The 111,905-nt window shown below is 61.4% G+C and carries 109 protein-coding genes and 1 pseudogene (2 of these 110 cut by a window edge); 60 read left to right on the plus strand and 50 right to left on the minus strand.

Translation table 11 applies throughout. The features are described 5' to 3' along the window. The 3 genes from BLT89_RS16665 to BLT89_RS16675 all read left to right on the plus strand — a co-directional run. On the plus strand, window positions 1-283 hold the final stretch of the coding sequence (locus tag BLT89_RS16665; RefSeq protein WP_090198053.1) for a LysR family transcriptional regulator. The gene continues 602 nt to the left of window position 1, outside the view; 283 of the gene's 885 nt are visible here — the last part of the coding sequence; the start codon falls outside the window, past its left edge; it ends in the stop codon at window positions 281-283. Window positions 284-439: 156 nt separating this feature from the next. Then, a complete protein-coding gene (locus BLT89_RS16670) occupies window positions 440-1,717 on the plus strand; it encodes an OmpP1/FadL family transporter (protein ID WP_090198056.1) in 1,278 nt (425 codons plus the stop codon). Window positions 1,718-1,924: 207 nt separating this feature from the next. Continuing rightward, complete coding sequence (locus BLT89_RS16675; protein ID WP_090198059.1) at window positions 1,925-3,253, plus strand: OmpP1/FadL family transporter; 1,329 nt, start codon at window positions 1,925-1,927, stop codon at window positions 3,251-3,253. Between the two features lie 65 nt (window positions 3,254-3,318). Here the strand turns inward: BLT89_RS16675 and BLT89_RS16680 are convergent, their stop codons facing one another. Continuing rightward, the gene (locus tag BLT89_RS16680; protein ID WP_090198062.1) at window positions 3,319-5,658 is read right to left on the minus strand and encodes a PqiB family protein; all 2,340 of its coding nucleotides are present in this window, start codon (window positions 5,656-5,658) and stop codon (window positions 3,319-3,321) included. 178 nt (window positions 5,659-5,836) lie between these two features. Here BLT89_RS16680 and BLT89_RS16685 point away from each other — a divergent pair, with 178 nt between their 5' ends. Both BLT89_RS16685 and BLT89_RS16690 read left to right on the plus strand, forming a co-directional pair. Further along, window positions 5,837-6,052 carry a dodecin gene (locus BLT89_RS16685; RefSeq protein WP_090198065.1) on the plus strand — a complete coding sequence of 72 codons (216 nt, stop codon included), beginning with the start codon at window positions 5,837-5,839 and terminating at the stop codon, window positions 6,050-6,052. Window positions 6,053-6,137: 85 nt separating this feature from the next. Then, window positions 6,138-6,533, plus strand: coding sequence for a PA0061/PA0062 family lipoprotein (locus tag BLT89_RS16690; RefSeq protein ID WP_090198067.1), 396 nt, complete (start codon window positions 6,138-6,140; stop codon window positions 6,531-6,533). A 25-nt stretch (window positions 6,534-6,558) separates the two neighbouring features. Here BLT89_RS16690 and BLT89_RS16695 read toward each other — a convergent pair whose 3' ends face one another. Further along, window positions 6,559-6,987 (minus strand): PA0061/PA0062 family lipoprotein, encoded by a 429-nt coding sequence (locus BLT89_RS16695; protein ID WP_090198071.1) that lies wholly within the window; start codon window positions 6,985-6,987, stop codon window positions 6,559-6,561. Between the two features lie 30 nt (window positions 6,988-7,017). Here BLT89_RS16695 and BLT89_RS16700 point away from each other — a divergent pair, with 30 nt between their 5' ends. Beyond that, entirely contained in the window at window positions 7,018-8,145 is a 1,128-nt protein-coding gene (locus tag BLT89_RS16700) for an aminopeptidase (protein WP_090198074.1), read from the plus strand. 33 nt (window positions 8,146-8,178) lie between these two features. Then, window positions 8,179-8,412 carry a DUF1161 domain-containing protein gene (locus tag BLT89_RS16705; protein ID WP_090198077.1) on the plus strand — a complete coding sequence of 78 codons (234 nt, stop codon included), beginning with the start codon at window positions 8,179-8,181 and terminating at the stop codon, window positions 8,410-8,412. Here the strand turns inward: BLT89_RS16705 and BLT89_RS16710 are convergent. Continuing rightward, entirely contained in the window at window positions 8,409-8,951 is a 543-nt protein-coding gene (locus BLT89_RS16710) for a gamma carbonic anhydrase family protein (RefSeq protein ID WP_090199175.1), read from the minus strand. The two genes, BLT89_RS16705 and BLT89_RS16710, sit on opposite strands and share 4 nt — an antisense overlap. Before the next feature lie 99 nt (window positions 8,952-9,050). Here BLT89_RS16710 and prlC point away from each other — a divergent pair, with 99 nt between their 5' ends. The 3 genes from prlC to BLT89_RS16725 are packed head-to-tail and all read left to right on the plus strand — an operon-like array spanning window position 9,051 to window position 12,342. Next, window positions 9,051-11,099, plus strand: coding sequence for an oligopeptidase A (gene prlC / locus BLT89_RS16715; RefSeq protein ID WP_090198080.1), 2,049 nt, complete (start codon window positions 9,051-9,053; stop codon window positions 11,097-11,099). After that, on the plus strand, window positions 11,096-11,362 hold the full coding sequence (locus BLT89_RS16720) for a YheV family putative zinc ribbon protein (RefSeq protein WP_090198083.1): 267 nt from the start codon (window positions 11,096-11,098) through the stop codon (window positions 11,360-11,362). The genes prlC and BLT89_RS16720 overlap by 4 nt, the downstream gene beginning before the upstream one ends. Next, complete coding sequence (locus BLT89_RS16725; protein WP_090198087.1) at window positions 11,359-12,342, plus strand: prenyltransferase; 984 nt, start codon at window positions 11,359-11,361, stop codon at window positions 12,340-12,342. Before BLT89_RS16720 ends, BLT89_RS16725 begins: the two co-directional genes overlap by 4 nt. Window positions 12,343-12,368: 26 nt before the next feature. Here the strand turns inward: BLT89_RS16725 and BLT89_RS16730 are convergent, their stop codons facing one another. After that, window positions 12,369-13,034 (minus strand): hypothetical protein, encoded by a 666-nt coding sequence (locus BLT89_RS16730; RefSeq protein WP_090198090.1) that lies wholly within the window; start codon window positions 13,032-13,034, stop codon window positions 12,369-12,371. A gap of 312 nt (window positions 13,035-13,346) precedes the next feature. Between BLT89_RS16730 and coxB the strand changes: the two genes are divergently transcribed. The 4 genes from coxB to BLT89_RS16750 are packed head-to-tail and all read left to right on the plus strand — an operon-like array spanning window position 13,347 to window position 17,531. Further along, complete coding sequence (coxB, locus tag BLT89_RS16735) at window positions 13,347-14,471, plus strand: cytochrome c oxidase subunit II (RefSeq protein WP_172829145.1); 1,125 nt, start codon at window positions 13,347-13,349, stop codon at window positions 14,469-14,471. A gap of 4 nt (window positions 14,472-14,475) precedes the next feature. After that, entirely contained in the window at window positions 14,476-16,068 is a 1,593-nt protein-coding gene (gene ctaD, locus BLT89_RS16740) for a cytochrome c oxidase subunit I (protein WP_090198096.1), read from the plus strand. Between the two features lie 12 nt (window positions 16,069-16,080). Then, entirely contained in the window at window positions 16,081-16,629 is a 549-nt protein-coding gene (locus BLT89_RS16745) for a cytochrome c oxidase assembly protein (RefSeq protein ID WP_090198099.1), read from the plus strand. Between the two features lie 14 nt (window positions 16,630-16,643). Continuing rightward, on the plus strand, window positions 16,644-17,531 hold the full coding sequence (locus tag BLT89_RS16750; RefSeq protein WP_090198102.1) for a cytochrome c oxidase subunit 3: 888 nt from the start codon (window positions 16,644-16,646) through the stop codon (window positions 17,529-17,531). Window positions 17,532-17,563: 32 nt separating this feature from the next. On the opposite strand, the gene BLT89_RS16755 is transcribed toward BLT89_RS16750, so the two are convergent. Then, window positions 17,564-17,767 (minus strand): twin transmembrane helix small protein, encoded by a 204-nt coding sequence (locus BLT89_RS16755; protein ID WP_090198106.1) that lies wholly within the window; start codon window positions 17,765-17,767, stop codon window positions 17,564-17,566. 67 nt (window positions 17,768-17,834) lie between these two features. On the opposite strand from BLT89_RS16755, the gene BLT89_RS16760 reads away from it, so the two are divergent. The 5 genes and pseudogenes from BLT89_RS16760 (at window position 17,835) to BLT89_RS16780 (ending at window position 21,854) form a co-directional block, all read left to right on the plus strand. Beyond that, window positions 17,835-18,563: an SURF1 family protein gene (locus BLT89_RS16760; protein WP_090198109.1), complete on the plus strand. Its 729-nt coding sequence runs from the start codon at window positions 17,835-17,837 to the stop codon at window positions 18,561-18,563. After that, a complete protein-coding gene (locus tag BLT89_RS16765; protein WP_408003079.1) occupies window positions 18,532-19,119 on the plus strand; it encodes a hypothetical protein in 588 nt (195 codons plus the stop codon). The genes BLT89_RS16760 and BLT89_RS16765 overlap by 32 nt, the downstream gene beginning before the upstream one ends. Before the next feature lie 81 nt (window positions 19,120-19,200). Further along, window positions 19,201-20,157 (plus strand): annotated as a pseudogene (locus BLT89_RS16770) (COX15/CtaA family protein); the annotation flags it as partial. A 96-nt stretch (window positions 20,158-20,253) separates the two neighbouring features. Further along, window positions 20,254-21,153 (plus strand): heme o synthase, encoded by a 900-nt coding sequence (gene cyoE / locus BLT89_RS16775; RefSeq protein ID WP_090198118.1) that lies wholly within the window; start codon window positions 20,254-20,256, stop codon window positions 21,151-21,153. A gap of 65 nt (window positions 21,154-21,218) precedes the next feature. Continuing rightward, window positions 21,219-21,854 (plus strand): SCO family protein, encoded by a 636-nt coding sequence (locus BLT89_RS16780; protein WP_090198121.1) that lies wholly within the window; start codon window positions 21,219-21,221, stop codon window positions 21,852-21,854. A gap of 54 nt (window positions 21,855-21,908) precedes the next feature. Here BLT89_RS16780 and BLT89_RS16785 read toward each other — a convergent pair whose 3' ends face one another. The 4 genes from BLT89_RS16785 to BLT89_RS16800 form a co-directional block, all read right to left on the minus strand. Continuing rightward, window positions 21,909-22,733: a hypothetical protein gene (locus BLT89_RS16785; protein ID WP_090198124.1), complete on the minus strand. Its 825-nt coding sequence runs from the start codon at window positions 22,731-22,733 to the stop codon at window positions 21,909-21,911. Between the two features lie 98 nt (window positions 22,734-22,831). After that, the gene (gene znuB, locus BLT89_RS16790) at window positions 22,832-23,620 is read right to left on the minus strand and encodes a zinc ABC transporter permease subunit ZnuB (protein ID WP_090198127.1); all 789 of its coding nucleotides are present in this window, start codon (window positions 23,618-23,620) and stop codon (window positions 22,832-22,834) included. Next, window positions 23,613-24,380, minus strand: a complete 768-nt coding sequence (gene znuC, locus BLT89_RS16795) for a zinc ABC transporter ATP-binding protein ZnuC (protein WP_090198131.1) — start codon at window positions 24,378-24,380, stop codon at window positions 23,613-23,615. The genes znuB and znuC overlap by 8 nt, the downstream gene beginning before the upstream one ends. Further along, window positions 24,377-24,877, minus strand: coding sequence for a Fur family transcriptional regulator (locus BLT89_RS16800; RefSeq protein ID WP_090198134.1), 501 nt, complete (start codon window positions 24,875-24,877; stop codon window positions 24,377-24,379). The genes znuC and BLT89_RS16800 overlap by 4 nt, the downstream gene beginning before the upstream one ends. Before the next feature lie 90 nt (window positions 24,878-24,967). On the opposite strand from BLT89_RS16800, the gene znuA reads away from it, so the two are divergent. Next, window positions 24,968-25,885, plus strand: coding sequence for a zinc ABC transporter substrate-binding protein ZnuA (znuA, locus tag BLT89_RS16805; protein ID WP_231975043.1), 918 nt, complete (start codon window positions 24,968-24,970; stop codon window positions 25,883-25,885). A gap of 6 nt (window positions 25,886-25,891) precedes the next feature. Here the strand turns inward: znuA and BLT89_RS16810 are convergent, their stop codons facing one another. Then, window positions 25,892-26,842 (minus strand): homoserine kinase, encoded by a 951-nt coding sequence (locus BLT89_RS16810; protein ID WP_090198140.1) that lies wholly within the window; start codon window positions 26,840-26,842, stop codon window positions 25,892-25,894. A gap of 13 nt (window positions 26,843-26,855) precedes the next feature. Next, window positions 26,856-27,131 (minus strand): DUF2782 domain-containing protein, encoded by a 276-nt coding sequence (locus tag BLT89_RS16815; RefSeq protein ID WP_090198144.1) that lies wholly within the window; start codon window positions 27,129-27,131, stop codon window positions 26,856-26,858. A 92-nt stretch (window positions 27,132-27,223) separates the two neighbouring features. Between BLT89_RS16815 and polA the strand changes: the two genes are divergently transcribed. Continuing rightward, window positions 27,224-30,079 (plus strand): DNA polymerase I, encoded by a 2,856-nt coding sequence (gene polA, locus BLT89_RS16820; protein WP_090198147.1) that lies wholly within the window; start codon window positions 27,224-27,226, stop codon window positions 30,077-30,079. A gap of 226 nt (window positions 30,080-30,305) precedes the next feature. Here polA and yihA read toward each other — a convergent pair whose 3' ends face one another. After that, the gene (gene yihA / locus BLT89_RS16825; protein ID WP_090198149.1) at window positions 30,306-30,941 is read right to left on the minus strand and encodes a ribosome biogenesis GTP-binding protein YihA/YsxC; all 636 of its coding nucleotides are present in this window, start codon (window positions 30,939-30,941) and stop codon (window positions 30,306-30,308) included. Between the two features lie 187 nt (window positions 30,942-31,128). Here yihA and BLT89_RS16830 point away from each other — a divergent pair, with 187 nt between their 5' ends. The 6 genes from BLT89_RS16830 (at window position 31,129) to BLT89_RS16855 (ending at window position 35,927) form a co-directional block, all read left to right on the plus strand. Continuing rightward, window positions 31,129-31,419: a c-type cytochrome gene (locus tag BLT89_RS16830; RefSeq protein ID WP_090198150.1), complete on the plus strand. Its 291-nt coding sequence runs from the start codon at window positions 31,129-31,131 to the stop codon at window positions 31,417-31,419. A gap of 49 nt (window positions 31,420-31,468) precedes the next feature. Further along, on the plus strand, window positions 31,469-32,074 hold the full coding sequence (locus BLT89_RS16835) for a c-type cytochrome (protein ID WP_090198153.1): 606 nt from the start codon (window positions 31,469-31,471) through the stop codon (window positions 32,072-32,074). A gap of 182 nt (window positions 32,075-32,256) precedes the next feature. After that, window positions 32,257-32,886, plus strand: a complete 630-nt coding sequence (locus tag BLT89_RS16840) for a thiol:disulfide interchange protein DsbA/DsbL (protein WP_090198156.1) — start codon at window positions 32,257-32,259, stop codon at window positions 32,884-32,886. Window positions 32,887-32,898: 12 nt separating this feature from the next. Further along, window positions 32,899-33,762 (plus strand): endonuclease/exonuclease/phosphatase family protein, encoded by an 864-nt coding sequence (locus BLT89_RS16845; protein WP_090198161.1) that lies wholly within the window; start codon window positions 32,899-32,901, stop codon window positions 33,760-33,762. 92 nt (window positions 33,763-33,854) lie between these two features. Then, entirely contained in the window at window positions 33,855-34,685 is an 831-nt protein-coding gene (locus BLT89_RS16850; RefSeq protein ID WP_090198164.1) for a peptidoglycan recognition protein family protein, read from the plus strand. 15 nt (window positions 34,686-34,700) lie between these two features. After that, window positions 34,701-35,927: a nucleoside recognition domain-containing protein gene (locus tag BLT89_RS16855; protein ID WP_090198167.1), complete on the plus strand. Its 1,227-nt coding sequence runs from the start codon at window positions 34,701-34,703 to the stop codon at window positions 35,925-35,927. A 104-nt stretch (window positions 35,928-36,031) separates the two neighbouring features. Here the strand turns inward: BLT89_RS16855 and BLT89_RS16860 are convergent, their stop codons facing one another. The 7 genes from BLT89_RS16860 to BLT89_RS16890 all read right to left on the minus strand — a co-directional run bounded on the left by BLT89_RS16860 (window position 36,032) and on the right by BLT89_RS16890 (window position 43,476). Beyond that, entirely contained in the window at window positions 36,032-36,655 is a 624-nt protein-coding gene (locus BLT89_RS16860) for an ABC-type transport auxiliary lipoprotein family protein (protein ID WP_090198169.1), read from the minus strand. Then, a complete protein-coding gene (locus BLT89_RS16865; RefSeq protein WP_090198172.1) occupies window positions 36,652-37,590 on the minus strand; it encodes an MlaD family protein in 939 nt (312 codons plus the stop codon). Before BLT89_RS16865 ends, BLT89_RS16860 begins: the two co-directional genes overlap by 4 nt. Before the next feature lies 1 nt (window position 37,591). After that, window positions 37,592-38,368 carry an ABC transporter ATP-binding protein gene (locus BLT89_RS16870; protein WP_172829175.1) on the minus strand — a complete coding sequence of 259 codons (777 nt, stop codon included), beginning with the start codon at window positions 38,366-38,368 and terminating at the stop codon, window positions 37,592-37,594. Between the two features lie 20 nt (window positions 38,369-38,388). Then, window positions 38,389-39,519 carry an ABC transporter permease gene (locus BLT89_RS16875; RefSeq protein WP_090198179.1) on the minus strand — a complete coding sequence of 377 codons (1,131 nt, stop codon included), beginning with the start codon at window positions 39,517-39,519 and terminating at the stop codon, window positions 38,389-38,391. A gap of 94 nt (window positions 39,520-39,613) precedes the next feature. Next, window positions 39,614-41,878 (minus strand): TonB-dependent receptor, encoded by a 2,265-nt coding sequence (locus BLT89_RS16880; protein ID WP_090198182.1) that lies wholly within the window; start codon window positions 41,876-41,878, stop codon window positions 39,614-39,616. A gap of 117 nt (window positions 41,879-41,995) precedes the next feature. Further along, entirely contained in the window at window positions 41,996-42,364 is a 369-nt protein-coding gene (locus BLT89_RS16885; protein ID WP_090198184.1) for a DUF2946 family protein, read from the minus strand. A 56-nt stretch (window positions 42,365-42,420) separates the two neighbouring features. Beyond that, window positions 42,421-43,476 carry a DUF5924 family protein gene (locus BLT89_RS16890; RefSeq protein WP_090198188.1) on the minus strand — a complete coding sequence of 352 codons (1,056 nt, stop codon included), beginning with the start codon at window positions 43,474-43,476 and terminating at the stop codon, window positions 42,421-42,423. A gap of 194 nt (window positions 43,477-43,670) precedes the next feature. Here BLT89_RS16890 and BLT89_RS16895 point away from each other — a divergent pair, with 194 nt between their 5' ends. The 4 genes from BLT89_RS16895 to BLT89_RS16910 all read left to right on the plus strand — a co-directional run bounded on the left by BLT89_RS16895 (window position 43,671) and on the right by BLT89_RS16910 (window position 48,783). Further along, a complete protein-coding gene (locus BLT89_RS16895) occupies window positions 43,671-44,579 on the plus strand; it encodes a bile acid:sodium symporter family protein (protein WP_090198189.1) in 909 nt (302 codons plus the stop codon). Beyond that, window positions 44,576-45,535, plus strand: a complete 960-nt coding sequence (locus BLT89_RS16900) for an SDR family oxidoreductase (RefSeq protein ID WP_090198192.1) — start codon at window positions 44,576-44,578, stop codon at window positions 45,533-45,535. Before BLT89_RS16895 ends, BLT89_RS16900 begins: the two co-directional genes overlap by 4 nt. Then, complete coding sequence (locus BLT89_RS16905; protein WP_090198195.1) at window positions 45,528-47,306, plus strand: virginiamycin B lyase family protein; 1,779 nt, start codon at window positions 45,528-45,530, stop codon at window positions 47,304-47,306. Before BLT89_RS16900 ends, BLT89_RS16905 begins: the two co-directional genes overlap by 8 nt. Window positions 47,307-47,592: 286 nt before the next feature. Beyond that, entirely contained in the window at window positions 47,593-48,783 is a 1,191-nt protein-coding gene (locus BLT89_RS16910; protein WP_090198197.1) for an MFS transporter, read from the plus strand. Here BLT89_RS16910 and BLT89_RS16915 read toward each other — a convergent pair. The 3 genes from BLT89_RS16915 to BLT89_RS16925 form a co-directional block, all read right to left on the minus strand. Beyond that, a complete protein-coding gene (locus tag BLT89_RS16915) occupies window positions 48,774-49,979 on the minus strand; it encodes an osmoprotectant NAGGN system M42 family peptidase (protein WP_090198200.1) in 1,206 nt (401 codons plus the stop codon). The genes BLT89_RS16910 and BLT89_RS16915 overlap by 10 nt on opposite strands. A gap of 121 nt (window positions 49,980-50,100) precedes the next feature. Next, a complete protein-coding gene (ngg, locus tag BLT89_RS16920; protein WP_090198203.1) occupies window positions 50,101-51,840 on the minus strand; it encodes an N-acetylglutaminylglutamine synthetase in 1,740 nt (579 codons plus the stop codon). Between the two features lie 31 nt (window positions 51,841-51,871). Continuing rightward, the gene (locus tag BLT89_RS16925) at window positions 51,872-53,641 is read right to left on the minus strand and encodes an N-acetylglutaminylglutamine amidotransferase (RefSeq protein WP_090198205.1); all 1,770 of its coding nucleotides are present in this window, start codon (window positions 53,639-53,641) and stop codon (window positions 51,872-51,874) included. A 143-nt stretch (window positions 53,642-53,784) separates the two neighbouring features. Here BLT89_RS16925 and BLT89_RS16930 point away from each other — a divergent pair, with 143 nt between their 5' ends. Next, window positions 53,785-54,234 (plus strand): MarR family winged helix-turn-helix transcriptional regulator, encoded by a 450-nt coding sequence (locus BLT89_RS16930; RefSeq protein WP_231975044.1) that lies wholly within the window; start codon window positions 53,785-53,787, stop codon window positions 54,232-54,234. Window positions 54,235-54,246: 12 nt separating this feature from the next. Here the strand turns inward: BLT89_RS16930 and BLT89_RS16935 are convergent, their stop codons facing one another. Next, the gene (locus tag BLT89_RS16935; protein WP_090198211.1) at window positions 54,247-55,269 is read right to left on the minus strand and encodes an AraC family transcriptional regulator; all 1,023 of its coding nucleotides are present in this window, start codon (window positions 55,267-55,269) and stop codon (window positions 54,247-54,249) included. A 14-nt stretch (window positions 55,270-55,283) separates the two neighbouring features. Continuing rightward, window positions 55,284-55,685, minus strand: coding sequence for an acyl-CoA thioesterase (locus tag BLT89_RS16940; RefSeq protein ID WP_090198215.1), 402 nt, complete (start codon window positions 55,683-55,685; stop codon window positions 55,284-55,286). Window positions 55,686-55,832: 147 nt separating this feature from the next. Between BLT89_RS16940 and BLT89_RS16945 the strand changes: the two genes are divergently transcribed. Both BLT89_RS16945 and BLT89_RS16950 read left to right on the plus strand, forming a co-directional pair. Further along, a complete protein-coding gene (locus tag BLT89_RS16945; protein ID WP_090198218.1) occupies window positions 55,833-57,122 on the plus strand; it encodes an MFS transporter in 1,290 nt (429 codons plus the stop codon). Window positions 57,123-57,293: 171 nt separating this feature from the next. After that, window positions 57,294-57,833, plus strand: coding sequence for an REP-associated tyrosine transposase (locus BLT89_RS16950; protein ID WP_090198221.1), 540 nt, complete (start codon window positions 57,294-57,296; stop codon window positions 57,831-57,833). Between the two features lie 39 nt (window positions 57,834-57,872). On the opposite strand, the gene BLT89_RS16955 is transcribed toward BLT89_RS16950, so the two are convergent. After that, entirely contained in the window at window positions 57,873-59,174 is a 1,302-nt protein-coding gene (locus BLT89_RS16955) for a PQQ-dependent sugar dehydrogenase (RefSeq protein ID WP_090198224.1), read from the minus strand. Window positions 59,175-59,304: 130 nt separating this feature from the next. On the opposite strand from BLT89_RS16955, the gene BLT89_RS16960 reads away from it, so the two are divergent. The 5 genes from BLT89_RS16960 to phoU all read left to right on the plus strand — a co-directional run bounded on the left by BLT89_RS16960 (window position 59,305) and on the right by phoU (window position 66,326). Continuing rightward, entirely contained in the window at window positions 59,305-60,288 is a 984-nt protein-coding gene (locus BLT89_RS16960; RefSeq protein ID WP_090198228.1) for a phosphate ABC transporter substrate-binding protein PstS family protein, read from the plus strand. 170 nt (window positions 60,289-60,458) lie between these two features. Next, a complete protein-coding gene (locus BLT89_RS16965) occupies window positions 60,459-62,738 on the plus strand; it encodes an ABC transporter permease subunit (RefSeq protein ID WP_090198230.1) in 2,280 nt (759 codons plus the stop codon). A gap of 156 nt (window positions 62,739-62,894) precedes the next feature. Beyond that, entirely contained in the window at window positions 62,895-64,565 is a 1,671-nt protein-coding gene (gene pstA, locus BLT89_RS16970) for a phosphate ABC transporter permease PstA (RefSeq protein ID WP_090198232.1), read from the plus strand. A 61-nt stretch (window positions 64,566-64,626) separates the two neighbouring features. Next, window positions 64,627-65,460 carry a phosphate ABC transporter ATP-binding protein PstB gene (gene pstB, locus BLT89_RS16975; RefSeq protein WP_090199177.1) on the plus strand — a complete coding sequence of 278 codons (834 nt, stop codon included), beginning with the start codon at window positions 64,627-64,629 and terminating at the stop codon, window positions 65,458-65,460. Between the two features lie 143 nt (window positions 65,461-65,603). Beyond that, window positions 65,604-66,326 (plus strand): phosphate signaling complex protein PhoU, encoded by a 723-nt coding sequence (gene phoU / locus BLT89_RS16980; RefSeq protein ID WP_090198234.1) that lies wholly within the window; start codon window positions 65,604-65,606, stop codon window positions 66,324-66,326. A 104-nt stretch (window positions 66,327-66,430) separates the two neighbouring features. Here the strand turns inward: phoU and BLT89_RS16985 are convergent, their stop codons facing one another. Continuing rightward, on the minus strand, window positions 66,431-66,748 hold the full coding sequence (locus tag BLT89_RS16985) for a hypothetical protein (RefSeq protein ID WP_090198236.1): 318 nt from the start codon (window positions 66,746-66,748) through the stop codon (window positions 66,431-66,433). 434 nt (window positions 66,749-67,182) lie between these two features. Between BLT89_RS16985 and BLT89_RS16990 the strand changes: the two genes are divergently transcribed. Together BLT89_RS16990 and BLT89_RS16995 are read left to right on the plus strand one after the other, a co-directional pair. Continuing rightward, on the plus strand, window positions 67,183-68,052 hold the full coding sequence (locus BLT89_RS16990) for a peptidoglycan DD-metalloendopeptidase family protein (RefSeq protein WP_090199179.1): 870 nt from the start codon (window positions 67,183-67,185) through the stop codon (window positions 68,050-68,052). A 223-nt stretch (window positions 68,053-68,275) separates the two neighbouring features. After that, window positions 68,276-69,382 carry a glutathione S-transferase family protein gene (locus tag BLT89_RS16995; RefSeq protein WP_090198238.1) on the plus strand — a complete coding sequence of 369 codons (1,107 nt, stop codon included), beginning with the start codon at window positions 68,276-68,278 and terminating at the stop codon, window positions 69,380-69,382. 57 nt (window positions 69,383-69,439) lie between these two features. Here BLT89_RS16995 and BLT89_RS17000 read toward each other — a convergent pair whose 3' ends face one another. The 5 genes from BLT89_RS17000 to BLT89_RS17020 form a co-directional block, all read right to left on the minus strand. Continuing rightward, entirely contained in the window at window positions 69,440-70,780 is a 1,341-nt protein-coding gene (locus BLT89_RS17000; protein ID WP_090198241.1) for a hemolysin family protein, read from the minus strand. Window positions 70,781-70,863: 83 nt separating this feature from the next. Then, the gene (phoR, locus tag BLT89_RS17005) at window positions 70,864-72,174 is read right to left on the minus strand and encodes a phosphate regulon sensor histidine kinase PhoR (RefSeq protein WP_090198245.1); all 1,311 of its coding nucleotides are present in this window, start codon (window positions 72,172-72,174) and stop codon (window positions 70,864-70,866) included. A gap of 17 nt (window positions 72,175-72,191) precedes the next feature. Next, complete coding sequence (gene phoB / locus BLT89_RS17010; protein ID WP_090198247.1) at window positions 72,192-72,881, minus strand: phosphate regulon transcriptional regulator PhoB; 690 nt, start codon at window positions 72,879-72,881, stop codon at window positions 72,192-72,194. Between the two features lie 85 nt (window positions 72,882-72,966). Next, window positions 72,967-73,860, minus strand: coding sequence for a 4-hydroxybenzoate octaprenyltransferase (gene ubiA / locus BLT89_RS17015; RefSeq protein WP_090198250.1), 894 nt, complete (start codon window positions 73,858-73,860; stop codon window positions 72,967-72,969). A 111-nt stretch (window positions 73,861-73,971) separates the two neighbouring features. Beyond that, entirely contained in the window at window positions 73,972-74,520 is a 549-nt protein-coding gene (locus tag BLT89_RS17020) for a chorismate--pyruvate lyase family protein (protein ID WP_090199180.1), read from the minus strand. Between the two features lie 160 nt (window positions 74,521-74,680). Here BLT89_RS17020 and BLT89_RS17025 point away from each other — a divergent pair, with 160 nt between their 5' ends. The 3 genes from BLT89_RS17025 to BLT89_RS17035 all read left to right on the plus strand — a co-directional run bounded on the left by BLT89_RS17025 (window position 74,681) and on the right by BLT89_RS17035 (window position 76,483). After that, a complete protein-coding gene (locus BLT89_RS17025) occupies window positions 74,681-74,848 on the plus strand; it encodes a rubredoxin (RefSeq protein ID WP_090198253.1) in 168 nt (55 codons plus the stop codon). Between the two features lie 31 nt (window positions 74,849-74,879). After that, window positions 74,880-76,028 (plus strand): NAD(P)/FAD-dependent oxidoreductase, encoded by a 1,149-nt coding sequence (locus BLT89_RS17030; RefSeq protein ID WP_090198255.1) that lies wholly within the window; start codon window positions 74,880-74,882, stop codon window positions 76,026-76,028. Window positions 76,029-76,210: 182 nt separating this feature from the next. Further along, window positions 76,211-76,483: an HU family DNA-binding protein gene (locus BLT89_RS17035; RefSeq protein ID WP_090198258.1), complete on the plus strand. Its 273-nt coding sequence runs from the start codon at window positions 76,211-76,213 to the stop codon at window positions 76,481-76,483. Between the two features lie 73 nt (window positions 76,484-76,556). Here the strand turns inward: BLT89_RS17035 and BLT89_RS17040 are convergent, their stop codons facing one another. From BLT89_RS17040 to BLT89_RS17050, 3 genes are all read right to left on the minus strand, one after another. Then, window positions 76,557-77,936: an aminoacyl-tRNA deacylase and HDOD domain-containing protein gene (locus BLT89_RS17040; RefSeq protein WP_090198260.1), complete on the minus strand. Its 1,380-nt coding sequence runs from the start codon at window positions 77,934-77,936 to the stop codon at window positions 76,557-76,559. Window positions 77,937-78,025: 89 nt separating this feature from the next. Continuing rightward, a complete protein-coding gene (gene recG, locus BLT89_RS17045) occupies window positions 78,026-80,101 on the minus strand; it encodes an ATP-dependent DNA helicase RecG (RefSeq protein WP_172829106.1) in 2,076 nt (691 codons plus the stop codon). Between the two features lie 4 nt (window positions 80,102-80,105). Continuing rightward, window positions 80,106-81,029: a hydrogen peroxide-inducible genes activator gene (locus BLT89_RS17050; RefSeq protein ID WP_090198266.1), complete on the minus strand. Its 924-nt coding sequence runs from the start codon at window positions 81,027-81,029 to the stop codon at window positions 80,106-80,108. Between the two features lie 176 nt (window positions 81,030-81,205). On the opposite strand from BLT89_RS17050, the gene BLT89_RS17055 reads away from it, so the two are divergent. After that, window positions 81,206-82,063, plus strand: coding sequence for an SDR family oxidoreductase (locus BLT89_RS17055; protein ID WP_090198268.1), 858 nt, complete (start codon window positions 81,206-81,208; stop codon window positions 82,061-82,063). A 64-nt stretch (window positions 82,064-82,127) separates the two neighbouring features. Here BLT89_RS17055 and BLT89_RS17060 read toward each other — a convergent pair whose 3' ends face one another. The 5 genes from BLT89_RS17060 to BLT89_RS17080 all read right to left on the minus strand — a co-directional run bounded on the left by BLT89_RS17060 (window position 82,128) and on the right by BLT89_RS17080 (window position 86,639). Further along, a complete protein-coding gene (locus BLT89_RS17060) occupies window positions 82,128-82,508 on the minus strand; it encodes a RidA family protein (protein ID WP_090198271.1) in 381 nt (126 codons plus the stop codon). A gap of 73 nt (window positions 82,509-82,581) precedes the next feature. Continuing rightward, a complete protein-coding gene (gene spoT / locus BLT89_RS17065; RefSeq protein ID WP_090198273.1) occupies window positions 82,582-84,696 on the minus strand; it encodes a bifunctional GTP diphosphokinase/guanosine-3',5'-bis pyrophosphate 3'-pyrophosphohydrolase in 2,115 nt (704 codons plus the stop codon). Between the two features lie 57 nt (window positions 84,697-84,753). Continuing rightward, entirely contained in the window at window positions 84,754-85,017 is a 264-nt protein-coding gene (rpoZ, locus tag BLT89_RS17070; protein WP_090198277.1) for a DNA-directed RNA polymerase subunit omega, read from the minus strand. 127 nt (window positions 85,018-85,144) lie between these two features. Further along, window positions 85,145-85,762 (minus strand): guanylate kinase, encoded by a 618-nt coding sequence (gene gmk, locus BLT89_RS17075; protein ID WP_090198280.1) that lies wholly within the window; start codon window positions 85,760-85,762, stop codon window positions 85,145-85,147. 13 nt (window positions 85,763-85,775) lie between these two features. Continuing rightward, window positions 85,776-86,639, minus strand: coding sequence for a YicC/YloC family endoribonuclease (locus tag BLT89_RS17080; RefSeq protein WP_090198282.1), 864 nt, complete (start codon window positions 86,637-86,639; stop codon window positions 85,776-85,778). A gap of 144 nt (window positions 86,640-86,783) precedes the next feature. On the opposite strand from BLT89_RS17080, the gene rph reads away from it, so the two are divergent. Both rph and BLT89_RS17090 read left to right on the plus strand, forming a co-directional pair. Beyond that, a complete protein-coding gene (gene rph / locus BLT89_RS17085) occupies window positions 86,784-87,509 on the plus strand; it encodes a ribonuclease PH (RefSeq protein ID WP_090198285.1) in 726 nt (241 codons plus the stop codon). 43 nt (window positions 87,510-87,552) lie between these two features. Next, the gene (locus tag BLT89_RS17090; protein ID WP_090199183.1) at window positions 87,553-87,918 is read left to right on the plus strand and encodes a DUF4870 domain-containing protein; all 366 of its coding nucleotides are present in this window, start codon (window positions 87,553-87,555) and stop codon (window positions 87,916-87,918) included. Between the two features lie 3 nt (window positions 87,919-87,921). Here BLT89_RS17090 and BLT89_RS17095 read toward each other — a convergent pair whose 3' ends face one another. Further along, window positions 87,922-88,977 carry a potassium channel family protein gene (locus tag BLT89_RS17095; RefSeq protein WP_090198288.1) on the minus strand — a complete coding sequence of 352 codons (1,056 nt, stop codon included), beginning with the start codon at window positions 88,975-88,977 and terminating at the stop codon, window positions 87,922-87,924. Window positions 88,978-88,984: 7 nt separating this feature from the next. Beyond that, entirely contained in the window at window positions 88,985-89,764 is a 780-nt protein-coding gene (locus BLT89_RS17100; protein ID WP_090198291.1) for an exodeoxyribonuclease III, read from the minus strand. Between the two features lie 92 nt (window positions 89,765-89,856). Between BLT89_RS17100 and pyrE the strand changes: the two genes are divergently transcribed. Both pyrE and BLT89_RS17110 read left to right on the plus strand, forming a co-directional pair. After that, window positions 89,857-90,498, plus strand: coding sequence for an orotate phosphoribosyltransferase (gene pyrE / locus BLT89_RS17105; RefSeq protein WP_090198294.1), 642 nt, complete (start codon window positions 89,857-89,859; stop codon window positions 90,496-90,498). Window positions 90,499-90,519: 21 nt separating this feature from the next. Continuing rightward, the gene (locus BLT89_RS17110) at window positions 90,520-91,110 is read left to right on the plus strand and encodes a DUF4124 domain-containing protein (protein ID WP_090198296.1); all 591 of its coding nucleotides are present in this window, start codon (window positions 90,520-90,522) and stop codon (window positions 91,108-91,110) included. 4 nt (window positions 91,111-91,114) lie between these two features. Here the strand turns inward: BLT89_RS17110 and BLT89_RS17115 are convergent, their stop codons facing one another. From BLT89_RS17115 to coaBC, 5 genes are all read right to left on the minus strand, one after another. After that, entirely contained in the window at window positions 91,115-91,561 is a 447-nt protein-coding gene (locus BLT89_RS17115; RefSeq protein WP_090198299.1) for an acyl-CoA thioesterase, read from the minus strand. Next, a complete protein-coding gene (gene argB, locus BLT89_RS17120) occupies window positions 91,558-92,460 on the minus strand; it encodes an acetylglutamate kinase (RefSeq protein WP_090198301.1) in 903 nt (300 codons plus the stop codon). The genes BLT89_RS17115 and argB overlap by 4 nt, the downstream gene beginning before the upstream one ends. 22 nt (window positions 92,461-92,482) lie before the next feature. After that, window positions 92,483-93,886, minus strand: a complete 1,404-nt coding sequence (locus BLT89_RS17865; protein ID WP_408003080.1) for a phosphomannomutase/phosphoglucomutase — start codon at window positions 93,884-93,886, stop codon at window positions 92,483-92,485. A gap of 1,202 nt (window positions 93,887-95,088) precedes the next feature. Further along, on the minus strand, window positions 95,089-95,544 hold the full coding sequence (gene dut, locus BLT89_RS17130; RefSeq protein ID WP_090198306.1) for a dUTP diphosphatase: 456 nt from the start codon (window positions 95,542-95,544) through the stop codon (window positions 95,089-95,091). 2 nt (window positions 95,545-95,546) lie between these two features. After that, complete coding sequence (gene coaBC / locus BLT89_RS17135) at window positions 95,547-96,755, minus strand: bifunctional phosphopantothenoylcysteine decarboxylase/phosphopantothenate--cysteine ligase CoaBC (protein WP_090198310.1); 1,209 nt, start codon at window positions 96,753-96,755, stop codon at window positions 95,547-95,549. Window positions 96,756-96,881: 126 nt separating this feature from the next. Between coaBC and radC the strand changes: the two genes are divergently transcribed. The 3 genes from radC (at window position 96,882) to rpmG (ending at window position 98,176) form a co-directional block, all read left to right on the plus strand. Then, the gene (gene radC, locus BLT89_RS17140) at window positions 96,882-97,556 is read left to right on the plus strand and encodes a RadC family protein (protein WP_090198313.1); all 675 of its coding nucleotides are present in this window, start codon (window positions 96,882-96,884) and stop codon (window positions 97,554-97,556) included. A 217-nt stretch (window positions 97,557-97,773) separates the two neighbouring features. Beyond that, window positions 97,774-98,010, plus strand: coding sequence for a 50S ribosomal protein L28 (gene rpmB / locus BLT89_RS17145; protein ID WP_090198316.1), 237 nt, complete (start codon window positions 97,774-97,776; stop codon window positions 98,008-98,010). 10 nt (window positions 98,011-98,020) lie between these two features. Continuing rightward, window positions 98,021-98,176, plus strand: a complete 156-nt coding sequence (rpmG, locus tag BLT89_RS17150) for a 50S ribosomal protein L33 (protein WP_090198319.1) — start codon at window positions 98,021-98,023, stop codon at window positions 98,174-98,176. A gap of 100 nt (window positions 98,177-98,276) precedes the next feature. Here the strand turns inward: rpmG and BLT89_RS17155 are convergent, their stop codons facing one another. Further along, window positions 98,277-98,636, minus strand: coding sequence for a cupin domain-containing protein (locus BLT89_RS17155; RefSeq protein WP_090198322.1), 360 nt, complete (start codon window positions 98,634-98,636; stop codon window positions 98,277-98,279). A gap of 321 nt (window positions 98,637-98,957) precedes the next feature. On the opposite strand from BLT89_RS17155, the gene BLT89_RS17160 reads away from it, so the two are divergent. Then, window positions 98,958-100,451 (plus strand): aldehyde dehydrogenase, encoded by a 1,494-nt coding sequence (locus BLT89_RS17160; protein ID WP_090198325.1) that lies wholly within the window; start codon window positions 98,958-98,960, stop codon window positions 100,449-100,451. Window positions 100,452-100,553: 102 nt separating this feature from the next. Then, the gene (locus tag BLT89_RS17165) at window positions 100,554-101,696 is read left to right on the plus strand and encodes an MFS transporter (RefSeq protein WP_090198327.1); all 1,143 of its coding nucleotides are present in this window, start codon (window positions 100,554-100,556) and stop codon (window positions 101,694-101,696) included. 39 nt (window positions 101,697-101,735) lie between these two features. Here the strand turns inward: BLT89_RS17165 and BLT89_RS17170 are convergent, their stop codons facing one another. After that, window positions 101,736-103,046, minus strand: a complete 1,311-nt coding sequence (locus BLT89_RS17170) for an NAD(P)/FAD-dependent oxidoreductase (protein WP_090198330.1) — start codon at window positions 103,044-103,046, stop codon at window positions 101,736-101,738. Window positions 103,047-103,195: 149 nt separating this feature from the next. After that, window positions 103,196-103,684, minus strand: a complete 489-nt coding sequence (locus tag BLT89_RS17175; protein ID WP_090198333.1) for an Lrp/AsnC ligand binding domain-containing protein — start codon at window positions 103,682-103,684, stop codon at window positions 103,196-103,198. A 158-nt stretch (window positions 103,685-103,842) separates the two neighbouring features. Between BLT89_RS17175 and dadA the strand changes: the two genes are divergently transcribed. From dadA to BLT89_RS17200, 5 genes are all read left to right on the plus strand, one after another. Further along, window positions 103,843-105,141, plus strand: a complete 1,299-nt coding sequence (gene dadA / locus BLT89_RS17180) for a D-amino acid dehydrogenase (RefSeq protein ID WP_090198335.1) — start codon at window positions 103,843-103,845, stop codon at window positions 105,139-105,141. Next, the gene (locus BLT89_RS17185; RefSeq protein WP_090198338.1) at window positions 105,116-105,469 is read left to right on the plus strand and encodes a RidA family protein; all 354 of its coding nucleotides are present in this window, start codon (window positions 105,116-105,118) and stop codon (window positions 105,467-105,469) included. Before dadA ends, BLT89_RS17185 begins: the two co-directional genes overlap by 26 nt. Before the next feature lie 63 nt (window positions 105,470-105,532). Next, on the plus strand, window positions 105,533-106,606 hold the full coding sequence (gene alr, locus BLT89_RS17190; protein ID WP_090198341.1) for an alanine racemase: 1,074 nt from the start codon (window positions 105,533-105,535) through the stop codon (window positions 106,604-106,606). 99 nt (window positions 106,607-106,705) lie between these two features. Continuing rightward, entirely contained in the window at window positions 106,706-107,254 is a 549-nt protein-coding gene (locus BLT89_RS17195) for a cupin domain-containing protein (RefSeq protein WP_090198344.1), read from the plus strand. Window positions 107,255-107,399: 145 nt separating this feature from the next. After that, window positions 107,400-107,810, plus strand: a complete 411-nt coding sequence (locus tag BLT89_RS17200) for a c-type cytochrome (RefSeq protein WP_090199185.1) — start codon at window positions 107,400-107,402, stop codon at window positions 107,808-107,810. Between the two features lie 729 nt (window positions 107,811-108,539). Here BLT89_RS17200 and rep read toward each other — a convergent pair. Next, window positions 108,540-110,549, minus strand: coding sequence for a DNA helicase Rep (gene rep, locus BLT89_RS17205; RefSeq protein ID WP_090198347.1), 2,010 nt, complete (start codon window positions 110,547-110,549; stop codon window positions 108,540-108,542). A gap of 309 nt (window positions 110,550-110,858) precedes the next feature. On the opposite strand from rep, the gene BLT89_RS17210 reads away from it, so the two are divergent. Then, on the plus strand, window positions 110,859-111,905 hold the 5' portion of the coding sequence (locus BLT89_RS17210; protein WP_231975045.1) for a putative bifunctional diguanylate cyclase/phosphodiesterase. Its footprint extends 618 nt past the window's final position; only the first 1,047 of its 1,665 coding nucleotides appear in the window; it begins with the start codon at window positions 110,859-110,861; its stop codon lies beyond the right edge, outside the window.

Here is a 111,905-nt window from a genome sequence, read left to right on the forward strand (position 1 = left end):
CTGGCCGCAATGGGTGCAGCTCAACGGCCTGGACAGCGCGGACTTGCATCCGGGCCAGGGTTTCGAACATCTGTACTACCTGCTGGAGGCGGCGGTGGCCGGCCTTGGCATCGCCATTGCGCCCGAGCAGCTGGTAGCGGACGATCTGGCGGCAGGACGCTTGCAGGCCCCCTGGGGTTTTGTCGAGACGCCGGCGCGGCTGTGCTTCAGCAGTCGGGCGCGAAATCCGGACCCGCGTTGCGCGCGTTTGCTGGACTGGCTTGCCGCGGAGCTGCAACGATGAGCCTGCAGTTCTGTCAGGGATGGCAAAATTGCTGTCATGCGCCCCGGCACGCTTGAGCGCAGCGAGCAATTGCGTCAATCTCAACGATATTTTATTGATAATGTTTCGGAGTGCCCTGCCGAAGCCATTTGACTCAGGTTAATCGCGAGGTAATTCATGGCCATTCACTTCCCCAAACAGCGTCTTTGCATCGGTGTGTTGCTGGGTCTTGGTGCGGCATCCGTGCAAGCCGGCGGGCTGATGCTGTATGAAACCGGCACGGACAACACCGGTCTGGCCAATGCCGGTGCCGCTGCCCGCGCCCAGGGGCCGGGCACCATTGCCAGCAACATTGCCGGTATGAGTTATCTTGAGGGCACCCAGGTCACGGGTGGCCTACAGGCTATGTTCGGTAATTTTGAAGTTGACTACGATGCAGGCACCAATGTGCCGGGTAGCAATAGTGGCAACTCGGTGGAATTTATTCCGGGCGCCAGTTTCTTCATCAGCCAGCAAATGGACGAGCGCTGGACTCTTGGCTTTGGCACCTACAGTAACTTCGGTCTGAGCGAGAACTATAACAACGACTGGTCCGGTCGCTATTACGTGCAGAATGCCACCATTGGCGGTTTGTCCCTGGTTCCCGCTGCGGCCTTCAAGATTGATGACCAGTGGTCGGTCGGCATTGGCCTGCAGGCCATGTACGGCATACTCAATGCCGAGCTGGCGATCGACAATCACCCGGAAGATCTTCGTAACAAGCAGGACGGTCAGCTCAAATACCGCGATGAAGACTGGGGTTTTGGCGGCAATGCCGGGGTGATCTACGCACCGCGCGAAGGAACCCGCATCGGTCTCAGTTACACCAGCGAGATCGACCTGAACTTTGAAGACGGGCTGGACTTGCGAGGGGCCGATCAGGTCTATCAACCACTCAATGGCGTGAAAACCAAGATTGATGCAACGGTACCGCAGACGGTCACACTCAGCCTGTACCAGCAGATCAACCCGCGCTGGGCCATGCTGGCCAGTACCAACTGGCAGCAGTGGTCGCAGTTTGGTGAGATCTACGTGCAGCTGGATACCGAAAATAAACGCACGACCACCCTCGATGAAGGTTACGACGACACCTGGCATCTGTCGGTGGGCAGCCAGTATCAGGCAACCGACAAGCTGTTGTGGAATATGGGTGTGGCCTATGACAGTTCGGCAGTCTCCGACAGCAAGCGAGGCTGGGTTGTGCCGATGCAGGATGCCTGGCGGCTGGGTACCGGCCTGACCTATGCGCTGGATGCGCAAACCGACCTGAACTTCAGCTATTCCCTGGTGTGGATGGGCGACATGCCGGTTTCCCAGAGCAAGTCGCAGCCTGCCAGTGACCCGGCGCAGGTTTCCGGCAGCTTCGATAACGCCTGGCTTCAGGCCGTTAGCAGCAGCATGACCTGGCGCTTCTAGACACACGATTTCATAACCTGATCGTGGGTAATCAGGCCCGGCAGAGTTAACCACTTTGCCGGGTTTTTTGCTTTTCTGGCTTTAAGTCGCGGGTTAAGTAATGAGGCTGGTGCGCGTCTTGCAAAAGTCAGGATATGCACAACACTCCAAGTGAATTGTTCCGGCCCTGATTGCAGGCGCTGATAGAAAAACAACAAGGAGACGGCCATGCACAAGCAACCCAGATTTGCCCTCAGTTTGCTGGCACTCATCTGCAGTGCGCAGGTGCAGGCCGGCGGCCTGCTGCTTTACGGTCCTTCGCTGGATAACGCGGCGCTATCCAATGCCGGCGTGGCGGCCCGGGCACAGGGTCCGGACACCATTTCCGGCAATATTGCCGGGCTTACCTACGTCAAGGGTACCCAGGTCAATGCGGGTGCTGCCGTACTCTTCGGCGAGATCAAGCCTGATCTGGATCAAACCAACCAGACGGGAGGTAACGGCGACAATGCACTGCATCCAATCGCCGGCCCCATGGCTTATATCAGTCACCAGCTCGACGAACAGTGGACCGTCGGCTTTGGCTCTTATGGCGATTTCGGCGATGCGATCAATTATGACAACGACTGGGCCGGACGCTACATGATCCAGAATGCCAAGCTGCTTGGTGCATCGCTGGTGCCCAGCGTGGCGTACAAGCTGAATGATGAATGGTCGTTCGGGCTGGGCTTGCGGGCGATGTACGGCATGGTGCAATTGCAGTTGGGAGTGGCCAATGACCGACCTGGATTCACTTGCATGGCCTCGTCACCCTTTCCCATCATCGGAGGTGGCACTCCTGGAAATTGTCCGGGGCCAGACGGCCAGGCGAAATATCAGGATGAGACCTGGGGCTATGGCGGCAATGCCGGGGTGATCTATTCGCCGCAGGAAGGCACGCGTATCGGTCTGGCCTACACCAGCCAGGTGGATCTGGACTTCGATGACAACATCAAGCTCAAGGGCGTAGGAGGTGGGCAGCTTATTGATGTGGGCGATCGCGAAACTAAACTCAAGGCAACCGTCAAGGTGCCGCAAACCGCAACCCTGAGCCTGTTCCAGCAGCTGGATGAGCAGTGGGCCTTTCTCGCTAGTGCCAACTGGCAGGACTGGTCGGAGTTCAGCACCATTGACCTGAAGGTCGACCAGTTCGGTGTGGATACCAACGCCGACCTGCACTGGGACGATACCTACCATGGTTCGGTCGGCCTGCAATATCAGGCCACGGCGGACTGGCTATGGAATGTCGGGGTTGGCTATGACACCTCGGCGGTGGATGACAACGATCGTATCTGGGGGCTGCCGGTCACCGACACCACGCGCTTGGGCATCGGTACGGTGGTGGCGCTGGATGAAGCAACCAGCCTCCATGTGAGTTACATGTTTACCTGGCTGGGTGATGTGGATGTCAGCGAACATCGCCACGAGCCGGGTGATGTCAACTACAAGGTCGCTAGCGGCAAGCTGAATAATGCCTATGTGCAGTATCTGGGTGCCGGCGCGACGATGAAGTTCTGAGCGGCCGGACCAGATAGGAATCCAAGCCGCCCCGTGCTCTGCGCAGGGCGGCATTTTTATTGGTGCTATTTGCCGATGGCGATGCGTGGCCGCCAATGCAGCCATTCGTCCTGCACTTCCGGCTGCAGATCGAATATCTGTCCGGCATGTGCCGGCGAGCCTTTGCTGGCATCGGCCGGAGTGGCGAAGGAGATGCTGCCTTCCAGCAGTGACTCCACCGAATCGGTACGCACCTTGGCGCCGTCGAACAGCGAGAAGTCCACATTCACTCCGCTGTCGTTCCAGAACTTGCTGCCGCTGTAGACCAGCCGGGCATAGCGCGGCTCGATCAGGATATGTACCAGGACGCTGGCGGCATCCGGGCTGAGTTCCAGAGCGGTTACCTGGCCGACGGCTATACCGCGGTAGGCAATCGGCAGGCCGGCTTTCAGTGACTTGCGTTGCGGGGTGGTCAGGGTCAGGTGCAAGCCGGATTTCTGTTCGCTATCCAGCTTGGTCAGTCCCAGGCTCTTGAACCGCGTTTGTTTGGCGGCGAGTGGATTACTGCTCGGTTGAACCTCTATGTAGGGCCCGGTGATCAGGGTATCCAGATTGGCGGCTTTGGTCAGGGTGACCTGCGGTCGTATGACGGAAAAAGTGGTGCCGGCGCGGGCAATGCGTTCGGCGCCTTCGCTGATCAGTATCTGCAAATTGAGTGATTTCAGGTCCTGACCCAGCTCAACGCCACTGACTTCGCCGACCTGGAAACCCTTGTAGCGAATTTCCGTGCCGGCATGCAGCCCATCAGCCTGCTCGACTTCAAGACTGAGTTGCTCGGCAACACGAACTGCACTGGTCTGATCGGCATGCAGGATGAACTTGCTGCCGTTGTGCACCGCAGCTGCTTTGGCCTGGGGCGTTTCGAAGGCGATGCCGCCGTTGATCAGGCTGGACAACGACTCGCTGCGTACCTGAAAGCCCGACAGGCCACCGCTGAGCGTTACTCCGCTGGCATTCCAGAAGCGTGAAGAGCTATTCACCAGACTCGTGTATTTGGGATTGATCAGCACGCTGACGCGAACTTCCTGATTATTGGCGGTCAACGCCACGTTGGTCACCGAGCCAACTTCCAGCTGGCGAAACAGTACCGGACTCCCGGTCTTGAGGGACGCGGCTTGTTGGGTCGACAGCTCCAGATGCAGGCCGGGGGTGTCGTAGTTGACTTCCGGGGGGCTCTCCAGCGCGGTGAATTTCCGGCGCTGCGGCTTGTCCCGCGGGCCTGGTTTGAACTCGATGTAATTGCCGCGCACCAGTGCATCCAGTCCGCTGATCCCGCTCAGCGAAATTTCCGGTTCGACCATCCAGAACTCGGCACCCTCGGTCAGCCAGGGTTTGGCCCGCGGGTCGATGTCGAGCTCTACCATCATCTGCTTGAGGTCTTCGCTGACCCTGCCACCTTTGGCCACCCCTACCGGGTAACCATTCCAGCGCACCTGGGTTTTGCCCGGGTCCATGCCGGAGAAGTTGGGCATGACGACCTCTATCAGGACGCCGACCTGAGCGGCCTTGAAATCATCGTAGAGGGTGAAGACCTGGCTCGCGTAGTCCAACGGCATTGCACTGGGGGCGTCTTTCGACTCGCCAAAGCCGGCAATGTTGGATGGGTTGGTATCGAAGGCAATGCCACCGATGGCCACGCTGAGCAGGGACTCGACGTCCACCTGGACGCCGGATAAGCCTGCCGAAACGCTGAAACCGCTGGCATTCCAGAAGCGGGTTTCGCTGTTCACCAGCTGGGAGAACTCCGGCTTGATGTGCACCTTGATCATTACTGACTGGTCCTCGTGGTTCAGCGCATAGCCGGTCACGGCACCCACCTGGATCTGCCGGAAATAGACCGGGCTGCCTTCGGAAATCGAGCCGAGATTCTTCGCCCGCAACTTCAGGTGCAGGCCGGGTAGTGCATCCGCTAGCGGTGGTGCATCTTCAAGGGCATTAAAAACGAAGCTTGGTTTGCCGTCGCCCGGACTCATGGCGATGTAGTTACCGGAGACCAGGGTTTCCAGACCGGTCACCCCGGCCAGCGAAATATCCGGCTTGACCAGCCAGAAAAGTGTTTTCTCGCGCAGAAAGTCTTCGGCATGCCGGTCAACCTCAATGGCGACATGCACCTTCTGGGTTTTCTGATCGAGGGTAACAGTCTGCACCTTGCCCAGCTGTATGCCTTTGTAGAGCAGTTCGGTTTTACCCGCTTGCAAGCCATCGCCGTTGGGGAAGACGATTTCAATCATCACTCCGGCTTCGGAATAGGCCTTCCAGCCCAGCCAGCCACCGATCAGCAAGGCGATGATCGGCAAAATCCAGATGGCGGACCAGTTACTGGCCGGTTTGACACGTGGTTTGCTGAGAGTGCTGTTGTCAGTCATGTGCAGGGTTCCGAAGGTCGGTAACCACGCAGTTTTACTGCGTGGCCTGGATGTGCGTTCGTACAGGGAGTATTACAGGATCGTCGTGAAAAATCTGCGGTCAGGGTCATTGCGCGTTGCCGGAACCTGCCTGATTGACTAGCGTTCAGGTATCACCCATGCAACAGGAGTAATTAGCATGTCCAATCATCACACTTATAAAATGATCGAACTGGTTGGTTCGTCGCCAGTCAGTATTGAAGAGGCCATCAACAATGCGCTGGCAGAAGCAGCTAAAAGTGTACGGATGATGGAGTGGTTCGAGGTACTGGAAACCCGCGGACACATAGTGAATGAGCGTGTCGGGCATTTCCAGGTGACGATCAAGGTAGGTTTCCGTATCGCCAACAGCTAGTCGGCGGGTCTGGTGTGTCGTAACAAGGGCCATGCGTGCCTGTAATCCGGCAGTCAGGCGAGTATTTGCTTCGAGGAGGTAATCCATGTCGCGCGTAATTGCTGCAGCCCTGTTTTTATTGATGAGTGGTTGCGTCAGCTTGCCACCACATAATCCCGCCGAGGCCTGGATAGAGGTCTATTCGGCCAGCTATGACAGCCTGATGGCCGAAACACTCGACGGCAAGACCTGGGGCCCGGGCTCCTACTATCAGGTGACGCCGGGTGCACATACGCTGGGTTTGAGTTTTCAATATCCCGCAGGGCCGCGGGATGCCTACCCGGACAGTTGTTCTTTCAGTCTGGCCTATGACGATTTCCAGGCCGGCAAGGATTACCACTTGCTGGCGGGCTGGAATTTCAACGGGGCCTGGGTGCACTTGCTGGATGAGCAGGGCGAGAAACTGGCCAGCCAGACCTGTAATTCACCCTACGGCAACTGATCGCCAGACCAGCTGCGGGGCGCCGTTAAAAAGCCCCGCAGCGCAACTGCTTGCCACGGCTGAGAACACCGCCCTGCTCGTCGTAGAGGCGCAGCCAGCCGCGGCGGCCCATGGTGCCCGCCTTTAGCTGGTACTTTTTACCAGCCTCGAAATGGTCATAGTCCAGGGCCAGTATGCAGGTGCGGGTGCCGCCGCCCCCGCCGTCATGTTCACGGCTGCCACCCCCACCACCGCTGGTCTCGAATTGCAGGCGTACCTGCAGATGGTGCGCACCCGGCGACACCTCGAAGTAGCGCCCTTGCGCCCAGTCGCGGCCATCCAGCGCGTTGGCGCTGAGCTGGTTGCGGGCAATGGTATACAGATCGATCCAGGCTTTGTCCGGATCTGCTGCAGGCAGTGTTTTGGCGCAGCCACCCAGCAGGAGCAGCAGGCTGCAGGCGAGAATTCGTGGCATGCTCGGTATTCCGCTTCAACAGGTGTCTTGATGAGCAAGCAGTATCGCGCGCAACCGGCAGGGGGTCTAGATCGATGGCTGCCGCGCCTTGGATTGACTGCCTGTCTGCTGCTGGGCGGCTGCTCGACGCTGGATTACTACAGCCAGGCCAGTCGCGGGCATCTGCAGTTGATGCAGCAGCGTGAACCGATCGAACAGTTGCTGGCTGACCCGTCACAAGATGCCCTGTTGCGCCAGCGGCTGGGGTTGGCGCTGCAGGCGCGGAACTTCGCCAGTAACCAGCTGGAGCTGCCGGACAACCAGAGCTATCGGTTGTATGCCGATATCCAGCGCCCGGTGCTGTTGTGGAATGTGTTCGTCACCCCGGAATTTTCCCTGGAAGCCGAACTCCAGTGTTTCCCGGTTGCCGGCTGCGTGGCGTATCGCGGCTATTTTGATCTGAACGATGCACGCGGTGCCGCAGCGCTGGCGCAGCAGGCAGGCATGGACAGCTGGGTTGGCGCGGTCGAGGCCTATTCCACGCTGGGCTGGTTCGATGACCCGCTACTGAGCAGCATGCTGCAGCGCGATGATCAGCAGCTGGCAGCAGTGATCTTTCATGAGCTGGCCCATCAACAGCTGTATCTCGCCGATGACACGACCTTCAACGAGTCGTTTGCCAGCTTTGTTGAGCAGCAGGGCTTGCAGCAGTGGCTGGCCAGCCGTGACGAGGCAGCGCTGGCGCCGCAGCAGGCCTGTCGCCGGCAGCAGTTCACGGCGCTGGTGCTGGATAGCCGTGCCCGGCTGCAGGCGTTGTACGCCAGTCAGCTACCGACAGCGCAAATGCGCCAGGCCAAGCAGGCGGAATTTATCCGGATGCGCAATGAGTACCGGCAGTTGCGCGATCATCACTGGGGTGGTGATTCGCGCTATGACCAGTGGATGGAAGGCCCGCTGAACAATGCCAAACTGCTGCCCTTTGGCCTGTATGAGCAGTGGTTGCCGGCTTTTGCCCGGCTGTACGAGCAGTCCGGGAAAAACTGGACAGCTTTTTATCTGCAGGCGAAACAGCTGGCCAGTCTGGCGCCTGCCGAGCGCCAGCAGCACTTGCAGAAACTGGCTGAAGAAGCCGGCGCGGGCAGCTTGGCTGAACTAGTCTGTGACACAGGGCGTGGCTAGGTGTCAGGTCCATTGAGCCGGGTGGTGATTGTCATGAAAAAACGCTTGTTCGGGTTATTGCTGATGCCCATGGCCAGCTTCGCGCTGGCGGCCCCGAAGCCCTGTGAAGAGCTCAAGGCCGAGATCGAGGCCAAGATCCAGGCCGCCGGGGTGCCCTCCTACACGCTCGAAATTGTGCCGAACGCCGAAGTCAAGGATCAGAGTCAGGTGGTCGGCAGCTGCGACGGTGGCACGCAAAAGATCATCTACCAGCGGCATTCCAGCTAGCGATCAAAGCCTTCACTCAGGTGCAGCGCCGCCAGCTTCACATAGTTCGCGGCGCTGTAAGCGAAGTAGGCCCGCTCCTTGTCGGTTAGCGGGCGGGCCTGCCTGGCCGGGCTGCCGACATACAGATGGCCGCTGGTCAGGCGTTTGCCGGGCGGCACCAGACTGCCGGCGCCAATCACCACCTCGTCCTCGACCACTGCGCCATCCATGACGATGCTTCCCATGCCGACCAGAATGCGGTTGCCTAAAGTGCAACCGTGCAGCGTCACCTTGTGGCCGATGGTCACCTCGTCGCCGATCAGCAGTGGATAGCCGTCCGGGTTGAACGGGCCGGCGTGGGTGATGTGCAGTACGCTGCCGTCCTGCACGCTGCTGCGCGCGCCGATGCGGATGTGGTGCATATCGCCGCGTATTACCGCGAGCGGCCATACCGAGCAATCATCACCCAGTTGCACATCTCCGAGCACCACAGCGCTGCTGTCGACAAACACGCCTGCGCCGAGCTGCGGTGTCATGCCCTGATACGTTCTGATCGCCACGTTGGTGTCCTTCTGGCTGCGGGAAAGGTTGATTGTAATTAAGATAGCGGCCATGCAGGTGCGTGTTTGCGCCGCGTCCATCGAACCAAGGATACTCCCGTGACCCCGAATAACCCGCTTTTGCAGGATTTTGACCTGCCACCCTACTCCGCCATTCGCCCCGAGCATGTCGAGCCGGCGATCGATCAGATTCTGGCGCAAAACCGCCAGGCCATTGCGCAGCTGCTGGAAGACCAGCATGCCGCGCCGAGCTGGGCGGGCCTGATTCTGGCGCTGGACGAACTGAACGCAAGGCTGGGGCGGGCCTGGGGACCGGTCAGTCATCTGAATGCAGTGTGCAACAGCACTGACATGCGCACGGCCTATGAGGCCTGCCTGCCCAGGCTGTCCGAATACTGGACCGAAATGGGGCAGAACAGGGCGCTGTTCGAGGCTTACAGCGCCCTGGCGAGCAGCCCCGAGGCGGCGGGCTTCGATGTGGCGCAGAAAACCATCCTCGAACATGCCCTGCGGGATTTCCGGTTGTCCGGTATTGATCTGCCGGCGGCCGAACAGCAGCGTTATGGCGCGATCCAGATGAAGCTGTCCGAATTGACCAGCCAGTTTTCCAACCAGTTGCTGGACGCTACCCAGGCCTGGACCCGGCACGTTACCGATGAGGCGCTGCTGGCCGGCCTGCCGGACTCGGCAAAGGCGCAGATGGCGCAGGCGGCGGCTGCCAGGCAGCTGCAGGGCTGGCTGATCACGCTGGAATTTCCCAGCTATTACGCCGTGATGACGTACGCGGATGATCGTGCCCTGCGTGAGCAACTGTACGCCGCCTACTGCACCCGCGCTTCCGGGCAGGGGCCGAATGCCGGTCAGTTCGACAACACCCCGCTGATGGAACATATCCTCGATCTGCGTCAGGAGCTGGCACATCTGCTGGGTTTCGCCCATTACGGCGAGTTGTCGCTGGAAGGCAAGATGGCCGAGTCGACCGACCAGGTGCTGCACTTTCTGCGCGATCTGGCACAACGCAGCAAACCCTTTGCCCAGCGAGACCTGCAGCAGTTACAGGCCTTTGCCAGCGAGCAGGGCTGTGCCGACTTGCAGAGCTGGGATGTCGGCTACTACAGTGAAAAGCTGCGCCAACAGCGTTACAGCCTTTCCCAGGAAGAGGTGCGTGCCTGGTTCCCGATCGACCAGGTGCTGTCCGGCCTGTTCGCCATAGTCCAGCGCCTCTACGGTATCGAAATCCGCGAACTGCAGGGCTTCGATAGCTGGCACCCGGATGTGCGCCTGTTTGAAATCAATGAGCAGGGCCGGCATGTCGGGCGCTTCTTCTTTGACCTCTATGCCCGCGCCAACAAGCGTGGCGGTGCCTGGATGGATGGCGCCCGCGACCAGCGGCGCAATGCCAGTGGTGAACTGATCAGCCCGGTGGCCAATCTGGTGTGCAACTTCACCCCGGCGGTGAATGGTCAACCGGCGCTGCTGACCCACGATGAAGTGACCACCCTGTTCCATGAGTTCGGCCACGGTCTGCATCATTTGCTGACCCGTGTCGAACATGTCGGGGTGTCGGGCATCAATGGCGTGGCCTGGGATGCCGTGGAGTTGCCCAGCCAGTTTATGGAGAACTGGTGCTGGGAGCCTGAAGGGCTGGCGCTGATTTCCGCACATTACGCAACCGGCGAGCCATTGCCGCAGGAGCTGCTGGGGAAAATGCTCGCAGCGAGGAACTTCCAGTCCGGACTGATGATGATGCGCCAGCTGGAGTTCAGCCTGTTCGATTTCGAGCTGCATGCCACCCATGGCGACGGGCGCACAGTGCTGCAGGTTGTCGAGAGTATTCGTGACGAGGTCGCGGTGCTGCGTCCGCCGGCATACAACCGCTTTGCCAACGGCTTCGCGCATATTTTCGCCGGCGGCTATGCGGCGGGCTATTACAGCTACAAGTGGGCCGAGGTGCTGTCTGCCGATGCCTTCTCGCGGTTCGAGGAGGAAGGCGTGCTGAATGCCGAAACCGGGCGGGCGTTTCGCGAGGCGATTCTGGCACGCGGCGGGTCGCAGGAGCCGATGCTGCTGTTTGTCGATTTTCGCGGCCGCGAACCGTCGATCGACGCCCTGTTGCGGCATTCCGGCCTGACCGGAGACGCGGCATGAGCGAGCCGACCAAAAGGTTCATTGCCGGTGCCGTGTGCCCGGCATGTGGCGAGATGGACCGTATTCTGATGTGGAATGTCGATGACGTGCCGCACCGCGAATGCGTGGCCTGTGGCTATGCCGATACCCTCAATGCGCAAGGGCAGTCAGTGCCCAGCGAGCCTGGCTCGCGGGTCAACCGGAAGCAGGCCAGGGTGGCGGATCCGAAGGTGCAGACCGTGCAGTTCTTTCCCAATCCGAAACTGAAAAAGCCGGCGCCATGATTCCAACCTGGGGCGAGATACTGACGCGGATTCCACGGCTTGAGCTGCAGGACTGGCAGGCCATGGGGCTGCTCAAAAGGTGGTTTGTCGCGACGCGCTCGGCAGTCTTCATCATGACGCTGATTTCTGCCGGCCTGGGCATTGCCTTCGCTGCTGAAATCGGCCCGTTGAACGGGTTGAATGCCCTGTTGGCCCTGCTCGGCCTGACACTGGCGCATGCCACCAACAATCTGCTGAATGACTGGGTGGATTTTCGCAAGGGCGTCGACCGGGACAATTACTTCCGCACCCAGTACGGGCCGCAGCCACTGGAAAGCGGCCTGCTCAGCGAATCAGCTCTGCTCGGCTACATCCTGCTGAGCGGAATGGCGGCATTCGGTTGCGGTGTGTGGCTGGTGCTGCGCACCGACATGCTGACGCTCTACCTGATGCTGGCAGGCGCTTTCTTCGTGCTCTTCTACACTTGGCCGCTGAAGTATATCGGCCTCGGCGAACCCTCGGTCTGGCTGGTCTGGGGACCGCTGATGGTGCTCGGCAGCTGTTATGTAGCCAGTGGTGCGGTGAGCGAGGCAGCGTTGTGGTTCTCGATCCTTTACGGTCTGGGGCCGACCACCGTGCTGCTCGGCAAGCATACCGACAAGCTGGAAGAAGATCGCTCCAGGGGTATTCATACCCTGCCGGTATTGCTCGGTGAACGTGGCAGCCGCTGGCTGACCATAGCCTGCTGGCTGCTGCAATACGCGGGGATTACCCTGGCCGTGCTGCTGGGTGTGCTGGGCTGGTCGTTTCTGCTGGTCTGGCTGGCGCTGCCGAAACTGATTACTGCATACAAGGTGTTTCGTCTGCCACGCCCGGCCGTCGCGCCGCAGCACTTGCCGGCTGGTGTCTGGCCGTTGTATCTGGTGGCTTTCGCCTTCGAGCACAATCGTGCGTTCAGTCTGGCCCTGCTGGCGGCCGTCATTCTGCAACTGGTTTTCTAAGGCACACTCAAGGCGCTGGGGAGTCCCTAGACGGTCAGGCTGCTCCTGCGGGCTTGTCCCAGTTCGAGCTCGACGCCAAGTTGCTGCGACAAACAGGGCCAGCGTTGCCAGGCAGCCGTGGTTTGCTCGCTGCACAGCTTGGCGCGATAGGCCTGTACGGCCTGGCTGCGGAATACCGGCTGATGAATCAGATCCTGCAGCGCCTCGTGCACCGCTTCATCCAGCTGGTTGGCGAATGGCTCGCCGATCAAGCGGTGGGCTATCAGGTTGGCAACGGTGGTATCCAGCGGGATAAGGGCCTGACCCAGATGGGTGATGTACAGGTCATTGACCTCCTCGACCAGCCGGTGTGCCAGATAGGCTTCATCCAGCAGGCTTTCAAGGCCATGGTGACCGTCCATCACGGCCGGCGGATGGAAGAAAAATTCTGCGGCCATTTTCATCACCGGCATTATCGGAGCTTCGAGCCCCGACTCCCTGGCGACGCTGGCCGCTGCATCCAGCAAATCCGGTACCTGTTTGATATAGGCGCCGACAAAGGCGGCGAGCACACCCGGCGCATCACTGGCCGGTAGCCGGATGGCCGGGTGCAGCGAGTCCAGAAGGCTGCCGAGCAAGCTGCGGAGCTGGCCGCTGCGAGCTTCCATCTGGTGAGCGCTGTCGATCAGCTGGCGCAGTTTTGCCGTGTCCATTGCTTGCCCGTGTTGCTCTGTGGTGTCTAGAGTGAAGCTTAGCCGGGGTTATGCGCAGCTCTAGACATTATCGATATAACCGGACTCGTTGCAGGTTGCAGATGCGTTGATGGGCGCGAGTCAGCGGGCTGCAGGCAAAGCCGGATAACACAATATTTGTGTGCAAGAATTGATTATTCGCAAGAAACCGAGTTGTAGACACGGTCTTGCTGTATATACTCGGTTGCGAAGTGTGTTACCTGATGTATCCGTGCGGTCGACTTGATAAGGACCGCAGCCGGTGAATAACAAGAACGATAAGGGGAACCCGCAATGAAGCGACATCCATGGGCTTGGATGGGCCTGCTGCTATGGGCTGTATTCGGTCAGGCACATGCGGCCTGGACGGTGAATATGGCGCCAGGTGCAACCGAGGTCAGCCGTTCAGTCTTTGATCTGCACATGACCATTTTCTGGATCTGCGTCGTCATCGGTGTGGTGGTGTTTGGCGCGATGTTCTGGTCGATGCTCGTACACCGTCGCTCGACCGGACAGAAAGCCGCGCATTTTCATGAGAGCACCACGGTCGAGATTCTCTGGACCGTGGTGCCGTTGCTGATACTGGTGGTGATGGCTTTCCCGGCCACCAAGACGCTGATTGATATCTACGATACAGCTGAATCCGAACTGGATATCCAGATCACCGGCTACCAGTGGAAATGGCATTACAAGTATCTGGGTCAGGATGTCGAGTTCTTCAGCAATCTGGCGACCCCGCAGAGCCAGATTCATAACCAGGCACCCAAGGACGAGCACTACCTGCTGGAGGTTGATAATCCTCTGGTGGTCCCCGTCGGCACCAAGGTGCGCTTCTTGATCACCGGTGCCGACGTCATCCACTCCTGGTGGGTACCGGCATTGGCGGTGAAAAAAGATGCCATCCCCGGCTTCGTCAATGAATCCTGGACACGTATCGACCAGCCGGGCATTTACCGTGGCCAGTGCACTGAGCTTTGCGGCAAGGACCATGGATTCATGCCGATCGTGGTAGACGCCAGATCCAAGGAAGATTTCGCCAAGTGGCTGGCAGAGCGCAAAGAAGATGCCCTCAAGCAGAAGGAGCTGACCAGCAAGCAGTGGACCAGTGATGAGCTGTATGCCCGCGGTGAAAAGGCCTATCAGACCACTTGTGCTGCTTGCCACCAGGCTAACGGCGAAGGGCTGCCGCCAATGTTCCCGGCCCTGAAAGGCTCGAAAATTGCCACAGGTCCGATCGCGGATCATTTGTCTATCGTCTTGCATGGCAAGCCGGGTACCGCCATGGCCGCCTTCGGCAAACAGCTTTCTCCTGTCGATATCGCCGCCATCATCACCTATGAGCGCAACGCCTGGGGCAACGCCGTTGGTGACATGCTGACCCCGCAAGAAGTGCTGGCCGCCGAACAGGTTAAGGAGTAAGGACATGAGTGCAGTGATTGATTCACATGGCCATGCCGGCCATGACCACCACCATGGCCCCGCCAAGGGGCTTATGCGCTGGGTGTTGACCACCAACCACAAGGACATCGGCACGATGTACCTGTGGTTCAGTTTCGCCATGTTCCTGCTCGGTGGCAGTTTTGCCATGGTGATCCGCGCCGAGCTGTTCCAGCCGGGCCTGCAGATCGTGCAGCCGGAGTTCTTCAACCAGATGACCACCATGCACGGCCTGATCATGGTGTTTGGCGCGGTGATGCCGGCCTTCGTCGGGCTGGCCAACTGGATGGTGCCGCTGATGGTCGGTGCGCCGGACATGGCGCTGCCGCGGATGAACAACTTCAGCTTCTGGCTGCTGCCGGCGGCCTTCGCCATCATGGTCAGCACGCTGTTCAGTGAAGGTGGCGGTCCCAACTTTGGCTGGACCTTCTACGCGCCCTTGTCGACCACCTATGCGCCGGAAAGTGTCACCTACTTCATCTTTGCCGTGCACCTGATGGGTATCAGTTCGATCATGGGCGCGATCAACATCGTGGCAACCATCCTCAACCTGCGTGCCCCCGGCATGACACTGATGAAGATGCCGCTGTTCGTCTGGACCTGGCTGATCACCGCTTTCCTGCTGATCGCAGTGATGCCGGTGCTGGCCGGTTGCGTGACCATGATGCTGATGGATATTCACTTCGGCACCAGCTTCTTCAGTGCTGCCGGTGGCGGTGATCCGGTGCTGTTCCAGCATGTGTTCTGGTTCTTCGGTCATCCCGAGGTATACATCATGATCCTGCCCGCCTTCGGTGCGGTCAGCCAGATCATTCCGGCCTTTGCGCGCAAGCCGCTGTTCGGCTACACCTCGATGGTCTACGCCACGGCGAGCATTGCCTTCCTGTCGTTTATCGTCTGGGCGCACCACATGTTCGTGGTTGGTATCCCGCTGGTTGGCGAGCTGTTCTTCATGTACGCCACCATGCTGATCGCCGTGCCGACCGGGGTGAAAGTGTTCAACTGGGCGGCGACCATGTGGCAAGGCTCGATGACCTTCGAGACACCGATGCTGTTTGCCGTGGCCTTCGTCATCCTGTTCACCATCGGTGGCTTCTCCGGACTGATGCTGGCGATTGCTCCGGCGGACTACCAGTACCAGGACACCTACTTCGTCGTAGCGCATTTCCACTACGTACTGGTGCCGGGAGCGATTTTCGGCATCTTTGCATCGGCCTATTTCTGGCTGCCCAAGTGGACCGGCCACATGTATGACGAGACGCTCGGCAAGCTGCACTTCTGGCTGAGCTTTGTCGGCATGAACCTGGCGTTCTTCCCCATGCACTTCGTCGGTCTGGCGGGCATGCCGCGGCGGATTCCGGACTACAACCTGCAGTTCGCCGACTTCAACATGGTGTCGTCGATCGGTGCCTTCATGTTTGGCTCAACGCAGTTGCTGTTCCTGTTTATCGTCATCAAATGCATCCGTGGTGGCAAACCGGCGGGCGACAAGCCCTGGGACGGTGCCGAAGGGCTGGAGTGGACGTTGCCTTCACCTGCGCCATATCACACCTTCGCCACACCACCGGAAGTCAAGTAAGGGAGCGCACGGATGGAGCAGGGCTTGAGCACTCGCAAACTGATACAGCGCCTGCTGGTGCTGGTGGTGGCGATGTTCGCCTTCGGTTTTGCCCTGGTGCCGATCTATGACGTGATGTGTAAGGCCTTCGGCATCAATGGCAAGACCGCAGGGGTCTATGAGGGGGCGCAGAGCATTGATCAGGCGCGTCAGGTGCGGGTGCAGTTTCTCGCCACCAACTCGGCAGATATGGTCTGGGAGTTCCACCCCATTGCCGATGAGGTCACGGTGCATCCGGGCGCGACGCAGGAAATGCTCTTCGTCGCGTTCAATCCGACCGACAAGCCAATGACCGCCCAGGCTATTCCCAGTGTGGCGCCGTCCAAGGCTGCCGCTTTTTTTCACAAGACCGAGTGTTTCTGTTTCACCCAGCAGGTATTGCAACCCGGTGAGCGGATTGAAATGCCGGTCAGGTTCATTGTCGACCGTGACCTGCCCGAAGATGTCCACCACCTGACGCTGGCTTATACGCTGTTCGATATCACTGCGCGCAAAGCGCCTGTTCCCGTGGCAGGCCGATAAGGAGAACAACAAAAATGACGACTCACGAGCAGTATTACGTCCCGGCCCAGAGCAAATGGCCAATCATCGCCACCATCGGCATGGCCACGGCGGTCTACGGTCTGGCGACCTGGTTCAACGACATGAGCGCCCAGCGTGCCGAATCCCACGGCCCGCTGATTTTCTCGATTGGCGGACTGTTTCTTGCGTACATGCTGTTCGGCTGGTTCGGCACGGTGATCAAGGAAAGCCGCGGCGGGCTGTATAGTCCGCAGATGGACCGCTCTTTCCGCTGGGGCATGACCTGGTTCATTTTTTCCGAAGTGATGTTCTTTGCGGCGTTCTTTGGCGCCTTGTTCTATGTCCGGGTGTTTGCCGGTCCCTGGCTGGATGGTGAAGGGGCCAAGGGGATTTCCTCGATGCTCTGGCCGGACTTCGATTTCCGCTGGCCGTTGCTGCAGAACCCTGATCCCGGTCAGTTCAAGCCAGCTTCCAGCGTCATCGATCCCTGGCACTTGCCGCTGATCAATACCATTCTGCTGGTCAGTTCGAGCTTCACTCTGACTTTTGCCCACCATGCGCTCAAGCATGGCAAGCGTGGCGCTATCAAGGCCTGGCTGGCGTTGACCATCCTGTTGGGTTTTGCCTTCCTTGGCTTTCAGGTCACTGAATACATCGAGGCCTATGAAGAGCTGGGACTGACGCTGGGCTCCGGTATTTACGGTTCGACCTTCTTCATGCTGACCGGCTTTCACGGGGCGCACGTCACCATCGGCGCAATCATGCTGACGGTGATGCTGGTGCGCATCATGAAGGGCCATTTCGATGCAGAACATCAGTTCGGTTTCGAGGCGGCCAGCTGGTACTGGCACTTCGTCGATGTGGTCTGGCTGGCATTGTTTGTATTCGTTTACGTGCTGTGATGACAGCGCTCCCGGCTTTGCGCCGGGAGCGCTTACCAGCTGGCTGAAGTCGTCAGCTGACCACTGTAGAAGCCCCATGCAATAAGCGCCACGGTAATGCTGGTGAGGATCACCCGAACCGTCAGCGCATTGACCACTCTCGAGCCATGCCCCTCATCCTTGACCAGAAAAAACAAACCACTGAACAGGCTGGCCATGGTTGCCAGCAGCATCAGGACGATCGCTATCTTGAGCATGATGTCGCTCCGAATGTGAGTCATTCATGAAGTATAACCAGCAATCGAGACGCTCCGGAGCTTCAGGATGAGCAGATTTCGCCCGGGCCTGCTGCCTTCGCTGGTGGTTTTGCTATTGCTGCCGCTGTTGCTCTGGCTGGGCTTCTGGCAACTGGAGCGGGCTGATGAAAAGCGTGCGCTTCTGGCTGCATTCGAAGCGCGCCGCAGCGCGTCGCCAGTGCCGGTTAGCGCCCTGGAGCTGACGGCGGAACCAGCCTATACCCGTGTTGTATTGCAGGGCTCTTTCGATGCCGAGCATAGCTTGTTGCTCGACAACAGGACGCGGGCCGGCGTGGCCGGCGTCGAATTGTTGCAGCCGTTCTACGACCAGCCCAGTGGTCTCTGGTTGCTGGTCAACCGGGGCTGGCTGCCCTGGCCGGATCGGCGTACCCCGCCACAGTTCACTACCCCGGAAAACACGCTCAAGTTGACCGGTTGGGTGTATCTGCAACCGGGTGAGGGTTTTCTGCTCAAGCAGACCGAGTCTTCGGGTTGGCCAAAGCTGGTCAACTCGGTGGATGCACCTGCCCTGTGGCAAGTGCTGGGCCGTGGTGGCGCACCTTTCCAGGTCCGTCTGGACCCGGGAACTGCGGCATATCAGGTGGACTGGCCAATCGTGGCCATGGATCCGCAAAAACATATGGGTTATGCCGTGCAGTGGTTTGCCATGGCTCTGGCACTGCTGCTGTTGTTTATTTATCTGGGTATACGCAATGCGAGGGATGTTGATGACGAATTCTCCACAGAGCCTGAATGAGCCTGTCAGCCGGCGCCGCTCCGGCCGCTGGCAGCTGATCGGGCTGCTGGCGCTGGTGATCGGGCCGATGGTGCTGGCCACAGCAATGTTTTACGGGCGTTTCTGGATTCCCGAGGGACGCAGCTATCACGGCGAATTGATCGGTGGTCGTGTGTCGCTGGAGCAGCTTGGAGTGCCGTTTGTAGCTGGCAAGGGCTGGCAGCTGCTGGTCAGCGCACCGCAGGCGTGCGCGGAGGATTGCCAGCAACTGATCTATCTGGCCCGGCAGATTCATATCGGCACAGGCAGGGAGGCGTCCCGGGTGAATCATGCCGTGGCACTCGCCAGGCCGCTTTCGAGTGAGCTGAACGAGCAGCTGCTCAAGGAGTATCCGCAGTTATTGCGCTATACGCTGAATCCGGATGCCTATGGCCGCGAACTGCCGGATAACCCCGCGCCACAGCTGTGGATCGTCGATCCACTGGGCAATCTGGTGTTGCGCTACCCGCAGGAAACCAATGGCAAGGATGTGCTTAATGACCTGCGGCAGTTGATGAAGATATCCAACATCGGCTGATCGGGGACTTCCAGTCAACAGGCATTGTTAAAAGGAGCGGGTGTGGAAACAGGATTACAAAAGCCGGGGTTCAAGTTTGCCATGCTGGCCACGGCGCTGGCATTGGTGGTGGTTCTGCTGGGTGCCTATACGCGTTTGACCCATGCCGGCCTGGGCTGCCCGGACTGGCCAGGTTGCTACGGCTTTATAAGCGTACCGGCAAGTGAAGCGCAGCTGGCGCATGCCGAGGCCCACTATCCGCATGCGCCGGTGGAAGCCGAAAAAGGCTGGAATGAAATGATTCACCGCTACTTTGCCGGTAGCCTCGGATTACTCATTCTGGGGCTGGCTGTGATTGCCGTGCGCAATCGGGCCCGTCCGCAGCAGCCGTTGAAGTTGCCACTGCTGTTGCTGGCCGTGGTGATAGCCCAGGCGGCGTTTGGCATGTGGACAGTAACGCTGAAGCTGTGGCCGCAGGTGGTGACCGCACATCTGCTCGGTGGCTTTACCACTCTGGCCCTGCTGTTCCTGCTCAGCTTGCGTTTGTCCGGACGCTTTGCGCCGCAGGCGGTGGCATCTTCCCTGCGTTATCTGGCGGGATTCGGGCTGCTTCTGGTGATCGGGCAGATTGCACTGGGTGGCTGGGTCAGCTCGAATTATGCGGCTGTGGCCTGTGCCGACTTTCCCACCTGCCACGGGCTATGGTTGCCGGCCATGGACTTTGCCAACGGCTTTCACCTGACCCAGCACATAGGCCCCAATTATCTGGGCGGCCAGCTCGAGAGTGATGCGCGTACCGCCATTCACTTCAGCCACCGCCTGGGCGCCCTGCTGGTCTTTGTGGTTTTGCTGGGTCTGGCGTGGTCTTTACGCCAGCAGGGCTTTGCCCGGCTAGGCGGCCTGCTGCTGCTGGCACTCGCGGTGCAGGTCAGTCTGGGTATCAGTAATGTTGTTTTGCAGTTGCCGCTGGCGGTTGCTGTGGCTCACAACATCGGCGGTGCCTGTCTGCTGCTGGTGCTGGTGCTTATCAACTACCGATTACGCCCGCCAGTGGCAATTACCTGAACTAAACGATTGAACAACCACAGGCATAAGCCATAACCTGTTGCCCTGAAGTTGCGCAGCAGTTGCCTAGAACAATAAAGGGAGAACCCCATGGCTACAGTGCTCCAAGCTCATCAGGAACGCGCGCTCTGGCGTGATTACCTGGAACTGACCAAGCCGCGTGTGGTGCTGCTGATGCTGATCACCTCGCTGGTCGGCATGTTTCTGGCTACCCGTGCCGGTGTCAGCTGGCAGGTTCTGCTGTTCGGCAATCTGGGCATCGGTCTGTGTGCCGGCGCTGCGGCGGCAGTCAACCATGTGGTGGACAGGCGCATCGACTCGATCATGGCGCGCACCCACAAACGCCCGGTGACTGCCGGGCGGGTCACACCGGCGGCGGCACTGACCTTTGCCTTTGTCCTGGCGCTGGCCGGTATGTTTCTCCTGCTGGCATTCACCAATCAACTGGCAGCCTGGCTGACGCTGGCCTCGTTGCTCGGTTATGCGGTGTTGTATACCGGCTTTCTCAAGCGCGCCACGCCGCAGAATATCGTGATTGGCGGTCTCGCCGGTGCTGCTCCGCCGCTGCTGGGCTGGGTCGCGGTGACCGGGCAAGTGAGCGCCGAGCCACTGCTGCTGGTACTGATCATATTTGCCTGGACGCCACCGCATTTCTGGGCGCTGGCGATCCACCGCAAGGAGGAGTACGCCAAGGCTGATATCCCCATGTTGCCGGTCACCCACGGCGAGCACTACACCAAGGTACATATACTGCTGTACACCTGCATGATGATCGCGGTGACCCTGTTGCCTTTCGCCATTCACATGAGCGGCCTGCTCTATCTGCTCTGTGCAGTGCTGCTGGGTGCGCGTTTCCTGTTCTGGGCGAGCGTGCTTTACCGTGACAGCCGGCCACATGCTGCGATCAAGACCTTCCGCTACTCGATCATTTACCTGTTTGCCCTGTTTATCGCGTTGCTGGCCGATCATTATCTGCTGCTTAACCTGTAAACCGGCTGGCCCTTGCTCGCCCGTGTGGTGCAAGGGTCGGTTACTTCGCCTGATTAGGAACTTCCATGACCCGCGTGCAAAAAACCGTTGTTGTACTCACCGCAGTCGTTGCGCTGGTGCTCGGGTTGACGATCAACAAGGTACTTAACGGCAAGGGTCAGGGCGATCCGGTGGCCTTGCTGGATGCCGGTATCGTGCTGTTGCCGCAGAGTCGCGAAATTCCCCGGGTGCAGCTGTTCGATACCGAGGGCAAACCCTTTGCGCTGGAGCAGCTGGAAGGCAAGTGGAGCCTGCTGTTCTTCGGCTACACCTTCTGTCCGGATATCTGCCCCACCACGCTGGCCCAGCTGCGCGAGCTCAACAGCAAACTGCCCAAAGAGGTGCAGGATAATCTGCAGCTGGTATTTGTCAGCATAGATCCACAGCGTGATACCGCGGAGCATCTCAAGCAGTATCTGGGGTTCTACAAGGCAGGCTTTATCGGCGTGACCGGCGAGCTGCCGGCTATCCAGACTCTGGCCAACGGCGTGAGCATTCCGTTTATTCCGGCGGATACCAGCCAGGAAAACTACACGGTGGATCACAGTGGCAACCTGGTGCTGGTTGGCCCCGATGGCCGGCAACGCGGGTTTATCCGGGCCCCACTGAACAACCAGAAATTGCTGGATCAGTTGCCGGGCGTGTTATCGGCAGAAGAATGAGCCGCGTACAAAGTAAAACGCCCGCAGCAAGCGGGCGTTTTATTGTCGGTGACATCAGGAGCGCGGTGATAGCACCAGCTGGGGATCGTTGGCCGGGTTGATTACCGGCTCAATTTGCAGATCGAAGCCAGGGTCAATTTTTTTCACCCGTGCGGACAATATGGCGGCGACCCGCGGATAGTCCTTGCTCTGGCGCACATCAAGCTGCACCTGGCAATTGAAGGCCACGACCTCCTCGGCTACCTGCTCCAGCAGGTTGCGCAGACTGTCCATGTCCTGGGTATCCAGCATGGGCATGGCAATCGTGCTGCTGGCCTTGTTCGGATCGATCAACTTTGCCACCGGTGCTTTGGGCTTGGCAGCCTCTGCGGCTTTTTTGGCTTCGGCGGCTTTGCGTTCGGCGAGCTGTTTCTGCTGGCGCGCTGCTGCAGCCTCGGCTTCCGCCTGGGCTTTTGCCTTGGCCGCTTGCTGAGCGGCCTGAGCCTGGGCAGCTGCTTGCTGTTTTTCCTTGGTGGTCTGGATGGCGGCTGCCAGCGCGCCTGCCTGCTTGTTGCCGGCCGGCATGATGCGTTGCGCTTTGCTCAGCGCCTGTTCAGCTGCAGCCAGATTGCCAGCCTGCAAAGCGCTTTCGCCCTGGCGCACATACGCAGCGCTGATGACGCGCTGGGACTGCTCAAGCCGCGTATCGCCCGGGATGCTCTGCTGCAAAGCCCGTAGCTGGCTTTCGGCCTGATCCAGTTGATTGCCGGCTACGCTGCTTTCCAGATTGCGCAACGCCAGAACCGTTGGATCAACCTGTTCTTCAGCACTTGCGCCAAAGGACAGCGACAGTAGTAGGGCGGCAATGGCCGGGGTGGTTCGCAAAATGCTTGAATTCATGTGGGCTAGAAACCGGTTTTGTTGAGTGGTGGCCGGGCGGCAAGGGGCGCAAGTTTACCCTATTGCTACCGTAGGTAACAAAGACGCAGGGCACGTATTCAGCGGGATCTTCGCGGCAGGGCAAGACTCAGGATAAAGCTGCAGGCGGCACATACCACGATCGAAGGGCCGGCCGGGGTGTCCTTGAACCAGGACAGCGCCAGTCCGCCACACACGGCCAGCAGCCCGAGCAGGCTGGCCGTCAGCGCCATCTGCTCCGGCGTACGTGCATGCCGTTGTGCGGCAGCTGCGGGAATGATCAGCAGCGAAGTGATCAGCAGTACCCCGACGATTTTCATGGCCACGGCAATAACAATGGCAATCAGCAGCATCAGCGCCATGCGCAAGGCATCTACCGGAAGGCCTTCCACCCGTGCCAGTTCTTCGTGCACGGTAATTGCCAGCAAGGGCCGCCAAAGCAGTACCAGGGCAAACAGCGCCAGCAGGCTGCCGCCGATGATCCACAACAGGTCGTTGTTGCTGACCGCCAGCAAATCACCGAACAGATAGCCCATCAGGTCGATACGCACGTTGCTCATGAAGCTCAGCAGCACCAGACCGAGGGCCAATGTGGTTGGCGCCAGTATGCCCAGCAGGGTGTCGGAAGCCAGTGTCAGCCGCTGTTGCAGGCTGACCAGCAGCACCGCCAGCAGCAGGCAGCCGAAAGTCACGGCCAGTGTCGGGCTGATTTCCAGTGCCAGGCCCAGTGCCAGGCCGAGCAGGGCCGCATGTGACAGGGTATCGCCGAAATAGGCCATGCGCCGCCAGACCACGAAAGACCCCAGCGGGCCGGCCACGACTGCCAGCGCCAGCCCGGCCAGCAAGGCATTGATGAGGAAGTCAGGCATGTTTGCAGTCGGCTCCGTGGACATGGCCGCCACTGACGGAGCCATGCAGATCATGGCTGTGATCATGATGGTGCTGGTAGATGGCCAGGCTGCGGGCATCCGTACCAAACAGCTCGACAAACGCCGGATCGCCGCTGACCTGCTCCGGGTGGCCCGAGCAGCAGACATGGCGGTTCAGGCAGATCACCTGGTCGGTGGCGCTCATGACCAGATGCAGGTCATGGGAGACCATCAGCACCCCGCAGCCATGGCGGTCGCGCAGTGTGCTGATCAGGCGATACAGTTCGGCCTGACCAGCTACATCGACGCCCTGTACTGGCTCGTCCAGCACCAGCAGTTGCGGTTTGCGCAACAGGGCACGGGCGAGCAGCACCCGCTGCAGTTCGCCTCCGGAGATATTTTGCAGCGGGCTGTCGATCAGCCGTTCGGCGCCCACTTCGGCCAGCGCAGCGCCGGCGCTGAGGCGATTGACGCCGGGCACCAGGCGCAGGAAGCGCAGCACCGTAAGCGGCAAGGTGGCATCCACCTGGAGTTTTTGCGGCATATAGCCGATGCGCAGTTTTGGCTGGCTCCAGACACTGCCACTGTCGGGTTTGAGCAGGCCGAGCACACAACGTACCAGGGTCGTTTTGCCTGCTCCGTTGGGGCCGATCAGGGTAACAATTTCGCCCCGGCGTACCTGTAGTTGCACGTCTTGCAGCACGGGTTCGCCGGCGAACTGAACATTGACATGCTCCAGCCGGATCAGCGTGGCGCTCATGGGTTTTCCTTGCAGGCAGCGCACAGTCCGCTGATTTCTACCGTCTGGCCTTCGACACTGAAGCCCACGCTGGCGGCACTGGCGAGCACGGCCGCATCGATATTGCTGCGCAGCAACTCCACCGCGGCATGACAGTTGCGGCAGATCAGAAACTGTCCTTGATGCACCTTCCCCGGGTGGTTGCAGCCGACAAAGGCATTCAGTGATGCAATGCGATGCACCAGACCGTGCTCGAGGAGAAAGTCCAGTGCGCGGTAAACCGTTGGCGGCGCGGCGCGACGGCCATCGGTTTCGCTGAGCACGGCGAGAATGTCATAGGCACCCAAAGGCTTGTGACTGGCCCAGACCAGTTCCAGCACCCGTTTGCGCAAGGTGGTAAGGCGCAGGCCACGTTGCTCGCAGAGTGATTCGGCGCTCTGCAGGGCATGGCTGACGCAGTGGCTATGGTCGTGGGGGCGGCAGGCCAGTGGCATGTCGCTGGTAACGGGTTTGAGCATAAGCTGAGGACTTTCGCTAAACAGGACGTTATTATATATCTTTTTTGAGGGCGTGTTCAGGTGCTGCGTTTAACCCTTTCGTTGTTAGTTATGCTCTGTAGCTCTCTGGCGTCAGCCGAGGTCAAGCTGCTCACCAGCATCAAACCCTTGCAGCTGATAGCTGCAGCTGTGCAGGACGGAGTATCCACACCTGAAGTGCTGTTGCCGCCGGGAGCCTCACCGCATAACTATGCCTTGCGTCCTTCGGACGTGAGGCGCGTGCAGGATGTCCAGCTGCTGTACTGGATAGGCCCTGACATGGAAACCTTTCTGCCGCGGGTACTGAAGGGCCGCAGCCAGCCGAGCATCGCGGTGCAGGATCTGCCGGGACTGCAGCTGCGCCATTTCGGTGATGTGCATTCGGCGCATGAAGAACAGCACGCGGAACATGCCGATGAACAGGCCGGACATGATCATGACCACCGCCCCGGCACGCTGGATGTACATTTGTGGTTGTTACCGGCCAATGCCAAAGTCATCGCGGCGCAGATGGCTGCTGATCTTGCAGGACTTGATCCCGCCAATGCGCCGCGCTACCGGAGCAATCTGCAGACTTTCGAACAGCGCCTTGATGCGCTGGATCAGCAGTTGCAGAGCAGTCTGGCGGGCATTCAAGGCAAGCCGTATTTCGTCTTCCACGAAACCTATGACTATTTCGAAGCGGCCTATGGCCTGCAACACACCGGGGTCTTCAGTGTCGGCAGCGAAGTGCAGCCCGGAGCCCGGCGGGTGGCAGCCATGCGCCAGGCATTAATGGCTGCTGGCCCGGCGTGTGTGTTCAGTGAGCCGCCATTGCGGCCGCGTCTGGCCGAAACCCTCAGCGCCGGATTGCCGGTACGCCTGGCTGAACTGGATGCACTGGGCAGCAACGTCCCGGTTGCTGCACAAGGCTATATGCAATTGCTGCAGGGATTGGCAAACGGAATGCTCGACTGCCTGAATAGTGTCGAGCAGGGCGCTGGCGGCTAAGCCCGGTTAAAGCGCCAGCGGCAGGTTCAATGTGGTTTGCCCCAGCTGCTGCAGGCGCAGCTCGAACTCCTCCGGCGCCTTGACCTGAACCCCTGCCCTGCCGGGCGAGCCGGCTGCCAGCAGGCGCGACAACCAGAAGCGCAGACAGGCAATCCGCACCATTACCGGCCAATGCAGCTCCTCGGCCTGGGTGAACGGTCGCAGCCCGGCATAAGCGGCCAGCATGGCACGCATCAGCCTGGCGTCGAGCGTGCCGTCTGCAGCCGGGCACCAGTCCAGCATGGCAATCGCCACGTCGTAGAGCATCGGCCCGGAACAGGCGTTGTAGAAGTCGATCATGCCGCTCAGGTGCGGTCCATCAAACAGCACATTGTCGCGGAACAGGTCGGCATGCAGATTGGCCTGGGGCAGCTTTGACCAGTACGGCTGAAGTGCCCGAACATCCTCAAGGGTCGCGTCCAGCAGTTGCCGGCCTGATGCCGGGAGGCGGCTGCCCAGTCCGGCTCCCTGCGCCAGCATCCACGCCAGACCGCGATCAGACGGATGCTCGATGAGCTGCTGGCGTGTCGCCAGATGCATGCGCGCGAGTATCTGGCCTACCTCCGCGCAGTGGTGTGCATTGGGCTGCAGGACGTGCTTGCCGGGAAGGCGCGGCTGCAACAATGCGGGCTTGCCAGCCAGTTGCTGAATGGCCTGGCCCTGCTCGTTGCGCAGCGCAAAAGGCACCGGCAGGCCGGCCTGATGCAGGCGCTCGAGCAGTTCGACGGTGAACGGCAGGTCCGCGTGATCACCGCGCTCGACCAGGGTCAGCACATATTCGCCGGCATCCAGGCTGACGAAGAAGTTGCTGTTCTCGGTGCCTTCGGCTATCCCGTGAAAATCATGCAACCGCCCCAGCTCAAAGCAGAGCAGGAAACTTTCCAGCGCCGGGCGCTCGACCGCCGTGAAAACAGACATGAAATTCAGCCGCTTACCAACTGAAGATTTCCCAGGCCGGTATCAGCATTTCCGGCTTGTCGGAGCGCGTCCACATCTGCGAGGCATCGGCGCGCACCAGGAAGTACGGCTTGCCTACGCTGGGCGTGATCTTGATTGCGTAGAGAAAGCCGTTGATGCGGTACTCGGTAATGGTTTTGTCACCCTCGGTACGGATGGTGACGTCCGGCTCGGCACCGGGCGCCGGGTCTTCGGCCATGGCCAGCGGGGCGCCGAGAAGCAGTCCGGCGAGCAGCAAGCTGCGACACATTTGATAGGGTAAACGCATGATAACCTTGCTCCATCTTCACGATTGATACCGGCATTCTAGCCTTCCGACACCCTGAATGGTTGATCCTGCTCATGAGTCTTGCTCCTCTCGTCCTGGTGGACGGTTCTTCCTATCTATACAGGGCGTTTCACGCCCTGCCGCCGCTGACCACCTCCAAAGGCATGCCCACCGGAGCGGTCAAGGGCGTACTGAATATGCTCAAGAGCTTGCGCAAACAGTATCCGGACAGCCCGTTTGCGGTGGTCTTCGATGCCAAGGGGCCGACTTTCCGTGACGAGCTGTTTGCCGAATACAAGTCCCATCGCCCGCCGATGCCGGACGATCTGCGGGTGCAGATCGAGCCGCTGCATGCCTGTGTGCGCGGTCTGGGCTATCCGTTGTTGTGCATCGAGGGCGTGGAAGCGGATGACGTGATCGGCACGCTGGCACGCCAGTGCGCCGCCGAAGGCCGTCCGGTGATCATTTCCACCGGTGACAAGGACATGGCGCAGCTGGTCTGCCCGCTGGTCACGCTGGTCAACACCATGACCGGCAGCGTGTATGACGTCGAGGGGGTAAAGGCGAAGTTCGGTGTAGGCCCGGAGCTGATCATCGATTATCTGGCGCTGATGGGTGACAAGGCCGACAACATTCCCGGCGTGGCCGGGGTTGGTGAAAAAACCGCGCTGGGCCTGCTGGTCGGCGTCGGCGGCGGGCTGGATGTACTGTATGCCAACCTGGACAAGGTGCCGGAGTTGCCGATCCGTGGCGCCAAGACCCTGCCGGCCAAGCTGACAGAGCAGCGCGATATGGCTTATCTGTCTTATGAGTTGGCCACCATCAAGCTCGATGTACCCTTGAATATCCGGATTGAATCCCTGCACATGGAGGCCCCCGATGTTGCTGCGCTGGCCGAGCACTATCGCGAGCTGGAATTCAAAAGCTGGCTGAATGCCCTACCGGCGGCCGGTACGCCTGCCGAGCCAAAGGCGCAGGACAATTCAGCTACAGTCCAATTCGATTTGCAGGCATCCCCCGGCTCCGCATCTGCGTCCGCACCAGCCGATGAGGTGCCTGGCGAACAGCCTGAGGCGGCGGCGCAGGTTCAGCACAGCGGCGCCTACGAAACCATTCTGGACGCCGGACGCTTTGCGCAATGGCTGGAAAAGCTCGCCCAGGCAGAGCTGATCGCCTTCGATACCGAAACCACCAGCCTGGACGCCCAGCAGGCGCAGATTGTCGGCGTGTCATTCGCGGTCACTGCCGGCGAGGCTGCCTATGTGCCACTGACCCATTCCTACATGGGTGTGCCGGCACAGCTGGATCGTGACAAGGTGCTGACGGCGCTCAAGCCGCTGCTGGAAGATCCGCGCAAGGCCAAGCTTGGCCAGCATGCCAAGTACGACATCAATGTACTGGCCAATTGTGCCATCGGCGGTGATCCGGCCAATGGCATCCAGCTGCAGGGCGTTGCCTTCGACAGCATGCTCGAATCCTATGTGCTGAACGCCACGGCGACCCGGCACAACATGGATGCGCTGGCGCTCAAGTACCTTGATCACACCACCATCGCTTTCGAGGACATCGCCGGCAAGGGCGCCAAGCAGCTGACCTTCGACCAGATATCCCTGGAACAGGCCGGCCCTTACGCCGCCGAGGATGCCGATATCACCCTGCGCCTGCACCAGACCCTGTGGCCGCAACTGCAGGCCATTCCCGGTCTGGCCAAATTACTGAGCGAGATCGAGATGCCGCTGGTGCCGGTGCTGGCGCGTATCGAGCGGCAAGGCGCGCTGGTCGATGCGCGCCTGCTCGGCGAACACAGCGTGGAGCTGGGTGAGCGTCTGGTTGAACTGGAGCGCGAAGCCTTTGCCATAGCCGGTGAAGAGTTCAATCTCGGCTCGCCCAAGCAACTGGGGGTGATTCTTTACGAAAAACTGGGACTGCCGGTGCTCAGCAAAACCGCCAAGGGCCAGGCCTCCACGGCGGAGGCGGTATTGGCCGAGCTGGCCGAACAGGACTTCGAGCTGCCCAAGGTGCTGATGCAGTACCGCAGCCTGAGCAAGTTGAAAAGCACCTATACCGACCGCCTGCCCGAGCAGATCAACCCGCGCACCGGGCGTATACATACCTCTTACCATCAGGCGGTCACCGCCACCGGACGGCTGTCGTCCAGCGATCCGAACCTGCAGAACATTCCGATTCGCACCGCAGAAGGCCGTCGCATTCGTCAGGCGTTCATCGCACCGCCCGGTTACAAGTTGCTGGCGGCAGACTATTCGCAAATCGAACTGCGCATCATGGCGCACCTGGCCCAGGACGCAGGTCTGCTGCATGCGTTCAGGCACAACCTCGACGTGCACAAGGCCACTGCGGCCGAAGTTTTCGGCGTCGAGCTGGAGCAGGTAACCACCGACCAGCGGCGCAGTGCCAAGGCGATCAACTTCGGTCTGATCTACGGCATGAGCGCCTTTGGCCTGGCCAAGCAGATCGGCTGTGATCGCAAGCAGGCGCAGGCCTATATCGACCGCTACTTTGCCCGCTATCCGGGCGTGCTGGCTTATATGGAGCGTACCCGCGAGCAGGCTTCGCAGCAGGGTTATATCGAAACCTTGTTCGGCCGCCGCCTGTATCTGCCGGAGATTCATTCGAAAAACCAGGGCCTGCGCAAGGCGGCGGAGCGTACCGCCATCAATGCGCCGATGCAGGGCACGGCGGCGGATATCATCAAGCGCGCCATGGTCAGGGTGGATGACTGGCTAACCGCCAGCGGCGTGGATGCCCGGGTGATCCTGCAGGTGCACGATGAACTGGTGCTCGAGGTGGCGCAGGCGCAATTGGCGGAGGTCCGTGCGACGGTCTGTCGCCTGATGAGCGAGGCGGCCGAATTGTCGGTACCGCTGCTGGTTGAGGCCGGGGTTGGAGATAACTGGGACGAGGCGCATTGAGCGGCTGCATTGGCCTGAGATCAGGGCTATAGAAAAAGTTTTCTATCCGGATGAACTTTCCCGAAAAGGCCCGGTCAGAACTTTTGAATGGCTCGCTAGGCTATTCACTCCTCCTTTGGTGTTTCATGTGTTGGCAGATTCCGACCGCGCAGGCGGAACGGATTTGAACCCCGAACTTCTCTCCCCATCGAAGTTCGGGTTTTTTTTGCCTGCTTGGCGGGCTTGCTTATTCTTCGGTTTCTTCCTGCCCCAGCTCCATCCAGTTCGCCAGAACCAGCAGCGCTTCATCAATGCCCAGACGCTTTGGCGCTGAAAACAACTGCAGGCTGACGGCATCGCCCCAGCCCTGCTGGATATCCCGCTGCACTTTCAACAGGGCATTTTTGGCTGCGCCGAATGTCAGTTTGTCGGCTTTGGTCAGCAGGATATGCATGGGCATGCCGCTGTTGATCGACCAATCCAGCATTGAACGGTCAAAGTCGGTCAGCGGGTGACGAATATCCATCATCAGCATCATCCCTCTGAGGCATTCGCGGCTGCTCAGGTAGGCTTCCAGGTGCTTCTGCCAATGCAGTTTCAACGGAATCGGCACCTTGGCATAGCCGTAGCCGGGCAGGTCAACCAGGCGCCGCTGGTCATCCAGACGAAAGAAATTCAGCAGTTGTGTGCGTCCCGGTGTTTTCGAGGTGCGCGCCAGACTAGCGTGGGTCAGGGTATTCAGTGCACTGGATTTGCCGGCATTCGAACGGCCGGCAAAGGCGACCTCGAAGCCGGTGTCCGGCGGGCATTGATCGACTTTGGCGGCGCTGATCTGGAATGTGGCCTGCTGGGTGAGGCCAAGAATCGGGTTTTTGATGGACATGGGGGTTCCGCGGATGCGACTGAGCGTCGCAGAAGGTAGTTTCGTTTCCGTTTGGGCGACGCCAGTATATAATGTCACAAGATTTGTGCGCGCTTTATCATGTACTCTACAGGTGCAGGCTGTTGCAAGTGGTGGTCTGCCTGACAGAAGCCGGTTTTCCCTGTTGTGCCTTTGATGAGGATTGATCATGAAAAAACTGCTGATTGCTGCAAGCGTTTTCCTGCTGGCTGCCAATGTTCAGGCCGCTCCGGACGCAGAAGCCATTTACAACAAATCCTGCAGCATGTGCCACAACGGCCAGTTGCCGCAGGCACCGAAAAAAGGTGATGCAGCAGCCTGGGAGCCTCGCCTGAAGCAGGGCATGCCGACTCTGGTCAAGCACGTCACCGATGGTTTCAATGCCATGCCACCGCGCGGCCTGTGCATGGACTGCACCGCTGAAGATTACGAAGCCGTGATCGGGTACATGTCCAAGTAAGCCAGTCGCGATCCTGATTTCATACCCTTAGTCGTCGTTGGAAATGTTGATGAACAAACTACTCGTGAGCCTGTTGTTGACCTTTGGTATTGCCGGCTTTGCCCAGGCGGCTGGTGATGCTGCAGCAGGTCAGGCGAAAGTTGCAGTCTGTGCTGCTTGTCATGGTGCGGATGGCAACAGCGCCGCGCCAAATTTTCCGAAGCTGGCAGGTCAGGGCGATCGCTATCTGCTCAAGCAAATGCAGGACATCAAATCCGGTAACCGCCAGGTGCTGGAAATGACGGGTATTTTGACCAATGTCAGTGATCAGGATATGGCCGATATGGCGGCTTACTTTGCCAGTCAGTCGATGAGCGTCGGTGCTACTGATCCGGAGAAGCTTGAGCTCGGGCAGTCGCTGTACCGTGGCGGCAAGCTGCCCGAGGGCATGCCGGCCTGTACCGGTTGTCATGCACCCAATGGCGCAGGCAATGCGGCCGCCGGCTTCCCGCACCTGGGCGGCCAGCATGCACAGTATGTTGCCAAGCAGCTGACCGACTTCCGCGAGGGAGCCCGTACCAATGATGGCGACACCATGCCGATGCGTGCGGTGGCAGCCAAATTGAGCAACAAGGATATCGAAGCAATATCCAGCTACATTCAGGGCTTGCACTAGGGCGTACTGAGGTGGCAAAAAGGGTGGCTTCGGCCACCTTTTTTTATGCGCGATGCTTTTGGCAGAAAGGTGGAACGCTCGCTTCTTGTGGTAAACCACGCCTAGAATGCGTGAACCCTTTAGCGCCTCCCCGGTCTCAACTGAACCTGCCATCAGGCTTGTTCTTCATTCAGGAGTCATCCATGCGTCATCTGATCCTTTCCGCTGTTCTGGCAGGCGCAAGCCTGTTTGCTATGAGTGCCCAAGCCGAAGAAATTCAGGAAGGCAAGCAGTACGTGGCGATTGATCCGGCGGTTCCGGTGTCTGTACCAGGAAAAATCGAAGTGGTTGAACTGTTCTGGTACGGCTGCCCGCATTGCTACCAGTTCGAACCTACGCTCGAGCCCTGGGTAGAAAAACTGCCGGAAGATGTGCACTTTGTGCGCGTCCCCGCCATGTTCGGCGGAGTGTGGAATGTGCATGGGCAGATGTTTATCGCACTGGAGTCGATGGGTGTAGAGCCCAAGGTGCATGCGGCGGTGTTCGAGGCAATCCACAAGGAAGGCAAGAAGCTGTCGACCCCGGAAGAAATGGCCGAATTTCTCGCCACCCAGGGGGTGGATCAGGAAGCTTTTCTCAAGACCTACAACTCGTTTGGCGTGAAAGCCCAGGTGGAAAAAGCCAAGAAGCTTGCCGCGGCCTATCAGGTCAGTGGTGTGCCGGTACTGGTGGTCAATGGCAAATACCGCTTCGACATCGGCTCCTCGGGTGGCCCCGAGCAGACGCTGGTGGTGGCGGATCAGTTGATCGACATGGAGCGTACCGCCGAATAAGCGGGCACAGCCATGTTGCGACGCTGGATGCCGGAAAGAGCGACTGCGGCCCCTTGCAGTCCGAGCATCAATACAAGTTGTGAACCGTTTGCGGGTTTGCCTGCAGACGGCCGCTTGCGCCTGCTCAGCTTCAATATCCAGGTCGGAATCAATACCGAACGCTATCGCCATTATGTGACGCGCAGCTGGCAGCATCTGCTGCCACATGCCGGGCGCACGCTTAACCTGCAACGGATTGCCGGCTTACTGGCGGATTTTGATCTGGTGGCCTTGCAGGAAGTGGATGGCGGCAGCCTGCGCTCGGGCTTCGTCAACCAGGTCGAACGGCTGGCGCAGCTGGGAAATTTTCCGTTCTGGTATCAGCAACTCAACCGCAATTACGGACGTTTTGCCCAGCACAGCAATGGTTTGCTCAGTCGCCTGCAGCCATCCTTGCTGGAAGATCATCCGTTGCCCGGGCCTGCCGGACGCGGGGCGATAATGTTGCGTCTGGGCGAAGGCGAAAATGCGCTGGCGGTGGTGATGATGCACCTGGCGCTGGGTGGCCGTACGCGGTCGCGGCAGCTGTCCTATATTCGCGAACTGATTGGCAGTTACCGCCACATCGTACTGATGGGCGACATGAATACCCACGTTGCCGACCTTTTGCTCTATTCGCCGCTGCGGGATCTGGGGCTGATGGCGCCACAGCTGGAACCGACCTTTCCCAGCTGGCGTCCGCAGCGTTGCCTGGACCATATCCTGCTCAGCTCCGAGCTCACCCTGGAGCGGGTCAGCCTGCTCAGCCAGTCGATTTCCGACCATCTTCCGGTGGCCGTCGAGATACGCCTGCCCGAGGCCATGTCCGCTTCCCGGGCAGCGCTCCCGGTGCGATAACTTCCCGCTGAAGATGATCAGCTTAACGGCGCCCAGCTAGGTAAACTGCGCTGGAAACGCCCAGTCAACGGCTGCAGCCCACAGGCAATCTCATGTTCAATGCTTCAACCGCTTATTTCTGCAAGCCGCTGTGGTTCAGCAGGTTAAAGGCCCTGGCCGGTGTGCCGTTGTTGTTGCTGCTGAGTGCCTGTGGCGCACTGCAGATCAACACCGAGCATGTCTCACAGAACCAGGACAGCCGTGTGCAGTTCGTGGTGCTGCACTACACCTCCAGCGACCTGAAACAGTCGCTGAAAACCCTGACCGAGAAAGGCGTCAGTAGTCATTATCTGATCAACGATACACCGCCGACCATTTACCGGCTGGTGGACGAGAATCGCCGTGCCTGGCATGCCGGCAACAGTCAGTGGCAGGGGCGGACCTGGCTGAATGCCAGCTCGATAGGCATCGAGCTGGTCAATCCGGGTTACCGCGAGACGGAGCAGGGGCGTGTCTGGTTTGCCTATCCGGATGGCCAGATCGATCAGTTGATCCGCTTGCTCAAGGACATCCAGCAACGGCATGAGCTGCCTGTCGACAGCATCATCGGTCACAGTGATATTGCCCCGCAGCGCAAGGTCGATCCGGGGCCGCTGTTTCCGTGGAAGCGCCTGGCCGATGCCGGCCTGATCCGCTGGCCGGCGGCAGACCGGGTGGCGGCCCTGCAAGCCGGCTACAGCAGCGGTTTACCCGACGCGCTGTGGTTCCAGCAACAGCTGCATGTCGTCGGTTTTGAAATCAGTTTCAGCGGCGAGTTTGATCAGCAGACACGCAATGTACTGGCCGCGTTCCAGATGAAATACCGGCCGGAGCGCTTCGACGGTGTGGCGGATGCGCAAACCGCCGCCTTGCTGGCGGTACTGAACACACCGGCGCAACCTTGAAGGGAGTCAACCGGCATGCTTAACGGACTCTGGCTGGGCTTTTTCCTCACCGCGGCGCTGGCCGGTTTGCTGCGCTGGTTCGGTGGCGATCCCGGGGTCTGGGCGGCCATGGTGGAAAGCCTGTTTGCCATGGCCAGGCTGTCGGTCGAGGTGATGATCCTGTTGTTCGGCACCCTCACCCTGTGGCTCGGCTTCCTGAAGATTGCCGAACGTGCCGGGCTGGTCGATGCGCTGGCGCGGCTGCTCGGGCCATTGTTTGCGCGCTTGATGCCCGGGGTGCCACGCGACCATCCGGCACTGGGTTTCATCACCCTGAACTTTGCCGCCAACGGTCTGGGGCTGGACAACGCGGCGACGCCGATTGGCCTCAAGGCCATGCGTGCCCTGCAGGAGCTCAACCCCAGTGCAACGGTGGCGAGCAACGCGCAGATCCTGTTTCTGGTACTCAACGCCTCATCGCTGACCCTGCTGCCGGTAAGCATCTTCATGTACCGCGTGCAGCAGGGTGCAGTGGATCCGACGCTGGTATTCCTGCCGATACTGCTGGCGACCAGTGCCTCGACACTGGTCGGGTTGCTGTCGGTGGCCTTCATGCAAAGGCTGAAGTTGTGGGATCCGGTGGTGCTGGCCTACCTGATACCCGGTGCACTGCTGCTGGGCGCCTTCATGGCGCTGCTGGCTACGCTGAATGCCACGGCTCTGGCAGCCTTGTCGTCACTGCTCGGCAACCTGATCCTGTTTGGTCTGATCCTGATTTTTCTGCTGTGCGGCTGGTTGCGCAAGGTGCCGGTCTACGAGGCCTTCGTCGATGGCGCCAGGGAAGGCTTCGAGGTGGCCAAAAGCCTGCTGCCCTACCTGGTGGCAATGCTTTGCGCGGTCGGCGTATTGCGCGCTTCCGGGGCGCTGGAAGCCTTGCTCGATGGCATCCGCTGGGCGGTTACCGCGCTGGGGCTGGATACGCGTTTTGTCGAGGCCTTGCCCACGGCGTTGGTCAAGCCGTTCTCCGGCAGTGCGGCGCGTGCCATGCTGATTGAAACCATGCAAACCCACGGTGTCGACAGCTTCCCTGCCCTGCTCGCGGCCACGGTACAGGGCAGCACCGAGACCACCTTCTATGTGCTGGCGGTGTACTTCGGCGCCGTCGGCATCCAGCGTGCCCGCCACGCGGTGGGTTGCGCCCTGCTTGCCGACTTTGCCGGTGTGCTGGCGGCGATCGGCGTGTGCTACTGGTTCTTTGGCTGAAATACTGGGTTCGCGGGAACGGGCAGTTGCTGGGCTATGAGTAGTAGGGTGGGCGTGAGCCCACCAGGGTAATGCTCGCGCGGTGCGCTGGGCTGAAGCCCACCCTACAAGTGTGGCTGCGCGTTGCCTTGCGCCAGCACCCATTGCAGCAACTGCGCGGCCAGCTGGTCGCTGGCCTGGCCAAAGGCGCTGACCACGGCAGGTACTGCAGTGCCCTGCACCGGCTGGATAACCTCGAAGTGCCGGCTGGCGAGTATCTGCTGCCGGTTGTCGACCAGTTGTGCCTGCAGGCGGATCACCACGCTGACACTGCCATTGCGGTATTCGCTCTGGAAGGCTTGCAGCTCGCCACCCAGCTGCAGATCGGCCTGCAGGTTGGCATCATCGCTACTCAGGGCCGGTACCCTGCCATCGTTCTGGAAGGCTTTGAGCAGGTGATTGCGCACCAGGCGCGGCGCCGGATCGCTCCAGCTGCTGCCGGCATAGGTACTGAATTCATTGGGCTGCGGCACCACGGCGATGCGCGTGCTGTTCAGTGCCTGACTGGCTTGCGGTGTATTCAGGCGCAATGACCAGCTGACGGCGCCGGCCTGGCTGGCGGCCGTGGTCTGGCCGGGCAGCAGGTAGATCTGCACCGGCTCGCTCCTGGGCAGGATCGAGCAGGCTGCCAGCAGGCTGAAGCTGCCGATGGCAAGCAGCTGGCGTACACCCCGGTGAAAAGCACTCATGGCTGGAACTCCTTGGCTTGTTCGCGACCGAGCAGATAGCCGGCCGGATTGTCCTCGACGCGCTGACTGATGTTGCGCAGGTTGCTCAGGGTTTCGCGCAGCTCCTGCAGCGCCGGCTGCAGATTGCCCAGGCTTTGCATGCCCTGATTCAGCGAGCCCTGATTCTGTTGCAGGAGGTTTTCCACACTGGCACTGCTGCGCTGCAGGGAGGCCATGGTTTGCTGCAGATCGCTGAGCGCGGCGGCACCTTGATCGTCCAGCAGGCGGTTGCTGGTGGCCAGCAGCCGGGTGGCTTGCTCAAGGCTTTTGTTGGCCTGGTTGGCCAGCGTCGAAAATTCGCCGAAGAGCTTTTTGAAATCGTCACGCTGGGCGGCAATTGCTCCGGTGGTCTGTTCCAGATTGGCCAGGGTTTTGCCGAGATTCTCCGAGTTCTGTGCCGAGAACAGCTTGTTGGCGTTGCCCAGCAGTTCACTGATCTTGCTGAACAGGTCGGTACCATCCGCCAGCAGGCGACTGATGGAGGAAGGTTGGGCAAAAATTTGCGGCAGCTTGCCGGAGCGGGAAGTCAGCGGCGGACTGTTGCCCGGCCCGCTGCTGAGCTGGATAAACGAAGTGCCGGTAACACCGGCCAGCGACAGTTTGGCCGTGGTGTTCTCCCGTACCGGCGTACTGGCGCCCACGCGAATGGTCGCCAGTACCTTGTTCGGGTCGGTCTCATCCAGCCGCAGTTGCACCACTTCGCCGACCTTGATGCCGTTGAACTGTACCGGACTGCCAGTCGACAGGCCGGTGACGGCCTCCTCGAAGACCACCTCGTAGCGGGCATAGCTGCTGTCCAGGCTGGACTTGCCCAGCCACAGGGCAAACAGCATGGCGCCACCCGCCGCGAGCAGGGTAAACAGGCCGATGATGACGTGATGTGCGCGGGTTTCCATGTTACTCGGGCTCCTGCAGCCGTTCGGCTGCCTGTTCGGCGGCGCGTCCGCGCGGGCCGTGGAAATATTCCTGGATCCAGGGGTCGTCGGTCGCGGCGACGCGCTGCAGCGTGTCGGCGACCAGCACGCGTTTCTGCGACAACACGGCGACCCGGTCGGTGATGGTGTACAGCGTATCCAGATCATGGGTGACCAGAAACACGCTCAGACCCAGCGCATCGCGCAGGGTCAGCAGCAGCTGGTCAAAGGCGGCGGCGCCGATCGGATCGAGGCCGGCGGTGGGCTCATCGAGAAACAGGATGTCCGGGTCGAGAGCCAGGGCGCGCGCCAGGGCGGCACGCTTGATCATGCCGCCGGACAGCTCGGACGGATACTTGGCGCCGGCATTGGCCGGCAGTCCGGCCAGCAGCAACTTGAGCTGTGCCAGCTGTTCGGCCTGGGGGCGCTTCAGCCCGGCGTTTTCGATCAGCGGCAGGGCGATGTTTTCCGTCACCGTCAGCGAAGAAAACAGTGCGCCCTGCTGAAACAGCACGCCGAAACGCCGTTCGACCTTGGCCCGCTGTGCCGGCCCCAGGTCTTGCAGGTTTTCACCGAACACCCGGACTGAACCGGCACTCGGCTGGCGCAGGCCGACAATGCTGCGCAGCAGCACCGACTTGCCGGTACCCGAGCCGCCGACCACGCCGATAATTTCGCCACGGCGGATATCCAGATCGAGGTTCTCGTGCACCGACTGCCGGCCAAAGCGGTTGCACAGGCCGCGCACCTCGACCACCACTTCGCTGGTAGTTGGCGCGCTCACCAGTGCATCTCCATGAAAAACAGCGCAAACAGGGCGTCGAGCACGATCACCACGAAAATCGATTGGACCACGCTGGAGGTGGTGTGTTCACCGACCGAAGCGGCGCTGCCGCTGACCCGGAAGCCTTCCAGACAGCCAATGGCGGCGATCAGGAAGGCATACACCGGCGCCTTGCCGATACCGACCCAGAAGTGCCGCGCCGGAATGTCGTGCAGGATCGAGAGGAACAGCGTCGGCGAAATATCCAGCGCCAGCAGGCACACCACCGCGCCACCGAAAATGCCGCAGAGCATGGCGATAAAGGTCAGCAGCGGCAGCGTCACCAGCAGCGCCAGCACCCGCGGCAACACCAGCAGTTCGACCGGATTCAGGCCGAGGGTGCGGATTGCGTCGATCTCTTCGTTGACCTTCATCGAGCCGATCTGCGCGGTAAAGGCGCTGGCAGTGCGTCCGGCGAGCAGGATGGCGGTCAGCAGCACGCCGAATTCGCGCAGGAAGGCCAGCGCCACCAGCGCCACGGTATAGATGCTGGCGCCGAAGCGCTCCAGCACAGTGGCGCCGAGGAAGGCCACCACGCAGCCGACCAGAAAGGTCAGCAAAGCCACGATCGGCAGGGCATTCAGGCCGGTGTTCTGCATTTGCGCCACCAGCGAGGTGACGCGCCAGCGCCGGGGGTGCAACAGGCTGCGTACCAGCGTATCGAGAATCAGCCCGACAAAGGCCAGCAGCTCCAGCACCTCGCCGCCGAAGCGCTGGGTGCCGGCGCCCAGTTCGGCGAGCATTTCCACCGGCGTTTGCCGTGGTTTGGTCGCTAGCGCCGGTTGATCCTGCTCTAGGGCACTGACCACCGTTTCCAGCAGTGCCAGACGTGCCGCCGGCAGACTGTCCGGCTGGTTGATCAGGTCGCGCGCGCGCGGGCAGCCGAGCAGCCGCACCAGCAGGTTGGCGCCGGCAGTATCCAGCGCCTGCAACTGGCTCAGATCGAGCGTCTGGGCGTTGCTGACGGGTAGCGCAATGGCCGCCAGCTGTTGTTCCAGCTGCGCATAGTGAGGCAGCGTCCAGTCACCGCTGATACGCAGGTGGTTGGCGTCGAAATGCAGCAAAGGGGGTTGGGCTGGTGTGTGCATAGCGTGAAGGTTAGCCGAGATTGGACCTCGGCAAAACCTTATCGCGCGCCTGCCGTGCTGTCATGCTCGACGTTCCGGCAGGCGCACCAGTGCCTCAGAAGGACACATTTACCCCGGTGTAGAACGAGCGGCCCATGCCCGGTACGCCGATACCCCAGGGGATGCTGTTGATGCCCATGGTGGTGCCTTGCGCGGTGTAGGTGCCACCGGTAGGCAGGTAATAGAACTTGTCACTGAGGTTTTCTACGCCGACGTCCAGCCGCACCTGCTCCCAGCTGTGGCTGAGGCGCAGGTTGTACAGCGTGTAGCCGGCGGTCTGCACCTCGTTGCGCACATCCGATACCTGGTCCTTGGAGGTCACGGCAACCACCTCGAAGGCGCTGCTCCAGCCACCGCTGTACTGGGTGAGCGCCAGCTTGCCGTTGAGCGGCATGATGTTGTACAGCTCGTCATCGGTGTCGCGGTTCTTGCCGTTGGTGTAGTTCACCAGCCCTTCCACACCCCAGTTGCCCAGCGCGTTGCTGGCCAGCGGCAGCTTGCCGGAAACATCCACACCATACAGGCGTGCCGACTGGTTGCTGTATTGCAGGACATTGAACTGGTCATCGACAAAGCTGGTGCCGGGCGCAGGGATTGCATCGATATAGTCATTGACCCGGGTGTAGAAAGGCGTGACCTTGAGTTCGCTGCGGCGGTCGCTGCTGTGCCAGTCAAGGGTGGTGGAGAAGGTGTTGGCGGTTTCCGGATCAAGGTTGATGTCACCGACATAGCCGTTACCGTCGCCGGCGAAGTTGTTCATGATCGAAGCCATGGTCCAGCTTGACCAGGTGTAGCGCTCGTACAGATTGGGTGAGCGCACCTTGCGCGCATAACCGAATTCCACGTCCAGATTGCTGTCGACGCTGTAGGCCGCCAGTGCGGTGGCGTCCCAGTTGTTGTCAGTCTGGCTGCGGTCGCTGGCATTGAAGGCAGCAGCCTGGGCATTGGTCGGATTCATCATCCCGGTGCTGCTATAGCCCTGTACGTCGCCGGCATCCATATGTACCGCTTCATAGCGCACGCCGAGCAGCGTCAGCCAGTCCGGGGTGACCTGCGACTCCCATTCGGAAAACAGCGCGGTGCGGTCACGCTGACCGTCGTTGATATTTTCGAAGGTGTCGGGCCACATCATCATGCCGCCCGATGGCTTCCAGTAATCATCCAGACGGTAATGCTGGTATTCGCTACCGATGCGCAGCACATCCAGCGCTGACAGATCGATGCTGGCCTTGAGCGTGGCACCGCTGGTCTTGCCTTCGCTGGACATCGGCATGCCCGCCGCACAGTTGATGGAAACCGTGCAGGGCTGACCATTGCCTCCCGGCGCGGTGGATGCCATGCCGTACCAGAAGCGCTTGTCCGGGCCGAAGTCCATCTGGTGGTCGACTTTCTCGTGGTAGGCGCCGGCCTCCAGCTCGCCCCAGTCGAACTGGCTCAGGTAGCGCAGATTGACGCGGTTCTGGGTGTTGTCGGTGAGATCCATGCGCTGGTTGGCGAACAGCTCCTGCGGCACTTTCTGGTAGGCATACTTCAGGTCGAGCAGGTCATCGCCGAGCTTGATTGCCATGCCGAGGTTCTGGCTGCGGTTCTCGTAGGCAGTGGAGGCCACCTCATCCAGCGGCGAGCTGTTGCCGACCTGGCCGGTGACGGTGCTGTCCTTGAAATCACTGCCGGCCATGTAGTTGTCAGCCTTGCTGTAGCTGGTGTTGTAGTTGAGGTTGAAGGCTTCCTCGGCATGGGTGGCGGAGAAATTGCCGCCGCGCGCGTTGTTGTTGCTGCGATAGAAACCGCCGATTTCACCCTTGTTGATGCTCTCCGCGCCTAACGCGGCAAACTCGGGCGGGATGCTTTCGGCAATGATGGTGCCGCCAATGCTGTCGCCGCCGACACTGACCGGGGTGATGCCGGCAAACACCGTCAGGCTGCCGACATTGCTCGGGTCGATGTAGGACAGCGCCGGGTTCATGTGATTCGGGCAGGAGGCAACCAGATCCATGCCATCGACCTTGATCCGCAGGCGGTCATCGGCCAGCCCGCGGATCGCCGGCAGGCTGGAAAAGCCGCCGGCGCCATTCAGGCTGACACCCGGCACATTGCGCAACAGGCTGGCGCTGTCGCTACTGGCCGGAGCGAGGTTTTCCAGTGTCTGCTGATCGACGCTGGTGCTGCCCGGCAGTTCCGCTTGCTGGCTGCGCGGAACCGCTGCTCCGGGTGCGCCATGGGTGATCAGCAGGGGTGGGGTGGTGTCGGCGGCCTGCACGACGGGCAGCCAGAGACACAACTGGCTGGCAGTCAGTAGGCGAATAAAATTCTTATACATGTGTGGTTTCTCATGGTGTAACGGGTCACGGCAGCGCCGCTGCCACCCGCCCGAAAACCACCAGGCAGGCGTAGTCAGGCAAGCGCGCAGGGGCGCTGAACAGGGTATGACGGAGGGTTAAACCAGAGGTGGGGCGCGCGGATTGGCCGGCGGCCAGACGGTCGCGGTGAACAGTGCTGGCGTATCACCAGCCTCGCCCGGAGTGCCGGACGGCCAGGCGGGTAACTGCAAAGACCAGCCGGCAAAGGTGCCGGGCAGCAGATTATGCCCGTTACAGGCCGGGCACTCGAAAGACACCGTCGAACTGGGTGCGGCCGGCAAGTCTTTGCCGGCATTGCTGCCGCTGCCGCATTGCAGCTGGGCAATGCCGCTGAGTTGCAAGCCACTGCTTTGGCCGTGACCGAGCGCGCAGGCAAAGCTGCTGAACAGCATGCAGCTGTACAGCAGCAGGGCAATCACGGCGCGGTTGGTACGGGCAAAATTCATCGACGCAGTCTAGCAGCGCAACACCGGGTGACAACTGGCACTTTTTGTCGCAGCGCTCAGGGCGTGACGTTGAAGCGCAGCACGCCGATCACCTGGCCGCCGGCGGTGAGCACCTCGACCTGCCAGTCGCCGAGGGAGTCACTGGGGAAGTTCTGCTTGTAACTCCAGGCCCGGTAACCGCCATTGATGCCGCCCTGGATGTCCAGGGCTATGCGGTCGATGACCCGGCCGTTGTGCCGCCACACATGGTAGATGCGCTCTTTCAGGCCGCGCGGTGCGCTGATTGCGGTGAAGGCATAGAGTCCGCGCCGGCGCAGCTGGGCGTGGGTGAACTCTTCCAGTGAAGCACCGGGCGTGCGCAACTTGTTGTTCAGTTGCAGGCTGATCGCCATATCGGTCAGACGCAGCGTGGCTGGCGGTATCCAGGGCCGCGCCAGCCAGCCGCCACCGAGCAGCGTTGCACTCAGCAGCAGCACTGCCAGCCAGCGCCAGCGGCTTGCCAGCCGCAGGCTGGTGGCCAGGGTAGGAAAGGCCAGCAGTACGGTGACCAGCAGCGCCAGCTGGTAACTCTGCGCGGTGGTCAGGTGCAGGATGATCGGCAGCGCCGTAAGCATCACGGCAAACAGTGTCAGGCTGTGAAAGGCCAGATACAGCCAGCGCAGCGACGCCAGCCAGTTGTAATACAGCGGGTCGACCACGGAAATCAGTGCAGCGCTGCCGAGCAGGCCGGTGAAGACCAGCTGGCCACTGTCCCAGGCAGTACTCATGGCGAAGAATGGCAGAACGAAAAACAGGCTCTGCTGGTGAATCATCTGCGTTACAAAGCGCACCAGCCAGACCGGCAACTCGATGCCAAACCAGCGCGCCAGGCGCTGGTTGAAGGCGCTTTCGAGCATCAGGAACAGCCAGGTGACCAGCATCAGGATGGCGATCAGTGCCGCCAGCCGGTCCTGGCGATCCACCAGGATGAAGCTCGCCACCCCGGAGACAAATCCGTACAGCGCAATTACCCACGGATAACGCTGGGTCAGCGCAATCAGCTGCAGCAGGTGCTGTTTGAGAAAGCGTGCGGGGCGGCTGCTGGTGGCCAGGGAGTGAACTTTGCGCAACATGTGCAGTGGGCTGTCCGGTGGGGTTGGGCAGGATACTGGCCGGCCGCCGGAGTGAGAAGAGCGTTGCCGCGGACGGCGACTAACGGTGCCGCTGGCATGAATGGCCATGGCTGTTGTCCGCTACTGCCACTGTAGGTCTTGCTGATTATGTCTACGCTATGTCCAGTGGTGTTTTCCCCTTCGAGAGCAGACCTATGAATTACGACGAAAGCCAGCAGGTCGTCCTCGGCCTGGTGCTTGCCGCGATGATGTTCGGCGTGGCGCTGGAGCTGAAGCTGGCGCATTTCCGCTTTGTCTTGCGCAAGCCGCTGCCGGTGATGATCGGCCTGATCTGTCAGTGCCTGCTGCTGCCCTGGCTGACGCTGCTGGTAACGCTGTTTCTTGACCTGCGGCCCGGGCTGGAACTGGGCATGATGCTGGTGGCCTGCTGTCCGGGCGGCAACATGTCGAACATCATCACCCATCTGGCGCGTGGCAACACGGCACTGTCGGTCAGTGTGACCAGCGTCTCCAGTCTGCTGGCAATCATTACCCTGCCATTGAATTTCGCCCTGATCTCCAGTCTCAACCCGGAAACCGCCGCCTTTCTGGCCGGCGAAATGGGTACGCTGGACGTGGATTCCGGCGGTATCGTCATGGGCCTGTTGCTGATGCTGGTGCTGCCACTGCTCTCCGGCATGCTGGTGGGCAACCTGTTCCCGCGCTTCACGCAACTGATTCTGCCGCTGTTCAAGCGCTTGTCGATGAGTGCCTTCGGCCTGTTTCTCGGTATTGCCATCTATACCAACTGGGACATGCTGGTGGCCAATGTCGGCCTGATCTTCCTGCTGGTGGTGGCGCAGAATGCTGCCGCCCTGCTGCTGGGCTGGAGCGCGGCGAGCCTGTTCGGCGTGGCTGACGGTGACCGGCGTGCGCTGACCATCGAGGTCGGCATGCAGAACTCCGGGCTGGCGCTGGGGCTGATTCTCACCCAGTTCGGCGCCGAGCCGGACATGGCGCTGATAGCCGCGCTGTGGGGCACCTGGCACATCGTTTCCGGCCTGTTGCTGGTATTACTCTGGCGGCGTCACGCGCCCCATGTTCACAAGGAGCATTTGGCATGAAGGTTCTCATTACCGGCGCCGCCGGTTTCATTGGCAGTCAGCTGCTTGAAGCACTGGCAGTACAGCATCCGGAATGGTCGCTGGTCGCCAGCGATGTGCGTGCGCTGAATCCGAAGGCGTTGCGCCCGAATACCGAGGCCATGGTGCTGGATATCAGCCAGCACCGCGCGGTGCTGGCTGCCGTGGCCACGCACAAGCCGGATGCCATCGTGCACCTGGCGTCGGTGGTCAATCCGCCGCCGGGCATGACCGATGCCGTACTGCATGCCATCGACGTCGAAGGCACCCGCAGCATCCTCCAGGCAGCCGCGGAAAACGGCGTACGCCAGCTGATCGTCACCAGTTCCGGTGCGGCCTACGGCTACTACCCGGAAAACGCCGAATGGATTGATGAAAATGATCCGTTGCGCGGGCATGCCAAATTTGCCTACGCCAGGCACAAGCGCGAAGTGGAAGAAATGCTCGCCAGGGCGCGTGTCGAACATCCCGAGCTGCGCCAGTTGATCCTGCGTCCGGGCACCATCCTCGGCAAGCGGGTGAACAACCAGATCACCGACATGTTCAAGAAAAAATCGGTGCTGGGGATCAAGGGCAGCGACAGCCGCTTCGTGTTCATCTGGGATCAGGACGTGGTCAGTATCATTACCAAGGGTCTGGAGAAAGGCTGCTCCGGCATCTATAACCTGGCCGGTGACGGCGCCCTCAGCCTGCGTGAGCTGGCCAGCATCCTGCAAAAACCTTATCGCCCGCTGTCACCCGGCCTGCTGCAGTTTGCCCTGCGCGTACTCAAGCCGCTGGGTCTGACCCAGTACGGCCCGGAGCAGCTGGATTTTCTGCGCTATCGTCCGGTACTGGCCAATCGCCGGTTGAAGGAAGAGTTCGGTTACACCCCGCGCTATACCAGCCGCGAGGCGTTCATGGCGTTTCTCGATGCACAAGGAGTCCCCCATGCGTAAGAGTTTTCTGAGCCTGGCCATGCTGGCCGTAACCGCCCCGGCCGCCGCGCTGGATCTGACCATTACCGGTGCCGACGGGCAGCCACTGGCGCTGGCCATGGTCACGGTCAAGGCCGAGCGGCCGTTGCGTGCCGCCGGTGACGACAACGGCTACCCGCGCGAGGGCACCGAGCAACGTATCAGTCCGGAAATTACCGGTTTTGCCGGTCCCGATGGCCAGCTCAATGTGGTGTATCCCGAGCCTGGCGCGGTAAACCTGCGGGTGCGCGTGCCGGGTTACAAGGATCTGCAGCAGACCGCCGTGGCCAGTGATGCCCAACTGAGCCTGCAGCTCGAGCCCGAGACCGATGTGGCCGCCCTCGCCGCCCAGCAACCGGCCAACGCCTGGTTCGCCGCGCTGGACTTTGGCGGCGACGAGGAGTTGAAGAAAATGGCCCTCGAGCAGTGTGGTTTCTGTCACCAGCAGGGCAGCTTCTTCATGCGCCGCGAGCGCAGTACCGAAGAGTGGCAGCAGGTGCTTGAGCGCATGATCGGTTACGGTGCGCGTCCGGCCAGCGAGTTGCAGCCCAAGCTGATCGAAACCTTCCAGAAGGGTTATACCGATCTGCGCAATCATCCGGAAAAGGTCCTCAAGGCCAAGGCCTGGGAAGCGCAACTGGCCGGTTCAACCATTACCGAATGGCCGATCGGCGACCCGTTCTCGCAGATGCATGATCTGCTGGTGGCCGCCAACGGCAAGATTTACGTTGGCGACAACCTGCAGGATCGCCTGTGGGAAATCGACCCGAAGACCGGCCAGACCCTGGTCTACAAGACGCCGGTCGATCCCGATGACGAAATCGGCGGCATGTTCAGCGGTCGCCTGAAGACCTTCCCGAAACTGGAAACCACCGCCGGGATTCACTCCTTTGCCGAGTCGACGGTCGATGGGCATATCTTCATCACGCCATCGCTGCAGCGCCGTCTGTTCGAATTCGACCCGCAGACCAAGCAGTTCACCGTGCACCGCTTCGACGAGGGTCTGTACCCGCATACCGTGCGCGTCGACCAGCAGGACAATGTCTGGTTCACCCTGGCGCTGTCCAATCAGGTCGCACGGTTTGATCGCAAGACCGGCGAGTTCCATCTGTACACCCTGCCGGCGCGCGACACCAAGGAAGAGGTCAGCCTGGCGCTCAGCAATGTGGTGCGCAAGCTGATGAACTGGGGCCTGCCGATGCACTGGCTGCCGATCGACAAGCAGGTGACCGGCATGCCGATGCCGTATGGCATCGACGTGGCACCGGACGGCAAGGTCTGGTTCGCCCGCCTGCACGCCAACTCGATCGGCGTGATCGACCCCAAGGATGACAGTGTGCAGATCATCGACACGCCGTTCCAGGCACCACGCCGGCTGCGCGTGGATGCCGTTGGCGATGTGTGGATTGCTGCCTTCCCGGAAGGCAAGGTGGTGCGCTACAGCCCGGCCGATGGCAGCTTCAAGGATTACCCGCTGCCCAGCGCGCTGAACAATGTGGAAACTCCTTACGCGCTGAACGTTGACCGCAAGCGGCAGAAGCTCTGGGTCACCGGTACCTCCTCGGACAGCCTGCTGCGCATGGATATTGCCAGCGGTGCATGGGACACCTTCCCGATGCCGCGCAAGGTGACCTTCACCCGCGACATCGAGATTGCCGAAGATGGCAGCGTCTACACCACCAATGGCGCGTTCCCCAGCTGGCAGATCGAAGACGGCCAGCCAACGCTGATTCATCTGCAGCCGGGCGAGTAATGTGCCGCCAGCGCCGCTCGCTGGTGCAGGAGCGGCTCTGGCAGCGCAGTGGCGTCTGTTGCGCGGTCAGGGCCACGATCACTGCTTCGAGCGCTGCCACGCTTGTGCCGCTGAAAGGGTGCGCAGCAGTGCGTGTGGCAACAAATAGTGGGAGCGGCGACCCGCCGCGATAAAGCCGGCGCTAATCGGTCCCTGATGAAGAAAGCTCCCGCCGGGGCGATGCTCCCGCAGTGGGAGAGGAGCCGCTTTGCAACATCGCGCTGTACCTGGATTTCCGGAGAACACCTTGCCCACACAGACTTACAGCCGCGCCGAACTGACGCGCTTTTTCATCTCCTGCCTGGCCGGGTTTCTCGCCGGACACCTGACCAACTACACGGTGATCCTGTTTGCCCAGGATGTCTGGCAGCGGGATGCGCTGGCCGGTGCCGGCTTCGCCCTGTGTTTCGGCGTGCCGCTGCTGCTCGGCTGGCCGGCCGGCGCCTGGTGCGACCAGTACTCGCCGCAGCGCATCGCGCAGATTGCCCACGGCGCGTTCTTTGTCGCGCTGGCCCTGCTGGCCGCAGCCAGCCATGCCGATACCTACGGCGTCGCCCTGTACCTGCTCGGTGCCGGTTCGGCAGGTATCGGCTGGTCATTGCTGGCACCGGCACGCATGGCGTTGCTCGGGCGCATGGCCGGTGCCAGGCAGGCCAAGCTGGCGGTGGTGTTCAACCTGTTTGTCATGCTCGGCTTTGGCCTGGCGCCGTTGTTGCTGGCGTTTGCCCGCGTACAAGGTGGCTGGACTGCCGTACAGCTCTGTGGTCTGGGCCTGTTCTCGCTGGCCACGCTGATGCTGGTCGGGCTGAAGGTGCCCGCGCTGGGTGGCGAAGGGCATGTCTTCGAGCGCGTCCGCCAGGGCTTTCGTTACGCGCGCAGTTCAACCTTGCTGGGACAGGCCTTGCTCACCGCGGTGCTGATCTATCTGGCCATGGGGCCGATTCAGGTGATGTTGCCGCGCTTCGCCCAGCAGACTCTGCAACTGGGGGAAATGCAGCGTGGCATGTTCCTCGGTGCGCTGGCGCTGGCGTTCCTGATCGGTGGCGCCATCGCCTTGCCGTTGGCCAAACATTTTGGTCAGGGCCGGGTGCTGCTGCTGGCCGCAGTGATCAGTGGTGGCGGGCTGATTCTGCTGGGCAACAGTGAAACCCTGGCTACGGCGCTGCTGTTTCTCGGCCTCAACGGTATCTGTGCCGGAGTGGCCATCAGCCTGGTGGTCGCCCTGTTGCAGCAGGAGAGCGAGGCACAGTTTCGCGGTCGCCTGCTGAGCATCTATACCGTCACCAGCCAGGTGATCCCGGCCGCCGGCGGGCTGGGTGCCGGGCTGTTGCTGGAAGTGCTGCCAGCCAGTCAGGGCCTGCTGCTGTGTGGCGCGGTCCTGAGCTGCCTGTTTCTCGCGGCGGCCTGGCGTCTGCGCTTGCTGCGTGCCTACGGTTGATCCTTGCGCACATCGAGCAAGCTGCCCAGGCTTGGCAGGCGGGTATCACTAGCCAGCTGGGTGTCGAGCTCGATCTGGTGACTGAAGCGCTCCAGTGACTGCTCGTTGCCCGGTTGCGCATCGCTGGCGAACACCGGCGGGCTGAGGATGTAGGCCGTCAGCAGCCGGGTCAGTGCGGCCAGACTGTCGATATGCGTGCGTTCATAGCCATGGGTGCCGTCGCAACCGAAGGCCAGCAGCGCAGTGCGGATATCGTGGCCGGCGGTCACCGCCGACTGCGCGTCACTGTGGTAGTAACGGAACAGATCCCGGCGCACCGGAATCTCGCCGTCGCTGGCCAGCCGCAACAGATGCCGCGACAGGTGATAGTCGTAAGGCCCGCCGGAATCCTGCATGGCCACACTGACGCATTGCTCGCTGGAGTTCTGCCCGGCGGCTACCGGGGCGATATCGATGCCGACGAATTCGCTGACATCCCAGGGCATTGCAGCGGCGGCGCCGGAACCGACTTCCTCGGTGATGGTGAACAGCATATGGCAGTCGATCAGCGGTTGCAGGTTGCCATCGCGAATGGCCTTGAGTGAGGCGAGCAATGCGGCAACTCCGGCCTTGTCGTCGAGATGGCGGGAGCTGATATGACCACTTTCGGTAAATTCCGGCAGCGGATCGAAGGCGACAAAATCACCGATGCCGATGCCCAGATTTTCGCCTTCAGCGCGGCTGTTGCACTGCGCATCCAGACGCAACTCGACGTGATCCCAGCTTACCGGCAACTCGTCCACGGCGGTGTTGAAGGCATGCCCCGAGGCCAGCAGTGGCAGCACGCTGCCGCGCAGCACGCCGTTATCGGTGAACAGGCTTATCCGGCTGCCTTCGGCAAACCGGCTGGACCAGCAACCGATCGGCGCCAGTGCCATGCGGCCGTTGTCCTTGATCTCGCGCACGCTGGCACCAATGGTGTCGAGGTGGGCCGAGACGGCACGGTCGAAGCGGTCGTACTCGCTCTGGCGGCCGCGCAGGGTGGCGCGAATAGTGCCGCGGCGGGTCAGCTCGAAGGGAATCTCCAGCTCGTCGAGCCGCTCGGCAATGTAGCGCACGATAGTGTCGGTAAAACCCGAAGGGCTGGGAATGGCGAGCATTTCCAGCAGCACACGCTGCAGGTAAGCGAGATCGGATTCGGCCTGTGGATTGGACATACGGGCTCCTTGAACGGGTTTGCTTGAAGACCCTGTTTTGAGGGTACGTGGGGCGGGCTCCAGCCCACCGGAATAATCTGCACAGATAATGGTGGGCAGAAGCCCACCCTGCGATAACTGTTCAGCCGACCACCTGGCTCAGCGGAAACAGCAGGTCGAGAAAACGCTCGGCGGTGGGTTGCGGTTCATGGTTGGCCAGACCGACGCGCTCGTTGGCCTCGATCAGCACGTAATCAGGCTGGTCGGCGGCAGGTACCAGCAGGTCAAGGCCAACCACCGGAATTTCCAGCGCGCGGGCGGCGGCGACGGCGGTTTCGGCCAGCAGCGGATGCAGGCTGGCGGTGACGTCTTCCAGCGTACCGCCGGTGTGCAGGTTGGCGGTCTTGCGCACTATCAGCTGCTCGCCGGCCGGCAGCCGGCTGTCCATGCTGAAGCCGGCTGCCGCCACGGTGCGGCGGGTTTCTTCATCCAGCGGGATGCGGCTTTCGCCGCCGGTGGCGGCCAGCCGGCGGCGACTCTGCGTCTCGATCAGCTCGCTGATGCAGTGCTGGCCATCGCCGATAATGGCCGCCGGGCGGCGAATGGCAGCGGCTACCACGGCGTAGCCGATGACCACGATGCGCAAGTCGAGCCCCGCATGGAAACTTTCCAGCAGCACGCGGCTGTCAAACTGCGCGGCCAGCGCGATCGCCTGTTCCATTGCTTCCGGGCTGCGCAGGTCAACCGCCACGCCCTCGCCCTGCTCACCATTTACCGGTTTGACCACCACGCTTTTGTGCCTGGCGAGAAATGCGGCGTTCTCCTCCGGAGTACCGGCCAGACACTGCGCCGGCTGATTGAGTTCGGCACGGGCAAAAGCGCGGTGGGTCATGCGCTTGTCCTGACACAGACTCATGCTGACGGCACTGGTCAGGTCGGACAGTGACTCGCGGCAGCGAATCCGCCGGCCACCCTGATTGAGCACGAATAGCCCGGCCTCGGCATCTTCTACCTGCACCTCGATGCCGCGCCGATGGGCTTCGTTGACGATGATGCGTGCATAGGGGTTGAGTTCGGCCTCGGGTCCCGGGCCGAGGAACAGCGACTGGTTGATACCGTTCTTGCGCTTGATGCTGAAGCTTTGCAGCTCACGAAAGCCGAGCTTGCTATACAGCGCTCTGGCCTGCCGGTTGTCATGCAGCACCGACAGGTCGAGGTAGTTCAGGCCACGGCTCAGGTAGTGTTCGATCAGATGCCGCACCAGCGCTTCGCCGACGCCGGGCCGCGAACAGTGCACCGCCACCGCCAGACACCAGAGGCTGCAGCCCTGCTCGGGATCATTGAAGGCACGTACGTGATTGAGGCCCATGACGCTGCCGATCGGCTCACCGCTGTCGTTGTCTTCGGCCAGCCAGTAGCTCGGGCCACCCTGCTCTCTGGGGCTAATGCGCGCCGGATCAACCGGCAGCATGCCACGCTGCAAATACAGGCAGTTGACTGCTTCCCAGTCGGCTTCGCCCTGCACCGGGCGAATGCTGAAGCCGCGGAAACTGCGGCGTGCCTGTCGATAGTCGCTGAACCACAGGCGCAGCATGTCCGATGGATCGAGAAACAACTGCTGTGGCGCCTGGGCCAGCACCTGCTGCGGCGAGGCGACATAGGGCGCGATATCGCGTTCACCGAGGGCTTCTTCCAGCAAGCCGGACGCCAGTGCGCCGGGATCAGGGAAGGTCTGGCCGAACAGCAAGCGGCCCCAGCCACACTGGATGATGCGCGGTTGTGTCGTTTGCGGACTGCCATCCTTGGCCAGCTGTTCCTGCAGTCGCTGGTAGCTGGGTGTCTGGCCTCGGCGCAGACGTTGCTGCATGGCGGGCGTTCGCATCAGTCGTTCCTCTTGCGTGGCTCTACCGGGCTCAAAGTCCCTGCTCGCCGAGCCACAAGTGGAGTGCAGCAAGCTGCCAGAGCTTCGAGCCGCGTAGTGGAGTCAGTTGACCGTCCGGTTCACTGAGCAACCTGTCGACCATCTTCGGCTCGAACAGACCGCGATCCTGACCCGGGTCGGTCAGCAACTCCCGTACCCATTTTAGGGTATCACCACTCAGGTGCTTGAGCCCGGGCACCGGAAAATAGCCTTTCGGCCGGTCGATCACCGCCTGCGGGATGACCAGTCGGGCAGCTTCCTTGAGTACCTGCTTGCCGCCATCGGGCAGTTTGAAGCGTGCCGGAATGCTCGCGGTGAGCTCGGCCAGATGGTGATCGAGGAACGGTGTGCGTGCCTCCAGCCCCCAGGCCATGGTCATGTTGTCGACCCGCTTGACCGGGTCTTCGACCAGCATCACCGTGCTGTCCAGACGCAGGGCGCGGTCGACCGGCGCAGCGGCGCCGGGCTGGGCGAAATGCTCGCGGACGAACTCGCCGGCCCAGTCCTGACCATGCCACTGCGGCTTTACCGTGGCCAGATATTCGTCATGCTGGCGATCGAAGAACGCCGCGCGATACGCCGCGTAGGGGTCACTGGCGCCATCCACCTGCGGGTACCAGTGGTAGCCGGCGAACAGTTCGTCGGCACCCTGCCCGCTCTGCACCACCTTGCAGTGTTTCGCCACTTCGCGGGACAGCAGGTAAAAAGCAATGCAGTCATGGCTTACCATCGGCTCGCTCATGGCGCGGAAAGCCGCCGGCAGTTGCGCGATGATCTCGCCTTCGCCAATACGCAACTGGTGGTGGTTGGTCTGGTAGTGCCGGGCGATCAGGTCGGAATACTGGAACTCGTCGCCGCGCTCGCCGCCGGCATCGTCGAAACCGATGGAGAAGGTTGCCAGGTTCTCCACCCCGGTTTCGCGCAGCAGACCGACCAGCAGGCTCGAATCAACGCCACCGGAAAGCAGCACGCCGACATCCACTGCCGCGCGCTGACGAATCGATACCGCGTTGCGCAGGCTGTCGAGCACCTTGTCGCGCCACTCCGGCAGCTCCAGGCGAATGTTGTCGCGCGGGGTTTCGAAATTCAGCTGCCACCAGCTCTGCTGTTCGACGGCGCCGTTGCCGTCGATGCGCATCCAGCTGGCCGGCGGCAGTTTGCGCACGCCACGCAACAGCGTGCGCGGTGCCGGCACCACGGCGTGAAAGTTCAGGTAATGATTAAGTGCGACCGGGTCCAGGGTGGTATCGATATCACCTCCCTGCAGCAGGGCCGGCAGGGTCGAGGCAAAGCGCAGGCGCTGGTCGGTCAGCGACAGGTACAGCGGCTTGATGCCGAGGCGGTCACGGGCGATGAACAGCGACTTGCGCTCGCGCTCCCAGATGGCGAAGGCAAACATGCCATTGAGCTTCGGCAGCAGGGCTTCACCCCAGGCGTGATAGCCCTTGAGCAGCACTTCGGTGTCGCCTTCGGAGAAGAACTGATAGCCCAGAGCCTGCAGTTCGCTGCGCAGCTCCGGGTAGTTGTAGATGGCGCCGTTGAACACCAGACTCAGGCCCAGCTGGCTGTCGATCATCGGCTGATTCGAGGCGTCATGCAGGTCCATGACTTTCAGGCGCCGATGGCCAAAGGCCAGCGGGCCCTGGCTGTGCGCGCCGCAGGCGTCGGGGCCGCGCGGGGCCAGGTGGCGGGTGATGCGTTCTACAGCCGCGAGGTCGGCCGGACGCTGATCAAAGCGCAGTTCTCCTGCAATTCCACACATAAAAATACGAATCCTTACCGGTGTTGCCATTGGGGAGTGCCCGCACCTGGCGGGCGCTATTAAGAGAACAAAATAATAGTTTTAAGTCAAACTATATATTGTTATGTTTATTGGCTATGGACGATAATAATAGTTTCATTCAGATGGAATTTTCTGCCTTGGATAATCTCGAATACGCCTTGTTCAGGGCCATGCGGCGGCTGCAGCATGCCGGTGAAGTCCATGCCAAACGGCTGGGTCGTTTCGGTGGCATGAACCCCATGCATTTACTCATTCTGCAGGTATTGGCCAGCGAGGGGCGCTTGACGGCAAGTACCCTGAGCGGGCGGGTCAGTCTGTCGCCGGCGACGCTCTCGGGGATCATCGAGCGCCTGGAAGAGCTGGGATTGCTGGTGCGCCAGCGCGATGAAAGCGACCGCCGCCGCCACTGGCTGTTGCTCAGTCAGGCCGGCGCTGATTTGTTGCAGCAGGCGCCGTCACTGCTGCCGCCGAGCATGGCGCAGGCGTTTGCCGCGCTGCCGGAGTGGGAGCGCCACAGCCTCACCGCAGCACTATTGAAGGCTGCCGATCTGTGTGGCGAGATGGATGCCTGAGACGGCAGGAGCTTAACGCTCCGGGGAGCCCTGAGTGCGGTATTCGCCGGGAGTCAGGCCGGTCCACTGGCGGAAGGCGCGAAAGAACACGCTGGGTTCCGAATAGCCGAGCAGCAGGGCGATTTCGGCTGCAGGTAGCTGCCCCTCCTGCAGGTAACGTTCAGCCAGTTGCCGGCGCGTGTCGTTGAGCAGTTGCTGGTAGCTGCTGCCTTCTTCGGCCAGACGTCGCTGCAGGGTGCGCTCGCTCAGGTGCAGGCTGTCGGCCAGTGCCGCCCGGTCGGGCTCGCCATGGCTCAACTGGGCACTGAGCAGGCTGACCACCCGTGCGCTCAGGCTTTCCCCGGGCAGGCGCGCCAGTAGTGCTTCGGCGTGCTGGCGCAGCAGGGTCTGCAAGGCCGGATTGGCCTGGGTCAGGCGCGCCTGGCGCTGGGCGGCCGGCAGCACCAGGGCGTAGTCTTCGGCGTCAAAAACCAGCGGGCAGGCAAAGCAGTTCTGGTAATCCTGCAGCTGTGCTGGCCGGGCATGGGCAAAGCGCACTTCCAGCAGCTGCAAGTCCTTGAGCAGCGGCCGCATCCACTGCACCCAGCAGGCCATCAAGGCGAGAATGCGCGGGCGGTTGGCCGGATGCTGCGCATGGCTGGGCCGGTAGATCAGTTGCAGGCGCCCGCCATCCTCCTTCTGCAGCAGTTCGCCACCCTCGCCGACCAGCCGCTGGTAGCGCTGGGCTACCTGCAGGGCTTCGTCGAGGGTATGGCTGCTTTGCAGCAGATAGCCGAGCACGCTGAACGGCCCGGGTGCCAGTTGCAGGCCGATGGCCAGTCCCGGTTCGGCATGCGCCAACTGTTGCTGGATGGTTTGCCAGAGCAATTGCTGGGCGCTCAGGGCGATGCGCGCGTCGGGATCGAGCAATTGCTCTTCGGCCAGGCCGCAGGCCGTCAGCAGTCGGGGGCGCGCCAGGCCGAGCAGTTCGGCAGCCTGCAGTACTGCCTGGGTCAGGCTGGCACTGACGGATGCATGGGCCGGGGCGACGGACATTCTCGCTGCACCGCTTAACGGCTGGTCGGAACGGGGTGGGTGCGGCCACGGGCGTCGATGGCGACGAACACGAACAGAGCTTCAGTGACCTTGCGCAACTGGCTGGACAACGGATCGCGATCCCATACCTCGACCAGCACCTGGATCGAGCTGCGCCCGACTTCCATGGCCTGGCTATAGAAGGACAGTTGGCTGCCCACCGCTACCGGCACCAGAAAGGCCATGCGGTCGATGGCTACCGTGGCTACCCGGCTGGCGGCGATGCGGCTGGCCAGGGCGGTGCCGGCCAGATCCATCTGTGCGACCAGCCAGCCACCGAAAATATCGCCGAAGCCATTGGTTTCGCGCGGTAGTGCGGTGATCTGCATGGTCAGTTCGCCCTGGGGTACAGGGTCGTCTTGCTCAAAATCGTCCATAGCTAACCTGATTTGGCCCTGTTGTTGTGTTTGGTGGGCGTCGGGCAGTATATCGGGCGGCTGCATGGCCGGCGAGCATGGCTTTTTGCTATCGTGCGGCAGCGTCACCAGTGCCTGACAATAATTCCATCGAGAAGCCCGCCACCCATGTCCTCCGTGCCTTTGAGTGCCCCTGCGGATGCCCGTCCGCTGAACCGCAGCGATTACAAGACCCTGTCCCTGTCTGCCCTTGGCGGCGCGCTGGAGTTCTACGACTTCATCATCTTCGTGTTTTTCGCTGCCGTGGTCGGCAAATTGTTCTTTCCGGCGGACATGCCCGAATGGCTGCGGCAGTTCCAGACCTTCGGCATTTTTGCCGCCGGCTATCTGGCCCGCCCGCTGGGCGGCATCATCATGGCGCACTTCGGTGACCTGCTCGGACGCAAGCGCATGTTCACCCTGAGCATCTTCCTGATGGGCGTACCGACGCTGGCCATGGGCCTGCTGCCGACCTACGCGCAGATCGGTATCTGGGCACCGCTGGCCCTGCTGCTGTTGCGCATCATCCAGGGCGCGGCGATCGGTGGCGAGGTGCCGGGGGCCTGGGTGTTCGTCTCCGAACATGTGCCGTCCCGGCACATCGGTTTTGCCTGCGGCACGCTTACTGCCGGATTGACCAGCGGCATTCTGCTCGGCTCGCTGACCGCGACACTGATCAACAGTGTCTACACCCCGGACGAGGTGCTGGACTGGGCCTGGCGTCTGCCGTTTCTGATTGGTGGCGTATTTGGCCTGTGTGCCGTGTATCTGCGCCGCATGCTCAGTGAAACCCCGGTATTCGCCGAGCTGCAGCAGCGCAAGTCGCTGGCTGCCGAGCTGCCACTGAAGACGGTACTGCGTGAGCATCGGGGTTCGGTGGTGCTGTCGATGCTGCTGACCTGGGTGTTGTCGGCGGCCATAGTGGTGGTGATCCTGATGACCCCGACCCTGTTGCAGACGATCTATGGCTTCGATGCCGCGACCGCGCTGAAGGCCAACAGCCTGGCCATCGTCTGTCTTTCATTTGGCTGTGTGGCAGCCGGGGCAATGGTCGACCGCATCGGCGCCGGGCCGGTGCTGCTGGCCGGTGGCCTGTTGCTCGGGTTCACCGCCTGGACCTTCTACAGCTGCCTGCAGCAGCACCCCGACTGGCTGTTCCCGCTGTACGCGCTGACCGGGTTGCTGGTCGGCACCATCGGTGCGGTGCCGTTTGTCATGGTCAACGCCTTCCCGGCAGTGGTGCGCTTTTCCGGCCTGTCGTTTTCCTACAACCTGGCCTACGCCATCTTCGGCGGGCTGACTCCGCTGGTGGTGTCGCTGCTGATCAAGTGGGACCCGCTGGGACCGGCCTACTACGTGGTGACGCTGTGCGGTCTGTCGGTGCTGATCGGCGCTTATCTGCGCGGCAAGGGCCGCTAACAGACGGTGAGCGTAGGGTGGGCTTCAGCCCACCGAGGCGCTGGGTCAACATGGTGGGCTGAAGCCCACCCTACGCCCTCCCTACGCCCACCATAGGTGGACTCCACAACTCGGCCAGTAACGGCTAGGCTCTAGCCACTCGCCAACAAGTCACGGCAAGGATGCCTCGACATGTCAGATTACCGCCGCAGCCTTGTGCCGGGCGGCTGTTTCTTCTTCAGCGTGGCACTGGCTGATCGTCAGTCCAGTCTGCTGGTGGATGAAATAGCGCGCTTGCGGCACGCTTATGCCATCACCCGGGCCACTCTGCCATTTACCACCCTGGCCATCTGCGTCTTGCCCGAACACCTGCATGCAATATGGGCGCTACCGGCGCATGACAGTGATTACGCGCAACGCTGGGCCTTGCTGAAAAGCAGTTTTTCCCGTGGCTTGCCGCTGGCCGCGCGGCTTAGCCTGAGCCAACGGCACAAGCGCGAAAAGGGTCTCTGGCAACGCCGCTATTGGGAACACCGGATTCGCGATGCCGAGGATCTGCAGCGACATCTCGATTACCTGCACTACAACCCGGTCAAACATGGTCTGGTCGAGCAAGTTAAGGATTGGCCCTACTCCAGCTTTCATCGTCATGTGCGCCAGGGGCTGGTACCGGTGGACTGGGGTGGCGGTCCGGACGCAATCCGCATTTCAAGCGGAGAGCCGGAACCGTAGGGTGGGCTTCAGCCCACCAGTCGCCTGTTTCTGCAGAATTTACTCCGCGCTGACCCGCCACACGGTATTGCCGACATCGTCGGTCACCAAGAGCGCGCCCTGCTTATCCACCAGCACATCCACCGGACGGCCCTGGGCCTGGCCTTCGGCATTCAGGAAGCCGGTCAGCACATCGACCGGCATGCCTGCGGGCTGGCCATCGCTGAACGGTACGAAGATCACCTTGTAACCGCTGTGTGGCTGGCGGTTCCACGAGCCATGCTGGCCGACAAACAGGCCCTGCTGCAGGCCGGGTAGCTTGCTGTTGGCGGCGAAGGCGATGCCCAGCGAGGCGGTGTGCGGGCCCAGTGCATAGTCCGGCACCAGCGCTTTGGCGACCATCTCCGGTTTTTGCGGCTGCACGCGCTGGTCGACATGCTGGCCGTAGTAGCTCCACGGCCAGCCGTAGAAGCCGCCATCCTGCACCGAGGTGATGTAGTCCGGCACCAGGTCGCTGCCGATTTCGTCGCGTTCATTCACCGCAGTCCAGAGCACGCCGGTCTGCGGCTCCCAGGCCAGGCCGTTGGGGTTGCGCAGACCGCTGGCGTACAGGCGCTTGCTGCCGCTGGCCCGCTCAACTTCCCAGATCGCCGCCCGCCCTTCCTCGATATCCATGCCGTTTTCGCCAATGTTGCTGTTCGAGCCGACGGTGACGTAGAGCTTGCTGCCGTCCGGGCTGGCGATGACATTCTTGGTCCAGTGATGGTTCAGACCGGCCGGCAGGTCGGTGATCTTGCTGCCGGATGCCGTGATTTCGGTCTGCCCCGGCGCATAGGGAAAGCGCAGCAGGGCATCGGCATTGGCCACGTACAGGTCATTGCCGACCAGGGCCATGCCAAACGGTGAGTGCAGGTCTTCGAGGAAGGTCGTGCGCAGGTCGGCGACACCGTCGTGATCGGTGTCGCGCAGCAGGCTGATGCGGTCGGCGCTGTCCACGCCGGCACCGGCGCGGGTCATGATCAGATCGCCAATCCAGCTCTTCAGGTTGAAACCCGAGTCACGGCGCGGTTTGTTGCTTTCCGCCACCAGCACATCGCCGTTGGGCAGCTGGTACAGCCAGCGCGGGTGATCCAGACCCTCGGCAAAGGCGTTGACCCGGGTGCCGGCCATGCTTTGCGGCTTGCTACCGGCTGGCCAGCCCACCGCCTTGGCGATGTTCACCGTAGGCAGCAGGTCCTGCACCGGCGGCGGCAGTTGCGGGCTGGGGCCAGTGCCCTGCTCGACGCTCAGGGTGGCTTGCTCGGCACAGGCGGAACTGGCGATGGCGAGCAGGGCGAGGGGCAGCAGGCGGGCAGAGGTCATGGTGTTCTCCTTGGGCAGCGGACCTGCAGAAAAATCTGCACGTTCATCCAACTGTAATAAACGACTCATAGAGTGTCGCTACGGACTGAAACCCAGATACCGGTGGAACCTATCTTCTCAGGAGAAAGCTATGAAACTGAAGCATTTGATGAGCGCCCGTTTGATACGCAATGTGGCCTTTGTCGCCGCCGGCGCGGTCAGCGTCAGCGCAATGGCCAATGTTGATCCGGCAATTCCGGCCTACAGCAAGGTCAGCGGCGTATCCGGCAACCTGTCCAGTGTCGGTTCCGATACCCTGGCCAACCTGATGACGCTGTGGGCTGAAGCCTACAAAAAGCAGTACCCCAGCGTGAATATCCAGATTCAGGCTGCCGGTTCTTCTACCGCGCCACCGGCGCTGACCGAAGGCACATCCAACCTCGGCCCGATGAGCCGCAAGATGAAGGATGTCGAATTGCAGGCCTTCGAGTCCAAGTACGGTTACAAGCCCACCGCAATCCCGGTGGCAGTCGATGCCCTGGCGGTATTCGTCAACAAGGACAACCCGATCAAGGGGCTGACCATGGAACAGGTTGACGGCATCTTCTCGGCCAACCGCCTGTGTGGCGGACCCAGCATCAACACCTGGGGTGATCTGGGGCTGACCGGTGACTGGGCGAACAAGCCGATCCAGCTGTTCGGCCGCAACTCGGTATCCGGCACCTACGGTTACTTCAAGGAAGAAGCCCTGTGCAAAGGCGACTTCAAGAACAACGTCAACGAGCAGCCGGGTTCCGCCTCGGTGGTGCAGTCGGTCAGCCAGTCGCTGAACGGCATCGGCTACTCGGGCATCGGCTACAAGACTTCCAGTGTGCGTGCGGTAGCGCTGGCCAAGCGTGGCAGCACGGACTACGTCGCGGCCGATGAGGCGCATGCGCTGGACGGTACCTACCCGCTGGGCCGCTTCCTGTATGTCTATGTGAACAAGGCACCGAACAAGCCGCTGGAGCCACTGGAGCTCGAGTTCATCAAGCTGGTGCTGTCGCAGGAAGGCCAGCAGGTGGTAGTCAAGGATGGCTACATCCCGGTTCCGGCCAAGGTTGCGGCCAAGGCCCTGGAAGCGCTGAGCAAGTAATACCCGGCAATAGCCACCCCCAATGGAGATCGCAGCTACCCGATTGGATGCTGCGGCAGGGAAGCATCTTCGAGGCCAGGTCTGATCCTGGCCTCTGTTTTTTCCAGCGGATGACAGGCGCTCCCGGCGACTGTCATCTGGCTGTCATATTTCGTGGTTAGGGTGTGCGCATGACCGATCCGGCAGTTAATCCAATGACGACTTCTTCATCACGAATCGATTTCAACACCCCGGCCCTGCAACGCAAGCGCCGGCTGCGTGCCCTGAAAGACCGCCTGACCAAATGGTATGTACTGGTTGGCGGGTTGGCCGTGCTGGCCACCATCACGCTGATTTTCTTTTATCTGGCCTACGTGGTGTTGCCGCTGTTCAGTGGCGCTGAACTTACCGAGCGTGAGGCGCAGACACCGGCCTGGTTACAGCACGCCGGCAAACCCCTGCTACTGGCCATCGAGGAGCAGAACCAGATCGGTCTGCGCATTTCCGATCAGGCCGAGGCGGTATTCTTTACCCTGGCCAGCGGCGCTGAACTCAAGCGCGTCAGCCTGCCGATCCCGGCCGGAGCCGCCATGGTGTCACTGCAGCAAGGCCTGCCCGGCAGTGGCCTGCTGGTTGCGGGCCTGAGCGATGGTCGCGCGCTGGTGTTCCGCCACAGCTACAAGGTCAGCTATCCGGATGACAAGAAAACCATCACCCCGGAGATCGAATACCCCTACGGTGAAGCACCATACTTGCTGGACGAGAAAGCCCGGCCACTGGAGCATGTGAATGTCTCGGCGGCAGACGGCCAGCTGCTGCTGGCGGCTTCCACCGGTAGCGAGCTGCATCTGTTGCAGCTCAGTGAAAGCGAAAACATGATGACCGGCGAGATCGAGCGGGTGCAGCAACGCATCGCCCTGCCGCAACTGGCCGAGCCGATCAAGGCGCTGTATATCGATGTGCAGAGCAACTGGCTGTTCGTGCTCAACGGCCGCTCGCATATGGATGTGTTCAATCTGCGCAAGCGTACCCTCAATGGCCGCTACGAGCTGGCGCAGGACGCCAGCACCGAGGTCACGGCCAGCAGCCAGCTGCTGGGCGGTATTTCCCTGCTGATCGGTGATTCCAGAGGCGGCATTGCCCAGTGGTTCATGGCACGTGATGCGGATGACGAACAGCGCCTCAAGCACATTCGCGACTTCCAGCTGGGCGCCGCGGCAATCACGCAGATTGCGCCGGAAGAACGGCGCAAAGGGTTTCTCGCGCTGAACGCCAGCGGTGAGCTGGGCGTATTCCACAGCACCGCACACCGCACCCTGCTGATCGAGCCGGTAGCCAAAGGCAGCGACATCTTCGCCCTGTCGCCGCGTGCCAACCGCGTGCTGGTGGAAGAGGGCAACCAGCTGCTGCCGTTCAGGCTGGAGAACGAGCACCCGGAGATTTCCTGGAGTTCGCTGTGGAGCAAGGTCTGGTACGAAAGCTACCCGGAGCCGATGCATATCTGGCAATCGACGGCCGCAACGGTTGATTTCGAGCCGAAGATGAGCCTCGCACCGCTGACCTTCGGCACGCTCAAGGCGGCGTTCTACGCCATGCTGCTGGCGGCACCACTGGCGATTGCGGCGGCCATCTACACCGCCTACTTCATGGCACCGGGTATGCGCCGCAAGGTCAAGCCGGTGATCGAGCTGATGGAGGCATTGCCGACGGTAATCCTCGGTTTCTTTGCCGGGCTGTTTCTGGCGCCCTATGTCGAGGCGCACCTGCCGGGCATCTTCAGTCTGTTGCTGCTGACGCCGCTGGGCATCCTGCTGGCCGGTTTTCTCTGGACCCGTCTGCCGGAACGACTGCGCCAGCGCGTACCGGATGGTTCGGAAGCGGCGATCCTGCTGCCGGTGGTACTGCTGATCGGCTGGTTTGCCCTGGGCATGAGCCCGCTGCTGGAAAGCTGGTTCTTCGGTGGCAACATGCGCATGTGGATCTCCAATGACCTGGGCATTCACTTCGATCAGCGCAACGCCCTGATCGTTGGCCTGGCCATGGGTTTTGCGGTGATTCCGAACATCTACTCGATCGCCGAGGATGCGGTGTTCAGTGTGCCCCGCAGCCTGACGCTGGGTTCGCTGGCGCTGGGCGCCACCGCCTGGCAGACCCTGACCCGGGTGGTGATTCTGACCGCCAGTCCGGGCATCTTCTCCGCGTTGATGATCGGCATGGGCCGCGCCGTCGGCGAGACCATGATCGTGCTGATGGCCACCGGCAACACGCCGATCATGGACGCCAACCTGTTCGAGGGCATGCGCACCCTGGCCGCCAACGTGGCGGTGGAAATGCCGGAGTCCGAGGTGGGCGGCTCGCACTATCGCGTGCTGTTCCTCTCGGCGCTGGTGCTGCTGACCTTCACCTTCGTCATGAATACCCTGGCGGAAATCATTCGCCAGCGGCTGCGGGGCAAGTATGCGTCCCTATAAATCGACGGCGCAGCCGGCCCTACCGCTGACCCTCGCCCGTTACGGCAGCGGGTGGCCCGCAGGTTCGGCAGCGGGCTGCTGCGGTTTGTACCAGCCTTCCAACCGTTCGTCCCTCTGCCCGCAGGGTGAGAGTACTGCCAACAAGGTGAGAACCCAGTGAAACAGCAGAATCTGAAATCCTGGATCAAGAGTGGTGCGCCAGGTATCTGGATCAGCGGTGGTGCGGTGTCCATCGCGGTGATCATGACCCTCGGCCTGTTGCTGCTGATCGCCTACCGTGGCCTCGGCCACTTCTGGCCGGCGGACCTGATGCAGGCACGCTATTCGATCCCCGGACAGGAGTCGCGGCTGATCCTCGGCGAGCTGGTCGAGGCTGAGGAAGTCAGTCGCGCACGCTTGAAAAGTGCCGGGTTCCCGGTAGCTGATGATGGTCCCGAGTTCATGACCCGCGATCTGCTCAAGGTCGGCAACCGCGATGTCAACGGCAGTGACTTCACCTGGGTGATCGGCAACTGGCTGAGCGAGCAGAGTTATCCCGACGAGCTGATTGCGCTGGAGCGCCGCGAGTGGGGCAACTTCTACGGCTACCCGGTCAGCCTCAAGCAGGACGGCCAGCTGGTGGCTGAAGGGGCAGCGGTATGGCCGGCGCTTGAAGAGCGGCTGCAACGTACCCGCAGTCTGTCCGAGGCGCTGCGCAAAATTGAAAAAAAGGACGTCAACGCAATCAATCACGGCCTTGAGCGGCTGCGCCTGAAAACCCGCAAGCTGGAGCTGGAAGGCACTCTGGACGCCGCGGCGCAGGCGGATATCGATGCCCAGCGTGCGGAATTCGAGGAGCGCTACAAAGTGCTGGAAAGCGAGCTGGGCAGACTGCATGTGGAGGTCTCACGCGATACTCTGGTGCTGCGCGAGATCGGCGGCCAGGAAAAGGAAATCAGCCTGGGCAATATCGTCAAGGCGCTGCAACCGAACAACATGTCGGTGTTCGCCAAGATCAAGACCTATTTTGCCAACCTGTGGTCCTTCCTCAGCGACGACCCGCGTGAGGCGAATACCGAGGGCGGCATCTTCCCGGCCATTTTCGGTACGGTGATGATGACCATGCTGATGGCGGTGATCGTCACCCCGTTTGGCGTGCTGGCGGCGGTGTACCTGCGCGAGTATGCCAAACAGAATGCCTTGACCCGGGTGATCCGCATCGCCGTGAACAACCTCGCCGGTGTTCCGGCCATCGTCTACGGTGTATTCGGCCTGGGCTTCTTCGTCTATGTGCTGGGCGGCTCGCTGGATCGGCTGTTCTTCCCCGAAGCCCTGCCGGCGCCGACTTTCGGTACGCCCGGGCTGCTCTGGGCCTCGCTGACGCTGGCGATTCTCGCCGTGCCGGTGGTGATCGTGGCTACCGAAGAAGGTCTGGCGCGTATCCCGCGTGCCCTGCGCGAAGGTTCACTGGCACTCGGCGCGACCAAGGCGGAAACCCTGTGGAAGGTGGTGTTGCCGATGGCCAGCCCGGCAATGATGACCGGCCTGATCCTCGCCGTGGCCCGTGCTGCCGGCGAAGTGGCACCGCTGATGCTGGTCGGTGTGGTCAAGCTGGCGCCGGCATTGCCGGTAGACGGCAACTATCCTTATCTGCACTTCGACCAGAAGATCATGCACCTGGGCTTTCATATCTATGATGTCGGCTTCCAGAGCCCCAACGTCGAGGCGGCCCGGCCGCTGGTCTATGCCACGGCGCTGCTGCTGGTGCTGGTAATCGCCTTGCTGAATATCTCGGCGGTGAGCCTGCGCAACCATCTGCGCGAAAAGTACAAATCACTGGAACACTAGAATCAGCCTGCTCGCGGCAAATGCCGCCAGCAGCGGGCCAACGGCTTGAATGGAGAGCATCATGCAACAGCAACCGCATACCCACGGCATTGATATCAGTGCCCTCAAGCGTGACCAGCAAAGTCTGGACATGGGCCACGAGACCGTGGCTATCGACGTGCCCGGCCTGAGCCTGCATTACGGCTCGAAGCAGGCGCTGTTCGACGTCAAGATGCAGATTCCGCAGCAGCGGGTGACGGCCTTTATCGGCCCCAGCGGCTGTGGCAAGTCGACCCTGTTGCGCTGCTTCAACCGCATGAACGATCTGGTGGATGGCTGCCGGATAGACGGCGAGATTCGTCTGGATGGCGTCGACATCAATGCCCGTGAGGTGGATGTCGCCGACCTGCGCCGGCGGGTCGGCATGGTGTTCCAGAAGCCCAACCCGTTCCCCAAGAGCATCTACGAGAACGTGGCCTACGGTTTGCGCATCCAGGGCATCAACCAGAAGCGTATTCTCGATGAAGCGGTCGAGCAGTCACTGCGCGGCGCGGCGTTGTGGGACGAGGTCAAGGATCGCCTGAACGAGTCGGCGCTGGGCATGTCCGGTGGCCAGCAGCAACGGCTGGTGATTGCCCGTACCATCGCCGTGCAACCCGAAGTACTGTTGCTCGACGAGCCCTGCTCGGCACTCGACCCGATCTCCACGCTCAAGGTCGAGGAGCTGATCCACGAGCTCAAGCGCAAGTTCACCATCGTCATCGTTACCCACAACATGCAGCAGGCGGCGCGAGTGTCCGATTACACGGCATTCATGTACATCGGCAAGCTGGTCGAGTTTGGCGACACCGATACCCTGTTCACCAATCCATCGACCAAGCAGACCGAGGATTACATCACCGGCCGCTACGGCTAGCGTTCCGGCCATGTGAAAGCGCGCCAGGCTGTGTCGGCGTCGCTTGCCGTACTGGCTGTACAGTTTGCGCGACGCCTTCTTGCCCGGCACGCTTTCCCAAGAGCCGGACGTGAACTTTCAAATGCTTTTGCAAGGGTTCAATCATGATCAACAAAGACAGCCTTACCCAGCACATTTCCGCCCAGTTCAACGCCGATCTCGAGTCGGTGCGCAGCAATCTGCTGGCCATGGGCGGTCTGGTTGAAAAGCAGGTCAACGATGCGGTGACCGCGCTGATCGACGCCAACTCCGAACTGGCGACCACGGTGCGGGCAACCGATACGGAAATCAACCAGATGGAGGTCTCCATCGACGAGGAGTGCATCCGCATTCTGGCCCGCCGCCAACCGGCGGCTTCGGACCTGCGGCTGATCATCGGCATTTCCAAGTCGGTGATCGATCTCGAGCGCATCGGCGACGAAGCCAGCAAGATCGCCAAGCGCGCCCTGCTGCTTTCGGAAGACGGCGAAGCGCCCCGCGGTTATGTGGAGATCCGCCATATCGGCGATCAGGTGCGGCGCATGGTGCAGGAAGCACTGGATGCCTTTGCCCGCTTTGATGTCGATCTGGCCATGTCGGTTTCGCAATACGACAAGAACATCGACCGCGAGTACAAGAGCGCCCTGCGCGAGCTGGTCACCTACATGATGGAGGACCCGCGCTCGATCACCCGCGTGCTCAATGTGATCTGGGTACTGCGCTCGCTGGAGCGGATCGGTGACCACGCGCGCAACATCGCCGAACTGGTGGTGTACATGGTGCACGGCACCGATGTGCGGCATAAAAGCCTGCTGCGCAACAAGCAGGATGCGGATAGCGCCGAATAACTCGGACGGCTTGCCGCGTACTGCCAGCAACGCCCTGCTGGTGCCGCTCTGGCACCAGTCGGTTTTCCCTGCAGCTTGGCTCCCGCAGTCTTGCGGGAGAGCGTTCAGCCCAGCCGCTGCAGCAGCAGGAAGCCCATCATCAGCACCGAATTGACTGCCCAGGCCGCGGTCAGGAAGCGGGCAATTTCGCCGTGGGCGGGATTCTCCACATTCCAGCTGCAATGCCAGATGCTCATCAGAATCCAGGCGGTGTAGGCCAGCACAATCGCAAACATCAGTACCACCGTGCTCAGTGCGGCACCGCTCAGATACACGAACAGGCTTGCGCCCCACAGCAGCTGGCTCAGCACCACGCCGTACAGCCAGAACACCAGGCGCAGCGGCTTGTCGAGAAGTACTGGATCAAAAGGTGAAGTTTTCATCTGTGAGCCTCCGGAATACAAGAAGCCTTGCAGGCATCAGCTTCAGTGCTTGCCGGGAGAGACCGGGCAGATTGTCTGAAGCACGGCAGCCGGGGGTGAGTAGACCCCTCTGGCAGGCACCTGACGGCGCCGCTGCAGCAGAACGCCGCAGCCTTTTCTAACCCTAGTACACAGCGATGGGACGGGCAAATTGTCAGCCCGTGAAAGGGTTTGCCGGGCTGTTCAGCCGGTATTACCGCGTGCCGGCAAACAGCCCGCGCCGGCCTGGCGGCTTTGGACTGGGTCACATTGCCGGCGTTGCGTGGTCGCCAGCACGGGTTGCGACTGCTAGGCTTTTGCATCCTGCTTGCAATTTCGAATTGGCTGTCATGTTCAGGAATCTGCTCAACTCACTGTTCCCGCTGAATCTGCGCGCCTTGTGCGGCGCTTTACTGATGCTGCTGGCTGCGCTGGTTCAGGCGCAGACCCCGACCATCTACAAGCATGTCGCCGCGGACGGCTCGGTGACTTATACCGATCAGGCCCTGCCGGGGGCTTCGGTGTTCGAGCTCAACGACAACATGGTCGAGCAGCTGGATCTGCAGGTACGCCTGGAAACCATAAAGTACGAAGCCGGCGAAGCGCTGGTGGTGCACAACGACCTGTATGCCCCGGTACAGATCGAGCTGGCAGTAAGCAATGTCAGCAATGCGCTGGGCGCGCCGGAGCAGCCGATTCCCTGGATACTGCTACCGCGCAGCAAGATCCGTCTGGTCAGTCTGGCCCCGCGTGATCCGCAGCAACCGATGCGCTACACGCCGAAACTGCGCTATGCGCTGGGTGATCCGCGCCTGCTGCCGAAGAACAACCCCTACCCGTTGCCCTGGATTGGCGGGCCGTTCCAGCTGACCCAGGGTGCCAACGGCCAGTACAGCCACTTCACCCCCAAGGGCCGTTATGCGCTGGATATCGCCATGCCTGAAGGTACGCCGATCATTGCCGCCCGCAGCGGCGTGGTGGTGAAAACCGAGAACCATCAGAGTGGTCGTGGCCAGAACCCTTCGGGCAATTTTGTACGCATCCTCCACGATGACGGCACCATGGGTGTCTACCTGCACCTGATGCGCAACTCGGTGGCGGTCAGGGAAGGCCAGCGGGTCGAGCTGGGCGAGAAGCTGGCACTGTCCGGCAATACCGGCAACAGCACCGGCCCGCACCTGCACTTCGTGGTGCAGCGCAATGTCGGCATGGCCCTGGAGTCGATCCCGTTCAATTTTGCCCAACCGGTCGACAGCCTGCCCAACTTTGCCGTGATGAGCAGATAGCATCACCGCCGACCGCCTCGCCAGTCTGGCCAGCGCGAATGCCCGTCCAGACACCGCTGCCGGATATGCAAAGAAAACACGCCGGACACTAGCTAGCATCCACAGTCTGTCCCGTCGCTTCTGCCGCAGAGCTGGTACTCGGCGCGGCAGCTGCATGGCTGCTTGCCGCCAGTGATCTGCCTGCAGCAAGCGGACAACTACCAAGGCTTCCGGAGTCAGCAACATGCGGCGCCCCTTTGTCACCCTCTATGGCCAGCAGCTTTCCTGGTATTCCACCAAGGTGCGGGCCTATCTCAAGTTCAAGGGCATCGACTTTTACGAAGAGTCGCCCACGCTGGTCACCTACTACTGGACCATCCCGCGGCGCTTTGGCGACCCGGCGATGCCGGCAGTGGTACTGCCCGACGGCGAGTGGCTGCAGGACAGCAGCCTGATCATCGAGCGGCTGGAGGCCATGTATCCCGAGCCGTCCATCGTGCCGGAGGATCCGCTGCTGCGCTTTAGCGCCGGACTGCTCGAACTCTGGGCTGACGAGTTCTGGCACGTGGCGGCCGTACATACGCGCTGGAGCTACCCGGAGCAGAACTACCCGTTGTGGGAAGCCGAAATGGGCCGCGGCTTTGCGCCCTGGTTGCCGCGCTGGATGCAGCGCCGGCTGGCGCGGATCCCGAAAAAAATGATGCTCGACTACTTGCCCGAGCTGGGTATCGTGCCCGGGCAGATACCGCTGATCGAGCGCTGGATCGCGCGTCAGCTCGACCTGCTCGATGCGCACTTTGCCGGCATGCCCTATCTGCTCGGCAGTCGCGCCAGTGTTGCCGACTTTGCACTGTTCGGTCCGCTCGACGGGCATATCTATCGTGATCTTTCTTCGCGCGCGGCACTGATCGATTCACGCCCGCACCTGCATGCCTGGATACAGCGCCTGAGCACGCGCAAACCCCAGCCCTGGCCGGGCGAGTTTATCGACAGCGAGCAGTTGCCAGCGACGCTGGAACCGTTGCTGCGCGATCTGTTTCATGAAATGACGCCCTACCTCCAGGGACTGCTGGCAGATGTGCGGGCCCTGCTGCCCGGGCTTGCGCCGGGAGCGCGCCTGCCGCGCGCAACAAGCAGGATCAGCTTTCCCTTCGCCGATGGCCGGCAGTACCGCATGGGTATGCCCTACGCATTGTGGATGACCCAGCGCCTGCTCGATCAATGGCGCGCAATGCCCGGCCCCGAGGCTGCCAGGGTGGCCGCTGCACTCAAGCCGTACGGGAGCGAGGCGTTTTTCGCGCTGGACATTCCGCGCCTGCAACGGCGCGGGCTGCACGCTGCGCCGGCGTAACGGGCAGCGCTGTATAACCTCGATGCCCTCGCGGTGGACGTACTGTTCAGCCGCTGCCTAGTCCAGCCGGACCACCTTGGCCAGGAGGATTTTCGGGCCGCGCATCTTTTTCACAATGATGCGCAGACCTTCGGTTTCAATCACTTCCTCGGCTTCGGGTACGCGGTTCAGGGCTGCGTAGATCAGCCCGGCGAGGGTGTCGGCCTCGACGTGGTCGAGATCGATACCGAGCAGGCGTTCGACCTTGAACAGCGGCGTGTCGCCCCGTACCAGCAGTTTGCCCGGCTGGTAGGCGAGGATGCCGCGCTCGGCCTTGTGGTGTTCGTCCTGAATATCGCCGACCAGTGCTTCCAGCACGTCTTCCATGGTCAGGAAGCCGACCACCTTGCCATCGGCTTCCTCCACCAGCGCAAAGTGCGCGCCGCCCTGACGAAACTGCTCGAGCAAGGAGGACAGTGGCAGGTGCTTGGAGACGCACTCCAGCGGGTGCAGCAGTTCGCGCAGGTTGAATGCCGAGGGCAGCATCTCCAGCAGTGACAGGTGCAGCAGCAGGTCCTTGATGTGCAGCACACCGATGAATTCGCCGCTGCTTTCATCGAGCACCGGGTAACGGCTGAATTTGTGCCGGCGGAACAGACTGAACACTTCGTCCAGTGCTGCCGTGCTTGGCAGAAACACCAGGTCTTCGCGGGAATTGGCCCAGTCGACTACTTCCAGCCCGCCCAGCTCCACCGCCGACGCCAGCACGCGCATGCCCTGATCGCTGGGGTCACTGGCGCGACTGGAGTGCAGAATCAGTTTCAGTTCTTCGCGGTTGTAATGGTGCTCATGGTGCGGCCCCGGCTCGCCCTGCCCGGCGATGCGCAGGATCGCGTTGGCGCTGGCATTGAGCAGATAGATCGCCGGATACATCAGCCAGTAGAAGGCATATAGCGGAGCGGCGGTCCACAGCGAGAGCAGTTCCGGCTTGCGGATCGCCCAGGACTTGGGCGCCAGCTCGCCGACCACGATGTGCAGGTAGGAAATGATGAAGAAGGCGCTGAAGAAGGCTGCACCGTGCAACAGTTTCGGCGAGTCCACACCCAGCCAGGCAAACAGCGGTTCGAGCAGGTGAGCGAAGGCCGGCTCGCCGACCCAGCCCAGGCCCAGTGAGGCCAGGGTGATGCCCAGCTGACAGGCTGACAGGTAGGCATCCAGCTGGTTATGCACGGTGCGCAGGATATGCCCGCGCCAGCCGTGTTTACCGGCAATGGTTTCGACGCGGGTGCCGCGCAGTTTGACCATGGCGAACTCGGCGGCGACGAAAAAGCCGTTGAGCAACACCAGAAACAGGGCGAAGAGGATCAGGCCGACATCGGCAAAGTAGCTGGCAAAGGTAACGCTGGAGGTAGGGTCCATGGGGACTCGGAATAGCCAATGACGGCCCAAGGGTGCCGTTGACGCGGTCGCTTTGCAAGATGCCGGAAAGCCGGTAGCTGCTGTCAGGACGCCTGTGCGGCGAGGGCGGCCGGCGCAAAGTGGCAGGTGAAGGTGCTGCCCTCGCCCAGTTTGCTGCGAATTTCCAGCCGGCCGCTGTGGCGCATCAGCACATGCTTGACGATCGCCAGGCCCAGTCCGGTGCCGCCCGTGCTGCTGGAGCGGCTGGAGTCGACCCGATAGAAGCGCTCGGCCAGGCGCGGCAGATGGCGTGCTTCGATGCCGATGCCGCTGTCCTCCACTGCCAGATGACCGCCGAGGCTATCGCTCCACCAGCGGATGCGGATGCTGCCCTGCGCCGGGGTGTATTTCACCGCGTTGAACACCAGGTTGGAAAAGGCGCTGTGCAGTTCTCTTTCGCTGCCCTTGAGCTGACTGCCGGGGCTGACGTCGAGACTGATCTGGTGCTGCCCGGCAGAAAGGCTGCGGGCATCGTTGAGTATCTGCTGCAAGAGTACGCAGAGATCGACCGGCTGTGCTTCGGAAGGATGATCGCTGGCTTCCAGCCGCGCCAGCAGCAACAGGTCGTTGAGCAGCTGCTGCATGCGATTGGCCTGGCCCTGCATCTGCTGCATGGCGCGCAACCAGCGCGGACTGAGCTGCTCGGCGTGGTCAAGCAGGGTTTCCAGGTAGCCTGAAATCACCGTCAGTGGCGTACGCAGCTCATGGGAGACATTGCTGACGAAGTCCTTGCGCATCTGGTCGAGCAGGTGGATGCGCGTGATGTTGCGCACCACCAGCAGGTGATCGTTGTTGCCGAACAGGGTGATCTGGAATTGCAGTTGCAGTTGTTCATTCACCGGTGAAGCCAGTTCCAGCGGCTCGTGAAAATCGGCCTGGCGGAAATACTCGGCAAAGTCCGGATGACGCACCAGATTGGTGATCGGCTGGCCAGTGTCCTTGTCCGCTTTGAGCCCCAGCAGGGTTTCCGCCGCCGGGTTCCACCATTCCAGGTTGCCGCGGTTGTCGAGCATGATCACCGCATCGTTGAGGGCGGCGGTTGAGCTCTGGATACGGGAAATAACCGCTTGCAGGCGCTCGCGCGAGCGTTCGTTGCGCCGTTGCAGGCGGTAGATGTTGTCGAATATCTCGCCGAGCAGACCATTGCTTTCCGGTGGCGGCGTGCTGTCGTCGGTCTGTGACGCTTGCAGCCAGCGCTGCAGGCGCAGCAGTTCGCGCAGAATCCACAGCAGGTAACCGCCAAGCCCGAGGGCCACCATCCAGCCGTACAGGCCGGTGATCCAGCCTGCGGTCAGGCTCGCGCCAAGGATCAGCAGCAGACGCCGAACCAGGGAACCCTGCCAGTTCTGTTGCATGTTCGTTCAGAGCCTGTTCAGGATTTGGTGGAGAAACGATAACCGGTTCCACGCACGGTCTGCACCAGACTTTCGTAGGTTTTGCCCAGGGCAATGCGCAGCCGGCGGATATGTACATCCACGGTGCGCTCCTCGACATAGACGTTGCCACCCCAGACCTGGTCGAGCAGCTGGCCACGGGTGTAGGCGCGCTCCTGGTGGGTCATGAAAAATTGCAGCAGGCGGTATTCGGTCGGGCCCATGTCGGCCGGTTCGCCGTCGATGGTCACGCGGTGGCTGAGCGGATCGAGCAGCAAGCCGTCGATTTCCAGCGGTGCATCGTTGTCGGCCGGGCCGGCGCGGCGCAACACTGCTTTCAGGCGCGCAACCAGTTCACGCGGTGAGAACGGCTTGGTGATGTAGTCGTCGGCGCCGACTTCCAGGCCCTGGATCTTGTTGTCCTCTTCGCCCTTGGCGGTGAGCATGATGATCGGGATCTGCGCAGTCAGCTCGTCGCGCTTGAGCCGGCGGGCCAGCTCGATACCGGTACTGCCGGGCAGCATCCAGTCGAGCAGCATCAGGTCGGGCTGGCGATCGACGATGCTCGCCAGCGCCTCCTGGCTGTTGGCGGCTTCCACGCAGTCATAGCCGGCCATTTCCAGTGCCACTGCGATCATCTCGCGGATCGGTGCTTCGTCGTCAACGATGAGAATTGTCTTGCCAGTCATGCGGGAGCCCCGGGGGTCACTTAGCTTCAGGTTTGATGGCATTAGATAACGGAATTATTGCAGTCATGTGACAGCATGCAGGGCGTCAGCCGGCCAGTGCGTAGTCGAGGACTATCCCGGCAAAGATCGCCAGCCCGGCCCAGTGGTTGTGCAGGAAGGCCTGGAAGCAGGCCTGCGGATCGCGGCGGCGGGTCTGGTGGAATTCCCAGAGGAAACAACCGGCCGCTACCAGCAGACCGAGATGGTAGTACAGGCCGAGCTGGAACCGCTGGCCGGCCAGCAGCAGGCAGAACAGCGCCAGCCCTTGCAGGATGGCGATGATCACGCGGTCGGCATCGCCGAACAGGATGGCGGTGGATTTAACGCCGATCTTCAGGTCATCGGCGCGGTCGGTCATGGCGTAGTAGGTGTCGTAAGCCACGGTCCACAGCAGGTTGGCGCTGTACAGCAGCCATACCTCGGGGGGCAGCTCGCCGGTCTGGGCGGTGAAGGCCATCGGCATGCCCCAGGAGAATGCCGCGCCGAGTACCACCTGCGGGTAATAGGTGTAGCGCTTCATGAACGGATAACAGGCGGCCAGCGCCACCCCGCCGAAAGACAGCCAGACCGTCATGCTGTTGGTCAGCAGCACCAGCACAAAGCTGCTGGCGAGCAGCAGGCAGAACAGCAGGATTGCTTCGCGCGGCAGGATTTTGCCGCTGGCCAGCGGGCGCTGGCGGGTGCGGCTGACATGGCCGTCAATCTTGCGGTCGGCGAAGTCGTTGATCACGCAGCCGGCCGAGCGCATGAGGATCACGCCGACCACGAAGATCAGCAGATTGGCCAGGCTCGGCGCGCCCTTGCCGGCGATCCACAGTGCCCACAGGGTCGGCCAGAGCAGCAGGTAGATGCCGATCGGCTTGTCCAGACGCATCAGCGCAATGAAATCGCCGGCGCGCGGGTGCAGGTGATTCAGCGATAACAACAGTTTCTGGTACATGCGCGGTCTCCGGTCGATCTGCGGCGAATTATAGGGTGTCACGGCTGGCGCATGACGGGTTGGGCTGCCGATGGTCTGCGCTGCCCAGATAATGCCGCGTTTTGCCGCCGCCTATGACTGCCCGGCGGCGACCCAGAACGCCGGCAGGAATACCTCGGCAACCAGCACGGCCAGTTTGCCGCGGCGAAAGCACGAACGGCGAGCCCACAAGTCGTCGCTGCGCACTTCGGCGGGCAGCCAGTCGGCGGGATAATGGCTGGCTTCCAGTTCGCCGCGCTGGAACGCCCGGTCGCTGAACAGCAGTTCACCCAGCGAGCGGCTGCCGAGTTGCGCCAGGTCCAGTCCGGAGCCTTCCAGCGCGCTGCGCGCGGCCACGCTGCGGGCAAACACCCAGGGCTCGCCGTTGCCGCGCAGAAAAACTTCGCGCACCCAGCCTTGTGAGTTGGTTGGCACGCCGAGTGCGTTAGTTTCGTCCAGCCGCAGGGTTTGCCAGCCTTCCTGTAAGGGCGTGACGCTGAAGCAGTCGTGGCTGATTTGGGTCAGGCGGCGGGTCAATGACTCCTGATCGAACAGCCATTGCTGCTGCGTGGCAGAGAGAGCCGGATGCAGTTGCGCGGCGGTCTGCCACTGGTGTGGCTGGGCAAGTAGGGTATGCGGCACGGTGGTGGGGCTTGTCGGCAGAACAGGCGGCGAGCTTAACACGCTGTTCCGGCGTAGACGGCACCCGCTTGCGTCGGGCTGGCGGGTAGGGTGCCAACGCACAGCTATACGGTATGATCACCCCCGATTTTTTTGATAACAGCGGTAGAGGATTTGCTTGATGAAGAAGTGGCAGTGTGTGGTGTGTGGGCTGATTTATGACGAAAGCGAAGGCTGGCCGGACGATGGCATCGCCCCGGGGACCCGCTGGGAAGATGTGCCAGCCGACTGGCTGTGCCCGGACTGCGGCGTGGGCAAGGCCGATTTCGAGATGATCAGCATCAACTGATCCCGTCCCCCCTGAACAACTGGAGCACCCGATGAGCGCACCCCTGGTAATAGTCGGTACCGGTCTGGCCGGTTACAACCTGGCCCGCGAGTGGCGCAAGCTCGACAGCAGCACGCCGTTGCTGCTGATCACCGCCGATGACGGGCGCTCCTATTCCAAGCCGATGCTGTCTACCGGCTTCGGCAAGCAGAAGGATGCCGACGGGCTGGCCATGGCCCAGGCCGGTGCCATGGCCGAGCAGCTGAATGCCGAGGTGCGCACCCATACGCGGATTACCGGCATCGACCCCGGGCACCGGCGCCTGTGGATCGGTGAAGAAGCGGTGTCGTACCGCGATCTGGTGCTGGCCTGGGGCGCCGAACCGATCCGTGTGCCGGTTGCCGGCGATGCTGCGGAACGGGTGCTGCCGGTCAATGATCTGGAAGACTACGCACGCTTCTGCCAGGCCGCTGCCGGCAAGCAGCGGGTGCTGGTGCTCGGCGCCGGGCTGATCGGCTGCGAGTTTGCCAATGACCTGACGGCCGGCGGCTATCAGGTCGAACTGGTGGCACCCTGCGAGCAGGTCATGCCCGGTCTGCTGCCGCCCGAGGCGGCCGGTGCGGTGCAGGCCGGACTGGAAAGTCTGGGTGTGGGTTTTCACCTCGGCCCGGTACTCAACAGCCTGCAATATGCCGGCGAGCGCCTGCTTGCCGAACTGTCCGACGGCACCCGCATCGACTGTGATCTGGTGCTCTCGGCCGTCGGCCTGCGCCCGCGCACGGCACTGGCCGAACAGGCCGGGCTGGCTTGCGGGCGCGGTATCAGTGTCGATCGCCTGCTGCAGAGCTCCCACGCGAATATCTACGCCCTCGGCGACTGTGCCGAGGTGGACGGCCTCAGCCTGCTCTATGTGATGCCGTTGATGACCTGCGCCCGGGCGCTGGCGCAAACCCTGGCGGGCAACCCGACCCGGGTCAGTTACGGGCCGATGCCGGTCACCGTGAAGACCCCGGTGTGTCCGCTGGTGGTGTCACCGCCGCCGCGCGGGACTGCCGGCAGCTGGCAGGCCGAAGGCTCGGGGCGTGACCTCAAGCTGCTCTGCCGGGCGGCCGATGGCAGCCTGCTGGGCTACGCACTGACCGGTAGCGCTGTGCAGGAGAAACTGGCACTGAACCGCGAGTTGCCGGCGCTGCTGGCCTGACCGGCGATATTTCTGCAGGTCAGTTCAAAAATTCTGCCGGCAATCTGCCCGCTGTGACTGGCGCGGTGGCGGGAGGCGTGCCATTCTCCCCTGAGTCTGGCACTTGCGTACCTGAAGTGCCGCGCTGGCAGCCGCCCGGATCAAGCGGCTCCATTACAACAATAAAATTGCACGAGGCATTTATGCGCAAACCCGAACTCGCCGCTGTTATCGCTGACAAGGCCGACCTCACCAAGGATCAGGCCAGTCGCGTTCTCACCATCGTTCTCGACGAAATCACCAATGCACTGAAGCGCAAGGACAGCGTAGCGCTGGTCGGTTTCGGTACCTTCCTGCAGCGTCACCGTGGTGCGCGTACCGGGAAAAATCCGCAAACCGGCGCGCCGGTGCAGATCAAGGCCAGCAACACCGTGGCCTTCAAGCCGGGCAAGGCGCTGAAAGACGCCGTCAACTGAGCCACTGCCCGGAGCTGTTCCGGCTCCGGGCACCCCTTGTCGTTTCACCGCCCGCCCACACTTGCGTCCGGCATTACGCCGGCAGCGGTTCTGCCGGGTCGGTGACTGAGGCTGCAGCCGGTAGCGTTGCGATAATCCGCCCGGCCTGTTGCTGATCAATACCCAGGCGCGCAAACAGTGATTGGCTCCACGCGTCAGCTGCTGCCTGTGCCGTGCCTTGGGCGGCAATCAGTTGCCGGGTCAGGCACAACAGGTTGGCGTACTGCGCATGCGCTCCGCAGTAGCCCGGATCGTTCTGGAAGCGCAGCGCGCTGGCGAGCTCTGCTGGCAGGTCCCAGTTGCGCATCAACCAGCTGCCCAGTTGCTCGCGGCGAATGCCCAGCAGTTGCTGTTCTACGTAGCTGTGATGCACATGCGGATTGACCTCCAGTTGCTGGTCGAGCAACGGAATTTTCTCCGCAAAGGCATGTGTCAGCAGCACCAGGCCGATGTTGTGCAGCAGCCCGCAGAGGCTGGCGAGGCCAACTTCCGGGCGCTGCGCCGCCGGCATGGCCTGACACAGCAGGCGCATGATAGTGGCGGCCTGCAGCATCTGCGGCAGGCATTGGTTGAGTGGTTGCGGGCTATGGCTGGCTTCCCGCAAGGATTTGTCCACGGCCAGCCCCAGCGCCAGATGGGTACCCAGATCAAAGCCGAGCACGCGGACCATGGCGTCTTCCACCGAACGGGCCTTGCCGGCTGCCGCGAAACTGGCCGAACTGGTGCAGCGCAGCAACAGCTGAGCCAGCCCGGGATCGCTTTCCACCAGTTTGCTGATGTCGTCTACGGTGGCGTCCGGGTCAACCCGCAATTTGAGGATTTTCTGGGCGCAGGCTGCCAGTGGCGGAATTTGCAGGGCGTCATCCAGGCGTTGTGCAAAGCTGCTGCCGTTGTTAAGGCTGATGGCCTGACGGATTTGCGCAAAGTCCTGGTCGGGGTGATCCAGATTCAGTGCGATAGTGTCCAGCGGCACGGCAAAGCTGGCGCTGCGGGCATTGCCGAGCAAGCGGGCGAAATCTGCACTGGACAGTTTCAGCAGCAGCCCCGGCTGACCCGAAGCCACCAGCAGGCTCGGCTGTTGCAGCAGACGCTTGTCGTACAGGCAGGGCGCGCGGGTCAGCGGCGGCAAGCCGGGCATGCAGCCCAGCTGCTGCTTGTCGAGCATGCGCTGCAGGCCTTCGGGTCTGAGCGGCCGCAGGCTGCGCCCGGTAAGTTCAGACAGTAGTAGCAGATCAAGCAATTGATCCCTGCTGAACAGCAGCAGCACGCTGCCGCGGGAATCCTCCAGCAGTGCCGTTTGCACGCACTGCCCCCGGGCAATGCCGGGCTGCTCGGGTACTTCACACAGCGCTATGCCGAGGGTGTCGAGCAGGCGACGAATGAATGCCGGTGCGTGCGGGGTGCCATCAGCCATGCGGGGTATCCGGTGTGGGCAGTTGAGCAAGTATATGCACTGGAAACGCCGTCCGTGCTGTCACGCAGCGGGCGCAGCCGCGCGCCCGTTCAGACCTGTCCATACTGCTGTCCATGGCGTAACCAGCGCTCCAGTAATGGGCTGACATGCTGCGGCCAGCGTTCGAGCAGGGCCTGTGCGGCATCGCGTACCGCCGGCAGCAGATCGGCATCGCGCAGCAGGTCGGCGACCTTGAACTGTAGCAGGCCGGTCTGCCGGGTGCCGAGCATCTCGCCGGGCCCACGCAGTTCCAGATCCTTCTCGGCAATCACGAAGCCGTCGGTGGTTTCGCGCATGATTGCCAGTCGCTGGCGGCCCAGTTGCGACAGCGGCGCCTGGTACAGCAGCACACAGTGGCTGACCGCACTGCCGCGGCCTACCCGGCCGCGCAGCTGGTGCAGCTGGGCCAGACCGAGGCGCTCGGGGTTTTCGATGATCATCAGGCTGGCATTGGGTACGTCGACACCGACCTCGATCACCGTGGTGGCAACCAGCAGGTGCAGCCGACCCTGTTTGAACTCATCCATCACTGCGGCCTTTTCCGCCGGCTTCATGCGCCCGTGAATCAGCCCGACAGCCACCTCCGGCAGGGCCGCCGCCAGTTCGCTGAAGGTGGTTTCGGCGGCCTGGCAGGTGAGTTCCTCGGATTCCTCGATCAGGGTACAGACCCAGTACACCTGGCGCTTGTCACGGCAGGCCGCGCGCACCCGTTCGAGTACTTCGCCACGCCGGCTGTCGCCGATCACCAGGGTATTCACCGGGGTGCGTCCGGGCGGCAGTTCATCGAGGATCGAGGTATCCAGATCGGCGTAGGCACTCATCGCCAGGGTGCGCGGAATCGGTGTGGCGGTCATGATCAGCTGGTGCGGACAGAGCCGGCCGTCGATGCCTTTCTGGCGTAGCGCCAGGCGCTGCTGCACGCCGAAGCGGTGCTGCTCGTCGATGATCGCCAGCGCCAGGCGCTGGAACTGCACTTCCTCCTGAAACAGTGCGTGGGTGCCGATGACCATCGGCGCCCCGCCGGCAATCTGCGCCAGGGCTGCGGCGCGCGCCTTGCCCTTGAGCTTGCCGGCCAGCCAGGCGACTTCGATGCCTAGCGGTTCGAGCCATTTGCTGAAGGTCAGGAAGTGCTGTTCGGCGAGCAGTTCGGTCGGTGCCATCAGCGCCACCTGATAGCCGGCCTCCAGCGCCTGCAGCGCGGCCAGGGCCGCAACCACCGTCTTGCCGGCGCCGACATCGCCCTGCACCAGGCGCAGCATCGGTTCGTGCTGGCTGAGGTCATAGGCAATTTCCGCCGCCACCCGCTGCTGGGCGCCGGTCAGCTGGAAGCCCAGCCCTTGCAGAAACTGCTGTGGCAGCTGGCGTGCCAGCGCCAGAGCCGGTGCCTGCTGGGCCCGCACGGCCTGGCGTAGGCGCTGCAGGGAAAGCTGATGGGTGAGCAGCTCTTCGAAGGCCAGCCGCCGTTGTGCCCAGTGCTCACCTGCGGCCAGCTGCTCCAGATCGGCACCCGCCGGTGGCCGGTGCAGATAGCGAATCGCCTCATCCAGCGGGCCGAGTTGATATTCGCTTGCCAGCTCGGCGGGCAGCCAGTCCGGAAGGCTGTGCGGTCCGAGGCGCGCCAGTGCCTGTTCGCTGAGCTGGCGCAGGCGTTGCTGGGTCAGGCCCTCGGTGGTCGGGTAGATCGGTGTCAGCGTCTGTTCCACCGCCGGGCGCTCGCTGCCACTCAGGGCACGGTATTCCGGGTGGTAGATTTCCAGCCCGGAGGCACCGGCACGGGCTTCGCCATAGCAGCGCAGGGCGGTGCCGCGCTTGAGGCCGTCTTTCTGCGCCTGGCTGAAGTGGTAGAAGCGCAGACTGAGCAGGCCGCTGCCGTCCTGCAGACGCACCAGCAGGCTACGGCGGCGGCCCATGACGATATCGGCACCGGCGACCACGCCTTCGATCACCGCATCCTGACCGGGACGCAGGGCGCCGATCGGCGTCACGCGGGTACGGTCCTGATAGCGCAGCGGCAGGTGAAAAAGAATGTCCTGCAGGTTTTCCAGGCCGACCCGGGCAAATTTTTCCGCCAGCGCCGCGCCCACGCCCTTGAGTGTCGTGAGCGGAACCTGTGCCAGTTCAGTCATGAATTCAGGCGTCTTTGCGGTCGGGGTGGCTGACGGAGCAGAGGCGGATGGAGTCGGCGAGCATTTCGATCGCCTTGGGCCGCGGGAAACTGGCACGCCAGGCGATGGCCACGGTACGCAGCGGCACCGGCGCGCTGAACGGACGGATTTCCAGAATGCCGGGTGCATAGTGGTGACTGTCGACGGCCGACAGCGGCAGCACCGAGACGCCGAGTCCGGAAGCGACCATGTGGCGTATGGTTTCCAGCGAGCTGGATTCGACGGTGGTGTGCAGGTGACCGCTGCCGCCTTTGCCGGTGGCCGGGCAGGCTTCCAGTACCTGGTCGCGGAAACAGTGGCCTTCGCCCAGCAGCAGCAGGCTCTTGTCGTTGAGCTGCTCGATGTCGATGCTGGCTTTGGCCGTCCACGGATGGTCGGAAGGCATCAGCACACAAAAGGGTTCGTCGTAGAGCGCCTTGGTCAGCACATCGGCTTCCTGAAACGGCAGCGCGATGATGATGGCATCCAGTTCACCGTTGCGCAGTTTGTCGCGCAGTACGTGGGTGAAATTTTCCTCGATGTACAGCGGCATGTTCGGCGATACCTTGTGCAGCTGCGGTATCAGGTGCGGAAACAGGTAGGGGCCGATGGTGTAGATGGCGCCGACCTTGAGCGGCGCGGCCAGCTGGTTCTTGCCGGCCTGGGCCAGTTCGCGGATGCCCTGCGCCTGCTCCAGTACCTTCTGAGCCTGGGCGACGATGGTTGCGCCGACCGGCGTCAGCCGCACGGCACTCTTGCTGCGCTCGAACAGCATCACGCCGAGTTCGTCTTCCAGCTTCTTCACGCCGACGGACAGGGTCGGCTGGCTGACATGGCAGCGCTCGGCGGCATGGCCGAAATGCTGTTCCTGAGCCAGGGTGACGATGTAGCGCAGTTCGGTGAGTGTCATAGTCAATATCCATTAGAAGAGCCTGAAGCATAGCCGTTACTTTTCAGGACTGCCAAGCAGTGCTGGCGTTAATTGCATCCGGCCTGGCTGCTGCCAGCGTCGGCCAGGCTGTTTGCGCAGCTGGCACAGGCGCTGTCCGCGGAGTAGCCTGCATGCTTTGTCTGTTGGAGACATGTATGCCTACGACTCTGCTGATTGCCGGTTGCGGCGATGTTGGCGGGCGCCTGGCCGAGCGCATGCTGGCGGCGGATTTTCGTGTGTATGGCCTGCGCCGTTCGGTAGCGGCATTACCGGCGGGTGTACTGCCGGTGGCCGCCGATTTGCACAATCCCGAATGCCCGCGCGACTGGCCCGTGGCCGAGCTGGATTACCTGGTGTATTGCGCAGCGGCCAGTGAAAGCAGTGAAAGCGGTTATCAGGCGGCCTATGTCGATGGCTTGCGCCATGTGCTTGGCTGGTTGCGCGAAACGGGCCAGTCACCGCGCCGGGTACTGTTTGTCTCCAGCACCAGTGTCTATGGCCAACAACAGGGCGAGTGGGTGGATGAGGACACGCCGGTACAGCCACAGGGCTTTTCCGGACGCATTCTGCTCGAAGCTGAACAGCTGCTGTTGCACAGTGGCGTGCCCGCCAGTGTGGTGCGCTTGAGCGGAATTTACGGGCCGGGCCGCAGCTGGTTACTGAATCAGGTGCGCCAGGGCTACCGGGTCGCCAGTGAGCCGCCGCTGTATGGCAACCGCATCCATGCCGACGATGCGGCAGGCCTGTTGCAGTTTTTGCTGCAGGCTGACCAGCGTGGCGCGGTGCTGCAGGATATTTATATCGGCGTGGATGACTGCCCGGCGCCCTTGCATGAAGTGGTCGGCTGGCTGCGCGAGCAGCTGGGAGTCAGCGGTTGGGCGGCTGAAGCCAGCGTGAGCCGTGCCGGCAGCAAACGCTGCCGCAACAGCCGCGCGCGCCAGCTGGGCTGGGTACCGCGTTACGCCGACTACCGCGAGGGTTACGCGGCGATGCTGGCTGCAGATGCGCTTTGAGCAATAAGCGCCGCCGGGCAAAGATCAGCCGCGCCCCTGCGCAGGACGCCTCGGTGCAAGCCTGTTATTCGATGACCAGTATGGCGTCCATCTCGACTGCCGCGCCGCGCGGCAAGGCAGCAACACCGATGGCGGCACGGGCCGGATAGGGTGGCGCGAAATAGCGGCCCATGACTTCGTTGACCTTGGCGAAGTGGCTCAGGTCGGTGAGGAAGATGTTCAGCTTGACGATGTCCTTGAGCGTGCCGCCAGAGGCTTCAGCGACGGCCTTGAGATTTTCGAACACCTGTACGGTCTGGGTTTCGAAGCCTTCGACCAGCTCCATGGTTTTCGGATCCAGCGGGATCTGTCCGGACAGGTACACGGTATTGCCGGCCTTGATTGCCTGTGAATAGGTACCGATGGCTGAAGGTGCGTTGTCGCTGTTGATTACGGTCTTGCTCATGGAAGCTCCTGAGATTTTGAGGGGTGGATGCAGTTGCCATCCGGGAGAAGTCGGTAATCCTGTGCGCAAGGCATCAAGCGCGGACGCGGGTGATGCGCAACACGCCCTTGAGTGCACGCAGGCGTTTGATCACGCGCGCCAGGTGGACCCGGTCATGCACGCTGACCACCAGCTGCACGACGCTGATGCGGCCATCGCGCTCGTCCATGCTGACTTTTTCGATATTGCCATCGGCGCCGTTCACCGTCGCCGCCAGCAGGGCGATCAGGCCACGCTGGTGTTCCAGTTCGACGCGCAATTCGACATTGAACTCGCCAACCACGTCCTTGGCCCAGGATAGCGGAATGCATTTGTCCGGGTTGTTGCGCAGTTCGCTGATGTTCTTGCAGCTGTCCAGGTGCACCACCATACCCTTGCCGGCCGACAGATAACCGATAATCGGGTCGCCGGGGATCGGCGTGCAGCATTTCGCGTAGTTCAGCACCAGTCCCTCGGTGCCGCGAATGGCCAGCGGTGTCTCGCTGGTCAGCGGGTTGTCAGGGGCGGTGCTGGTGGCCAGCAGGCGCCGCGCGACCACATAGGCCATGCGGTTACCCATGCCGATGTCTTCGAGCAGATCGTCCAGCTCAGCCAGCTTGTATTCGCCCATGACCAGCTTCAGGCGCCCGGCGGGCAGCTTGTCGAGATGGCTGTCGAGCTCGGCCAGTGCCTTGTTCAGCAGGCGCTCGCCCAGGGCTACCGATTCGGAACGGCGCTGCAGCTTGAGTGAATGGCGGATATGTGTGCGTGCCTTGCCGCTGACCACGAAATTAAGCCAGGCCGGGTTGGGGCGGGCGCCGGGGGCGGTGACAATTTCCACGGTTTCACCGCTCTGCAGCGGTTCGGACAGCGGTGCCAGGCGCCGGTTGATGCGGCAGGCGATGCAGCTGTTGCCGACGTCGGTGTGCACCGCATAGGCAAAATCGACCGCCGTGGAACCTTTCGGCAGCTCCATGATGCGGCCTTTGGGGGTGAACACGTAGACTTCGTCGGGGAACAGGTCGATCTTGACGTTTTCGATGAACTCCAGCGAGTTGCCGGCGCGCTGTTGCAGTTCAAGGATGCCCTTGACCCACTGCCGCGCCCGCGCATGACTGCCCTTGGGCTGCTCTTCTTCGCTGGATTTGTACAGCCAGTGGGCGGCGATGCCGTGCTTGGCCAGTTCTTCCATCTCGCGGGTACGGATCTGGATTTCGATCGGCACACCGTGGGCGCCGAACAGGGTGGTGTGCAGCGACTGGTAGCCATTGGCCTTGGGGATCGCGATGTAATCCTTGAAGCGCCCGGGAAACGGCTTGTACAGGTTGTGCACGGCACCGAGCACGCGGTAGCAGGTATCCACCTTGTCAACGATGATGCGGAAGCCGTAGACATCCATGATCTCGTTGAAGGCGCGGCGTTTGCCGCGCATCTTCTGGTAGATGCTGTACAGGTGCTTTTCGCGCCCGACCACCTGGCCTTCCATGCCCTCGCGGGCAAGGCAGTGGGTCAGCGATTCCTCGATCTTGTTGACCAGTTCCTTGCGGTTGCCGCGGACCCGCTTGACGGCGGCGTGGATGCGCTCGGAACGCATCGGGAACATGGCCTTGAAGCCCAGATCCTCGAACTCGACAAACATGCTGTGCATGCCCAGCCGGTTGGCGATCGGTGCGTAGATTTCCAGGGTTTCCTTGGCGATGCGCCGGCGTTTCTCGCCGGACAGCACCTCGAGGGTGCGCATGTTGTGCAGGCGGTCACCGAGCTTGACCAGAATCACGCGGATATCGCGGGCCATGGCCATGGCCATTTTCTGGAAGTTTTCCGCCTGCGCTTCGGCCTTGGTCTCGAAGTTCATCTGGTTGAGCTTGCTGACGCCGTCAACCAGTTCGGCAATGCTGTTGCCGAATTGCGTGGCCAGTGCCTCTTTGGCGATGCCGGTGTCTTCGATAACGTCGTGCAGCATGGCGGCCATCAGGCTCTGATGGTCCATGTGCATGTCAGCCAGGATATTGGCTACGGCCAGCGGATGGGTGACGTAAGGCTCACCGCTGCGGCGCTGCTGGCCATCGTGGGCCTGTTCGGCATAGTAGTAGGCACGGCGGACCAGATTGACCTGGTCCTTGTTCAGGTAGCTGGAGAGTCGCTCGGCGAGGTTGTCGATGCTGGCCAAGCGCGTTACTCCTGCCGGGCGTGGACGTTTGCCGTGAGCGATCTACCGGGCATGCTGTTACAGAGGCTCGTTGGCCTCGTCCTCGAAGCTGGCGAACAGTGGCTCTTCCTCGATCAGCTCTTCTTCGGCAATGACGTCGTAGTCGATCAGGCCGCTGGCGATTTCCCGCAGCGCGATGACGGTCGGCTTGTCATTTTCCGGGGCAACTTTCGGCTCTTTGCCGCCAGTGGCCAGCTGCCGTGAGCGCTTGGTGGCCAGCATGACCAGCTCAAAGCGGTTATCGACGTTATCAAGACAATCTTCAACGGTGACGCGGGCCATGGTGAACCTCTGACATGTAACTGGGTGCCCGGACGGGCAAACGGACTGGGTAGTCTAAAAAAACCCCGGCATTAAGGGAAGCGCTGTTTTTCCGGCCTGCTCCCCGGGACATTCTCGGTGCTGGTATTCAGGCCAGCAATTCAGCCAGCAAACCATGGTGCAGTTGCTGCTGGCGCGCCTGGGCCAGTTGATTGGCGCGGAAAATCGAGCGCAGGTCGTCCAGTGCGTGGGCAAAGTCGTCGTTGATCAGCAGATAGTCGTACTCGACATAATGGCTCATCTCGCTGACTGCCTCGCGCATGCGCTGCTCGATGATTTCGCCGCTGTCCTGGCCGCGGCTGGTCAGGCGGTGGCGCAGGGCTTCCTGGGTCGGTGGCAGAATGAAAATCGAGCGCGACTGCGGCAGCAGGCGGCGGACTTGCTGGGCGCCCTGCCAGTCGATTTCCAGAATCAGGTCGAAGCCCTTGGCCAGCGTCTCCTCGATCCACTTCTGCGAGGTGCCGTAAAGGTTGCCGAAGACCTGCGCGTGCTCGAGGAACTCGTTGCGCTGGAGCATGCCGTTGAACTGCTCGTGGCTGACAAAGTGGTAATTGACCCCGTCCACTTCGCCCGGGCGCATGGCGCGGGTGGTGTGCGAGACCGATACCCGGACCAGCGCCGAGCTGTCGATCAGTGCCTTGACCAGACTGGTCTTGCCGGCGCCGGAAGGCGCGGAAACGATATACAGGGTGCCGGGAACGGTCATGCGTGTCTGCGCCTCACTCAATGTTCTGTACCTGTTCGCGCATCTGCTCAATCAACACCTTGAGGCTGACGGCGGCTTGTGTGGAGCGCGGGTCAAATGCCTTGGAGCCCAGGGTATTGGCCTCGCGATTGAGCTCCTGCATGAGGAAATCCAGGCGCCGGCCGGCGGCCCCGCCCTTCTTCAGCACCCGGCGGACTTCGCCGACATGGGTGCTCAGGCGATCCAGTTCTTCGGCGACATCGCTCTTTTGCGCGAGCAGCAGTATTTCCTGTTCGAGCCGCTGCGGATCCAGCTCCACCTGCATTTCCGCGCAGCGGTCGAGGATTTTCTGGCGCTGGCTGGCGAGCATCTGCGGCACCAGTTCACGCAGGCTGGCGATATCTTCGAGCATCTGTTCAAGCCGCTCATTGAGCAGGCGCGCCAGCTCGGCGCCTTCGCGCTGGCGGCCGTTGCACAGCTCTTCGAGCGCCTGGCTGAACAGCTGCAGGGCTGCGGCATTCTGTGCTTGCGGGTCAGCCGCATCGGCGACCAGTACACCGGGCCAGGCCAGTACTTCAAGGGGATTGAGCGGTGCCGGCTGCTTGATCAGCCCGGCGATGCTCTCGGCGGCGGCGACCAGCTGGGCAGCGCGCTCGCGATCGATTTGCAGTGCCTGGCCGCTGTTGTCCTCGGTCAGGCGCAGGGTGCACTCGACCTTGCCGCGTGACAGGCCTTGGCGGAGCGCCTCACGTACCGCGCCTTCAAGGTCGCGGAAGGCTTCCGGCAGACGCAGATGTGGCTCCAGGTAGCGATGGTTTACCGAGCGGATTTCCCAGCTCAGGGTGCCACGGGCGCTGCTCTGCTCGACACGGGCAAAGGCGGTCATGCTGTGCACCATGGGAACTCCTTCTGGGCTCAACTAGCGGTTGGAAAGTGGCGGATTGTAACGCAGAGCTGCTGACGGGCCCAATCCGCTGCTGCGCGCTGCCGGTCGGTTAACCGTATAATGCCGACTGATTTTCCATCCTTGCAGGTATTTCCAATGATTCGTCCCAGTGGCCGCGCGGCTGATGAACTACGCCAGATCCGCATTACCCGGAACTACACCAAACATGCCGAAGGTTCGGTACTGGTCGAGTTCGGTGAAACCAAGGTGATCTGCACGGCGAGTGTCGAGTCGGGCGTGCCGCGCTTTCTCAAGGGCCAGGGACAGGGCTGGCTGACCGCCGAGTACGGCATGCTGCCGCGCGCCACCGGCTCCCGCAATCAGCGTGAAGCCAGTCGTGGCAAGCAGGGCGGACGTACCCTGGAAATCCAGCGGCTGATCGGCCGCTCGCTGCGCGCGGCTCTGGATATGGGCAAGCTGGGTGAAAACACCATCTATATCGATTGCGATGTGATCCAGGCGGATGGCGGCACCCGCACGGCGTCGATTACCGGGGCCATGGTGGCCTTGCTGGATGCGCTGAAGCTGCTGAAGAAGCGTGGCGCGCTCAAGGGCGAACCGCTCAAGCAGATGGTCGCGGCAGTTTCCGTGGGTATCTTTCAGGGCGTGCCGGTGCTCGATCTGGATTACCCGGAAGACTCGGCGGCCGAAACCGATCTCAACGTGGTGATGACCAGCGCCGGCGGCTTCATCGAGATCCAGGGCACGGCGGAAGGCGCACCCTTCCAGCCGGAAGAGCTGACCGCCATGCTCGAACTGGCGCGGCAGGGCTTGCAGCAGTTGTTTGAGTTGCAGCAGGCAGCCCTGCAGGATGCTGTTTGAGCAGAAGCACTTTTGCGATGCTGTAGTGCAGCTGGAGGTGACTATGAGTGAACAGGACTTGCAACCGGAACTGAACCAGGAAGTCCGCCAATGGGCGATGTTTTGCCATTTCGCGGCATTTCTGGGGCTGGTGTTCCCGTTCGGCAATCTGATCGGGCCGCTGATCGTCTGGCAGATCAAGAAGGACTTGCACCCGTTCATCGATGATCAGGGCAAGGAAGCCCTCAACTTCCAGATCAGCGTGGCGCTGGCGGCAGTGCTGTGTTTTCTGCTGATGGTGGTGGTGATCGGCTTCCCGCTGCTGGCGCTGCTATCCGTGGTTGCAGTGGTGCTGGTGGTGATTGCCGGGATCAAGGCCAACGAGGGGCAGCCGTATCGCTACCCCTTTTGCTGGCGGTTGCTGCGCTGAGGTTTAGCGTAGCGCTGCCAGCAGTTCGCTGCGGCCCTGGGGTGGCAGCATGACGATCAGTATCTGGCCGGGTGTGGGAACCACATCGGGTCCGGGGTTGAAGATAAAGTCGGAACCGCTCTTGATTGCCACCATCACGCAGTCCGGACACAGCGTGCGCAATTCGCCGATGCTGCACAGGCGGTGATGCTTTTCCAGGACCAGCTCTTCCAGGCGAATCTTCTGTTCCGAGCGCAGCATTTCGTCGAGGAAGTGCACCACATGCGGGCGGATCATGGAGGAGGCAATGCGCGAGCCGCCGGTGAAGTCCGGTGAAATCACCACATCGGCGCCGGCTTTCTTCATTTTCTGCGCGTTACGAATTTCATGGCAACGGGCGACGATGCGTACCCGCGGGTTGAGTTGTCTGGCGGTGATGACAATCATCAGGTTGAGGCTGTCATCGCCGGTCACGGCAAACAAGCCGGCAGCATCGTTGATGTCGGTTGCCAGCAACAGTTCATCATCACTGGCATCCCCGCTCAGGTAGAGCAATTCGGGGAAGTGCTCGAGCTGACCGAGCAGGCGCTCTTCCTCGATATCCACCGCAACAAACTTGCGCCGCGTGTGTATCAGTTCATCGGCCACATTGCAGCCGACCCGGCCAAAGCCGCAGATGATGTAGTGCCCGCTGAGTTTCTTGATGGCTTTTTCCATACGACGCCTGCGCAGACTATGGTCCAGGTCACTTTCCAGAAAGAAGGTGGCCAGACTGGTAAAAAGGAAGGTTATGGTGCCGAACCCGATAATGGCAAAGAAACCGGCAAACAGCCTTTCGTCGAGGGTATTGAGCGGTACCACTTCGTTGTAGCCGACGGTGGTGATCGTCATCATTGTCATGTAAATGGCATCGGAAAAGCTGACGGGCTCGTCCGACATGATCATGAAACCGAGGGTGCCGATCAGGTGCATCAAGGCCAGCAGCAGGATCGCAGCAATGATGCGCTTGCGAATGCGCGGCAACTGGGCAACGCGTCCCGGTATGCGCAGTGCATACCTGCGCGGATGCAGTTTCGGCATGGTGCGGCTAGACGCTCAGTGTCCAGTCATAATCCACCAGCAGCGGTGCATGGCGGGAAAAACTTGGCTGGCGTGGCATGCGGGCATTGCGCACGAAGCGGCGCAGTCCGGGCGTAAGCAGCTGGTAATCGAAGCGATAACCGAGATTGAGCATTTGCGCCTGTTCGGTGTCTGGCCACCAGCTGAACTGGTCGCCTTCGCGACTTACTTCGCGCAATGCATCGACATACTCCAGATTACCCAGTACCTCATCCATCCAGGCCCGCTCCGGAGCAAGGAAGCCGGGTAGCTGCTGGCAGTCACGCCAGTTCTTCACATCGATCTTCTGGTGCGCGACAAACAGCGAGGCACAGTAGATGACCTCACGGCGCTTGCGGCGCTGCTTGCTGAAATATTGCGCCAGCTCGTCCATGAATTTGAACTTCTGGTTCAGGCTGGCATCACCGCTCTGGCCCGAGGGCATCAACAGGCAGGCAATGCTGACCTTGTCGAAGTCTGCCTGCAGGAAGCGACCGTAACGGTCGGCCGCTTCGAAGCCGAGGCCGCTGATGACGGCTTTGGGCTGTAACCGGGAATAAATCACCACACCGCCCTGGCTGGGCACTTCGGCATCGCAGGCATAGACAAAATAGCCATCCATTTGCAAAGAGGGCTCGTCAAAGTCGAACAGCGTTGCACGGGTATCCTGCAAACAGATCACGTCGGCATTTTGTGCCTGCAGCCAGCTGAACAGGCCCTGTTCGACGGCTGCCAGAATTCCATTCACGTTAAGGCTGATGATCCGCATAAATAGCCCCCCCAAAGGCGTGTGTGTATGATAGCCGAGCTGTCTTCCAATTAGCTAAATTCATGGCCAGGCCATGTCGTTCGGGGCTTTGCATGCAGGCATACCAGCGCGATTTCATCCGTTTTGCCATTGAGCGTGGTGTTTTGCGCTTTGGCGAGTTCACTCTCAAGTCCGGGCGGGTGAGTCCCTACTTTTTCAACGCGGGGCTGTTCAGCAGTGGTTTGGCCTTGGCGCAACTGGGGCGTTTTTATGCCGAAGCGGTAGTCGCCAGCGGGATCGATTTTGACGTCCTGTTCGGGCCGGCATACAAGGGTATCCCGCTGGCGGCAACCACTGCGGTGGCCCTGGCCGAGCAGCACGGACGCGATCTGCCGTGGTGCTTCAATCGCAAGGAAGCCAAGGATCACGGCGAGGGAGGCACCCTGGTCGGCGCGCCGCTGCAGGGGCGGGTGCTGATCGTCGATGACGTGATTACTGCCGGCACGGCAATCCGTGAAGTGATGCAGATCATTCAGGCACAGGGGGCAAAGGCTGCCGGGGTGTTGATTGCGCTGAATCGTCAGGAGCGTGGCAAGGGCGAGTTGTCGGCAATACAGGAAGTCGAGCGCGACTTCGGCATGCCGGTTGTCAGTATCATCAATCTCGATCAGCTGATTGTTTATCTGGCAGAGGATGCTTCACTAAAGCATTATCTGCCCGCAGTAGAGGCTTACCGTACGCAATACGGTGTCTGAATGAACAGGAGAGAGAGCTGTATGGCTGGTGCGCTTGCCCGGATCACATTGTTGATGGGTTTGCTGTTTCCGCTGCTGGGCAATGCGGCGGAAATCTATCGCTATCTGAATGACAAGAACCTGCCGGTACTTGATCGGCAGGGTGTGCCGCCACAATTCATTTACAAGGGCTACGAAGTGCTCAATGACCAGGGCCGGGTGATCAAGGTGGTTCCGCCTGCGCCCAGCGAGGCGGAGCGCAAGCGCCTGGCGGAGGACAAGGCCCGGGCCAGTTCGGACGCCCAGTTGATGCGCCTCTACTCGACGCAGGAAGACATTGACCGGGCACTGAAGCGCAAGCTGGACGAAATCGATGGGCTGATTGCGATCGCCCGTGGCAACAAGCAGTCACTGCACAGCCAGCAGGTCGGGCTGCAAGGCCAGGCGGCCGAACTGGAACGCTCGGGCCGTGAGGTGCCGGCGGACATAATTGTCAAGATTGACAACCTCAAGCTGGAGCAGGCCCAGCTGGACAAGGACATAGAGCGTTATGAGGCTGTCGGCAAAGAAGCTGAGGCAAGCTTTGCTGCCGACCGCGCCCGTCTTGGCGAGCTGCTCAAGCGTTATCAGTGAGGCTTTATTCCTCTGCGGGGAGTATTTCCGTAGCGCGAACTTTCTCCCGCAGCCAGTCCGGTAGTGGTCTGCTGCGGCGGCTGGCCGTTTCGGCAAGCACATAGACAATCTCGCCGGCTGTCAGCGCCAGGTCGCCACGCCAGATGCCCAGACTGAAGGTCATGCTCGAGCGCCCCAGCCGGCTGACGCGAATACCCACTTCAAGCAGATCATCGAAGTGTGCCGGCGCCAGATAGTTCAGCAGGGTTTTGACGGCAAAGAATTCTGCCCCGTCGGCGGCCAGCTCTCCGGGGAAAGCCACGCCGATGGCGCGGAAGTATTCGGTTATGCCGACATCGGCATAGGTCAGATAGTTGCCATTGAAGACGATTCCCTGTGGATCGACTTCCGCCCAGCGTACCCTTAACGGCTGCCGGTGGCGGAAGTCGCCGCGTTGCGGGGCAGTCGTCATGGCGTTTCGATATTGCTGATCTGGGTGCCCACTCCGCTGTCGGTGAAAATCTCCAGCAACACCGCATGCGGCACGCGTCCGTCGATGATGTGGGCGCTGGTCACGCCGCCTTGTACACAATCCAGCGCGCAGCGGATCTTCGGCAGCATGCCGCCATAGATGGTGCCGTCGGCGATCAGTTCATCGACCTGGGTGGTGGTCAATCCGGTCAGTACGGCGCCCTGCTTGTCCATCAGGCCGGCAATGTTGGTCAGCAGCATCAGTTTTTCGGCTTTCAGGGCCTCGGCTACCTTGCCGGCCACCAGATCGGCGTTGATGTTGTAGGACTCGCCATTCGGGCCAACGCCAATCGGCGCGATCACCGGGATGAAGTCGCCCTGCACCAGCATGTTGATCAGGTCGGTATTGACCTCGGAGACTTCGCCGACCTGGCCGATGTCGATGATTTCCGGCTTGGTCATTTCCGGTGTCTTGCGCGTGACCGAGAGCTTTTTTGCGCGAATCAGCTGGGCATCCTTGCCGGTAAGGCCGATGGCGCTGCCGCCGTGGCGGTTGATCAGGTTGACGATGTCCTTGTTGACCTGGCCGCCCAGCACCATTTCCACCACGTCCATGGTTTGCGCATCGGTGACGCGCATGCCATCGATGAAGTGACTTTCGATCGACAGGCGCTTGAGCAGGTCGCCGATCTGCGGGCCGCCGCCATGCACGACAACCGGATTGATTCCGACGGCCTTCATCAGCACGATGTCGCGGGCAAAACCTTCCTTGAGCTCTTCGCTTTCCATGGCGTTACCGCCGTACTTGATGACCAGCGTCTTGCCCACAAAGCGGCGGATATAAGGCAGCGCTTCGGAGAGTACCTGGGCTACCTGGGTGGCGTCTTCACGGCTAAGCATAAACGGGCTCCGTTGTGGGGGTTCAGAAGGACAGGTTCAGTTCGGGTGCAGCTTGCTGCAACTGGGCGCGGAAAATGTTCTGGATACGCTCAAGCTCTGCCTGGGTATCGGCCTCGAAGCGCAGTACCAGCACCGGCGTGGTATTGGAGGCACGCACCAGGCCCCAGCCTTTGGGGTAGTCAACCCGCACGCCGTCCAGCAGGGTGAGATTGGCATCGCCCCATTGACCTTTGCTCTGCAGGCGCTCGATCAGGGCGAACTTGTTTTCATCGGTAACCGTGATATTGATTTCCGGGGTCGACAGGCTGGCAGGAAAGGCGCCGAATACCTTTTCCGCATCGCGGCTTTCCAGGCTGAGGATTTCCAGCAGACGTGCGGCACTGTAGATGCCGTCATCAAAGCCGAACCAGCGTTCCTTGAAGAAAATATGCCCGCTCATTTCGCCGGCCAGCAGGGCTCCGGTCTCCTTCATTTTTTTCTTGATCAGCGAATGGCCGGTTTTCCACATCACCGGCCGGCCGCCATAACTGCTGATCAGCGCGCCCAGACGGCGGCTGCATTTGACGTCGAAGATCACATCGGCGCCCGGGTTGCGCGATACCACGTCCTTGGCGAAGACCATCATCAAGCGGTCCGGGTAGATCATGTTGCCCGTATTGGTCACCACGCCCACGCGGTCGCCATCGCCATCAAAGGCCAGGCCGAGATCGGCGCCCTCTTCCCTGACCCTGGCAATCAGGTCCTGCAGGTTTTCCAGTTTGCCGGGATCCGGGTGGTGGTTGGGGAAGTTGCCGTCGACCTCGCAGAACAGCGGGATGACCGTACAGCCCAAGGCTTCAATCAGCCGCGGTGCGATCACGCCCGCCACGCCGTTGCCGCAGTCGACGACCACCTTCATGTTCTTGGCGATGGCAATGTCGTCGCGGATATGTCGGAAGTAGCGGTCGAGCATGTCCTGTTGTTCCAGGCTGCCGTTGCCCGAAGCCAGATCGCCTTGCTGGATGCGCGTGTGCAGGGCGGTTATGTCTTCGTTGGCCAGCGTATCGCCGGCAATCACGATCTTGAAGCCGTTGTAGTCGGGTGGGTTGTGACTGCCGGTAACCATCACGCCGGAAGTGGCATCCAGCACATTCGTGGCGAAATACAGCACCGGTGTCGGCACCATGCCGATATCGATGACCCGGCAGCCGCACTCGACCAGACCCTGGATCAGTGCCTGGGAAAGCTCCGGGCCGGACAGACGGCCGTCGCGGGCCACCACTACGGCAGGCTCGCCCTGGGCAAGGCTCTGCGAGCCGATGGCCCGGCCAACCCAGTAGGCAGTCGTGGCGGTCAGTGTGGAGCCGATCACGCCGCGGATGTCATAGGCGCGGAAAATGCTGGAGGGCAGGTCTGGCGTTTGGGTGTCGCCGCCGGCTGCCGGCACCTCTGCTTCGGTAACTTCGTAGTCATCTGGCAGTTCCTCGATGATGTCTATGTCGAGGATGTCATCGAATGATCCCGGGATGCTGTCAGTAGCCATTTCCGGCTTTTCACTTCTGGCTTGCGGGGTAACTGCCTGACTGGCCGGATCGGCCTTTCTCTGGGGCAGTTGTGCAAGGCTTTTACCCAGCGTATTGAGGGCGGGCAAAGCGAGGTTGAAGGACTTCACCAGCTTGCCCGAGGCCAGCTCGCGAACCATCTGCTGCAGTTGGTCGGCGTCTTCCTCAAGGGCCCGCCGGGCGTTGCGCAGAGCCAGCCGGATGCCCAGAAATGCACCGGCAAGGGCCAGCAGGGCTGCCAGCAGCAGAATAAGTGGAGATGCTCCGCTGTCGGTCAATTGCGGGCCGGGGGTGAAGCTGAATTTCCAGTGCGGGTTGCTGCTTGCCAGCTGGATACTCGAGTCTGCGGCAGCCTGGCCAGTGCTATACAGCACCTGGGCAGGGCCGTTGCTGAACTGCTGGGCGGCCTGGAACTGGCCAACGGTTTCGGGCATTTCCGGCAGTAATTTGAGCAGGCGCTGCAGGTCTACTGCCAGCAGCAAGGTGCCGAGGACCGGCTGATCGGCGGCGGTGCGAATCGGCGCGGCGGTGTAAATCACCCAGTGCTCATTGATCTTGTAGGCTTCGGGATTCGGAGGTTCTCCGCTTTCAGCCCGGCGCACCAGATCGAGTGCGGCAAAGTTCATCGGGGCGGCACGCTGGGTATTCTGTACGGCCTTGCCGAGCTGGTTGAGCTGGGCATCGAGGACACCGTCCCAGTAAACCAGATCACTCTCGGCTGCAGCTATCTGGTCGCGCTCATTGCTTTGCAGGGCCTGCAAAAGCTGCGGGTTGCTAGCGGCGCGCTGGGTATTGTCGCGTAATTGCGCGAGCGCCTGCTGGATGATGCTGGCCTGTGTGCCACCCCAGGCCTGGGTCATTTGCTCGATCTGTTGCTGGCGACTGACTTGCAGCATGCCAAACCAGATGAGCAGCAGGCCGGCGAGCAAACCGCAGGCGGCTACGCCCAGCCCCGGCAGAAGTCCTTGCAGCAGCAGGCTGGCGCTACTCGGGGCAGCGGGTTCGTTGAGCTCTGAAGTATTTGCTGCAGCCGCTTTTTTGCTTTTTATTTTTATCATTGCGAGCCTCCTGACGAGCCCTGCTGTATTCAGTTGCTACCCGAGTGGCCGAAGCCGCCGGCGCCGCGCTGGGATTCATCAAAGTTGCTGACCAGTTCGAAGTGGGCCTGAACCACCGGCACCAGAATCAGTTGGGCGATCCGCTCGCCGACAGTAACAGTGAAGTCCTGCTGGCCGCGATTCCAGCAGGACACCATCAGTTCGCCCTGATAGTCCGAGTCGATCAGGCCGACCAGATTACCCAGCACGATACCGTGTTTATGGCCGAGCCCCGAGCGCGGCAGAATCATTGCGGCCAGACCGGGATCGGCAATGTAGATCGACAGACCGGTGGGAATCAGTACGGTTTGCCCGGGTTGCAGACACAGATCCTCCTTGAGCATAGCGCGCAAGTCGAGGCCGGCAGAGCCGGGAGTGGCGTAATGCGGCAGGGGGAACTGGTCGCCGAGGCGCGGGTCGAGAATTTTGGCTTGCAGGGTATGCATGTTCAGCTCTGCTTCAGTCGGTCGGCAATAAAGGCAATCAGCTGGCGGGCAATCTTGGCCTTGCTGGTCTGGGGGAAACTGGTTGGCTGCAGCGTGCGGTCAATCACGGTAATGGCGTTGTCCTCGCTGTTGAAGCCGATGCTCGGGTTGGCCACGTCATTGGCTACGATCAGATCGAGATTCTTGTCGCGCAGCTTGCGTGCAGCATATCCGAGCAGGTTCTGGGTTTCTGCGGCAAAGCCGACACTGAAGGGCCGGTCGTCGCGTCCGGCGAGAGTGGCAAGAATATCCGGATTGCGTACCAGTTCCAGCAGCAGGCCATCACCATTGGCCGGATCTTTCTTCAGTTTATGCTCGGCAATCACCTGCGGGCGATAGTCGGCCACTGCCGCTGCAGCAATCAGCAGGTCGCAGGGCATGGCGGTTTCGCAGGCGTGCAGCATATCCCGTGCGCTGACCACGTTGATCCGTTCGACGCGATCCGGGGTCGGCAGGAATACCGGGCCGCTGATTAGCGTGACGCGGGCACCGGCTTCGGCGGCAGCTTCGGCCAGGGCAAAGCCCATGCGCCCCGAACTGTGGTTGGTGATGTAGCGTACCGGGTCGATATTTTCCTGGGTCGGGCCGGCGGTGATCAGTACATGCTTGCCGGTCAGCAGTCGGTGCTCGAAGGTATCGGCGGCGCATTGCGCCAGTTCCTCGGCTTCAAGCATGCGCCCCGGCCCCACGTCACCGCAGGCCTGGGTGCCGGCGGCCGGACCGAACAGGCGCATGCCGCGGTCTGTCAGGGTCTGGCTGTTGTGGCGGGTGGCCGGGTCGCGCCACATCGCCTGGTTCATAGCCGGCGCCAGCGCGATCGGTGCATCGGTGGCCAGTACCAGGGTGGTCAGCAGGTCGTCGGCAATGCCTTGCGCCAGACGCGCCATCAGGTCGGCGGTGGCCGGTGCAATCAGTACCAGATCGGCCCAGCGCGCCAGCTCGATATGCCCCATGGCGGCTTCGGCTTCGGGATCGAGCAGATCGAGCATGACCGGATTGCCGGAGAGTGCCTGCAGGGTTAGCGGAGTGATGAATTCGCGGCCGCCGCGGGTCATCACCACGCGGACTTCGGCGCCCTGATCACGCAGCCTGCGCACCAGTTCCGCACTCTTGTAAGCGGCAATACCGCCGCCGATGCCCAGAACAATGCGTTTTCTATAAAGCCGCTGCATGGATGCGCCTTGTGCTATGTGTGGTCTGCATGTCGCTGATAGGGTCGCTTGTGCTGCCGGAAACGTCGGCTACATTATCACAGCGCTACTGATGGAGCAGTGGCGCGCGCTCAACAAGGAGGTGTGATGAGCATTCGTGACTGGCCGGCGGCGGAACGGCCGCGGGAAAAATTGCTGGAGCACGGCGCCAGGGCCCTGAGTGACGCGGAATTGCTGGCGATTTTCCTGCGTACCGGCGTTGCCGGTGTGTCTGCGGTGGATTTGGCGCGTCAACTGCTGCTCGATTTTGGCAGCCTGCGCGCCTTGCTCGAAGCCACCCAGCCGGATTTCTCCAGACGCATGGGCCTGGGTCCGGCCAAGTACGCGCAATTGCAGGCCGTGCTGGAAATGTCGCGCCGCCATCTGGCCGAGAGGCTGCGTCGCGAGTCCGCACTGGAGAGTCCGCAGGCAGTGCGCGATTACCTGAAGGCCCGCTTGCGGCATGAGCCCCACGAGGTTTTCGCCTGCCTGTTTCTTGACAGCAAGCACCGCGTGCTGGCTTTCGAGGTGCTGTTCCATGGTTCCATTGATGGAGCAAGTGTTTACCCCAGGCAAGTGGTCAAACGCGCTCTGGCGCATAATGCAGCTGCGCTGATCCTGACCCACAATCATCCTTCCGGTGTTGCCGAGCCGAGTCAGGCCGATCAATTGCTGACCAAACGCCTGCAGGAGGCGTTGGCCCTGGTCGACGTCCGCGTGCTGGATCACTTCATCGTTGGTGATGGCGAGCCGTTGTCGCTGGCTGAACGGGGCTTGATGTGATTTCCGGTCTTTGCCCTGACAGTTTGATTTGGTTAATTTCTTGCTGTGCAGTAGGGTTTCTGATATAAAGGCGCGCTCTTTTATAGGGTCCCGGCTCGCTGCTTTGCAGACTTATCGGTAAGACCCTGAAGATACGTGGCGCCGAGCGCCAAATGACTTTGAGTTTAAGCAGCCAACCCATGCCGGGTTGGGCATGTGGTTTTAGAGGGCTGATGGTATGTCGAGAGTCTGTCAAGTAACCGGTAAGGGTCCGGTTACCGGGAATAACATTTCCCACGCACACAACAAAACCCGTCGTCGCTTCCTGCCGAACCTGCAGCACCACCGTTTCTGGGTCGAGACCGAGAATCGTTTTGTGCGTCTGCGTGTATCGACCAAGGGTATGCGTATCATCGACAAGCGCGGCATTGATGTCGTGCTCACCGAGCTGCGTGCGCGCGGCGTAAAGGTTTAAGGAGCTCGTTATGCGTGAATTGATCCGTTTGGTGTCCAGCGCCGGTACCGGCCACTTCTACACCACTGACAAGAACAAGCGTACTACTCCCGACAAGATCGAAATCAAGAAATTCGATCCCGTCGTGCGTAAGCATGTGCCGTACAAGGAAGCCAAGATCAAGTAATTGATCCTGCTTCAGAAAAAACCCGCTTCGGCGGGTTTTTTGTTGGGCAAAAAAATGCCCGCCGAAGCGGGCCAGATTACGCCATGAAACGAAGAGAAAATCAGGCCTGCTCGAAGATCACATAAACCTTGCGCGTGTCCTCCAGTACTTCCCAGGTGCCGGAGAAACCTGCCGGAATCACGAAACGGTCACCGGTCCGGTAGGTCACGGCATTGCCGTCCTGATCACGGATAACCGATACGCCCTGCAGGATTTCGCAATATTCGTGCTCGGTGTAACTGATTTTCCATTGGCCAACGGCACCCTCCCAGATTCCTGCATGAAACTGTTTGCAAGGGCTGGAGTAGTGGTTGCGCACACTTTGCGCCGGATCACCCTTGAGCACCTTTTCCGCAGCGGGGCGGTAGTTTTCTGCAGGGGTCTCGGCTTCGGCAAAGTTGATCAGCTGGTCGATGTTCATCGGTGAGTTCCTGATTTTATCGGATGGAATTTCTATCAGCGCGGCATGGGCGCTGAGCGTGCTTTCGTTGTGTATATCGATCAGGCCAGCCTTGCCGGACCAGTCCCTGAACTTGGGGCCGCAATCGTACTTCGGCAGTGTATGTTTAATAAAACGAACAATACAAGGCGGTTAATGGGTTGTTTTGTCAATTATATTGAAAACGCGCAGGCGCTGGTTTAGGGTTGCGCGCATGCTCGTCGCTACGCCGTAGCTTGCAGAATAATTGACATTCCGGCTGCCCGGCCAAAATCGTTTTCCATAGATATCGAGGACTTCCCAATGACTTCCCTAACCCGTGCCGACTGGGAGCAACGTGCCCAGGCGCTGGCCATCGAGTGCCGTGCTTTCGTTCATGGCCAGCCGGTTGATGCTGTTTCAGGCGCAACCTTCGATTGCATCAGTCCGGTGGACGGTCGTTTGCTGGGCAAGGTAGCCAGCTGTGATCTGGCCGATGCCGAACGGGCGGTAGCCGATGCGCGGGCGACCTTCGAGTCGGGTGTGTGGTCGCGCCTGGCGCCGGCTGAACGCAAGAAAATCATGATCCGCTTTGCCGATCTGCTGGATGCCCATGCCGAGGAGCTGGCACTGCTGGAAACCCTCGATATGGGCAAGCCGATTAGTGATGCCCTGAGCGTTGATGTGCCCGGCGCTTCGCGGGCGATCCGCTGGAGCGGTGAGGCGATCGACAAGATTTACGACGAGGTTGCGGCTACTCCGCACAATGAGCTGGGACTGGTTACCCGTGAGCCGGTGGGCGTGGTGGCGGCCATCGTGCCGTGGAATTTCCCGCTGATCATGACCTGCTGGAAGCTCGGCCCGGCGCTGTCGACCGGCAACTCGGTGATCGTCAAACCGTCGGAAAAATCGCCGCTGACGGCCATTCGCATGGCCCGCCTGGCCATCGAAGCCGGTATTCCGGCTGGCGTACTCAACGTCCTGCCCGGTTACGGGCATACCGTGGGCAAGGCGCTGGCGCTGCATATGGATGTCGATACGCTGGTGTTTACCGGCTCGACGAAGATTGCCAAGCAGCTGATGATTTACGCTGGCGAATCGAACATGAAGCGCGTCTGGCTGGAGGCCGGCGGCAAGAGCGCGAATATCGTGTTTGCTGATGCGCCGTGCCTCAAGGAAGCGGCGGCTGCTGCCGCGGCGGCGATCTGTTTCAACCAGGGCGAGATGTGCACTGCCGGTTCGCGCTTGCTGGTCGAGCGTTCGATCAAGGATCAGTTCATGCCCATGGTGCTGGAAGCCATGCAGGAATGGCAGGCCGGGCATGCCCTGGACCCGGCCACCCGGGTTGGCGCGCTGGTCGATAGCCAGCACCTGAATGCCGTCCTCGGCTATATCGAGGCCGGTCACGCCGACAAGGCCAAACTGGTTTGCGGTGGCAAGCGCACTCTGGAGGACACTGGCGGTGTCTATGTCGAGCCGACCATTTTCGATGACGCCCACAACGATATGCGCATTGCCCGTGAAGAAATCTTCGGGCCGGTGCTGACGGTTATTCCGTTCGACAGCACCGAGGAGGCGATCCGGATTGCCAACGACAGCATCTACGGCCTGGCGGCGGCGATCTGGACCAGCAACCTGTCCAGGGCGCACCTGACGGCCAAAGCCTTGCGGGTCGGCAGTATGTGGGTCAATCAGTACGATGGCGGCGATATGACCGCGCCGTTCGGTGGTTTCAAGCAGTCGGGCAATGGGCGCGACAAGTCCCTGCATGCCTTCGACAAGTACACCGAGATCAAGGCCACCTGGATCAAGCTGTAATAATGCTGGCTGGGCGCACAGGCGCCATGTAAGGCTGTTGCCGGCCGGATTCCGCTCAGGTTTCCGGCCTTCTGGTTGCCGGTCACTGCTGAAGGGGTTTGCATGCGCTGGGGTACCTATTTCGCCGTCGTAGCAGCAGTAGTCAGCATCGGACTGGCACTGGGGGTAACCCTGCCGCTGGTTTCACTGCGTCTGGAAAGCTGGGGCTATGGCAGTTTTGCGATAGGCGTGATGGCCGCCACCCCGGCCGTCGGTGTGCTGCTCGGTGCGTCCGTGACCGGCAGGCTGGCCGGGCGTTTCGGCACCACCCGGCTGATGCAGGGTTGTCTGTTGTCTGCCGCGCTCTCGGTGGTGCTGCTGGCGCTGGTGCAGAGTTATCCGGTCTGGGTGCTGTTGCGGCTGATGATCGGCGTGGCACTGACCATGGTATTCATCCTCGGTGAAAGCTGGATCAACCAGCTGGCGATCGACGCCTGGCGCGGGCGGCTGGTGGCCTTGTATGGCACCGGTTACGCCTTGAGCCAGCTATCCGGACCGTTGTTGCTGGGTGCCATTGGTACGGCCGGAGACCAGGGCTTCTGGCTGGGTACCTGCTTGCTGATAGGCGGCGCACTGTTGTTGCTCGGTCGCAGTGGTGCGCCCAGGGTTGATGCAGACAGCGCCTCCGGACGCGGCCTGCTGGGCTTTTGCCAGCGCCTGCCGGCGATTGCCTGGGCGGTCATGCTGTTTGCCGCGTTCGAAAGCATGGTGCTGACCCTGTTGCCTATTTACGGCCTGCGTCAGGGCTTCAGCGAGGAGCACGCCTTGCTGATTGTCAGTGTGGTGGTTATCGGCGATGCCCTGTTGCAGTTGCCGTTGGGCTTTCTCGCCGACCGGCTATCACGACTGCACCTGTTTGCCGGGTGTGGCGTGGTACTGATGCTAAGCAGCCTGGCGATCCCGCTGCTGTTGCACGGGCCGGCCATCTGGCTGGTGCTGGTGTTGTTCGGCGCCAGTGCCGGGGGCTTGTTCACCCTGGCACTGATCCTGATTGGCGAGCGTTATCGCGATGACCAGCTGGTGCGGGCAAATGCCCATGTGTCGCAGTTGTGGGGCCTGGGTTGCCTGCTGGGACCGCTGCTTACCGGTGCTGCCAGCCAGTGGGTGACCGGCCATGCGCTGCCGCTGTTGCTGGCATTCGGTGCAGCGGTGTTCATCATGCTGGTCTGGCGCTGGCCACCAACCGCGGTGCCGGCAGCAGCCTGAGTCTTCGCCGGCGGGATTGGCCTGGGCCGCGGCTGCAGGTCACTCCAGACCGACCGCTTCCTTGAGCCGGTGCCAGCCCATGCCGAGGGCCAGCAACGGCGAGCGCAAATACTTGCCGCCGGGGAAGGTCATGTGCGGCACGCCGGCGAACAGTTCAAAGCCGCTGCTCTCGCGCAGGGCAATGGCTTCGCCGAGCAGCTTGCCGGCCAGGTGCGTGGCGTTGACGCCGTGGCCCGAATAGGCCTGGGCGTAGAACACATTGGGCTGGTCCTTGAGCTTGCCGATTTGCGGCAGGCGGTTGGCGCCGATGCCGATCATGCCGCCCCATTGATAGTCGATCTTTACATCGGCCAGATGGGGGAACACGGCGAGCATTTTCGGCCGCATATAGGCCGCCACATCCGCTGGGTCGCGCCCGGAATAGTGGCAGGCACCGCCGAACAGCAAGCGCCGGTCGGCCGAAAGGCGGTAGTAATCCAGCGCCACGCGCTGATCGCAAAGGGCCATGTTCTGCGGGATCAGGGCGTGTGCCTGGGCTTCGCTCAGGGGCTCGGTGGCGATCACGTAGCTGCCGGCCGGCAGCACCTTGCCGCCCAGGTTCGGGTTGAGCTGGTTCATGTAGGCATTGCAGGCAAGCACCAGGGTTTTGGCGCGCACGCTGCCGCTGGCCGTATGCACCCTGACCTCGCTGCCGTAGTCGATGCGCGTGACTGCCGAATTTTCAAACAGCTGCACGCCAAGGCTCTGGGCGGCAGCGGCTTCGCCCAGCGCCAGATTGAGCGGGTGCAGGTGTCCGGAACCCATGTCGATCATGCCGCCGACGTAGCGGTTCGAGCCGACCACTTCATGCATCTGCTCCGCTTGCAGCAGGCGCATCTCGTGGCGGTAGCCCAGCTGCTTGAGCTCGGCCATGTCTTCTGCGAAGCCTTGCAGGTGACCGGGCTTGTTGGCCAGGTCGCAGTAGCCCCAGGTCAGGTCGCAGTCGATCTGGAACTTCGCCACGCGCTGGCGCACGATCTCCACGGCCTCCAGACCCATCAGCTTGAGTTCGCGCACGCCGCTGGCACCAATCACCGATTCGAACTGATCGACGTCGTGGCCGACCCCGCGAATCAGCTGACCGCCATTACGCCCGCTGGCGCCCCAGCCGATCCTGTGCGCTTCCAGCAAGATTACCGACAGGCCGCGCTCGGCCAGCTCGATCGCGGTGTTCAGCCCCGAGAAACCGCCACCGATAATGCACACATCGGCGCTGGCTTCGCCTTCCAGTTTGCTGCACGCCAGCTGGCGATTGACGGTAGCGGCGTAGTAGGAGGCAGCATGCTGGTCGGAATGAACGGGAGCATTCATGTGTGAAATCCTGTAGGGAGTGTTTGCAAAATTTTACAAAGCATAAGCTGCAGAGCCTTGCTGCGCCAATAGCCAGGCGATAAATCGCCGCTATTGCCGGCTAATTCCGCACAAGTTGCCCGCGCAGTCCGCCAGCCGCTCGCCCGCTGCTAGTCGGGAACCGGCAACGCCAGGCTTTCCTTGACCTCTTCCATGACGATATAGCTCTTGGATTCCCGCACGTGCGGCAGCTTGAGCAGAATATCGCCGAGCAACTTACGGTACGAGGCCATCTCGTTGATGCGGGCTTTGATCAGGTAATCGAAATCGCCACTGACCAGGTGGCACTCGAGCACATGGGGCAGCTTGAGTACGGCGCGGCGGAACTCCTCGAAGGTATCGCCCGATTTGTAATCCAGGCTGATCTCGACGAAAACCAGCAGGCTGGCCTTGAGTTGCTGCGGATTGAGCCGTGCGTGATAACCCATGATCACGCCCTCGCGCTCCAGGCGCCGCACGCGCTCGGTGCAGGGTGTGGTGGACAGACCGACGCGCTCGCCCAGTTCGGTGAACGGAATGCGCCCTTCGCTTTGCAGGATGCGCAGGATATTGCGGTCGATCTTGTCCAGTTCCCTGCGGCTCTGGCGCTGGGTTCTCATAGTGGATAGCCCTCTACATTTGCGGTTTATGCCGAGATATGCTCTCGAATATAGCTAATTAAATAGTTAAATACACTGCGCTTAGATTTTTATACTGCACGCCATTACTGCTCGGACTAACAACTGCGCGCGGCAGCCCCGCGGCAACGGAGAACGACATGCGTGTCATGGTGCTTGGTAGCGGTGTAATCGGCACAACCAGTGCCTACTATCTGGCTCGCGCCGGCTTCGAGGTCGTGGTCGTCGATCGTCAGCCCGCGCCTTCGCTGGAAACCAGCTTCGCCAATGCCGGCCAGATATCTCCCGGCTATGCATCGCCATGGGCTGCTCCGGGCGTGCCTCTCAAGGCAATCAAATGGCTGTTGCAAAAGCATGCGCCGCTGGCCGTCAAACTGACCGGCGATGTCGATCAATACCTGTGGATGGCGCAGATGCTGCGCAACTGCACCGCCTCGCGCTACGCTGTGAACAAGGAGCGCATGGTGCGCCTGTCCGAGTACAGCCGTGACTGTCTCGATGAGTTGCGTGCCGAAACCGGGATTGGCTACGAAGGCCGTCAGCTGGGTACCACCCAGTTGTTCCGCACCCAGGCGCAGCTGGATAACGCGGCCAAGGATATCGCTGTGCTGCAGCAGTCCGGTGTGCCCTTCGAGCTGCTCGATCGCGCCGGTATTGCCCGTGTCGAGCCTGCCCTGGCGCAAATGACCGGCAAGCTGGCGGGGGCCTTGCGCCTGCCCAACGACCAGACCGGTGATTGCCAGATGTTTACCACCAAGCTGGTGGACATGGCGGTCAAGCTGGGTGTCGAGTTCCGTTTCGGCCAGAACATCCAGAGCCTGGAGTATGCCGGTGACCAGCTCAACGGCGTGATGATCAATGGCCAGCTGGAAACTGCCGATCGCTACGTGCTGGCACTGGGCTGTTACGCACCGCAGCTGCTCAAGCCACTGGGCATCAAGGCACCGGTGTATCCGCTCAAGGGTTACTCGTTGACCGTGCCGATCACCAATCCGGCCATGGCGCCCACTTCGACCATTCTCGATGAGACCTACAAGGTCGCCATTACCCGCTTTGATAACCGTATCCGAGTTGGCGGCATGGCTGAAATTGCCGGTTTTGACCTGTCGCTTAATCCCAAGCGGCGGGCGACCCTGGAAATGATCACCGATGACCTGTACCCGCAGGGTGGTGATCTGCCGCGTGCGGAGTTCTGGACCGGTCTGCGTCCGGCCACGCCGGATGGAACGCCGATCGTCGGCGCCACGTCCTACCGCAACCTGTTTCTGAATACCGGCCACGGCACGCTTGGCTGGACCATGGCCTGCGGCTCTGGTCGCCTGCTGGCGGATCTGGTGGCGGGCAAGCGTCCACAAATCAGCACTGTTGGCCTGGATGTTTCCCGTTACAGCAAAAAATTCAAGGAGCAACTGCATGACCGTACAGCGACTGCAAACTAACCGGCGCATGAGCCAGATCGTTATCCACAATGGCACTGTCTATCTGGCGGGTCAGGTGGGTGATGACATGGCGGCAGGTATCCAGCAACAAACCCGCGAAACCCTGGCCAACATCGAACAATTGCTGGCTGAGGCGGGCAGCGACAAGACCCGCATTCTCTCGGTGACCATTTATCTGAAGGATGTCGATGCCGATTTCGAAGGGATGAACCAGGTCTGGGACCAGTGGCTGCCGGAAGGCGTTGCACCGGCCCGCGCCACGGTTGAAGCCAAGCTTTGTGAGCCGGAAATACTGGTAGAGCTATCCGTCATCGCCGCTCTGGCATAATTTGCTACACCTTTTCCGGCGCTTTGCGCCGGTTTTTTATTTTGCGTCAGGAAGTCTGTTGCCATGCGCCCTGCCCGTGCCCTGATTGATCTCGAAGCCTTGCGGCATAACTACCGGCTGGCCCGCGAGCTGAGCTCGGCGCGCGCCCTGGCGGTGATCAAGGCAGATGCCTACGGGCACGGCGCGGTGCGTTGCGCACAGGCGCTGCACGACGAGGCCGACGGCTTTGCTGTGGCGTGCATCGAGGAAGCGCTCGAATTACGTGCAGCAGGGATCGGCCGACCCATTCTGTTGCTCGAGGGTTTTTTCGAGGCCGATGAGCTGCCGTTGATCGTGCAGCACGATTTCTGGTGCGTGGTGCATTCGCTTTGGCAGCTTGAGGCCATCGAGCGTGCCCGACTGGACAGGCCTGTGCGGGTCTGGCTGAAACTGGATAGCGGCATGCATCGGGTCGGTCTGGCCCCGGCGCAGTTTCAAGACGCCTGGCAGCGCCTGCAGGCCAGTGGCAAGGTCGATCAGATCGTGCTGATGAGCCACTTCGCCCGTGCCGACGAGCTGGATTGCCCGTACAGCAATGAGCAGGTTGTAGTGTTCGAGAAAGCCCGCCAGGGGCTGAGTGCAGAGATCAGCCTGTGTAATTCCCCGGCCATTCTTGGCTGGCCACAGGTGCGCGGTGACTGGGTGCGCCCCGGCATCATGCTCTACGGCGCAACGCCCTTTGCAGTACAGCAGCCACAGGCTGCCCGCTTGCGGCCGGTGATGACTCTGGAATCAAAAATCATCGCGGTGCGTGAGGTGGCTGCAGGTGAACCGGTAGGTTACGGCGCCAGCTTTGTGGCGCAGCGGCCGACCCGCGTTGGCGTGGTGGCAATGGGCTATGCCGATGGCTATCCGCGGCATGCACCCAGCGGTACGCCGGTCTTTATCGACGGCCAGCCGGCACAGTTGATCGGCCGCGTGTCGATGGACATGCTGACTGTCGATCTGACCGGACTGCCACAGTCCGGCCTGGGCAGCCGGGTAGAACTCTGGGGCAATAACGTACGGGCCAGTGATGTGGCGCAGCGCGCAGAAACCATTGCCTACGAACTGTTCTGCAATTTGCGCCGCGTGGAGCGCCATTATTCGGCCGTTTGACCCGCCCGCCGGGCAGCTTTCAAGCACGGCTGTTGAAAATACTGAACACTCTTGCCATTATGCCGCCTTGACTGCACTTTGCTATTGAGGGGTTTCACATTGGATGTAGGTGTTCGGTTGCAATCCATTCGCAAGCTGAAAGGCCTGTCCCAGCGCGAATTGGCCAAGCGTGCCGGTGTCACGAACAGCACTATTTCGATGATCGAGAAGAACAGCGTCAGCCCTTCTATCAGTTCGCTGAAAAAGGTGCTGGCCGGTATTCCGATGTCTCTGGTCGAATTCTTTTCGGTAGATGGCGATGACAGCGGCCCCGGGAAAGTGGTCTACAAGGCAGAAGAATTGACCGATCTGTCCAGCGGTTCGGTCACCATGCGTCTGGTCGGCAAGGGCTATCAGGTGAGGGCGCTGGCATTTCTCGACGAAACCTACCCGCCGGGCTCCGATACCGGCAAGGAAATGCTCAATCATGAAGGCGAGGAAGCCGGCATGCTGATTTCCGGCCGTCTCGAGCTGACCGTGGGCGATGAGAAGTACATTCTCGAAAGTGGCGACAGTTATTATTTCGAGAGTTCCCACCCCCATCGTTTCCGCAATCCGTTTGATCAGCCGGCGCGCCTGATCAGCGCCACTACGCCGGCGAATTTCTGATGCTTCACGCCATTGCCGGGCCTGCGACAAGTTGGGCTGTTTCAGCGCCGCCGGCTTATGGCTATACTTGCAGCTCGCCCGCCAAGACCGTGGCTGCGGGCCCGACTAGCCAGGATGAGGGTGCAACGTGAACCTGATGAACAAGATGCTGACAGCCCCTGCTGTTGTGTTGGCTTTGTGGGCGGTAAACGCTCAGGCCGCGAATATGGACGAAGAGATTGCCCAGCGGATCCAGCCGGTGGGTCAGGTCTGTATCCAGGGTGAAGAGTGCAAGGGTGTGGCCGCAGTTGCCGCGCCGGCTGCAGGCGGCGGGGCCAAGTCACCCGATGAAGTGATTGCTGCGCATTGCGGCGCTTGTCATAACAGTGGTGTGCTGGGCGCACCGAAAACTGGCGATACAGCTGCCTGGAAGGAGCGTGCCGATACCCAGGGCGGGCTGGACGGCCTGCTGGCCAAGGCGATTTCCGGTATCAATGCCATGCCGCCGAAAGGCACTTGCGCGACTTGCTCGGATGACGAGTTGAAAGGCGCAATCGAGAAAATGTCCGGCCTGTAATCGGGCTGGAGTAAAAGAAACCGCCGAGAGGCGGTTTTTTTTTTGCCCGGATTAAACGGGGGAATGGTTAACGGCGGATTGGAAATCCGCAGCTGTTGTTGTTTTGGATTCCAGCCGGAGTAGCGAACGTGATTGATCGCTTTGGTTTCGCCCTCCCGGGCGACCTACTTTCTTTGCTTGTGCAAAGAAAGCTAGGCAAAGAAACACACCCCGGCATTCGGGTCGCGCTGCGCGCGACTTCCCTCACTGCGGCACCGTTCCGAGGGTCGTCTCGAAGGGCCATCCATGGCCCATCGTTCCTCATTTGGCATCCATGCCAAATGCCCCTCTGCACGGCACCTGCGTTCGGCCTTCTGATGGGGAAGTGGTCGCCAGCCGAACCACCGTCAGTAAACGTATCAATAAGATCGTTCCCACGCTCCCGCGTGGGAATGCAGCCCTCGAGGCTCCATCGTCTGTAAGTCAGGCTCCCACGCAGGAGCATGGGAGCCATCGGGGCGTGCCTGCGGAGCGGTGCCGGAGCTAGGGGCCCGAAGCGCAGCGCAGGGCCGGATGCAGGGGCAAGCGTTTTTGCTTACATTTGCTGCGACTGGCAAAAGTGAAACGCCCAACAGGGTGGAACCGAGCGCTCGGATGAACGCGATAACCGCTGACGTAAACGGATTTCCAATCCGGTAAACATCACAGGCTTTTCGGCAACTTCCCCAGCTAGCCGGTAATGACCGGAATTCAGCGCTTGAGCAGGGCGCGGATATCCGCCAGGGCCGAGTTGCCGCGGACGGCCTTGACCTCGACGGGGGTGTCGTCCAGGCCTTCCCATTGCAGGTCATCGGGCGGTAATTCATCGATGAAGCGGCTCGGCGCGCAGTCCATCACCTCGCCAAACTGTTTGCGTTTGGCGGCGTAGGTCAGGGTTAGGTTATGCCGGGCGCGGGTGATGCCGACGTAGGCCAGGCGGCGCTCCTCTTCGATGCTGTCGGCCTCGATGCTGGAGCGATGGGGTAGTAGCTCCTCTTCCACGCCGAGAATGAACACGGATGGAAATTCCAGGCCCTTGGAAGCGTGCAGGGTCATCATCTGCACGCCCTCGGCACCTTCTTCCTCCTCCTGCTGGCGTTCGAGCATGTCGCGCAGCACCAGTTTGCCGATGGCCTCCTCGATGCTGATGCCGCCTTCTTCATCCTTTTCCAGGGTATTTTTCAGTGCCTCGATGAGAAACCAGACATTGCCCATGCGCGCATCGGCGACCTTGTCGCTGGAAGCGTTCTGGCGCAGCCAGTTTTCGTAATCGATATCCATGATCATGCTGCGCAATACCGCGATCGGCTCGCTCTGCGCACACTGCTGGCGAATCCGGTCCATCCAGGCGGTGAAGCGCGCCAGGCGCTCGCTGTAGCGGTCGTCCAGTTGCGTGCTCAGGCCTGCCTCGCTGCAGGCGCGGTACAGGCTGATCTTGCGTTCGGTCGCGTAATTGCCGAGTTTTTCCAGGGTGGCGGAGCCGATTTCCCGGCGCGGCACATTGATCACCCGCAGAAAGGCATTGTCATCCTCCGGATTGACCAGCAGGCGGAAGTAGGACATCAGATCCTTGACCTCCTGGCGGGCAAAGAAGCTGGTGCCGCCGGACAGCCGGTAGGGAATCTGGTGATGCTGCAACTTCAGCTCCATCAGCTTGGCCTGATAGTTGCCACGATAGAGGATGGCGAAGTCGTTATACGGGCGTTCGCTGCGCAGGTGCTCGGTGAGGATTTCCATGGCCACGCGCTCGCACTCGGCTTCCTCATTGCGGCAGCGGATCACGCGGATTTCGTCGCCGTGGCCCATGTCGCTCCACAGCTGCTTCTCGAAAGCGTGCGGATTATTGGCAATCAGCGTGTTGGCGCATTTGAGAATGCGGCTGGTGGAGCGGTAGTTCTGCTCCAGCATCACCACTTTCAGTGACGGGTAATCCTCCTTGAGCTGCATCAGGTTTTCCGGCCGCGCACCGCGCCAGGCGTAGATCGACTGGTCATCGTCGCCGACCACGGTGAACTGGTTGCGCATGCCGACCAGCAGCTTGACCAGCAAATACTGACTGGTATTGGTGTCCTGATATTCGTCGACCAGCAGGTAGCGTATGCGGTTCTGCCACTTTTCCAGAATGTCCGGATGCTCCTGCAGCAGTTTCACCGGCTGCATGATCAGGTCATCGAAATCCACCGCGTTATAGGCCTTGAGCCGGCGCTGATAGTGCAGGTAGACAATCGCGGCAGTCTGTTCGCGCGGATTGCGCGCCGCAGCCAGCGCCTGTTCGGGCATCACCAGTTCGTTTTTCCAGCTGCCGATCAGGTTTTTCACCTCGTCCACACCGTCATCGCCGGCGTATTCCTTCTGCATGATGTCGCCAAGCAGGGATTTGACATCGGACTCGTCAAAGATCGAAAAACCCGGCTTGTAGCCCAGGCGCACATGCTCCTTGCGGATGATGTTCAGGCCCAGATTGTGAAAGGTGGAAACGGTCAGGCCGCGGCCTTCGCTGCCGCGCAACAGGCTGCCGACGCGCTCCTTCATTTCCCGCGAGGCCTTGTTGGTGAAGGTGACGGCGACAATGTGCTGGGCGCGGATGCCGCAGTGCTGGATCAGGTAGGCGATCTTGCGGGTGATCACACTGGTCTTGCCCGAGCCGGCACCGGCAAGTACCAGCAAGGGGCCGCCGATGTAATGTACGGCTTCCTGTTGGCGGGGATTGAGTCGGGACATGGCTGGAGAATCGCCGGGTTGGTTCGGGGGCGCATTTTAGAGCAGCAAGGGTGACAAAGCACCCGGTCGGAGGGTGTTGTGCGAACAGGTGCGATGCCGTTGGTCGGCTGGTACAGTGCCCAGATCAGAAGCACAAGCGTCAAGGATGCGGCTTTCTGGCCATGCGCAAAACGGGCGTCAAATTATTGTCTATTTTTAATAAACACCCCGTATTGCGAAGATAACTCTATGTTGTATATTGAGATTCAGTCAAAAGTTAAAGTGAATTCTTTAAAGTGACTTCTTAAGTCCTGCCACCCCGGAGATGCCTTGACCAGTCAGAGCGCTGCTCCCCGACTGCTTGTACTTGCCGAAGATGCCTTCTGGGCGGAACGGCTGGGCAATCTGTTGCTCAGTCTGGGGCAGGCGGGGTTGCTGTTTGCGGCCTCCAGCTGGGAGGCCGGCAAGCGTTTCTGTCAGGACGCACCAACTCTGGTTTTTGCGGAGCCCGGCTGCTTGCCGGCGGAGGGCGCCTGTATCTGGCCGCAGGTCCTGTTGCTCGACGCCTCGCCGACGACTGTTCCCGCCCAGGTGCAGGACTGGCTGGCCAGGGATTCGCTGAATGCCGAGGTGTTGCGGCGCTGCCTGATTTCACTGCGCGAGCACTTCAACCACCAGAGCAAGGCTGGCCAGGATGCCCTGACCGGCATCGCCAATCGCCAGTCCTTTCAGGCGCAATTGGCCAAACGTCTGGAGCAGGGTGATAACGGCCAGCTGATTCTCGGCTACCTGGATCTGGACAACTTCAAGCAGGTCAATGCCAGCCTGGGTCAGCTGGGTGGCGACCGGCTGATTCGCCAGGTGGTGTCGCGCCTGCGTGGCAGTTTTGGCCAGGATGCTTTGCTGGCCAGAATCGGCAGCGACGAGTTCGCCATCCTGCTGGAGGCACCGGAAAAGTCTGGCGGATGGCTGGAGGCGCAGGCGGCGAAGGCCGTCGAGGCGCTGGCCGAACCCTTCTGGATTGATGGCGAAAGTCTCCTGCTGGGTTGCAGTCTCGGCCTGGTCCAGGAGCGCGGTCTGGCCGGCCCGGATCTGATGTTCTGGCATGCGCATATCGCCATGCAGCATGCCAAGGCACACAAAGGCTGCACATTTCAGGTCTATGACGAGCAGGTTTACAGCCGCGCCCACAGTCGCGCCGATCAGGAGGCGGAGCTGCGCCTGGCGCTGCGCCGCGACGAACTCGAACTGCATTACCAGCCGCGCCTGAACCTGACCAGCGGCAAAGTGGTCGGGCTGGAAGCGTTAGTGCGCTGGCGGCATCCGGAAAGAGGCCTGCTGCCGCCGCAGGAATTCATACCGCTCGCCGAACAGACC

Source organism: Pseudomonas pohangensis, assembly GCF_900105995.1.
Classification (GTDB): Bacteria; Pseudomonadota; Gammaproteobacteria; order Pseudomonadales; family Pseudomonadaceae; genus Aquipseudomonas; species Aquipseudomonas pohangensis.

Coding starts and splice junctions, on each gene's coding strand:
- BLT89_RS16670 (WP_090198056.1), top strand. CDS start 440: ATGGCCATTCACTTCCCCAAACAGCGTCTTTGCATCGGTGTGTTGCTG.
- BLT89_RS16675 (WP_090198059.1), top strand. CDS start 1,925: ATGCACAAGCAACCCAGATTTGCCCTCAGTTTGCTGGCACTCATCTGC.
- BLT89_RS16680 (WP_090198062.1), bottom strand. CDS start 5,658: ATGACTGACAACAGCACTCTCAGCAAACCACGTGTCAAACCGGCCAGT.
- BLT89_RS16685 (WP_090198065.1), top strand. CDS start 5,837: ATGTCCAATCATCACACTTATAAAATGATCGAACTGGTTGGTTCGTCG.
- BLT89_RS16690 (WP_090198067.1), top strand. CDS start 6,138: ATGTCGCGCGTAATTGCTGCAGCCCTGTTTTTATTGATGAGTGGTTGC.
- BLT89_RS16695 (WP_090198071.1), bottom strand. CDS start 6,987: ATGCCACGAATTCTCGCCTGCAGCCTGCTGCTCCTGCTGGGTGGCTGC.
- BLT89_RS16700 (WP_090198074.1), top strand. CDS start 7,018: ATGAGCAAGCAGTATCGCGCGCAACCGGCAGGGGGTCTAGATCGATGG.
- BLT89_RS16705 (WP_090198077.1), top strand. CDS start 8,179: ATGAAAAAACGCTTGTTCGGGTTATTGCTGATGCCCATGGCCAGCTTC.
- BLT89_RS16720 (WP_090198083.1), top strand. CDS start 11,096: ATGAGCGAGCCGACCAAAAGGTTCATTGCCGGTGCCGTGTGCCCGGCA.
- BLT89_RS16725 (WP_090198087.1), top strand. CDS start 11,359: ATGATTCCAACCTGGGGCGAGATACTGACGCGGATTCCACGGCTTGAG.
- BLT89_RS16730 (WP_090198090.1), bottom strand. CDS start 13,034: ATGGACACGGCAAAACTGCGCCAGCTGATCGACAGCGCTCACCAGATG.
- coxB (WP_172829145.1), top strand. CDS start 13,347: ATGAAGCGACATCCATGGGCTTGGATGGGCCTGCTGCTATGGGCTGTA.
- ctaD (WP_090198096.1), top strand. CDS start 14,476: ATGAGTGCAGTGATTGATTCACATGGCCATGCCGGCCATGACCACCAC.
- BLT89_RS16745 (WP_090198099.1), top strand. CDS start 16,081: ATGGAGCAGGGCTTGAGCACTCGCAAACTGATACAGCGCCTGCTGGTG.
- BLT89_RS16750 (WP_090198102.1), top strand. CDS start 16,644: ATGACGACTCACGAGCAGTATTACGTCCCGGCCCAGAGCAAATGGCCA.
- BLT89_RS16755 (WP_090198106.1), bottom strand. CDS start 17,767: ATGCTCAAGATAGCGATCGTCCTGATGCTGCTGGCAACCATGGCCAGC.
- BLT89_RS16760 (WP_090198109.1), top strand. CDS start 17,835: ATGAGCAGATTTCGCCCGGGCCTGCTGCCTTCGCTGGTGGTTTTGCTA.
- cyoE (WP_090198118.1), top strand. CDS start 20,254: ATGGCTACAGTGCTCCAAGCTCATCAGGAACGCGCGCTCTGGCGTGAT.
- BLT89_RS16780 (WP_090198121.1), top strand. CDS start 21,219: ATGACCCGCGTGCAAAAAACCGTTGTTGTACTCACCGCAGTCGTTGCG.
- BLT89_RS16785 (WP_090198124.1), bottom strand. CDS start 22,733: ATGAATTCAAGCATTTTGCGAACCACCCCGGCCATTGCCGCCCTACTA.
- znuB (WP_090198127.1), bottom strand. CDS start 23,620: ATGCCTGACTTCCTCATCAATGCCTTGCTGGCCGGGCTGGCGCTGGCA.
- znuC (WP_090198131.1), bottom strand. CDS start 24,380: ATGAGCGCCACGCTGATCCGGCTGGAGCATGTCAATGTTCAGTTCGCC.
- BLT89_RS16800 (WP_090198134.1), bottom strand. CDS start 24,877: ATGCTCAAACCCGTTACCAGCGACATGCCACTGGCCTGCCGCCCCCAC.
- znuA (WP_231975043.1), top strand. CDS start 24,968: ATGCTCTGTAGCTCTCTGGCGTCAGCCGAGGTCAAGCTGCTCACCAGC.
- BLT89_RS16810 (WP_090198140.1), bottom strand. CDS start 26,842: ATGTCTGTTTTCACGGCGGTCGAGCGCCCGGCGCTGGAAAGTTTCCTG.
- BLT89_RS16815 (WP_090198144.1), bottom strand. CDS start 27,131: ATGTGTCGCAGCTTGCTGCTCGCCGGACTGCTTCTCGGCGCCCCGCTG.
- polA (WP_090198147.1), top strand. CDS start 27,224: ATGAGTCTTGCTCCTCTCGTCCTGGTGGACGGTTCTTCCTATCTATAC.
- yihA (WP_090198149.1), bottom strand. CDS start 30,941: ATGTCCATCAAAAACCCGATTCTTGGCCTCACCCAGCAGGCCACATTC.
- BLT89_RS16830 (WP_090198150.1), top strand. CDS start 31,129: ATGAAAAAACTGCTGATTGCTGCAAGCGTTTTCCTGCTGGCTGCCAAT.
- BLT89_RS16835 (WP_090198153.1), top strand. CDS start 31,469: ATGAACAAACTACTCGTGAGCCTGTTGTTGACCTTTGGTATTGCCGGC.
- BLT89_RS16840 (WP_090198156.1), top strand. CDS start 32,257: ATGCGTCATCTGATCCTTTCCGCTGTTCTGGCAGGCGCAAGCCTGTTT.
- BLT89_RS16845 (WP_090198161.1), top strand. CDS start 32,899: ATGTTGCGACGCTGGATGCCGGAAAGAGCGACTGCGGCCCCTTGCAGT.
- BLT89_RS16850 (WP_090198164.1), top strand. CDS start 33,855: ATGTTCAATGCTTCAACCGCTTATTTCTGCAAGCCGCTGTGGTTCAGC.
- BLT89_RS16855 (WP_090198167.1), top strand. CDS start 34,701: ATGCTTAACGGACTCTGGCTGGGCTTTTTCCTCACCGCGGCGCTGGCC.
- BLT89_RS16860 (WP_090198169.1), bottom strand. CDS start 36,655: ATGAGTGCTTTTCACCGGGGTGTACGCCAGCTGCTTGCCATCGGCAGC.
- BLT89_RS16865 (WP_090198172.1), bottom strand. CDS start 37,590: ATGGAAACCCGCGCACATCACGTCATCATCGGCCTGTTTACCCTGCTC.
- BLT89_RS16875 (WP_090198179.1), bottom strand. CDS start 39,519: ATGCACACACCAGCCCAACCCCCTTTGCTGCATTTCGACGCCAACCAC.
- BLT89_RS16880 (WP_090198182.1), bottom strand. CDS start 41,878: ATGTATAAGAATTTTATTCGCCTACTGACTGCCAGCCAGTTGTGTCTC.
- BLT89_RS16885 (WP_090198184.1), bottom strand. CDS start 42,364: ATGAATTTTGCCCGTACCAACCGCGCCGTGATTGCCCTGCTGCTGTAC.
- BLT89_RS16890 (WP_090198188.1), bottom strand. CDS start 43,476: ATGTTGCGCAAAGTTCACTCCCTGGCCACCAGCAGCCGCCCCGCACGC.
- BLT89_RS16895 (WP_090198189.1), top strand. CDS start 43,671: ATGAATTACGACGAAAGCCAGCAGGTCGTCCTCGGCCTGGTGCTTGCC.
- BLT89_RS16900 (WP_090198192.1), top strand. CDS start 44,576: ATGAAGGTTCTCATTACCGGCGCCGCCGGTTTCATTGGCAGTCAGCTG.
- BLT89_RS16905 (WP_090198195.1), top strand. CDS start 45,528: ATGCGTAAGAGTTTTCTGAGCCTGGCCATGCTGGCCGTAACCGCCCCG.
- BLT89_RS16915 (WP_090198200.1), bottom strand. CDS start 49,979: ATGTCCAATCCACAGGCCGAATCCGATCTCGCTTACCTGCAGCGTGTG.
- ngg (WP_090198203.1), bottom strand. CDS start 51,840: ATGCGAACGCCCGCCATGCAGCAACGTCTGCGCCGAGGCCAGACACCC.
- BLT89_RS16925 (WP_090198205.1), bottom strand. CDS start 53,641: ATGTGTGGAATTGCAGGAGAACTGCGCTTTGATCAGCGTCCGGCCGAC.
- BLT89_RS16930 (WP_231975044.1), top strand. CDS start 53,785: ATGGAATTTTCTGCCTTGGATAATCTCGAATACGCCTTGTTCAGGGCC.
- BLT89_RS16935 (WP_090198211.1), bottom strand. CDS start 55,269: ATGTCCGTCGCCCCGGCCCATGCATCCGTCAGTGCCAGCCTGACCCAG.
- BLT89_RS16940 (WP_090198215.1), bottom strand. CDS start 55,685: ATGGACGATTTTGAGCAAGACGACCCTGTACCCCAGGGCGAACTGACC.
- BLT89_RS16945 (WP_090198218.1), top strand. CDS start 55,833: ATGTCCTCCGTGCCTTTGAGTGCCCCTGCGGATGCCCGTCCGCTGAAC.
- BLT89_RS16950 (WP_090198221.1), top strand. CDS start 57,294: ATGTCAGATTACCGCCGCAGCCTTGTGCCGGGCGGCTGTTTCTTCTTC.
- BLT89_RS16955 (WP_090198224.1), bottom strand. CDS start 59,174: ATGACCTCTGCCCGCCTGCTGCCCCTCGCCCTGCTCGCCATCGCCAGT.
- BLT89_RS16960 (WP_090198228.1), top strand. CDS start 59,305: ATGAAACTGAAGCATTTGATGAGCGCCCGTTTGATACGCAATGTGGCC.
- BLT89_RS16965 (WP_090198230.1), top strand. CDS start 60,459: ATGACCGATCCGGCAGTTAATCCAATGACGACTTCTTCATCACGAATC.
- pstB (WP_090199177.1), top strand. CDS start 64,627: ATGCAACAGCAACCGCATACCCACGGCATTGATATCAGTGCCCTCAAG.
- phoU (WP_090198234.1), top strand. CDS start 65,604: ATGATCAACAAAGACAGCCTTACCCAGCACATTTCCGCCCAGTTCAAC.
- BLT89_RS16985 (WP_090198236.1), bottom strand. CDS start 66,748: ATGAAAACTTCACCTTTTGATCCAGTACTTCTCGACAAGCCGCTGCGC.
- BLT89_RS16990 (WP_090199179.1), top strand. CDS start 67,183: ATGCTGCTGGCTGCGCTGGTTCAGGCGCAGACCCCGACCATCTACAAG.
- BLT89_RS16995 (WP_090198238.1), top strand. CDS start 68,276: ATGCGGCGCCCCTTTGTCACCCTCTATGGCCAGCAGCTTTCCTGGTAT.
- BLT89_RS17000 (WP_090198241.1), bottom strand. CDS start 70,780: ATGGACCCTACCTCCAGCGTTACCTTTGCCAGCTACTTTGCCGATGTC.
- phoR (WP_090198245.1), bottom strand. CDS start 72,174: ATGCAACAGAACTGGCAGGGTTCCCTGGTTCGGCGTCTGCTGCTGATC.
- phoB (WP_090198247.1), bottom strand. CDS start 72,881: ATGACTGGCAAGACAATTCTCATCGTTGACGACGAAGCACCGATCCGC.
- ubiA (WP_090198250.1), bottom strand. CDS start 73,860: ATGTACCAGAAACTGTTGTTATCGCTGAATCACCTGCACCCGCGCGCC.
- BLT89_RS17025 (WP_090198253.1), top strand. CDS start 74,681: ATGAAGAAGTGGCAGTGTGTGGTGTGTGGGCTGATTTATGACGAAAGC.
- BLT89_RS17030 (WP_090198255.1), top strand. CDS start 74,880: ATGAGCGCACCCCTGGTAATAGTCGGTACCGGTCTGGCCGGTTACAAC.
- BLT89_RS17035 (WP_090198258.1), top strand. CDS start 76,211: ATGCGCAAACCCGAACTCGCCGCTGTTATCGCTGACAAGGCCGACCTC.
- BLT89_RS17040 (WP_090198260.1), bottom strand. CDS start 77,936: ATGGCTGATGGCACCCCGCACGCACCGGCATTCATTCGTCGCCTGCTC.
- recG (WP_172829106.1), bottom strand. CDS start 80,101: ATGACTGAACTGGCACAGGTTCCGCTCACGACACTCAAGGGCGTGGGC.
- BLT89_RS17050 (WP_090198266.1), bottom strand. CDS start 81,029: ATGACACTCACCGAACTGCGCTACATCGTCACCCTGGCTCAGGAACAG.
- BLT89_RS17055 (WP_090198268.1), top strand. CDS start 81,206: ATGCCTACGACTCTGCTGATTGCCGGTTGCGGCGATGTTGGCGGGCGC.
- BLT89_RS17060 (WP_090198271.1), bottom strand. CDS start 82,508: ATGAGCAAGACCGTAATCAACAGCGACAACGCACCTTCAGCCATCGGT.
- rpoZ (WP_090198277.1), bottom strand. CDS start 85,017: ATGGCCCGCGTCACCGTTGAAGATTGTCTTGATAACGTCGATAACCGC.
- gmk (WP_090198280.1), bottom strand. CDS start 85,762: ATGACCGTTCCCGGCACCCTGTATATCGTTTCCGCGCCTTCCGGCGCC.
- BLT89_RS17080 (WP_090198282.1), bottom strand. CDS start 86,639: ATGGTGCACAGCATGACCGCCTTTGCCCGTGTCGAGCAGAGCAGCGCC.
- rph (WP_090198285.1), top strand. CDS start 86,784: ATGATTCGTCCCAGTGGCCGCGCGGCTGATGAACTACGCCAGATCCGC.
- BLT89_RS17090 (WP_090199183.1), top strand. CDS start 87,553: ATGAGTGAACAGGACTTGCAACCGGAACTGAACCAGGAAGTCCGCCAA.
- BLT89_RS17095 (WP_090198288.1), bottom strand. CDS start 88,977: ATGCCGAAACTGCATCCGCGCAGGTATGCACTGCGCATACCGGGACGC.
- BLT89_RS17100 (WP_090198291.1), bottom strand. CDS start 89,764: ATGCGGATCATCAGCCTTAACGTGAATGGAATTCTGGCAGCCGTCGAA.
- pyrE (WP_090198294.1), top strand. CDS start 89,857: ATGCAGGCATACCAGCGCGATTTCATCCGTTTTGCCATTGAGCGTGGT.
- BLT89_RS17110 (WP_090198296.1), top strand. CDS start 90,520: ATGGCTGGTGCGCTTGCCCGGATCACATTGTTGATGGGTTTGCTGTTT.
- BLT89_RS17115 (WP_090198299.1), bottom strand. CDS start 91,561: ATGACGACTGCCCCGCAACGCGGCGACTTCCGCCACCGGCAGCCGTTA.
- argB (WP_090198301.1), bottom strand. CDS start 92,460: ATGCTTAGCCGTGAAGACGCCACCCAGGTAGCCCAGGTACTCTCCGAA.
- dut (WP_090198306.1), bottom strand. CDS start 95,544: ATGCATACCCTGCAAGCCAAAATTCTCGACCCGCGCCTCGGCGACCAG.
- coaBC (WP_090198310.1), bottom strand. CDS start 96,755: ATGCAGCGGCTTTATAGAAAACGCATTGTTCTGGGCATCGGCGGCGGT.
- radC (WP_090198313.1), top strand. CDS start 96,882: ATGAGCATTCGTGACTGGCCGGCGGCGGAACGGCCGCGGGAAAAATTG.
- rpmB (WP_090198316.1), top strand. CDS start 97,774: ATGTCGAGAGTCTGTCAAGTAACCGGTAAGGGTCCGGTTACCGGGAAT.
- rpmG (WP_090198319.1), top strand. CDS start 98,021: ATGCGTGAATTGATCCGTTTGGTGTCCAGCGCCGGTACCGGCCACTTC.
- BLT89_RS17155 (WP_090198322.1), bottom strand. CDS start 98,636: ATGAACATCGACCAGCTGATCAACTTTGCCGAAGCCGAGACCCCTGCA.
- BLT89_RS17160 (WP_090198325.1), top strand. CDS start 98,958: ATGACTTCCCTAACCCGTGCCGACTGGGAGCAACGTGCCCAGGCGCTG.
- BLT89_RS17165 (WP_090198327.1), top strand. CDS start 100,554: ATGCGCTGGGGTACCTATTTCGCCGTCGTAGCAGCAGTAGTCAGCATC.
- BLT89_RS17170 (WP_090198330.1), bottom strand. CDS start 103,046: ATGAATGCTCCCGTTCATTCCGACCAGCATGCTGCCTCCTACTACGCC.
- BLT89_RS17175 (WP_090198333.1), bottom strand. CDS start 103,684: ATGAGAACCCAGCGCCAGAGCCGCAGGGAACTGGACAAGATCGACCGC.
- dadA (WP_090198335.1), top strand. CDS start 103,843: ATGCGTGTCATGGTGCTTGGTAGCGGTGTAATCGGCACAACCAGTGCC.
- BLT89_RS17185 (WP_090198338.1), top strand. CDS start 105,116: ATGACCGTACAGCGACTGCAAACTAACCGGCGCATGAGCCAGATCGTT.
- alr (WP_090198341.1), top strand. CDS start 105,533: ATGCGCCCTGCCCGTGCCCTGATTGATCTCGAAGCCTTGCGGCATAAC.
- BLT89_RS17200 (WP_090199185.1), top strand. CDS start 107,400: ATGCTGACAGCCCCTGCTGTTGTGTTGGCTTTGTGGGCGGTAAACGCT.
- rep (WP_090198347.1), bottom strand. CDS start 110,549: ATGTCCCGACTCAATCCCCGCCAACAGGAAGCCGTACATTACATCGGC.